Consider the following 113,756-nt stretch of genomic DNA (forward strand, 5'->3'; position numbering starts at 1 on the left):
AGATCCTGCGATTGGGTCAGGTGATCCAGAACCCGCATCACGCCGCCCGCTGTTGTGTCGTCAATCAGATGAATGACCTGTGGTTTATATGCTTGTGCCATTATCCACGCCCCATCCGCAGCGCCGCCAGACCACGTAACGTCCCGGCCCCGATGACACGCATCAGCATCATGGCTGCATATGTCTCAACCGATTTTCGCGGCTCTTCGACGAACGTCTTCTTTGATGTCTGCAGCCACGACGCAGCCCAGTATGTCGCCTTGGCCACGTCCAGGTCGCTGATGGCGCGACGGCACAGATAGCGATGCTGGTACGCCCGCGCGATCGGCGCGTGTTGGGCAAAAAAGTCAGGGGCAAGTGGCGTCAGTTTTTCGATCATGCGTTCCCACGCCGCCAGTTGTTGGTCCGTACCTGCTGACAGTCCGCCCTGATTGATGCGGTAACGGGTTAGCAAGCCCGGCACGCCCTCAAACGCCCAGTCAGTTGTCAGGGCTATCCGCAACCAGCATTCGATATCTTCGGATTGGCGGAATGTTTCGTCGAAATACCAGTCCCGTTTGCGCTCGTGCTTGGGCCGATAGGCAATCTGGTCAAAGACCGCGCGTCGGATGACCGGGGCTGATCCGTTCCCGATCGGGTTACGCTTGAGGATATGGCTTGCGGTGATGCCACGCAGCCGGGGGCGCTGGGCCTGTTTCATCAAACGGCCGTCGTCATGCATCAGGGACGAGCCTGCATAGCTGACGCCGACATCGGGCTGTTGATCCAGGTGATCGACATGGGCCGCCAGTTTCGACGGTTCCCACAGATCATCTGCATCGCAAAACCCGATATAGGCCCCTTGCGCAACGGCAATCCCACTGTTGCGCGCGCCTGCCAGACCCCGATTGGGTTGCCGGATGATGCGCAGGCGTGGATCGCTGGCAAAACTGCGGGCGATTGCGACGCTGTCATCGGATGATCCATCATCAACCACGATGATTTCAAAGTGATCATATGTCTGCGCAAAAAGGGCGGTCAGCGTGTCAGCAAGCGTCGCGCTGACATTGAAGGCGGGTACAATAATTGAGACGCATGTCATCCGGGGTATCCTTGTTTATCGAGAAAAAAGCGTGCGCGCGACGTTGCGCGGCAAGACGAGGTTGCAAATTGCGGCGATCAGCGTAAGCGCGCCGCGCCGCGGAGGTGTCAGAAAGCCACGGGGGCTTTGCAGCATGCCCAACAGGGCCGCCTTTGCCGCCCAGCTGCGTGCCAGCCCCATCCGCAGGGCGCGGCGCGCCAGATAACGGTAGTGCACCGCTTCCGCCCTGCGCGATGCAGTCACGCCAAAGCCCAGCGCGGTTTTGATCGCATGCGTCCGACCGGCCTGCATAGCTGACAGATCAGCGGACAGGCCATTGGGGCTGCTCCGATACCAGACATGCAGGGACTGTATGCCAGTGATGATACCGCCCTGACCGACGATGCGGATCAACCATTCAAGGTCTTCATTGTGAACGACTGCCGGATCCAACCCGCCAAATCGGTGCAGGCTGTCCTTGCGGATGCTCAGGTTGGACATCGTGCAAACCGGATTTTCCCCCAAAAGCATGTCGATTGTCAGGGGGCCATCCGGTACGGTCGAGCGTACATGTGCCAACGCCGGATCATCGCAAAAGAATGCGATCTGGCCAAAGGTCGCGTCGCAATCTGTTGTATCAAAGACGTGCATGATATCGGTCAGCTTTTCATCCGCCCAAATGTCGTCCGCATCGCAAAAGGCGATGATATCGCCAGCAGCGACATCAACGGCGCCAGAATTCCGGGCGGCGCTTGGCCCTTTGCCGGGGTTGCGGACCAGTTTGATGCGCCGATCATTGCGCGCGACCTCTGCGATCAGCTTGGGCGTCAGGTCGGTGGACCCATCGTCCACACAGATCAATTCCCAGTCGGGGCGCGTCTGCGCGCGGATACTGCGGATGGTTTCGAGAATGGTCGCCGCTGCGTTGTAGCACGGCATGACAATTGAAAAGACAGGCATGTTCAGACCTTTTCCGGGGTTGGGCCAAAGCTGGCCAGAATAACGGGGAGGGAGGCGAAAGACATCAACACAAAGCACGCCACCGCGTAGCCGGTCGCGACGGCCAGAAGGCCGTAGGGGACCAGCAGCACCGTGCTGCACACCAGACCAAGCGTGATCCCAATTGTTCCGATTAACTCGGATTGCGGACGTCCCTGGCTGCGCAACCAACCTGCTGCGGCCGACCAAAGGGTCGTTGGTATGGCGACAAGGCAGAGTACTGCGACAATGCCCGCGACCTCATCCCATCCGGGGCCGAACAGGATCGGCACATAGATCGGGGCCAGTGCATATTGGATCAGCACTGCAGGGCTGATCAGGCCAAGCCCCAGCAGCATGCTTTGCCGCAAGGCTATCGCCTTGTTTTGCGCCCTGCTCAGATACGGAAACAGCACCGTTGAAAACGCGGTCGAGAATGCGTTGGACAGGCTGAGCCCTGCATTAAACGCCATGAAATACAGCCCAAGCGCGTCCGCCCCCATGAAGGCACCCACGATGATCTTGTCGGCCTGAAGACGCAGCGCCTTGACGATCTCGACACCCAGAACCGCCCATCCAAACTGGATGAAAGGGCGCAGCGGGGCAAAACCTGCCTGAACTTCGCGCTGCCACGGATGCAGACGCCGCATGGCAATCAGCCAGATTGGCGCCGCCAGAAGCCGCGGCAGCACAAGGGCAATTGCGCTGGGCCAGACAAATACAAGAGCGGCCGAGATCAGATTGGCACCCACGACCTGCGCGCCGGCGATCCCGGCGGTCGCGCGCAATTTGCCTGATCGCATGGCAAGCGCCGCCTGCACCAATCCGGCGGGCATGGAAAGGTACTCCGCCGCCAGGATCGTGATCAGTGCAAATAGCATCGCACTTCCGCCCGTTGCGAAGATTGCCGCACCGATAGCGATCTGCACCGCAAATAGCCCGACACACCACGCCCAGAAGATGCGATGGGCGGTCGCGCATGTGGCCGCAAGGTCCGCATCCCGTGCTGCTATGATCCTTTGACCGACACCATTTTCGGTCACGGATTTGAGGACATCACCGGCGGCAAAGGCCGCCGCCGCCAACCCGATTTCCGTCAACTCCAGGCTGCGCGCAACCGCAATGACCACCAGCAGACGGGATGCTTTCGATGCCACCTCGGACGCGCCATAGGCGAACAGGTTTTGCGCAAGTATTTTGGTGGTCCATGACATCAGCAAGGGCTTTCTTTTGTGTTGCCTTGTCTTAGCGGTTGTGATGCGGGGCCGTCTTGGTCCTGTACGGTCAGCAGATTGGGGCAAACGGCACGCGACCTACCCTTACGGATAGACACACCCCCTGATTGCATCATGGACCGGTGTTCAATCTTCGCATAACAAGAGTGAAAAGTTTGATGTCAGCAAAAGGCAGTATGCCCGTGCGTTCGTATATTCCTGTCTTTGCAGCCATGGTGCTGGGTAACTGCGCAAGTTACGACGTCCCCGACAATCTGGAACCGGTTGCCATGGGCGACGGGTATCAGGCGCAGTATCGCGATATTGATGTAGCGCGCAGTGATGCGGGTTTCCTGCGCTCTAGGGCGATCAATGCACGCAAATGCCTGCCCCTACGGGGCGGCATCGAAGCACAGCAAAATGGCGGCAAGGGATCGGGGCTTTCAGCTGCCGCACTTGCGGGCGAACGGCTGACCCGCAATGATCTGGTTGATATCCGCGTTGGCGATGATGAGACGTTCAACGGCGATTATGTCATCTCGCGCGATGGGACGCTGAAACTGCCATTCCTGCGGCCCATCCCCGCACAAGGACGGACAACGGACGAGATCGAAGATGACATCGCCCGCCAACTATTACGTGATGAATTCTACGCAGACCGTCCGCGCATATCGGTGCGCATCGCTGATTTCGCGTCGGTCACCGTCGGGGTATCGGGGGCCGTTTTTGAGCCGCATTCAGTTGAAATTGGCGGGTTGAGCGGTGATCAGATTGATGGCCGCCGTCAGGATGCGCTGGGCGCATCAAGCGAGGGGCGCAACCTGTCAGTCGCGTTGCGCGCCGCTGGTGGCGTGCGTCCTGATGCGGATATCTCTGCGGTGAAAGTACGCCGGGGCGCTTCGGTTTATACCATTGATATGCGCGGCGTATTTGTTGGCCAGAATGTTGTCGATATCATGCTGCTAACCGGCGATGAGGTCGAAGTACCCAGCCGCCAGTGCTTTCAGGAAGACCTGATGCGGCCCAGCCCGATCAGTCCGCCCGGTGTCAGCATGTTCTTGTCGAACCTGACGCAACCGGCGACCAACAATGCGGCGTCCGCCATTGGGCAAACCGTACGCGAGGTGCCTTATGGCACCCGCTATATGCAGGCTGTCATCGACAGTAACTGCGTCGGTGGCGCACGTGGGACCAGTGCGGACAGATCATCGGTGCTGTTCTCGCGCAATCCGGTGACGGGCGTATCAGTGGTCATTGAACGCGATATCGAAGACCTGTTGCGCCGCGCGGATCGCGATGATTTTGATCCCTATCTTTTGCCGGGCGATGCGCTGGCCTGCTATGATAGCACCGTCACCAACGTGACAGAGGTCGGGCGCGTGATCGGGGTCATCGGCGCAGCCGCCCTGCTGAGCCAATAGGGGCTAAAGCCCTTGTTCGGTTTGGTCCCAAACTGCCTTGATATTGCCGATTGCGCCGATCACCGCTGATATATCGCCGGCCTTGGCTGCGTCTTCGACGGCAAGCAGGGCGGCGCGATAGGCATCTGCCGAAAACACGCCCGCACTGCCCGCGACCTTGTGGCATCGGTGCGCAATATCGCCTAGCGCTGGCAGCGGGTCCTGCTGCAGCCATTGATGCAGGTCGGCTGCCTCGGCCACGAACCGTGCTGTCATTGCGGCATATGCATCCTCGCCCAGGACGTCGCGCATTTCGTTGCGCTGTGCGGTGTCAGCTTCGACAACATGCGCCTGCAGCGTTTTAGCGGCGATCTTGCTGATCTCCGCGCGCATGGCCGTTCGCGATAGCGGCTTGATCAGGATCCCATTCATGCCGTCCTCGAGAAACGCCGCCTGTTCGGAGGCCATGGCATTTGCCGTCAATGCGATGATCGGGACCGTGGCGCAGGCGCCATCCCCATTACGGATGGCCCGTGTCGCTGTCCGCCCGTCCATCACGGGCATGCTGATATCCATCAGGATCAGATCAAACGGCGTATGCGCCGCAATTGCGACAGCGACCTTGCCGTCATGCGCCTCTTCCACCTGACGGCCATCCGCGCGCAGCATTTCGCGGGCAACCGCGCGGTTGATCTCGTTATCCTCGACCACAAGGATGCGAAGACCAAGCAGAGGCTCTGTCGAGGATGCAGGCTGTCGGGGCTCGGCGATGGGGTCTGTTACGGTCAGCGGCAATCGTACCTCAAATGTACTGCCAAGGCCCGGCGCGCTGTCAAATTCGATTTGTCCAGCCAGTGCCGCAACAGACCTGCGGACAATGCCGAGGCCGAGGCCGGTTCCGCCAACGTCCCGGTCATAGGCGATGGTTCCGGTGACGAAATCGTCAAAAATCCGTTCTTTCAGGTCATCATCAATCCCCTGGCCCGTATCGGTCACCCGAAAGATCACGTCGGCAATATCGCCGCGGCGGTCGGCGACCGCGACAGTGACGGACACTTTGCCATCGGGGGTGAACTTTACCGCGTTCCCAACAAGGTTCATTAGGATATGCTGGAGTGCGTCAGGATCCGAGCGGACCCAGTTTTGAGGCGGGCCAATCCAATCCAATTCAATTGTGGTGTTTTTGGCGGCGGCCAGACCACTTTGACTATCAACGATGGACTGCACCAATGTGGCGATGCTCAACGGTTCATCGCGCAATTCCACATGCCCCACATCATAGCGGGACAGATTGAGGACATCCGTGACGTGCTGCAACAGCAAGTCGCCGGATGTTTCCATATTTCTGGTATAGCGCAGCTGACTTGGGTTCAGCTTTGTGTCCTGAAGCAGGGTAAGGTTGCCCAAAAGACCGTTCAGCGGGGTGCGGATTTCATGGCTCATCGTGGCCAGAAATTCGGTCTTTAACCGATCCGCCGCCAAGGCGCGGTCGCGGGTCGAAATCAGCTCTGCCTCGGCTTGGACGCTGGCAGAGATATCGCGCAGGAAGGCCACAAAGATCGTGCCTTCCTTGGTTTCGGCGGTCTGGATGGCCAACTCGACCGGAAAGACCGACCCATCGCTATGTTTCGCCTCAAGCTGCACGCGCCCTTTGCCAACGACACGTTTCTCGCCGCCCGCGCGCATGCGGGCCATGCCGGCATCATGCGCGTCCAGCATGTGGTCGGGAACAATCAACGGGCCGAGGGACTTGCCCAGAACGTCCTCGGCCATGTGGCCGAATATCGCCTCGGCCGCAGTGTTGAAAGCAAGGATATGGCCATCCTCATCCGCAACAATCACACCATCAAGCGAGGTCTGGATGACCGTATCCATCCGCGCCGCTGTCTCTTCGACCTCGTTCTGGCGCTGGGTGCGTTGCGCGTTCAACTGGCGCAGGTAAAAGACCGCCGCCCCCAATGCGGCGATCAACACAATCACGACAAAGGCAAGCTTGATCAATGTTTGCGCAAATTCGGCCCGGCGCTGGTCTGCATTGACGGTAAAAGCGTGTAACGCTGCGGTGGTCATGGTGCGCAGGGCAGGCCGGGTATTTGCGACACCGGTTTCAATGACCGGCAGTGCGGAAAGCAGGCGCGCATCATCTGCATCAATCAAGGGGACCGTCTGATCCAGAAAACCGCGCACCTTGGCCAGCGCAGTGGCGTAGTCCGGATCGTCAAGCAGGGATTGATAGATTGCCGCAGTCTCGATTGTTGCGATGCGGCTGTAAAAGATATCGAACCGCTTGCGCATTTCGGCAAGGTCCGGGTCTTTGCCCGCCGCAACCCGGCCAAGTTTCGTTGAAAACTCCAGGAATTCGACCTCTGTCTGGGTCACGCTCCATTGCAGATTGTCAGACCGGGCGGATTCGAGGTTTTGCAGATCCTCCGCGACCGACACCGCAAGAAAGGCGATGGCCCCCAGAACCACCAACCCGACAAGCGCAACATAACCTCGGCGAAGCCAATATGTGGGCGTTCTGCCAGCCTTCAAATCCAAATCCTCTTGATGACGGCAGGTGCCTTACTGAACGACCGCCAACCGGTCGAGTTGCCAGATACTGCGCGAATACACGACCTCGGTCCGGTAATCTGCGCGGCTATCATAGGGATAGACGATCCATAAAGGGCCCTTGTCGCGCACAGACATCGTCGCACCATTCATCTTATAGGCGATCATCGGTCCACCCGCTACCGCGTCTGAGACGGGAATTTCAACGCTGTAATCATTGATCGCAGTTGCGACAATTGTGCCGGTCGTGACACCAAGCTGCGTAAGCAGCGTGTTCAGCGCGACGCCTTCGAAAACCTGCGGACCGTCTGTCCAGATCGTTGTGGTTTCGATTGTTGTTGGGTCGATTTGCGACAGCATTTCAATATCGAATTGGGCCGTCTCACCGCTGTTTGTGGCTGTGATGTCGCCGCTGACGGTCAGCACCACGGTGTCTTGTGGCTGTGCAAGTGTGTCGGCAAGGCCTGACGATGCCAACGCGCATGCCAACGCCGCCGCCACTGTAAGGTGTTTCAGAAATGAGGTCATGTGTCTGCTCCGGCAATGGGGGTTGCAGACATCCTGTCATGAAAGTTTTGACAACACATCAAAGCATAGGGATAGCCACCTACCCGTTCGGATAGGTGGCGTCGTTTTCCGTCGAAAATGCGTGGGTCAATAGGCGCCGCGGCCCGATGCAACCGCCCGAAAGGTCATCAGGATCACAAGCATATCGAGCAATATGGTCCGCGAGCTTGCATAAGCCAGATCCATCTCGATCATCTTGTCAAAGCTGATATTGGCGCGGCCCGATACTTGCCAGATCCCGGTAATGCCGGGTTTCACAGCAAGCCGCCCGAACGCTCTGGCAGGGTATTGTGCAACTTCGCGGGGCAGCGCAGGCCGCGGCCCGACAATCGACATCTCGCCGCGCAAAACGTTGATCAATTGCGGCAACTCGTCGATGGAACTGCGGCGGATGAAACGACCGACACGGGTGATCCGGGGGTCGTTTTTTGATTTGAAGCACACGCCTTCGCGGTCTGATCCGGCGAGGATTTCGGCCTGTCTGGCCTCTGCATCTTGATACATCGACCGGAATTTCAGCATCGAGAACCGCTCGCCATTCTTGCCGATCCGGGTTTGCCGAAACAGGGCCGGTCCCTTGGTTTCCATCCTGATGGCGATGGCCGTTGCGGCAAAAACCGGTGCAAGGCTGATCAGGGCAAGCGTTGAGATGCTAACATCCATCATGCGGGCTGCGATATGGTGTTTTGGGGTCTGCGCGACCGCCTTGGTCGCGGCACGGGCAAGAAATGTGACGTTCCCGATAAGATAACGTTTGGCCAGGCGCTTGGGCTCCATCGCGAGGCGCCAGACCCACTCCATTTTCGCCCTGCGGACAAGTTTGGGCGCTCTTTTGACGTTACCGGCCAGAAAGTCCAACGCGGCCCCGACGCCAAGGCAGAGTGATGCATCCAGTTGTTTGGCATAGCGGTCGATCCACATTTCCTGCATCGGCACGCCCATGGCGACAATGACGATATCCGCGCCACTGGCGTTGATGTCTGCGACGACCAGATGCGGATCAAGTGCACCCACAAACCCGTCACGTGTGCCTGCAATCTTCAGATGCGGCATGGTCGTCGTCAGGGTTGCGGCGGCGGCCTCGGCCGTTCCGGGGGTGCCGCCGAAAAGATAAACCGATTTCCCCATATCGGCCGCCTGGGCCAACAACAGCGGTATCAGATCCGTGCCGTTCAGATTTGCGGCCAGCGTATCGCCCGTCATCTTACCCGCCAGCTTTACGCCGATCCCGTCAGGCAGCAATACATCCGCCCGGCGCACCGCATCTGCGTATTTGCGATCCCGGGCCATGACGTTGCAGCAATGGGCGTTCATGAAAAACGCCGTGCGGCGGCCTGGTGCGAGCAGGGCGTCGATTGCGGTGCCTTGATCCGCATCGACCAATGTCAGATCAAGTGCGGGCAGGAACGTGGTCTTTGTTCCGGTACGCGGTGTCATCGGTGTGGCGGCCAGAAAGTCGAATTTTGTATGTTGCATCGGTCTTATCCGTAGTTCGTTTTGCGATTGCCCTTAGGGTGTTGGAAAGGTGGCAACCGCTCAACGAAGCGACGGGACAGGTCGGCGGGTCAGATGCGCAGGACGTGTCGCAACTGCGCTGAATGAAGCTCAAATTTTCGGAAAATCTATCCGGACGGATAGGCTATATGGCCGGATTTTCTGATGACGCAGCACACTTAATAGGTGTATTGTCACTCTGCGCCCGGGCGCGTGTGAGAAAAGGAAAAACCAGTGCGCGTATTGATTGCCGACGACCATGATCTGTTGCGGGACACGCTTGTCCTCTATCTGCAAAGCGAAAGCGGCATGGAAACAGAGGCTGTCGGAACACTGGATGACGCGCATGCGCGGATCATGGCAGATGAGCCGTATGATCTTGTCCTGCTCGACTATAACATGCCGGGCATGAATGGGCTAAGCGGGCTGACCCGCACCATGGACATGGAAGGCGGCCAGCGTGTTGCACTGATTTCCGGCGAGGCAAAACGCGACATCGCAGAACAGGCGCTTGAGGCTGGGGCGGCCGGTTTTGTGCCCAAGACGCTCTCTGCCAAATCCATGATCAATGCCGTTCGGTTCATGGCCATGGGCGAGCAATATGCGCCGGTCGATTTCATGACAGCGGTGGACGAGACCCCAAGCAACCCGCTTGCAGACAAGCTATCAAGTCGCGAACTGGACGTGTTGAAAGGGCTGACCGAAGGCAAATCCAACAAAGAGATCGCCCGCAATCTCGATATCACCGAGCCGACGGTCAAGCTGCATATGAAGACCCTGTTTCGCAAGGTTGACGCCTCGAACCGGACACAGGCGGCCTTGATCGCCCGCGAGGCTGGTCTGTTCTGATCTATCCAAACGGGTAGCTGCCCTGTGCGGTTGCACCCCCGATAGATGCTTTCGGGCGCGCGCAACACCAAACCCAAACCGCTAATGTTGTCTGGCAAGGAGATGCCAAATGACAACAGCGATACATCCACCACTCACGAACCCGGCCAGCCCAAAAAACAAGGGGCGGTTACGGCGCGTTGTCATGGGCGGCAACCTAGGCGATTTGGGACGCCTGCCACGGTATGTCGCGTTTGCACTTCTTGGCGGGGCGGTGATCTGGGGGCCAATCACCGGCTACCTGAAAACCGCCCCGCTTACCTACAAATCAAGCACCTCACTGATCCTGCCCGGATCAGGTGCATCCGCATCAATGAACCTTAACGGCATCGGCCAGGCCTCGTCTTTCGCCAACTCTGCCTTTGCAAGCAATGCGGTCAGCCCAACAGAAACATACAAGCGCCTGTTGAACGCCGATCGCATTCTGGATGCTGCCGCTGACAGTCTGGACATCTCTCGCAGCGATTTGGGTAAGCCGAGGGTCAATCTGGTTGATCAGACCAGCCTTATCCATTTTGAGATGACAGGCGGATCACCCGCCGAGGCCCAGTCGCGCGGTGATGCCATTCTGTCAGCATTCTTTGCAGAGTTGGACGCGCTGCGCGCTGATGAGCAACAGACCCGCGAGGACAGCAGCCTTGGGGCCATTCAGGATTACCGCGCGTCCGTTGCCAGCACCCGGACGGATATAGAGATGCTGCAATCCTCGACCGGGCTTTTATCTGTTGCGCAATATGATGCGCTTCTGGCCCAGAACACCGTACTGGAAGCAGCATTGCGCAACCAGCAGGCTATCGCATCCGAAAAAGAGGCCGCAGTAAGAACGCTTGAACGCAGCCTGGGGATTGGTGTGGCGTCGGCTGCGGTGACCCTGAAATTGTTTGCCGATGATGAATATCGCCAATTGCTGGATCAGGCGGCAATCCATGCCGCTGCCCTCGCGGACGCCCGGTCGCAATACGGCGCCAATCACCCCAAGGTGCAAGAGGCGCGTCGCGCCAAGGGGCAAGCCGAGGGGGCCGCAATATCCCGCGCGGTCGCTTTGACGGATTTGTCAGCGCAACAGCTTACCGGGCTGGATGTGGCGCCCAACGGCGAACGCGCCGCATTGCTGGCCGATCTGGTTGAGATGAACGCGCAACATGCCGGGGCGGTCGAACAGCTTGACGCGATGCAAGAACAACTGACGGCGCAGACCGCGCGGCTGGATCAGATGGCCACCGCTGCCGCCCGGCTTCAGGATTTGCAGCGCGATTTCTCGGTTGCCGAAGCGGTGTTTGCATCAGCTATCGCGCGCAGTCAAACAACGAAATCCGATGTTTATGCCTCCTACCCATTGGTTCAGGTCCTTGAAAATCCGTCCCTGCCTGAAGCGCCGTCATCGCCCAATCGCAAGCTGGCCGTCGCAGCGGGTGGTGCCGCGACCCTGATGATGCTGTTTGGTTTGTTGCTGGGCTGGACGCGTTCGGCGATCATCACAACGCTGATCCGGAAAACCACATGCGCCCGCTAAGTGATATGAACCCCGCAGAGCGGCTGGCCTTCAGGACGCTTGTGTTCACCTGGCAGCTATATGCGCTTGGCGCGCTTTACGTGGTGGGGCCGGTTCTGGCCTGGATCCTTGGTGGCTTGGCGGCGCTTTCATTATTCCTTGGCCCTGCCATGCGCAAGGATCTGGCCGCCACCGGTCCGATTCCGCCGGTTGTCTGGGCTTGGGGCATTGGGATGCTGGTGATGCTTGTTGCCTTATGGGTCGGGCACCTTGACTGGTCGATGGGGCTAAAACAGACGATCAAATCATCCATTGGCTGGGCCAAGGGGTGGGCCTTGATGGCGCTGTTTCCGCTTGCCGGGGCTGTCCTGCCAATCCGTCGCGCGGTGTTGGTACGGGGCCAATGCATTATCGGCCTCGGCACCTTGATCCTGGCGCCCATCCTTTTGGCGGCACCCTATATTGGCCTGCCAGAGAAGATATTCACATCACCCCTCAAAGCCATTGGCGGCCCGGGTCCCGAGTATTTTAGCGTTTACTTTTTTACCTACGACCCGGCCAGCTGGACCCCCCGATGGCAGTTCTATGCGCCATGGTCGCCGTTTGCGGCCTTGTTGGGGGTTGTCATGATCCTCTTTGCGCTGGAAGAGAAAGTAATCAAGTGGAAGGCGATTGGGATCGCAGCTGGTATTGTGATGATCTTCGCCTCCAAGTCGCGCATGGGTCTTGTGGGTTTGGTTGCGTGTACCATCGGACCGCGGATGATGCCGCTGCTGTTGCGCGGATGGGCGTGGCAGATGGTGGCGGGGCTGACCGCATCACTGGCCATCATCGGGCCCAGTTTGGTCGCGGCTGCCAGCGACGCGGTGGCGGCATTCAAAGGCGCGCGCGCAGATAGTACACGGGTCCGCGAAACCCTGCAGCGGATCGCGGGTGAACGATGGATCAACGAAGCATTCTGGTTCGGGCATGGACGGGTCCAGCCGGGTCCTCATGTGGTTGAATATATGCCGATTGGGAGCCACCACACATGGTGGGGGTTGCTGTTTGTCAAAGGTGTCGTGGGTATGCTGGCACTGCTGGTGCCATTTGTCTGGCAAACGCTTCTGGCGCTCATCGATGCCGCCAAGGGGCCGCGGGGTCGGTTGCCTCTGGGCATCATGATGACCTTGACGCTTTTGTCCTTTGGCGAGAACATCGAGATTGAGGCATATATGCTGTGGCCCGGGCTGATCGTTCTGGGCATTCACGCCCGCGAGATGGCCACCGACCAACAGGACGCAATTGAACCAGGCGCTTCAGCGCTGCGAATTCAATAAATGAGGTGGATGACTGGTGCCCAGGAGAGGACGCCCAAACCCTTTTCATTCAATACGTTAGCATATCAGGATAGTATCCACATAGTAAATTCAAATGAAAACAACGCCGCAGATAGTCCTCGCAACGGCGTTGAAAGTGCAAATGAAGCCGGTCAGCTCCGCAATATAGGTACCAAATCCAGAGAGTTTGCCGCAAGCGAGAATCTGGGAAAGCTCTCCTGGACGGATCAAGCGCCGTTGGCTCTCTCTGGTCTAGTCTTCGCGGTTCGGGATGCGCCGCAATCAGTACAAGGGATTATGCTATGAGCGTTCGCCTTGTACACGGTGGGCTCCCCTCAGACATCACTCCCTACCAACTGAAGCGATTTCTAAAGCGGGCCAGAGTTTCGCTTGGCCATTTAAAGGGGGCGATTGAATATCTCGTCTTTGCCATCGACAACTGTCAGCCCTCCGATTTTCTTCAAGGCAGTACCTGTGCGATCTGGCATTCTCTGGAACGGCTTGCTCAAACCTTCGGGCTATCGAAACGGCAGGTTGGACGGATCGAATCGGAGCTTGTTGACGCGGGTTTGATTCGCCGTACCTAGCCCGGGCGCAACGGTCGCCCCGGCGACCGGGTTGATGGTGTTATCAAGCGGGCGGCGGGCATCAACCTCGCCCCATTAATCGAGCATGCTGAGTATGTTCGTTTGCTGGTCCGCCGCCAGATGCAAACCGACGAAGAGCACAAGCGCCTGCGCGAGCATATTCAAGGCCTGTTCCGGCAAATCAGGGAGCTGGGCAATGCGGATGCTGATGAAGCCGCGACCTTGACCCTACCCCGTCGTCGGCCAACAAAACTCACCGACATCGCCAAAATTCAGGAAATCGCAGAAGCGCTGGAAGCCGTACTTTCCGATTTTTCGACAGATTGCGGTCAGCCAGAGATGTCCGTCGGGTCAGCCGAAAATGTCCGACTCAATACGAACAAAGAAAAGAAAATCAAAACTTGTATGGCTGAGAAGCCGATGGAAGTACCCCCGTTGAACACCAGCCCAGCTCATGCCCGGCTGCTGGCTGGACCGCGGTTGGACGAGTACGTTGACCTGTATGCCTGCGGTAGTCCGCCCGACTGGCAAGCGATCACAAGGGCTGCGCATGACCGAGCCTACGAGCTGGGTGTTTCTAGCCGGTTGTGGCGCGAGAGATGCGTTCAGCTTGGCGAGGCAAGGACCGCGCTTTGCCTGACTGTAGCAGATCTAAATTCGCAGCGTAGTGGTCCTTTTGGCAGGAAGAACGCAGCCGCTTCCTTTGCAGGGATGACCCGAAAAGAAAGCCAACCGATAGCCGTTCTAGACAGCTTGATCGGAGAGCTGACAGGCGCTTTGATCCGATCAGGTGGCAATCCATGAATAGTCGTCGTGCGCCCCAAGAGGAGAGAGAGAAAGGTTACGCGTGTGGCTACACCGAACGCACCTTGGAAGGGAATGGGCAAGCCCTTTCCCCTTCACCCCAAACCCACGCGCCAAGCGCGTTAGAAGGCTGCCATGAGCAAGAGTAAGCTGGAGCCGCGTGCGATCCGCGAGTTGGTCCTGCGGGTACGTTGCTCAGAAGCAGAACGTGCGACATGGCTTAGGAAAGCGCGCGCTCAGGAGCGGTCTCTCTCCGACTATGCTCGACATGTCCTTTCAGCCGAACCAATGCAGCGGCGGGCGCGGCCACCGGCGGTCGATCCGGCGCTGCTGGCGGCGGTCGGACGTGCCGGTAACAACTTGAACCAAATCGCACGCGCCATGCACACGGATCGCAAAGCCGGGCGGCGCATTGACTTGGTCGCCGTCTACACGTTGTTAATGGCATTGGACCGCGAGTTGGCTGAGATCGTAGCGGAGCATTCCCGATGATGGTTCGCTTTTTCTCCCATGGCGACGGCTCGGGGCGGTCAGCGGTCGAGTATCTCGTAGCAAAGGAGGTCGCCGCCTATACGGAAGACCGCAAGCGCATCCCTGGCAAGACCGTCCGGCGAGATGTGGCCCCAGAAGTACTGTCTGGCGATCCCGAACTGACGAGCCACCTGATCGACAGCCACACCCGCAAATGGAGATACACGTCGGGCGTGGTCGCGTTCCATGCTGAGGATGATCCCTCGGAAGCACAGCAGGCCGATGTGATGCGGGATTTTGAGAAAGCCGCGTTTGCGGGGCTCGAAGCCGATCAAGCGAATATCCTCTGGGTTCGTCACCAGCACATGGGCAATGTTGAATTGCACTTCCTGATCCCGCGCGTCGAGCTTTATGGGAACCGATCATTCAATCCCGCGCCGCCAGGGTCGGAACGCTTCTTCAACGCCTTTCGTGACTATTGGAATGCCCGCGAAGGCTGGGTCAGTCCCGAAGAGCCAGGGCGAAAACGGATGGTCAAACCTGTTTTCGATCTGGGCGATCGAAAGAGCATCAAGGAAACCATCCAGACTTTGATGCTTCAGAAAATTGAAGCTGGCGAAATCCGCAATCACTCGGACGTCCGCGCTGCCTTAAGCGAACTGGATGACCTCGAATTCAAACCATTGACCGAGAAACAGCTTGAGAAGCGCCGCAAGGCCGATGCCGAAGAAGCTAAAGACGGTAAGCCACGCCGTCGCGACACCCGGATTACCATGCGTCTTGCAGGCACCTCGGACAGCCGGAACACCTTCAGATTAGAGGATCGCATTTTCCATGAAACCTGGACCGCAGATGAATACTTTGCTGCAAAACCTGCAAGCGAAGGTGGAGACGCAAAGCCACGCCACCGAAGAGCAGACCCAGCAGTTGTTGAACGACTTCGAGCAGCGTTTGTCACAAGCGTTGAACGCCGCGCTGAGAAAAATCGATCACGATATGCGCGCCCTCGAAAGGCAAAGCGGCTCAATCTACGACCGGACGACCCACCAGATCGAGGCGCAGGCCAGCAAAATTCGGGACGCGACAGCGGCGTTGGAACAGAGCCGGAAGGAATGGCGCACTGTGACCTGGAAGACGATGCTGCCGACCTACCTGGCGGGAGTTTTTCTGACCTCCTGGGTGCTCTTGATGGCCGTGCAGCTAACCTTTCCGGAGCAACCGTCGAGGATCGAAACACCGGGAGTGGCCACATTTGGTCTGGAGGGGACGCGGGTAACACATGGCCTTGGCGGCTTGGTCCAAGTGGTCAACCTTCCGCCCGGCGTAACACTGGCAAACTGTCCGGTACCAAATCTGGGCGGAGGCGAAATTTGCGTCAAAACAGCCAGAACGAGGCAAGCTATGTCACGCCATCAATTGACGCCCTTCGAGACAGCATTTTTGCGCGCTGTCGAAGATCTGAACGCAACCTTCGAAGAAGGTTTGAAGAGAGCGAGCGCTTCCCCGAAAGAGTTGGTAAATTTGCAGAACGCGTTCGAACGGTTCACGGGCGACTTAGAGAAGCGCTTGAGCGGCTTGGAACAGCGGCAGGAAGAATTGCGTCAGCTGTTGGAGACTGGTTAATACGTCGAGCTGAAGTACGGACCCATTCGCCACAAGGAAATGACAAACATAAGGTCGAGCGGGCGCTCTCGCGATCGATGGGACCGGGACTTTGAAGGCAACCGTCGATAACTCTTAGAACATGAGGGAACGGTGCTGAAAAAATGATCTTTGAGCGGCCCTCATCAGCGTAGAACATGCAAAGAAGATGAGCCTCGGCTTGTTAGCCGAGGCTCACAAAGCGTCGTGACAAATTCAATGTAAAACACACGACTTGATCTGACATTTCTGCTCTTCTGGAGCGCAATCAAGGAGTGTCGATCAATGACAAGTATTCAAGAGAAGATCATCAAGCCGAAGCTGGGGCTGTTGGAACTGGCCAAACAGCTCGGAAGCGTGTCGCAGGCCTGCAAAGTGATGGGTTATTCGCGGGACAGCTTTTACCGGTTCAGAGAACTTTACGATCAGGGTGGCGAAGAAGCCCTGATGGATCTCAGCCGCCGCAAGCCGGTGATGAAAAACCGCGTGCCAGAACATGTCGAGAAGGCGGTCATCGAACTGGCCATCGACAACCCGGCTCTGGGTCAGAAACGGGCGTCGTGGGAGCTGCAGCAGAAAGGCATCATGGTGTCATCGTCGGGCGTCCGGTCGATCTGGCTGCGTAATGATCTGGAAACCATGAAAAAGCGCCTCAAGGCCCTGGAGGCCCGTGCCGCCCAAGAGGGTATCTTGCTCACCGAGGATCAGTTGGCCGCGCTGGAAAAAGCCAAGGCCAAGAAAGAAGCCCATGGCGAGATCGAGAGCCACCACCCTGGCTATCTGGGCAGCCAGGACACCTATTATGTGGGCACAATGAAGGGCGTCGGACGCATTTATCAACAGACCTTTGTCGATACCTATGCCCGCGTGGCGATCTGCAAGCTCTACACTGAAAAGACGGCAATCACCGCGGCCGACTTGCTGAACGACCGCGTGATCCCGTTCTTTGCAGAGCATGAGATCAGCCTGCTGCGCGTCCTGACAGACCGGGGCACGGAATACTGTGGCAAGGTCGAGAACCACGCCTACCAGCTTTATCTGGCCGTCGAGGACGTGGACCACACCCGAACCAAGGCCAATTCTCCGCAAACAAACGGCATCTGCGAGCGGTTCCATCGCACCATCAAGGATGAGTTCTACGACATCGCATTCCGCAAGAAACTGTATCGGTCAGTCGAAGAGTTGCAGGCCGATCTGGATGCGTGGCTGGCAAAGTACAACGAACAGCGGCCACATTCGGGACGTCACTGCTATGGCAAAACACCTATGCAGACCTTCCGCGAAACGCTACACATCGCTGTCGAGAAGACGATCAAAACGCACGACCAATCGGACAGTGCGCAACCCGTTCTCAGCGTCGCAAGCTGAGATGTCCGTCAGATCAAGTCTGAAGTTTTACAAATTCAAGCTAGTTCAGCGACGCCCATGCTGGCCTGAGTTACCTTTTGCGGTTCGGCTGTGCTCCTCGCCGCCGCGATGGCCTACGTTTCGCTCACAGCCAGCATTACTGCGAGCCGCTGATTTTGCAGCTGATCCTTTAGACCGGTTGCCTTGCTTTCCTGCATTGACATGTTTCTTCGCCATTTCACATCCTTTCAATAGAAAGTGCCGATTACCGGCAACTACTTTTGGCTATTGGCGTGATCGCGACCAGCTTGATAGTCGGTCAGTTTTTCTGTGACCTCTCGGACACCGGAAGGGGTCCAGGTAAGCAGCTCTTCTGTGTGGCTCACCGGACGATTGTACTCGCCGTTTGCAACGTCGGTTTGTCCTTGGTTGTGTTCCTTAGTACCCATCTGGTTTTCTCCTTTGATGTTAAAACATCAACTTGCAAGTCCCGTTGAACAGCACCCTTAAATATCCGTCTGGTGTTTGGTGCCACGGCACTACAGATCGCTTGGCACAAAGTAGGCTAAACAAGGCTGCATGCATGTTTTCGGCACAAAATATGCATATGCACCATAGTGGGCAGATTTTATAGAGAACTTGGGAGAGACTCAAATGACGGAAACTTTGCCAACGCTATCTCAGTTCATAATGGCCCGTCGGGAAGCGAGAGGGCTATCGCAGGCTGACTTAGCAGCGAAAGTTGGCTCAGATACAACAACGGTCTCACGTTGGGAAACTGGAAAGAATAGACCAAAGGGAAAGGAAACCCTTTCTAAGCTAAAGGCTGAACTGGATATTGAGCAAGCGGAACTTGATCGACTGTTCTTAGATTGGATTTCCGACGAACGGCATATGAAAAGATACACTATCCAAGGGTATGAGTTTTTGGAAGCAAACGGTATGGATGAGTATGATCTCCTTGACCGTTTGATCGCCATAGACACTGCCGTGATTCCTGAGATCAAACGTGAGGAAGAAGGAACGACAGATCAGTGGGCACCTATTTTTCACGCCAGTCCGTACACTTGGAAGCTCTTAACCACCGGAGATGAAGTGGCTGGTTATTGGCACTACATCTGTTTGAATGATGAACAGTTTCAGTTGGCCAAAGCTGGAAAACTTCAAGAGTCTAGTCTTAAAGATGATATGCTGGTGCATCTCACGCACAGCGGGTCTGAGCGCGACTTCAAAATGTTCATTTCGATGATTGCAATAGACAGCAAACATCAAGAACCAGACAGGTCAAGCAAGTTATTACTATCGTTTATCCGGGAGTTTGGCCGACTAGCTAAGGCAGGATTTTTCTTTTCAGAGATTTGCGCGGTGGCGTTAACTCCAATAGGTCTGCAGATGTGTCTAGACTTTGGCATGCAGAAAGTAGGAAGGCAGGAGGGGATAGGTGACGATCTCATTGAAGATGTCTTTCTCATTACTGGTAAGGATGTACCTAGACGGGGCTTTTTGGCCAAGAATAGCCTTGTCGCGAATGCATATCGTAAGCGTTTCGGTTGAATTCTCCAAAAGTCCGACCAATAAATCTTTCATACTACCGGCCACAAGTGCCGCGACAACTATGAAGTGCGTAAGAACGAACCTGTGCCAATAATTCCTCCCGGATTTTCTGTACTAGCCATGAGAGCCGACGTTTGCCGCATGGCGGAAAGTCGGAAGCTAAGGGCTCGTAGTTGCGATTGTCCGCGCCGCAGAAACGTGTTGCGACCCTAGCGTGTGCAGATCAGGCAGATCAAAGCCGCTCCAGAATTCATCTTACAGTTACTCCAGACAAGAAAATGTGGCATCTGACTCACTTTCTCATGATTTCGGGAAACCGGGCAGGATCAATCCACTGCTTGCCATCCTTGGGTGCGTCCCATGGGTTGCCAAACAGCTTGTCGGCGGGGGCATCATCAAATTCCAGATCGCACGCGTTGAGAGCGCGTCTGGCCCGTTTGTGCTCCGCCTTCTTTAACGCCTTGTCGCTGGCAGCCTTTGTCATCCCGCAAATCGGTGTCTTTCGGTATGAGCGGGCCATCTAGATCTCCTTCGCATTGTGCTCGACATCGGCCCAGTGCTTGTTCACGGGGAGCGTCTTGGCACGGCGGGCGATGTCTTCAAACCGCACGGGCATGTAGTCCCAGACATCGACCCCCGCATTCACGCTGTTGCGCGGGCCGCGCCAGTTATTGTGGACATGGCCGAAGATTTGGAGCGCGTCCCGTCGGGCGTGGTTCCAGGTGATCATCGGGTAGTGGCAGAGCGTGTGTGCTTGCCGCTGAGGCCCATCCCGGACCCCCGCCAGATGTGAGACGCTCGTCCATGCTAGCGCCTGTGTCGGTTCGAGATCGTGGTTGCCGACAACCAGGTACTTTTCTGCTCCCGGCAGCTTGTAGAACAGCTTGCGCAGCCAATCAGTATCCTTGGCTTTTGGCCCATGGGCGAAGTCACCGATGATCCAGAGCGCATCTTTGGGGCCAACCATGGCCCAAAGGTTATGTGCATCAGATCAAGCCTTTCATAAAGATCGGCGTCGATAAGATCATATCACCCCCAATTTGGGGATAAACCCATATCGGGGGTAGCTGTCTCGTAATATTGATGGCGGGACTTCTTTGGCTGGAACCGTTCCCACCGCTGCCTACAAACACCTGCTGGTAAGGCTGGTAGAGGCGCGCACCAATGCAGGCCTTTCGCAGGCCCAGCTGGCACAACGCATCGGCAAGCCAGCTTCGTTTATGGGCAAGTACGAGCTGGGAGAACGGCGTCTAGATGTGGTCGAATTGCTTGTTGTTTTGCGGGCTATTGGAGCAAACGGCGCAAAACTGATCGGAGAAGTCGAAGGACGCCTGCCTGAAACCCTTTAGGTTGCATCTGGTGCGGTGCGTCTGGAATGTTATTCAGGCTCAAATACATACTTAGGTTGATATTGTTGTAGAGAAGTGGCCCGCCAAATTTGAACAGTCGCGTTGGGTGGATTTTACACTCCTGATCCGGCAGCAGGTCGTGTGCCTACGGTTGATCGTATCAGGATGTGACAATGGCGCACAGAGCTTGGACAAGCTGACAGTGATCATGTCAGAGTGGCTTTTGCAACGGCTGCTGATCTGGTATCGATTCGCCAATTAGTTGCGTGATGGATTGCTGCTTTGAACAAAATGTTTTCCCAGTCCAATCGTCAGGGTCGGCTTTCGACGGTACTTGGCGAGGACGTATTGGTCCTACTGCGGATGGACGGGACTGAAGAGCTCTCGGGTGATTTCGTATGGCAGGTGGAAGCGTTGTCGACACAGGCCGGACTCGATCTTCACGCGCTTCTGGGCACACATGTCACGGTTGAGATTGACCATGCCGATGGCATCCGTGCCTTTGACGGCATCGTCTGCGAGGCCTCTGCTGGTGGGGCAACCGAGAACGGGCTGCGCTATGACCTGACACTGCGCCCTTGGCTGCATGTGGCGGGGCTGCGGCGCAACATGCGGATCTTCCACAACAAAACCGTGATCCAGATCGTCGAAGAGGTGCTGAGCGCCTATGCAGGCCTCGGGCAGCCGCACCTAGAGATACAGGTCACAGATAATTACCCGGTCTTGGAATATACCGTCCAATATGGCGAGAGCGACGCGGACTTTGTCCGCCGCCAGCTAGAGCGCCACGGGATCAGCTGGTCTTGGCGGCATGAGGTCGGGTCGCATACGCTCTTGCTGACAGACCTGGAAGGCAGCCTGCCGGAGGTGCCTGGCAGCGCGCGGCCCTACTATGGCGTAGACGGATTCCACCAGCATGACGGTGAGCATTTCGACATGTGGTCCCCGGCCGAGCGGATCACGACGGGTGCGGTCCGTTTGACAGAGTATAACTTCAAGATGCCCAATGCATCGCAGGAAGTCGATCAGATGGGTGATGCGACCCACCCTGCAGGCGACATCGATAGCTACGATTGGCCTGGCGATTATCTTGAACAGGGCGAGGGGCGCGGTGTTGTCAACCGCAGGACCGAAGCCGAACGGGGACAGGCCCCGCGGCATGAGGCGACAGGCGATGTTGTGAGCCTGGGTGCCGGCTGGCGGGTGACGCTTGCAGGCGACGAAGTGCCCGGGGCGACCGGGCGCATGTTCGTCTGCTTGAAGGCCACGCACCGCTTTCGCAGCCAGGGCTACGGCTCAGGTGACAGCAGCGCAGAGGAGACCCCCTATGAAGGGTCATATGTCCTGATGCCAGATGACACGCCCTATCGGCCAGAGCGCCGCACGCCCGTCCCGCGTGTTCAAGGCCCGGAGACAGCGGTGGTCGTAGGCGAGGGCGAGATTGACTGCGACGAATACGGCCGCATCCTGTGCCGCTTCCACTGGGACCTCGATGGTGCCCACACAATGCGGGTCCGCGTAAGCCAGAACTGGGCCAGCAAAGGCTGGGGCGGCATGGTCATCCCCCGCATCGGCATGGAAGTCATCGTCGAACACCTCCGCGGGGATCCCGATAAGCCCATCGTGACGGGATGTGTGTATAACGGGATGAACACGCCGCCATACGAGCTGCCAGCGCACAAGACGCGGTCGACATTCAAGACTGATACGCACAATGGCGACGGCTTTAACGAACTGCGATTTGAGGACGAGAAGGACAAAGAAGAGATTTTCCTGCATGCGCAGAAGGACCACAATACCATGATCCTTCACAACGAGTCCCATCAAATTGGTAATGATCGCTCCAAGCTTGTCGGTAACGATCAAAAAGAGCGAGTCAACCGGGATAAGCAAATTGATGTCGGTCGCGATCACGTTGAGACGATTGGTCAGGACGAGAAAAAGACTGTGATGCGCAATTCCGAGCGACAGATCGACAAGGACAGCTTCGACTATGTCAACAATCACCGCATCGAATACACATATGCCAACCACCAAGAAGAAGTGGGTGCTCATCACTACATGAAGGTCGAGGGCGAGTCAGAGGTTGCCGTCGGCCAAAAGATTTTCACCCGTTCAAAGATGCAAGTGCTGCACGCCAAAGATAAGTTCATAATAGGCGGCCCAGGCGGCACCATTGAGATCAACAGCTCAGGCATTGTTATCCGCGCCAACAAGATTGACCTGAAGGGACCGGTCAATGTGACGGCTGGCGCGCCGGATCAGATCGCGAGCTTAGAAAGCGCCATCAATGAAGGCCTTGATTTAGCCGAAGTCTGCATCAGAAAGCTCACTGATGAATAACGAAGCGGGGCAGATCAATTACGCACACCAAACCGGGCAGGTCAAAAAGGTGCGTTTGCCGGACCCTCCGGCACAGTTTCTAGCGGACTTTCTTTTTGGCGCTTTGGAGCCTCGTGATGCGATGAAAACGGTCGTAGCAGGTAGCGGTCAGACCGAATTGAACGCAACTTTCATCTTGCTTGAGGCTGCGCGCAGACCGGATATCGAAACCGTGCTGCAAGGTTTCAAGGTGGACTATCTGCCGCTCTACCAGGGCGTGTCTGCGGATGAATATGCTTTACATGCTCCCTATATCGCTCAGGTCAAAGAAGGTAGCCGTGCTGCGGACTGGTTGATCGAGGAGAGCTGGGGCCAAGGGTGGGGCGTTTGGCTGCGCAGCGCGCGCTCTTTGGATGAGTTACGCAAGCACTTCCGCAAGTTCACCCAGCTTTATAATCCGACTGAAGACCGGTGGTTTCTGTTCCGCTTTTACGCCCCCGAAACGATGCGCCGGATTGTCCCTGCTTTGCCGCCGCGGGATTTCGCCGCGTTTACCCAAGATATTGCCGCTTATATCACTCCCGATCCATCCGGCGAAGCTGCGTTGGTGATCTGATGCAGCTGTCACCTGAGGTCATGCAAAGCTTCAACGCGGGACGGTTTGAGGATTTCCTGGAAGACGGGGCCTCACAGCTTCAGCGCTTCTTTCCACGCCGCTTTGAAGTTTTTGCGGACCCCGACGCAGCGCATGATGCAGCTCGCAACGTTGTCGGGCTGAGTTATGAAGCCGCGTGTAATATTGGGCGGCGTAGTGGATTGCTTGCAATGCGGATCGCATTTCTGCGGGCTGCTTTTGGAATTGGGATTCTCGACGACCCGCGCCATTCGAGGGCGAGGCGGCTTGTGCAGGATCAGATCACGGCTGCCGCGATTAAGCCTAACACATCAATCGGCACCTATTTGGCCGAGACAAAGACCTTTTGGGATGCACCACCATTTAAACGCCAGAAGGAAGGGTTGCCGCAGCTGCTGGATGCAATGGACAACCGAGACCAAGACTGGAGAGTGGTCCTTGAACATCTCGAACACGCCCACGCAAACGAGGGAACCAAAGTTACCCGAAATAAGCTTGAGGCATTCCTGAATGCCGCATTTTCGAATGTGACGATGCTAGGCATGACCAGCCTACGAACCATCCAATTGCATACGCTTGTGGCCGATGGCCTTGGTTTGCATTTCTTTGATGACCCGCTGCTGCCAGATTGGGGAGCGCTTTACCGCGGCGGCGATGAAACGGCTGTCGCCGATGCGCTGCGTTCGGCCTTGAGGGAAGGGCAGGACTGATGGAGCCGATGGAGCCAGTTAACGTTGCTGACGCGGATCCGGGCGGCGATTGCCCGACAGGGACCTGCGGAACCGATACCTACGCAGCCTACGATCCGATGGACAGCTATGGTCCTATGGATGAGGCGCTTGGACTACCGCGCCCTGGAGAAGCGCTGTCCGTAGAAGAGATCATCGCGCTTAACGGCAATAGCTTCACCAAATTTTGGATCCGTTTCATGGACGCTTTTGAGCAGGTCCACGGGCGCGAGGAGCGGATCAAAACGGCCGCCCTTTTCCACCCAGGCGAAGGGCGCGACGGCCATTATGAAATGGACTTCAATCCGATTGGCACGCCCTATGCGGCATCTTACGGTTGGACCGATCATGTCTCGAGCGATCCGTATTTCTTCGAAAGCTACGAACCGGCGATTTTCTATACCAGCCTTGGCAACATTTTTCGTTCGGTGGACCGGATTGGGTTTTCACCAAGCATCGATCCCAACTCGCTGAGCGACGCGGAACTCCAGCAGCTCGCCCGGCGCCTGAAGCAAGCGATTGAGATCGAGCAAGATTTCGCCCGATGGGCAGGATATGCGTTCCACGCGGCGATGATCGCTGTCACCGTGCTGGCGCTGGTTACAGGTGTTGGTGCCGTCATCGCTGCAGGCTCCATCGCACTGCGCGCCGCTGCCATCGTTGTGCTGGCCATTGAACTGTCAGACGCGGTGGCGCTTGGGACCGGCTATATCGGCGTGAACGAGGGCCAAGGCGTCAACCCGCTTGAGGATGCAGCAGCCTTTTTGGGTGGTGCGCTGGGTGACGAAGACGGCGAGAAGGCGGCGCGAACGGCCTATCAGATGATCAATATCGGCGTTGGATTGAAGGGCCGCTGGCGCGCTTTAGCGATCATTCCTGCGGGCCTGAACTACGGCGACCCTGGCGCGATCCTACAACCAGCGGATGCCGAGACAGTCGAAGAATACCGGGGTTACTAATATGGGTCGGTTCGATAAACTGCGCGGCGGCACCCTGGTGAACTTGGTCGGCGAATTGTCACGCCGCGGATTTACGTTCCAATTCCAGAAATATCCGAACCTGCGGAACAAATGGAAGCTAACATTTACATGTCCCGCCGGAGCAAAGGCCAACTTTTCGTCAACGGTTGGCAGCAATGAAGAGATGGTGAAAATAGCCGACGCCTTGCGCATGGGCGGGGGTACGTTCCTGTTTAACCTGTCCCAAGCCGTCGGGCGCTTTGGCGAGGCCGCTGCATTGCGCGCCTTCCGCAATGGACAGATTGACCATGTTTTCCGAGTAGGCAGCGGGACATTTAACATGCGCAACATGCGTCTTGGAGAGACGTTGCAGTTGCAGAACCGGTCCGGCCATGGGCTGGACTTGATCACGAAGATCGTGGAACCTCGACCGCCTGCCCCAAGATGGGTGGCCATCGAGGTCAAGACGCGCATGGGAAACGATGTGCCGTTCCCAAGCCTAAGCAACAAACAGCAAGATGCCGACTATCTTATTGATCGTGCAGATGCTGCCGTTAGAGGGATTGCGCGTGCGCGCACAGCCGTCCAAGAGGGCGCGACCGCAGGACGGTCGTGGGAGGACATGATCCCGCATCGGCGAACCATTGCGGAATTCGAAGCGCATGCACGGTCTGGCTCCGTCACCAAAATCCACGCTAAAGTGGAAGTAGATCGGCAAGGCAATCAAGTTGGCGAAATGATTATGGAAGACTGGTAATGGGAGAATACGGTGAGACGCAGATAGTTGCGGGTCTGGCATTGTACCGCAGTGATCCATTTACAAGCATAAATTTTGAGGATGCGCTAGAGGATACGCATTACTTCATGGACGGGAACGGCGACATGTCGCCGCTAGAAGGCGCACTCCAGATGAAGGGGCTCATCGTCCCGTTCCTAGGCCATTTTGGGTACTGGGTCGCAACGGCTGGTCAGGTCAAAACGGCAGAACTCGACGTAGCACAACGCGCGGCTTTCTTTGAAAAAGCAGTGACCCACACGCTATTTCAGTCAAATCCATCCCACGTGACCCCATCTCTGCCGCAATACGGCGAAACCCTCTTGCAGTTGATCGCAACGGGCCGTGCTGACCTTTTGGCGGCAACAGAGCAGATCGCTCTCTCTGTCCTCAAATCAGGCCGATACGCCCCGCCAGAGGGGACGACCGGCTATTTTTCCCAACCGTCCAAGGTCGGCGTATTTGCGCTTGAAATGCTCGCTCAGCAACGTGACGAGACGGTCGATTGGGAAAGCTTCCACGTGCCCCCTGACCGGTTCTGGCTGGACGCGGCGCGTCTCGGCCTGAACGATCCAGACCCGCAAAAAGGTGCAGAATGGGCAAGAGAGCTTTGCGCCGCGCATATGCGGACTCTTGCAACGGACGTAGAGAACGGGTCGATGGATGCGTCCACGGGACATGAGATCCGAGAAGAGGCGCATTTCCTCTGGCCGATCACAACGATTGCCTTCCTGCGGATGCGCGCCAGCCTCGGGCACCAGACGGGCCCGGTGGATCATCCGCTGATGCGCACAAGTTTTCAGGTACTGCATGACTGGCAGGTGCCTGCAGGCAGCTGGCCTGGCGCGCCGTGGTGGACGGATATCCTGGACCGCACTGCCGCAATCGCGCCCGCACTTACCCCCCAGATCGCGCTCGTCCGATGATCCGCACCGCATTCATTCTCGCCGCCATCGTCGCCATGCCAGCGGTCGCCGATCCAATCCGCGGTCTTTATATTGCCAAGGAGATGGGCACAGCCTTTTCGATTACCACGAACGGACTGGTGTACTTCCAGATCGACGGTCCACAACTCGGCGCGACACGCAGTCGGCAGGTCGAAACCGAGGACGGAACACGGATTGATCTGTTTCGACCAGGCGCAGACGGTCCGGTTCGCACATCGATGGTGCTACGCCCGGAAGAGGGACGCCGCTTGGTCGTATCGGAGGGCGCGGCCGGCTTTTTTCTGCAAGCGGGAACCGTTCTGGAACCTGTCGCCGGTTTGCAGGAGCGATGCCTCGCGTCGATCACGACGAAAGACGCATACTCCGGCGAGTACTTCGGACTGCGATCAGGTCAGATACAGTTCATCCTGTCACCGACCGAGTTCACGTTTCAATATGGCGGGGGGCAGGATGCGTTTGGCAACGACGTGCCGCTAGAACGCGACGTCATCCCGATCACAACCACCATGCTGGAGCCTGATCGCATGTTGATCGAGCATCCTGACGGAGACATGGTCGCCGATCATCTCGGCCTCGGCATATCATTCGTTGCCGAATTTGGATCGCGCGGAGAGTTCATGATCGAACTCTATCCGTTGGAAACGCGGTCTGAATGTGTGGCGCAGGCCCGCGATCTTGCGGAAAGCGCTATGCAATGAAGCCTCTCGCGCGCATCGGTGACACCCATGTGTGTCCGATCCATGGGCCCAATTCCATCGTCTCGGGCAAAGCGGAGGCGAAGGCTGGCACCCGGCCGATAGCCGTGGTGGGAGACAAGACGGCCTGCGGGGCGGTCATCACGACCGGGACTCCGCTCTTCAAGGTAAAAGGTAAGAATGCTGCTCATATCGGTTCAGCGACAAGCCATGGTGGAACGATCACCACTGGGGTACCAATTTTGAAGGTCTAGGTGCTAGATCCCACGGTTTGATAGTGTGATATTTTCACATGCCTATCAGAAGCTTCTGCGTCAGCATGTGTTCCAGATGTCGATTGGCGGCAAGGGAAATTGCCACAATAAAGCTGCCGTCGAAACCTTCTTCAAAACGATCGAGGCAGAGCTGATCTGGCGCAAATCGTGGCAGACGCGCAGGGACGCGGAACTGGCCATCTTCCAATACATCAGCGGCTTCTACGATCCGCGTCGACGGTACTCAGCATTGGATTGGCAAAGCCCAGTCGCTTTCGAGCGAAAGGTGGCTTAAACGAGCATTAAAACGGGACAGGTCCACTTTGACTTTGGTCGTCGCCAGGCTCGATTTGAGCGTGGCCAGCGTTTTCGTGACAGCGCCCGCCGCGCAGGACTTCAGGTGGATGTTGTCCGTTTGCAGAACACCTTCCACGTCGGATTTGTTCGACGTGCCGGAGCGAAGGCGTCTGAGCGTTGTCTCCTTGTTGCCGAAGGCGAGCAGAAAAGCATAAGGAAATTCAACAGAATCAAACGCTTGCTCCGCCAATGCAGAGATGGCTCCTTCGATTTCAACAGCGTTCATATGGAGAGTTCTTTCGGCGTTTCTGCTCAGCCCAGTGAATGTCGGCATAACGAACGATATCGAGCAGTCCGAGCGTACTGTTGAAGATCAGAGCTGCAAATATGAGCGCTATGACCGCCGAAATCATCCTAAGGCGCTTAATGCCGAAGCCAAATTCGCCAGCGATTAAAATAGTGTAGGTCGCTGCGGTGATAACCAAGAAGCCTATGAGCCAGGGTAGAGCGCGTGCTATTGCGCGACGTTCGATTGTGAGAGGTTGGTTCATCTTTCACCTATATGACAGTTTCAAGATACTCGTGCATTTCGGCTTCCGAGTAGGCTCTATTGCGTAAGCGTTCCTTCAATAGGTAGCTGGTCACGGTCGCGGTTTTTTCTGGAGACAGCTGAACATTATTCTTTAATTCAAATGACTTGATGGCACTGGCTACGTTCGCGGCAACGTCTGTAGGGTTTTCTATGCGCGAGGTGCCTATGCCAAGCGCCAACCAAACGAGGTCAACTTCAAACTTCTCATGGACACTCAAGACGACACTCAGCGGGATTTCCCGGAGTGCCAATTCGTATTTCGTTAAGGCCCGCTTGGACACGCCAAGGGCCTTGGCGAACTCTGCTTGAGTTAACTTGGCATTTCTTCGAACTGCTTGAAGGCGTTCGGACAAGATTGTCTCAGTGAGATGCCCCTAGTTTCCTAGACACCTGCTTTTTCCAGTTTGCGCTGTCTGTTCTCATAGTCAACGGGTGACAGCATGCCGTTGTTCGTGTGCTTGGGTTTTGGGTTGTAGAACAACTCGATGTACTCAAAGACGTCGCGCCTTGCTTCTTCGCGCGTCCGATATTTCCGCCGTCTGACCTTCTCCCGCTTCATGAGCAAAGCCTGCACAGCGCGTTCTGATGTCTGTCGCGACCGGACCGCCCAGCCAGCGACCCGCCGCGAGAACAGATCGATGACAATACAGAGATATGCGAAGCCCTCGTGTGTCCGCAAATACGTGATATCCATTACCCAAGCGCGATCCGGGACATCGACAGCGAACTGTCGATCCAGTGTGTTGTCCACCACAACCGAAGGTTTGCCGCCATAAACGCCGGGCTTCTTCTTATACCCGATCTGCGCCTGAATGCCTGCAATCCGCGCCAGACGCGCGACGCGGTTCTCTGAGACGGTCTCACCCATGTCGATCAGGTCGTCGCAGATTTTGCGATAGCCATAAACCTTGCCACTGTCCTTCCAAGCCTTCTTCACCAGCTTGGTCTGACGCCGATCTTCCTGCGCACGCTGGCTTAACGGTTCCTTAACCCATGCATAGAAACCACTGGGATGAACGCTCAGCATTTTGCAAAGAACACGGACAGGATGCAGCTTGCGATGCGCGTCGATAAACGCGTACCTCACTTTGCATCCCTGGCGAAGTACGCGCTCGGCATTGTCCTCGGACCAATGGCGGACAAGCCTCGCCTTTTTTTAAGATGTCGCGCTCCTCGGTCACGCGCACAAGTTCTTTCTTGAGCCGTCGGACTTCAGCTTCTTGATCCGTTTGCCTCTGTGGCTTCGAGAATTGCGTCATCCAAGTGTACAGTGACTTGGTGCTGATCCCGAGCCGTTCAGCGACCTCTTTAACCGAATATCCGCGCTCTGTGACCTGTGCCACAGCGTCGATCTTGAACTCGTCTGAGTAGCGAATTTGACCTGACATTTGCATCGTCCTTTGCTTCCAAAATTACCAAGCAAACCGTCTACAAATCTAGGGGAACCTCAGTGGTCGCTATAACAAAATGGAAGCCATGAGCTAATTTCTTAAGAATGATCGCGGGACGTGAAAACTTATCACTCTTGCCGCTTATCTCAGATCCAACATTTTCGCCCAGGCTACACAACCAAATATCACCTTCAGATACGTATGATGGCTTATGTGTGTGCTCGAAAGATGGGCGTCGCTGATCCTGTTTCTCGACGACGGGCGCATCGACCTCGATACCAACCCTGTCGAACGACAATTCAAACCGATCATCTTGCCGCGAAAGGGCGTGCTGTTTATCGGCAGCGATGAGGGTGGCGATACCTGGGCGCTTATGTCGTCGCTCGTGGAAACATGCAAACTGAACCGCGTCGATCCCTATCGTTATTTTGCCTGGATGATTGATAACCTGGCGTTGCGAAAGTCGAACTACATCGACTTTGCTGGATATCTGCCGTGGCATGCGTCACGGGACTGCAAAACAGACTTGCCACCAGTTGCATAGTTTGCAGCATCAAGTCCTCACACGCGGGCAGATCGAAACGGGACTAGGAATGCGCTGATGAGCAGTGGGAAACCGTCCAGATCGAACGTCATGAAATTGGTGCGGGCGCAGGCACAGCCGAGCCACGGTCATGACGTTCGCCCGATAGGGCTTGGTCTTGACGGAGGACGGGCCTGCAAGGCCCCAAAACACAAGAAAAAGGATTAGCCGTTCACGGCTGGTCATCGATGCGCAAGGGATGGATGCCGACTGGCGGAGACAGCGTTAAGCGGCTCCTTTCACGACAGCCCGGCCCGAAAGGGTGCGCCGGATGACATCACAGAAACTTTAGGTTTTGAGGGGGGCTGAGACCTCGATCGTAAGCCTTCGGACAGACCGCGCTCGCCGAACGATTCGGCACGGCAGAGCGGACTTCAGTACAATGAATTCTTCTACGTATTTTCATTTACGCCCTTAGCAATGACGATATCGCCTTGAAAACAAAGCCATCAGATGGCGCGCAGCTTATTCTACGAGGGCTGTTGCAATCATGATCCGCAAATGCCACGATTCAACTAGAGCGTGCTGTTTGTTGTGTCGATGTTTGACAGCTGCCTAAGACGAAAGAAAATCACTTTGCAACGACCCTTTGTTCCTCATCTCATTCAATCGTTCGAATATAGTCTCTAACCTAACAGGGTTAGAAGAAATACGCCCCCAGCTGGTACTATCTTGTATGACCGGCAAAAAATGAGACCGTGGCAACTTAATAATAGACTTGGATTCCAAGGTCTTCGGATATCACGGAAATGAAGTTTATCAAACAACTTCGCTTTATTGCTTCTCTCGCCACAAGCCTCGCAGTATTCTTAACAGCCGCCAGCGTAGTGTTTGCACAAGGCTATTGGGCGGATGCACCCCACCGCCTGAGGGACCTGAGCACTTGGGATGAGCTTTGCGAAATCGAAGACTGCGACCAATTTCCTGTAGGCTATGCGACTTATGCAATCGGACCTAAGCTCTATTACTTTCCTTTGCACAGTACACTCAGAAACCAACCACCAGATAGTGTGCAGAGTTACGAACTTCGAATCGGTCGGTTCTTCGAAGTTGATCAAACGGGTAGACTGAATCGCTCTTTTGGATATGCTTCGAGCTTGGAGATAAACAGTTGTTGTGGTCCATTGCTGGAGCATTTTGGCTTAGCGGATAGTTTTCCTATTCGCGGTGGCGCTCCGCATTTCTTTAGTATGCGATCAGCGCAAGTAACTATGAGTCGCCATGATATAAGGGGAGACGGGCACAATGGCCGCTATCTTATTGATGGCGTCGTATATGGCGAAGCGTTTTGGCCGAAATTTAAAGAGGTCTTTAGGACTAAACTGCCAGCATATAATGATGACTTTTGGCTCATAGATGTGGAAGAGCAGCAGGAAAGTGGAGTTACTTCATTCACTCTCATATCTAATCGCCCATTACTGACTGACCGAAGGGTTCTCGTCCACTGCAGAAAAATGTGCGAGTTTTGGACTGTCGCATTTGATGGAGATCAAGGCAATTACCGCTCACATTTTCGCATAAGCTATTTTTGGTTCTATGGGGAAGACTTGGCTTCCTGCATTGACAGAAGAGAGAGCGATGACTGTGCATCGGCTCTGAATTTCTTCGTCAAAATTCGAACAATGCTAGATCACCTAGATCGGCTGTTTCTATCAATATCACTGCCACCACTAGAGCTAGAAAATAGATGAGTACTGTAATATTAGATGACTTCCTGATACCACTGAGTGCTCACCAGCCAGAATTGGCAACGCCAAGTACTGAAAATCATACCGTACATTGCATTTGGGTAGGACTGAAATGACGGCTATCAAAAATTCTAAAATCACTATAACTTCAATCATATTTCTCTCGCTAAATGTCATGACAGAGAGTGTAGTTCTCGCGCAAGATTCGAATAAGACGAACTCTGAACAGAATGACTTGTACGCATACTCAGAGTGTGAAGTTATTCTCAGTTCACCTCGATTTGATGAATTAGGCAACTTTGTTTCCATGGGCCACGGAAGCCAAATTGGTGATCATGCTATCGGCCAAGAATTGATATCTATCTTCTGCGCTGATGATCAGATAATCACTTATATGGAAAAACACGGCTTTGCCTATCTCGGAACCGAGCGCTGGGATGAAGAAGTTGGTCCAAATTGGGCGCCTTTTAACGTTAGGCACTCTTTCTGTACGCCGCCTCAGACACGACTGCAAAAGTTTCTTGGCTATCAGTGTGGAATAGTTGCCTACTTTCATTTGTTGAATAATCAGATTACGCGGATTCCCTCGGCGGCTGTGAAATAGGAGCGAAATTCATGCCAATATATCTCGAAAGCAGAACCGTTCCGTTTACATTTGGAGCTCAGCACTATTACCTCGTTTACGTACCTAGCGGGTCGGAAGATAACTACTCGGCATACCGTACGACCGGTGCATTTCCCGAGCTTCCTGGAATGGGTCCATGGGGGCTATTGATTGGTTCGCAAATAGACGTTCCATTCCCGCAAAATAGCGATCCACGACCTGGTGATGCCTATGATATTTCAGGTCAAAGTGATCCCCGAGAATGGGCGAAGACAAATCGAAACTCAGTAGAGATATATGGCGCCGGTGGAAATGGAACGCCATCCGATGTGGAAGTGTGGCAGGAGATGTCCCGTGTAGCATGGGAAATTTCTGGTGAATTCACATATAAGGCATCTAGCGGGATGAGTGCCGGCATTATAGGGCCAGAGCTTAACTCTAATTCGTTTGCCGTTTCAGTTATCTTACATACAGAAGCTAATCTGAGTATTTCGACTTCTGCACACCCGATACCAAGAATTGCACCGGGTAAGACCACTTGGTTGGGCACAACGGGAGCGGATCTGATGGAGTTGAGTAGTCCTCAAGTCCAAAAAGCAAGAATTGAAAGCTTATTAGGTGGAGTGGGTGCCGATACTCTTAGTGCGGCCAATACTGACAAAAAAGCGACATTGGTTGCTGGTGCAGACACCGAGATTGATCGACTTATTGGTGGTAGCGGGAATAGCGATTTCTATGCGTATTTTAATCAAGCTGACCTTGCTAGCTCTGACATCATTGTCGGAGGCTCTGGCTCAGAGGTATTTTTTGTTGTCGATCACAGTCTTGCCTTGGCTGGTGGTATTCCGGACCATGGGCTGAAAGGAACAGAGTCTGGAGTGAGTTTCGCGCATAAGGGTAGCCTGATCGGCTCGGGCGGTAGTATTGACGGCGGTGACGGTAACGATACGTTAGATTACCACCATGTTACCGGACCGATCTCACTATTGCTAGATGGAAACAATATTCAGAATGTCGAAACAATTAGATTGAAAAATGAGCTTGATGATCGAGTTTGGGTGTCGGCCATTGACGGTAATACAGAAGTTCATGGTCTATTGGGCGATGATCTTTTTTCAATTAGTCAGTTATCTCAGGGCGTCATGATTGTTTCCAATCCTGGGGTATTTAGTAGTGGACATCTGGTTGAGGAAGTTGACGGCAGTGGCAGTCTTCGACTTCATGGTTTTGAGTTCTTAGAGTTGACAGATTATGATGATGACGCAAACTTACGTCTATTTGATGAGAGCGGGCAGGAAACTTTCGGGCCGGGCCGGCTAACATTGTTTGCCAGAGCCGGGAAAGATGAGATCATTGGGACATTAACTCACGACGATCTCCACGGCGGTCTAGGCGATGACATCATCGACGGGGGCGATGGCGCGGACTGGTTGTATGATCGGGGCGCGGATACTCGTATCGGAGAGGATCAGTCGTTTGATGAATATGCAGCACAGGTCTTGGCCTATGACAGCACGGGCAACGATATCCTGCGTGGCGGAGCCGGATCGGATGTCCTTGTCTATTCCGGCGGCACGGACACATTCTATGGCGAAGAAGGTGACGATTATTATTTCTCGGCAAGCCAAATCGGTTCCGATCCAGGCGGAAACGATAATCTGACCATCATCTTCTCGGAAGATACCAGCGACCCCGAAAACCTGCGCCTGATCGGAAATGATCTGATTGCGGGGAATGGCCGGTTCGTGGATGAGGTGATCTTTGAAGGGCTCAGCCTCTCGGATATCAGTGTCAGCTATGAGTTTGAGCAAGTGTATCTGGGCAGCGAGGTCGTCGCATTCAATCCGATCTATACAAGCTGGTTTCAGGATGCCGAGCCCGCAGCGCTGGATCATTATGCGACCGTCGGATCTTATCAGGTTACAATCCTTGAAACCGGTAGCACGCTCACCATCGAGAATGTCATCGGTTTTTTTACAGGCGGAACGGCTCAAGGTGCGCAGGCCAGCATCGAGGCATCAATCGCAGTGCCCTTTGTCATGCGATTTGATGATGGTCGGCTCGATTGGGCCGGAGCTGTTCTCGACCCTGCATCGAATTACTACAGCTTCGTCAATACCCCGCTGAGCGAAGATGCGTTCAATGCTCGGGATGCATTGCGTGAAGAGCGCGCCGTTGTCGATGATCAGACGGACGGTACAGATGATGATGATGATCTGTTCGGTAACAATGGGGCGAATGGCCTGAATGGTGGCGAAGGCGACGATCGGCTGTTTGGCGGAGCAGGTGCTGACATGCTGGCCGGTGGCGTTGGAGCTGATGTTATTGACGGCGGTAGCGGTGTCGATACTGCATCTTATCTGACTTCGACCAGTGGTATCGACCTCAATACAACTTTTTCTGCGGGTGGTGGCAATACCACACCATCGGAAAACGATGCATCTGGCGATACCTTCATATCCATCGAAAATTTCGAGGGTTCGAATTTTGATGACATTATCAAAGTGCAGGATGAATCTGTAGAAAATATAATATGGGGTCATGCTGGCAATGATGAGATTGAGAGCGAGGGCGACGGCGACAAGATATATGGTGGCGACGGTGATGATAGCCTACGCGTAGTGCATGGTGAAAACCATTTGCACGGAGGAGCCGGGAATGATCAGCTCCGAGCCGGCGATGGTGCGGACCAACTATATGGTGGCGATGGAGATGATCAACTACATGTCGACTTCCATTATGATCTCCCAAACTACTATAATCCAATTGGAACCGGCAATCACGTACTAAACGGCGGTGATGGCGAAGACACCCTTGTCTTTTCGGCAAGTATTTGGAGATTCTCGAATAACGTGATTGATCTTGAATCTGGTATTGGATTTATTGAAGGATCACCGACACAGGTCAGGATTTCTGACATAGAAAATATTCGCACGAGTTATAGCAACGACCTGATATTTGGTGACAGTGGAAATAACCGTATTGACACTTTGCATGGCGCTGATCGGATTTATGCTGGTGCCGGGGATGATCACATTCGCTTTGCAGCAGGTGACAAGATTGTATCCGGCGGTGAGGGTGCCGACACCCTTGTTATAAACGCAAATAGAACGGCTATCGTTTTTGAAGCGCTGGAGGATGGTATCAAAGCTACCATTGATGCGGATCACCCCAACTATACCTACAATATGTCGGAAGGTACGATTGTCATCAAAGATGATATCGAGATCATTGAGTTTCTCGACCAGACAGTGTCATACACGGAAGTTGCCGCACCACTCCAGACTGAGTTCAAGCTTCAGGACGACTTTATTGTTATTGATGAAGGTCCAGCCCAGATCATCGATTTATTTGCCAATGACCTAAAGTTCGACAGTAATCCTCTTTCCCTACTACGCATTAATGATCAGAGCATTGAAGTTGGTGGCACTCTGACCCTTGAAAGTGGTGCCAGGTTAACACTTGAAAGCGATGGGCGGCTGACGTTTGACCAAAGAGGTGCATATGTTTGGATGGAGCAAGATGACAGTGTGACAGCAACGCTGACATATACGGCGACCGATTTTACCGGCATTGAGAAAACGGCAATGATCGATCTGACTGTCAAAGGCACAGCAAACTATGATCAAGCTCTGCGTATTGAAAACGATGTGATTTTAGTTGAGACGAACATGGATCAGGCAGAAATGCTCCGTGTGGCCAACTTCAATATCTCAAAGTCAGTCATAGCGTTTGATGGAGTGTTTGTTGACCCGAACAGTCCTCCCGCAGGTGTTGTGATTGAAGAAATAGACGGTGATACCTTTGTGCAATACGGGGCAGATGATGCCCTTATTCTGCAAGGCATTTCTCTTGATGCGTGGAAGACGCTGAGTCTGCAACGAATAGAAAGTAGCTCTGGCAATGACCGATTGGATGGAACCGAAGAAACAGAGTTCTTGGACGGTGGGGCAGGCGACGACTTCATTACTTCTGGCGGTGGCGATGACGTCATTAATGGTGGCGAAGGCAACGATGTGATCAGCCTTGGAAGTGGTAGGTATCGGGTATTTGGTGGAATGGGTGACGATGAGATCGGAACCGGATTGTTCGGCGGAACTTACGCTATTTCCGGACAAGGTGATGACATCATTTTTGGTAACGAAGGTGATGACAGCATAGATGGCGGAACTGGGAACGATCAGTTGTATGGTGATGAGGGAAATGATCGTCTCAGAGGGCGTGACGGTGACGATCGGTTGTTTGGCGGCGCCGGAAATGATGAATTGTACGGCAGTGACGGCTTTGACACGTTTGATGGTGGTGAAGGAAACGACACAATATTGTTCAATGAACTGACGTCAACGGCAATGGGGGAAGGAGCAGTTATTGACCTCCGAACCCAAATGGTTGGATGGAAGGGTGTTCATGAAAATGAAACCTTGGTCAGCATTGAGAACGCCGTCGGTACGGGCGAAGAAGACCTGATTATTGGCGATCAGTTTGCAAATTACCTAGGGGGCATAAGCGGAGATGATGTTATCTATGGCCATGGCGGTGACGATCGGTTGTTTGGAGGTCGCGACAACGATGACTTATATGGCGGCGAAGGTGACGACTACATAGATGGAGATGACGGAGACGATAATCACTATGGCGGAGCTGGAAACGATGTGATTGTTGGAAGTATTGGGGAGGACTTCTTCGATGGAGGTGATGGTGTAGATACGATTGATTTCTCCTACACCTCCAGCGATCTCACTATTGACCTGTCTACGGCGACCGCAACCTTTGCCAGTGGTCTTTTGGAGCAGATTCTAAATTTCGAGAACATCATTGGCGGTCGTGGGGATAACACTCTCATTGGTTCATCTGGTGACAATCGTATTGAAGGCAACAGAGGCGACGATGACCACTATGGCGGTGCAGGAAATGACTACATCCTTGGAAGCACTGGGGTCGATTTCTTTGATGGCGGCGATGGCATCGACACGATTGATTTCTCGTATAGTAGTGGTGCTTTTACCATAAACCTCGCCGCTTCAAATGCAGTGTTTTCAGGCGGTACAGTCGAACAGGTCGTTGATTTCGAAAACATCGTTGGAGGCTCCGGTGATAACGGTCTAATTGGTTCCGACGCGGCCAATGTCATCAATGGTATGAGTGGAAATGATACGCTAACTGGTGGTGGTGGTGCGGATTACTTTGCATTTGGCGCAAACTTTGGCACAGATACAATTACGGACTTTGAGATTTTTCATGACCGTATCGTTATTGATATCTCGGCTTTGGACTTCGCCAATCTGAGCATTACCGACACCGCTGCGGGGGCGAGGCTGAGCTTCGGCACCTCAGATAGCATCTTGCTTGAAGATGTTGCTGCAGTCGATCTTGATGCTTCACATTTGGGTTTTTCTGTGACCGATGCTGGCGTCGTTCTGCTGGATGGCTCTGCGGACAATGACGTGATCCAAAGTATTGGCTGGGGCCAGCGATACTATCTCAAGGGGTGGGCCGGTGATGATACGCTGATTGCTCGCCATAGTGCTGACGGTGCGCAGTATCTGGGTGGCCACGCGGGCGACGACACCTACGTCTACTATGCCTCTGCCGGCAACGTGACCATCTTGAACGGGGGCGAAGCGGCCGGCGGCGGGACAGATACGTTCCGCTTCGCAGACCTGAACCTGGCGGACCTGACCTTCGGTATGGAGACGTCCACCAACGCGGCCAACGGAGATTTTCTTGCCATCAACGTCAACGACGGCACTGATCATCGTGTTCTGATCGCTCATGGAGGAGAACGGATCGAGCGGTTCGAGTTTGCGGATGGATCGAGTGTTAAATCAATAAGTGTGACCGATGCTGGCCTTGCTGTTCTGAATGGTTCCGCGGGCAATGACGTGATCCAAAGCATTGGCGGAGACCAGCGATACTATCTCAAGGGGTGGGCCGGTGATGATACGCTGATTGCTCGCCATAGTGCTGACGGTGCGCAGTATCTGGGTGGCCACGCGGGCGACGACACCTACGTCTACTATGCCTCTGCCGGCAACGTGACCATCTTGAACGGGGGCGAAGCGGCCGGCGGCGGGACAGATACGTTCCGCTTCGCAGACCTGAACCTGGCGGACCTGACCTTCGGTATGGAGACGTCCACCAACGCGGCCAACGGAGATTTTCTTGCCATCAACGTCAACGACGGCACTGATCATCGTGTTCTGATCGCTCATGGAGGAGAACGGATCGAGCGGTTCGAGTTTGCGGATGGATCGAGTGTTAAATCAATAAGTGTGACCGATGCTGGCCTTGCTGTTCTGAATGGTTCCGCGGGCAATGACGTGATCCAAAGCATTGGCGGAGACCAGCGATACTATCTCAAGGGGTGGGCCGGTGATGATACGCTGATTGCTCGCCATAGTGCTGACGGTGCGCAGTATCTGGGTGGCCACGCGGGCGACGACACCTACGTCTACTATGCCTCTGCCGGCAACGTGACCATCTTGAACGGGGGCGAAGCGGCCGGCGGCGGGACAGATACGTTCCGCTTCGCAGACCTGAACCTGGCGGACCTGACCTTCGGTATGGAGACGTCCACCAACGCGGCCAACGGAGATTTTCTTGCCATCAACGTCAACGACGGCACTGATCATCGTGTTCTGATCGCTCATGGAGGAGAACGGATCGAGCGGTTCGAGTTTGCGGATGGAGAAAGTCTAACGGCCGATGAGTTCTTTTTGTAGTCTGTTGTGAGCGATACGTGAGCCGCGACTCCTATTGGCGTTGCGAGTAGGGGGAGCGGACGTTCGCACTCACAGCAGCGAAGGTGTCAAGAGATGAAGGTTTTCCAACGCGGGCCACCCATACCGCCAATCTGAAACCTTGCACCCTGGCCTGCACCAGAAAATCTTCATCTTTCCCGGAATTCGCCGCGTTCAGCTCGAACGGCTGCTAACCCTGAGGTGTAAAACACACGACTTGATCTGACATTTCTGCTCTTCTGGAGCGCAATCAAGGAGTGTCGATCAATGACAAGTATTCAAGAGAAGATCATCAAGCCGAAGCTGGGGCTGTTGGAACTGGCCAAACAGCTCGGAAGCGTGTCGCAGGCCTGCAAAGTGATGGGTTATTCGCGGGACAGCTTTTACCGGTTCAGAGAACTTTACGATCAGGGTGGCGAAGAAGCCCTGATGGATCTCAGCCGCCGCAAGCCGGTGATGAAAAACCGCGTGCCAGAACATGTCGAGAAGGCGGTCATCGAACTGGCCATCGACAACCCGGCTCTGGGTCAGAAACGGGCGTCGTGGGAGCTGCAGCAGAAAGGCATCATGGTGTCATCGTCGGGCGTCCGGTCGATCTGGCTGCGTAATGATCTGGAAACCATGAAAAAGCGCCTCAAGGCCCTGGAGGCCCGTGCCGCCCAAGAGGGTATCTTGCTCACCGAGGATCAGTTGGCCGCGCTGGAAAAAGCCAAGGCCAAGAAAGAAGCCCATGGCGAGATCGAGAGCCACCACCCTGGCTATCTGGGCAGCCAGGACACCTATTATGTGGGCACAATGAAGGGCGTCGGACGCATTTATCAACAGACCTTTGTCGATACCTATGCCCGCGTGGCGATCTGCAAGCTCTACACTGAAAAGACGGCAATCACCGCGGCCGACTTGCTGAACGACCGCGTGATCCCGTTCTTTGCAGAGCATGAGATCAGCCTGCTGCGCGTCCTGACAGACCGGGGCACGGAATACTGTGGCAAGGTCGAGAACCACGCCTACCAGCTTTATCTGGCCGTCGAGGACGTGGACCACACCCGAACCAAGGCCAATTCTCCGCAAACAAACGGCATCTGCGAGCGGTTCCATCGCACCATCAAGGATGAGTTCTACGACATCGCATTCCGCAAGAAACTGTATCGGTCAGTCGAAGAGTTGCAGGCCGATCTGGATGCGTGGCTGGCAAAGTACAACGAACAGCGGCCACATTCGGGACGTCACTGCTATGGCAAAACACCTATGCAGACCTTCCGCGAAACGCTACACATCGCTGTCGAGAAGACGATCAAAACGCACGACCAATCGGACAGTGCGCAACCCGTTCTCAGCGTCGCAAGCTGAGATGTCCGTCAGATCAAGTCTGAAGTTTTACAATTGAAGTGATGGGAATAGCAGTTCTACCCCATCTATCTCAGACCAATTCTCCAACACGATTTCATAGGCCTGACGCGACAAAGGAATCTTGTGCTCACGGCGCATTTTCATGCGCTCCGGCGGAATCGTCCACGTCTTGCTCTCAAGATCAAACTCGCGCATTCGCGCTCCCCGTGCTTCGCCGGGGCGAGTGCAGGTCAGGATTTGAAACTTCATTGCAGCGGGGATGACCGGCCAACCGGTGTATTCGTCCAACCGGCGAAGTAGTTGCCCAAACTCCGCTTCGTCTGTGATAGCTGCTCGTCCCCTCACTTTCGGCGGCAGCAACGCATCTTTCAAAGCGGCTGACGGGTCGGCTGGCGCGCGCATTGTCACCATCGCCAGCCGGAAGACAGCTGAGATGGTCGCGCGCAGCTTCTTGGCTGTCTCGCGGCGTCCAGAGCGCTCGATAGGCTTCAAAAGATGCAGCAGCTCGGCTGCGGTGATCTGATCTATCGGGCGGCTGTGAAGTGGCTTTGCGAGATCATCAATATGCCAGCGCGTCTTGCGCAAGGTGGCGTCAGCCAGCCCGCGATCAGCCAAGTTGTCGTAGTATTCATCCGCGACTTCCTTGAAGGTCATGCGCGCTTTTACATGGGCATCGATGGCATCAAGCTTCTTCTGAACCGAAGGGTCTTGGCCGTCTGCTAGCAGTCGCTTTGCATCATCTCGTTTGGCTCTCGCGTCAGCCAAAGAAACGATGGGATATTGCCCAATGCTGAGAATCTTCTCTTTGCCCAGAAACTGATAGCGAAAATGCCACAGTTTTGAACCCGTCGGACGTACCTGCAAGGACAGGCCCAAACCGTCGCTGATCCGATATGGCTTATCTTTTTGTTTTGCCTTGCGAATCTTGAGGTCAGATAGGGCCATATTGGGTAACGAAACTCCTATTCCCGAAAATCATGGCTGTTACCCAATCCGTTACCCAGAAATGCATGCGATTTGCTGGGTAACGAGGGTCAGCTATGTTCAACAAATATCAAATAAACCCCTTATTTTCAAGGGATTTGAGCATCTATGTTCGGGATGAATGGTGCCCAGGAGAGGACTCGAACCTCCACGTCCATACAGACACCAGCACCTGAAGCTGGCGCGTCTACCAATTCCGCCACCTGGGCAGGTGTCGTGGGGGCGGGATTAAGCGCGGCTGATCGCTGTGTCAACGGGATTCGCATCGAAATTCGCCAGACTTTGTCATGTGGCAACGTATTGCGCCTTGTCTGCCCAAAATGTGCCGGGTAAACCGGGGGCAACCTGCAAAGAGGCGGCCCATATGTCCAAGCTTGTCACCATTTTCGGCGGATCCGGTTTCGTCGGGCGCTACATTGCCCGCCGCATGGCCAAAGAGGGCTGGCGTGTGCGCGTTGCCGTGCGCAATACCAACGAGGCGATGTTTGTCCGCCCCTACGGCGTCGTCGGTCAGGTTGAACCTGTCTTTTGCAACATTCGTGATGATGCAAGCGTGGCTGCCGCGACCAATGGTGCGGACGCTGTTGTGAACTGCGTTGGTGTTCTGGCCGAGACTGGCAAAAACACATTCACCGCAGTTCAGGCCGACGGCGCATCGCGGATTGCCCGGATCGCCGCCGCTGAAGGGGTGGCACGTATGGTGCATATCTCGGCGATCGGGGCCGATGCGGATGCCGATAGCGAATATGCCAAGACCAAAGCGGCCGGTGAGGCGGGCGTTCTCGAACACATGCCAAACGCGGTGATCTTGCGGCCTTCGATCATCTTCGGCCCAGAAGATGATTTCTTTAATCGCTTTGCTGGGATGACCCGCCTTGGGCCTGTCTTGCCCGTTGTTGGCGCCGATACCCGGTTTCAGCCCGTCTATGTAGATGATGTTGCGGCAGCAGCAGAATTGGCCGTCACCGGCGCCGCCGAACCGGGCGTCTACGAGCTTGGCGGCCCTGACACGCATACATTTCGCGAGCTGATGCAGAAAATGCTGCAGGTCGTGCGGCGTCGCCGTCTGATCATCAATATCCCATTCTGGGTCGCGCGGGTCATGGCTGCGGTGTTTTGGTTTGGACAGGCTGTTTCGCTTGGGATCGTGAAAAGCCCGATCACCAAGGATCAGGTGCTGAACCTTGCGCATGACAATGTCGTGGCCGACGGCGCAAAGGGGCTTGCCGATCTTGATATCAAGCCAACGGCGCTGGATGCAGTGCTGCCAGACTATCTGTGGCGGTTCCGCCCATCGGGCCAATATGACGCGATCAAGGAATCAGCCAAAAATCTGAAAACCTGAATTCAGGTATAGGCGATCCATAGCAGGACCAGCCCCAGCGCGATCCGGTAGATCACATATGGTGTGTAGCTGACCGCCTTGAGCAGTCGCATCATCAATGTCAGCGCCAGAAGTGCGGCGGCAAAGGACATTGTCGCAACAATTCCGATATCCCGCAGCGCCCCGGCATCGGCCGTTCCCACCACATCAAGGCTGAGGATCGCAGCCGAGGCGATGATGGTCGGGATCGACATCAGCATTGAAAGCCGGGCCGCATCGGTCCGGGTATAGCCAAGCATCCGGCCTGCCGTGATTGTGATCCCAGATCGCGAGGTTCCAGGGATCAACGCCAATGCTTGCCACAGGCCCATATGTACCGCGTCTTTGAGCGACCATTTTTCGGCTGTTTTTGTCAGCGGTCCTGTCTGGTCGGCCCAATACAGGACGACACCAAAGATAATCATCGCCCAGCCGATCACCGCAATGCCTCGCATCGCGTCCGACAAACCTGTCAGTTTCAGGAACAGGCCGAACAGAATCACGGGGATGGTGGCAACGACAAGGCAAAGCGCCAAAAACGCGCCCTGGGTGTCAACCTTCCCCCGGATCAGCCGGAGCGATCCGAAAAACGCCATACGCACATCGGCCCAGAAATACAGGATCACCGCAAGTAGCGTGCCAACATGGGCAGCAACGTCGATGACCTGACCCTGATCCTCCAGCCCCGTCAACGAGGGCAGAAGAATAAGATGCCCAGATGAGGACACGGGTAGAAATTCGGTAATTCCCTGGATCAGTGCAATCAGGAGTAGGTTGAACGTGGTCATTGGGTCGCCGGTTTTGATTCGATTGCGCCAACCTAACCCGTTCCAAAATGGGCGAAAGTCTCGATATAGGTCACATATCGGACCTAATTATCCGCATAATTGTGTTGAGTGCATTGCCTGAGCGACGAAAATTTGCATTAAAGGTCAGCAATACTGCCTTTTCATCGCAGAAAAGCTGTTCTACAAGGTGGCTCGCCTTAGAATTTAGGAGAATCTGGCATGGCTGGCCAAAAGATGCTGAAGTTCACTGCTGTTGCCCGCGACATGCCAGAAAAGCGCCCGCCGGATTTGCGGCGTGAGGATTTTGGCGAAATCTATGCCGACTACGCGCGTGAGAAGGCCGCCGAGCAGGCCAGCCGTTGTTCGCAATGCGGTGTTCCCTATTGCCAGACCCATTGCCCGCTGCACAACAATATCCCTGACTGGCTGCGGCTGACTGCAGAGGGTCGGCTGCGCGAGGCCTATGAAATCAGCCAGGCCACGAACACTTTTCCCGAAATCTGTGGCCGGATTTGTCCGCAGGATCGTTTGTGCGAAGGCAATTGCGTGATCGAACAATCCGGGCATGGCACCGTGACCATCGGCTCGGTCGAGAAATACATCACCGACACCGCCTTTGCCGAAGGATGGGTCAAGCCGATCCAACCTTATGCGGAACGCGGCGAAAGTGTCGGCATCATCGGGGCGGGACCCGGCGGGCTGGCTGCGGCTGATATGCTGCGCCGCGAAGGGGTGCAGGTGACCGTCTATGATCGTTATGACCGTGGCGGCGGGTTGCTGACCTACGGGATCCCCGGCTTCAAGTTGGAAAAGGACACAGTCATGCAGCGCATGGCGCAGCTTGAGGAGGGCGGCGTTCAGTTCGTGATGAACTGCAATGTGGGCGACGACCTGTCGTTTGATGCCATCCGGGGCAAGCATGACGCTGTGCTGATCGCGACAGGGGTCTACAAAACGCGCGATCTGCCCGACTCTGGTGCAGAAGGCATCGTGAATGCCATCGACTACCTGACCGCCAGCAACCGCAAGAGTTTCGGTGACGATGTGCCGGAATTCGAAAGCGGCGAACTGAATGCCGTGGGCAAGCGCGTGGTCGTGATTGGTGGCGGTGACACAGCCATGGATTGCGTTCGCACAGCTGTCCGCCAAGGCGCGGAAAGCGTCAAATGCCTGTACCGGCGCGACCGGGCGAACATGCCCGGATCGCAGCGCGAGGTGCAGAATGCCGAAGAAGAAGGCGTTGAATTCGTATGGTTGTCCGCGCCCAACGGGTTCGAGGGTGATGCGGTCACCGGCGTCAAGGTTCAGAAGATGCGCCTTGGTGCGCCCGATGCGACGGGTCGGCAGGCGCCAGAGCTGATCAAGGGCGCTGACTATGTCGAGCCCGCAGATCTGGTCATCAAGGCGCTGGGTTTCGAACCCGAGGATCTGCCCAAACTTTGGGGCGTTGACGGGTTGGAAGTAACCCGTTGGGGGACCGTAAAGGCGGATTTTGGCACTGGTGCCACCAGTCTTGATGGTGTGTTCGCAGCCGGCGACATTGTGCGCGGTGCATCGCTGGTTGTCTGGGCCATCCGCGACGGGCGGGATGCGGCAACCGCGATTCTGGACTATCTTGGCCAAACCGCCACGGTCGCCGCTGAATAGCTGCTGCCGACCGCCTTAAACCTTCGCCGAATGACTGACTTACAGGACACCGTACAATGAAACCATTGATGATCCTCGCATCCCTTGCCTTGGCCACCCCGGCGGCGGCACAGCAAAGTTTTGCCGCACCTGACGGGTGTGAGGCCAAGCTGACCGTACAGCAAAAGGGCTGTGTTCTTGTCAATGTATGGACCTGCGAGGCCGACGATCCGGGCGACCAGTGGATTGCACTGATCAGTCAGTCGGGTGTCTTTAGCGTCCAGAAGGTAGACGACGAATTTCAATGGATCGAGGCCTACAAGGTCACGGGCAATGAACGTCTGATTGTCCCGGCGGACGATCCGGCATCCCTGACCGAACTGTTCGAAACCCAGATCGACACGTGGGATTTTGTGATCGAAACCGAAGAAGGCACCGAACGGAATGTGGGTTTTGATATGCTCACCGGTGAAACAACCGAGATTGACGGCGAAATCCTTTTGAACACGCAGTTCGAGGGCCGGACACTGGATGCCGAAGGGAATGAGATCGAGGCCGGCAATGGCCGCCAGTTTGTCAGCGAAAAGCATCGTCTGTTCTTCTTTGGCGAAGCCTGGGACGCGGCAGACCCCGAGCAGATCGTTGATATGTCCCCGGTGGAATTCATCTACCCCGATGAGCCGGGCTTCTTTTCCTCGCAGCCGAAATACGAGTGCAACCAGCTAGAAACAGGCTTTCAGCCATGAGGATTGCGATTGCCTTGGCGTTTTTGGCGGCCCCAGCGGCGGCACAGGAATTCAGCCTGCCTGCAGGTTGCGATGCCTATCTGACTGTTCAGGGCAAAAGCTGTACTGTGGATCATCACTTCATCTGTTCAACTGACCCCGAGGGCCATCAGCGCCGCGTCAGCCTGGATGAGGAAGGCCTGACCTATGCCGGTCAGATTGACGCCGAAACCCAGTGGATCGGCAGCTTTCACCCCCTCAGCGGCCATGCTGAACTGCTCGAGGCGAACCCGGCCGAACGGGCCTCTTTATCGGATCTGATTGCGCAGGGCGTTGATGACTATGACTTTCGGACATTATCCGAGGAGGTCGGCCCAACCCGGTTTGTCGGTCAGGACACGCTGACCGGTCGTCAGATCACCATCGACGGGATCACGCTGGACGAAACGACCTATGATATCACGGCCTATGACGATGCGGGCAATGAGCTGTGGCATTCAGAGGGTCGTGAATTCATCAGCCGGAACTGGCGCATGTTCCTGTCTGGGACCGGCACAACCACAAGTGCGAATGGATCGTTTGACAAGGACAATACCCCGGTCGAGTTCATCTTTCCGGGCGAGCCGGGTTTCCTGAGCACCAGCCCAAAGCATGGCTGTGGGGTTGCAATATCATGAACGCCGTCACGCCGTTGACCGGCGCATGCATGTGTGGCGCGGTTTCTGTAACGGTCAAAACCCCAGGCGAACAGCTGCATGCGTGCCATTGCGATCAATGCCGGAATTGGACAGGCAGCATGCTGTTATCGGTATCCGCGCCGGTTGATCAGGTCGACCTTACCGGGCCGGTCAAGACGTTTCGGTCCTCGGACTGGGCCGAACGCGGCTGGTGCGATCGTTGCGGCACCAGCCTGTTTTATCGCACCACCGACCCGGAACAGGCCTATTACGGTCTAGCCACCGGCCTTTTTCCGAATGCGGGCGATCTGCCCCTGAAACTTGAATATTTCATCGACAACAAGCCGGACGGCTATGCGTTTTCCGGCGATCATCAGCGGATGACGAAGGCAGAGACGCTTGCCAAGTTCGCGCCCGACGAAGGAGACACCCAATGACCAATTATGACGAATCCTGGGTTGCCGCAGAAGAGGCAAAGCGGCAGTGGATGTCCGACAATGGGCTGTATCGCGACACGGATGAACATGCATCATGCGGCGTTGGTCTGGTGGTGGCGATTGATGGCGCCCCTTCGCGCGGCGTGGTGGAAAAGGGGATCAACGCGTTGAAGGCCGTCTGGCACCGCGGCGCGGTTGATGCCGATGGCAAAACGGGGGATGGCGCGGGTATCCATGTGCAAATCCCGGTGCCGTTCTTCTATGATCAGGTGCGCCGGACCGGCCATGAACCCAATGACAACAGATTGATTGCCGTCGGGCAGGTTTTCCTGCCCCGCACCGATTTTGGCGCGCAGGAACGCTGCCGGACAATTGTTGAATCCGAAGTGCTGCGCATGGGCCATTATATCTATGGATGGCGTCATGTGCCGGTGAACAACGATGTGCTGGGCGAAAAGGCGAATGCAACCCGCCCCGAAATCGAACAGATTCTCATTCGTTGCGAAAAAGACATCGACGAAGAAGCATTCGAGCGCGAACTCTACATCATCCGTCGTCGGATCGAGAAGGCCGCCGCCGCGGCACAAATCGGGGGCCTCTACATCTGTTCGCTGTCATGCCGTTCGGTGATCTACAAGGGCATGATGCTGGCCGAGCAGGTGGCGGAATTCTACCCCGACCTGATGGATGCCCGCTTTGAAAGCGCCTTTGCGATCTATCACCAGCGTTATTCAACGAACACATTCCCGCAATGGTCGCTTGCCCAGCCATTCCGCATGTTGGCCCATAACGGCGAGATCAACACGCTGAAGGGCAATGTGAACTGGATGAAAAGCCACGAAATCCGGATGGCATCCGGTGCTTTTGGCGAAAAGGCCGAGGATATCAAACCGATTATCCCATCGGGCGCGTCCGATTCTGCCGCGCTGGATTCCGTGTTTGAAGTTCTTGTGCGCGCCGGTCGTAACGCCCCAATGGCCAAAACGATGCTGGTGCCCGAGGCATGGTCCCAGCAGGCTGTCGAGATGCCGCAGGCCTGGCAGGATATGTACGGTTATTGCAACGCGGTGATGGAACCATGGGATGGGCCCGCCGCCCTTGCGATGACAGATGGGCGCTGGGTTTGCGGTGGTCTGGATCGTAACGGCCTGCGTCCGCTGCGATATGTGGTCACGGGCGACGGCCTGCTGGTTGCCGGATCCGAGGTTGGCATGGTGCCAGTTGACGAAGCGACCGTTGTCGAAAAGGGCGCCCTTGGCCCCGGGCAGATGATTGCCGTGGACATGCAAGAGGGCAAGCTGTTCCATGACAAGGCGCTGAAAGACAAGCTGGCCGCAGCGCAACCCTTTAGCGAATGGGTGGGCAAGGTCGTCAATCTGAATGAACAGCTGATCGACATTCCCGAAACCGCGATGTTCGAGGGCGAAGAGCTGCGCAAGCGTCAGGTCGCGGCGGGCTATTCCATCGAAGATCTGGAACAGGTTCTGGCCCCCATGGCCGAAGACGGCAAAGAGATGATCGCCTCGATGGGCGACGATACGCCCTCTGCGGTGTTGTCATCGACCTACCGACCCTTGTCGCATTTCTTCCGGCAAAACTTCAGCCAGGTCACAAATCCGCCCATCGACAGCTTGCGCGAAAGCCGTGTGATGTCGCTTAAGACCCGGTTCGGAAACCTTAAGAATGTGCTGGACGAGGATTCCTCGCAAACCGAGATTCTGGTGCTGGAAAGCCCGTTTGTCGGGAATGCGGAATTTGACGAAATGGTCCGCGTCTTTGGCGAAAGCGTCGCGATCATTGATTGCACCTTTGCACCGGGGCCCGGCGCACTGCGTGATGGTCTGCATCGTATCCGGTCCGAGGCCGAGGACGCCGTGCGCTCGGGTGCCGGTCACATCGTGCTGACGGATGAAAACCAATCGCAGACCAAGGTCGCGATGCCGATGATCCTTGCGACATCTGCGGTGCATTCGGGGCTAACGGCGCAGGGGCTGCGCACCTTCTGTTCGGTCAATGTGCGGGCCGCGGAATGCATTGACCCGCACTACTTTGCCGTCCTGATCGGCTGTGGTGCGACCACGGTCAACGCCTATCTGGCGCAGGATACAGTGGCTGACCGGGTCCGGCGCGGCCTGATCGAAGGTACGCTGACAGACGCCATGCGCCGCTATCGGAGCGCGGTAAATGCGGGTCTTCTCAAAATCATGTCCAAGATGGGGATTTCGGTTCTGTCATCCTATCGGGGTGGTCTGAATTTCGAGGCCGTGGGCCTGAGCCGCGCGATGGTTGCCGAATATTTCCCCGGTATGCATTCACGCATTTCGGGTATCGGGACGAACGGTATTCAGACCAAGGTCGAGGAAGTCCACGCGCGCGGCTGGAAATCCAGCACGGATATCCTGCCGATTGGCGGCTTTTACAAGGCGCGCCGCTCGGGCGAGAAACACGCTTGGGAAGCACAGACCATGCATATGTTGCAGGCGGCTTGTAACAATGCCTCTTACGCATTGTGGCAGCAATATTCCAAGTCGATGCAATCGAACCCGCCGATCCATTTGCGCGATCTGCTGGCGATCAAGCCGCTTGGCACAGCCGTTCCCATCGAAGAGGTCGAAAGCATCACCGCCATTCGCAAACGGTTTGTCACGCCAGGGATGTCGCTGGGTGCGCTGTCACCCGAGGCGCACAAGACGCTTAACGTCGCGATGAACCGCATCGGTGCCAAATCCGACAGCGGCGAGGGCGGCGAGGATCCCGCACATTTCCACCCCGAGCCCAACGGCGACAACCCGTCTGCAAAGATCAAGCAGGTGGCGTCGGGCCGCTTTGGTGTGACGGCGGAATATCTGAACGCCTGTGAAGAACTTGAAATCAAGGTGGCGCAAGGGGCCAAGCCCGGCGAGGGTGGGCAACTGCCCGGCATGAAGGTCACGGACCTGATCGCCCGTTTGCGGCATTCCACAAAGGGCGTGACCCTGATTTCGCCGCCGCCGCACCATGATATCTATTCTATCGAAGATCTCGCGCAGCTGATCTATGACCTCAAACAGATCAATCCGCGCTGTAAGGTGACGGTCAAGCTGGTTGCCAGTTCAGGTGTTGGAACGATCGCTGCAGGCGTCGCAAAGGCCAAAGCGGATGTTATTTTGATCTCGGGTCACAATGGCGGCACCGGTGCGTCGCCGGGCACCTCAATCAAATATGCCGGTCTTCCGTGGGAAATGGGCCTGACAGAGGCGCATCAGGTTCTGGCCATGAACAACCTGCGCGAACGCATCACCTTGCGGACGGATGGCGGCCTGCGCACAGGGCGTGACATTGTCATGGCCGCGATGTTGGGCGCCGAAGAATACGGCATCGGCACCGCTGCACTGATCGCGATGGGCTGCATCATGGTCCGCCAATGCCAGTCCAACACCTGCCCTGTGGGTGTCTGTACGCAAGACGAGGCGTTGCGCGACAAGTTCACCGGATCAGCCGATAAGGTCGTGAACCTGATCACGTTCTACGCCACAGAGGTGCGCGAGATCCTTGCATCAATCGGCGCCCGGTCCCTTGATGATGTCATCGGCCGGGCTGATCTGCTGACGCAGGTCAGTCGCGGGTCGGCGCATCTGGATGATCTCGATCTCAACCCGATGCTGATCACCGTCGATGGGGCGCATAAGATCAGCTATGACCGCAACCGCGACCGCAACGCGGTTGATGACACGCTGGATGCGCAGATCGTCAAGGATGCGGCACGCTTCCTCAACGAAGGCGAAAAGATGCAGCTGGACTATGCGGTGCAGAACACCTTGCGCACGATTGGCACAAGGACATCGTCGCATATTGTTGCAGCGCATGGCATGCGCAATAATCTTCAGCCGGACCATTTGACGGTGAAGTTGCGGGGCTCTGCGGGTCAATCGCTGGGGGCCTTTGCGGTGCCTGGCCTCAAGCTTGAGGTATCGGGCGACGCCAATGACTATGTCGGCAAGGGTCTGTCCGGCGGCACAATCGTTGTGCGCCCGCCAATGGTCAGCCCCCTGAAAGCCTCGGACAATACGATCATTGGTAATACCGTGCTTTACGGCGCAACCGACGGGTTCCTGTTTGCAGCTGGCCGGGCCGGCGAACGGTTTGCGGTACGTAATTCCGGCGCGCATGTGGTGATCGAAGGTTGCGGCACAAATGGGTGCGAATACATGACTGGCGGGGTTGCAGTCATCCTTGGGTCAATCGGCGCCAATTTCGGGGCCGGGATGACCGGCGGAATGGCTTATCTTTACGATCCCGACAATGCGGCCGCACCGTTGATCAATATGGAAACGCTTGTGACCTGTCCTGTCACCGTCGATCACTGGATGACCCAGCTGAAAGCGCTGGTAGAGCGTCATCTGGAAGAGACGGGCAGTGTCAAAGCGGCAGACATCCTGCAACATTGGGACATCGAAAAGCACAACTTCGTCCAGATTTGCCCAAAGGAGATGCTGGTGCATCTGCCACACCCGCTGAGCATCGCGGAAGCCGCGATTCCAGCGGAATGATTGCAACGTCCGCCTGCGAAAATTGCAGGCGGACGTTCTATTGTTCTTGATCCCGTGACCCCGCCCATGGCTTATGGTGCGGATGGCAGAGCGTAAGACGACCAAAAAGAAACCGGCCAAAAAACCGGCCGCCAAGACACGCAGCACAAAGACCAAACAGCCCGGGCCGGTTGTCCGGCTATGGGCATTTGTCATGCGATGGGTCTGGCGTGGCGCATTTGCAGTGCTGGGGTTTGTGCTGTTGGCCACGTTGCTCTTTGCGCTGATCAACCCGCCTACAACGCCCTATATGTTCGCCGAAGCGCGCCGCCTTGGCCCGGTCAAGCATGACTGGGTCCCGATGGAACAGATCGCCCCGGTCATGGCCCGATCCGCAGTGGCGGCCGAAGACGCCAATTTCTGCCTGCATTGGGGCCTTGACGTAAAGGCCATCCGCGCCGCCGTGGACCGCGGGCGCGGTGGCGCATCGACCATTTCACAGCAGGTGATCAAGAACGTCTACCTGTGGCATGGGCGCAGTTGGACCCGCAAGGCGGTCGAGGCCCTCTGGACCCCGCTGGCCGAGGCGGTTTGGACCAAGCGGCGGATCCTTGAGCTATATCTGAACGTCGCTGAATTCGACGAAGGCGTGTTTGGGGTGCAGGCGGCCGCCCGGCACTATTTCGGCGTCGATGCATCCGATCTTAGCGCATTGCAGGCCGCCCGCCTTGCGGCCATCCTGCCTGCCCCCAAGACCCGATCCGCATCAAACCCGTCGCCATTCACCCGCAACCGTACCCGGCAGATCATCAGCGGTGCGGCAACAATCAAGGCGGATGGTCGCGCGGATTGTTTTGAAAGCTGACCTGCCCATTGATCGCAGCCGCCCCTTGCGGCATGACAGGGATACGCTGATCCTGTGAGTGCCCCGGATGAACACCCTTTATCATTACCCACTGTCCCCATTCTCGCGCAAAGTTCGCCTGTCGCTTGGCGAAAAGAAAATCGAAGTGGGCTTGGTTGAGGAACGATACTGGGAACAGGACCCGGATTTCCTGCGTCGAAATCCTGCGGCCAAGGTCCCGGTGCTGAAAATGGGTGGCCGTACGATGGCCGACAGTACCGCGATTTGCGAATATCTCGAAGAGGCACACCCGGTTCCCGCCTTGCTGCCAAAGGATGCCGTCGCCCGGTACGAGGCCCGGCGTTTGGTGGGTTGGTTTGACGACAAGTTTTATCACGAAGTCACCGTCAAGCTGACCGGTGAGCGGGTCTACCGCAAGGTGATGGGGACCGGATATCCCGACAGCACCAACGTCAAGGCGGGGGCCAAGGCGATCAAATATCACCTGGATTACATGGCTTTTCTGCTAGAGGAACGCCGCTGGCTGGCCGGGAACGAGATGACACTGGCAGACTTTTCGGCAGCCGCCCAGCTGTCATGTCTTGATTATACAAGCGACGTTGACTGGAACCGGCATGAGGTGGTCAAGGATTGGTACGCCAAGATCAAATCCCGCCCCGCCTTCCGGTCGCTGCTGGCGGACGAGGTGCCGGGGTTCCAGCCGTCGGCCCAATATGCCGATCTTGATTTCTGACCATGAGCCTGAAGGCTGATCTGACGGCCTTCGCAACCGAGGCGGGTTTTGCCAAGGTAGGCATCTGTCGTCCGGATGCAGTGCCAGAGATTGCCGAAAGACTGGCAACCTTTGTTGATCAGGGCATGCATGGGCAGATGGGCTGGATGGCAGAGCGAATGCATTGGCGCGGCGCCCCGGATGCGCTGTGGCCAGCGGCCCAATCAGTGATCATGCTGGCCGAACCTTATACCCCCGATCATGATCCGCTGGACGTGCTGAACCAGCCTGATCGCGCGGCGATCAGCGTTTATGCACAGGGCCGGGACTATCACGACGTGGTCAAGAAGCGCCTCAAAAAAGTCGGTCGCTGGCTGATCGCACAAGTGCCGGACGCCGAAATCAAGGTTTTCGTGGATACGGCCCCGGTGATGGAAAAGCCGCTTGCCCAAGCTGCCGGCTTGGGCTGGCAAGGCAAGCATACCAATCTGCTGGGGCGTGATCTGGGGTCATGGTTCTTTCTGGGGGCCATCTTTACAACCGTCGCGCTTGATCCTGACACGGCCGAGGTGACGCATTGCGGAAACTGCACCGCCTGTCTGGATATTTGCCCGACAGATGCGTTTCCGGCACCTTACCGACTGGACGCCCGGCGGTGCATCTCCTACCTGACGATTGAACATAAAGGGCCGGTTGATCCGGATTTGCGCGGCTTGATGGGCAACCGCATTTACGGCTGCGATGATTGTCTGGCCGTCTGTCCATGGAACAAGTTTGCGGCTGATGCACGTGACGTGCGCTACGCTGCCCGCGATGATTTGCGCGCGCCGCCACTGGCTGACCTTGTGGGGCTAGATGACGCGCAGTTCCGTGACCGGTTCTCGGGATCACCGATCAAGCGGATCGGGCGGAACAGGTTCGTGCGTAATGTGCTCTACGCCATCGGAAATTCCGCCGATGACCGGTTTCTGCCCCTGGTTTCACCATTGCTTGAAGATGATGATGCCGCGGTGGCCGATGCCGCCAGCTGGGCTATCTTGCGTTTGAAGGAGGATTATTCATGCTCAGATTGATTGCTTTATTGCTATTCCCGGTTGCGGCCATGGCGCAGGTCCAGCAAGGCCCGCCAAACGCCAGTTTTCAGCCTGCATTCGCCGAACAGACGCGGGCCAAGGTGTTGAACACCAGCCGTGTGACGGTTGAAACCTTCGCATCGGGGCTGGACCGGCCCTGGGGTATCGCGACCCTGCCGGGGGGGCAGTTTCTGGTGACGGAACGGCCCGGGCGTCTGCGTGTGATCAACGCGGATGGCAGCGTGTCTGCACCGATAGAGGGCCTGCCAGCGGTTGATGCCCGCCAGCAGGGCGGTCTTCTTGATGTGGCGATCAGCCCGAATTTCGCGTCCGACAGAACTGTGTTCTGGACCTATGCCAAGCCCCTGCCAGAGCAAAAGACTGTCACCGCCGCTGCGCGCGGGGTTCTGACATCTGACGGCAAGATGACCGAGGTTCGCGAGATTTTCGTGCAGGACCCGCCATCATGGCACCCGATCCACTATGGCAGTCGTATCATTCCGATGCCTGACGGCACCGTCTGGATCACAACGGGCGAGCATTCAGAACCCAATGACCGGGTAAAGGCGCAGGACAACAACACCACATATGGCAAGGTGATCCGGATCAACGCAGATGGGTCAGCCCCGGCTGACAACCCGTTTGTGGGGCGCGACGGGATCGACACGATCTGGTCCTATGGGCACCGAAACATTCAGGGGGCAGCCATTGGCCCCGGCGGTCTCTGGACCATCGAACATGGGCCAGCTGGCGGTGACGAGCTGAACAAGCCACTTGCGGGCCGGAACTATGGCTGGCCGGTTATCTCGTACGGGGTCAATTACGGCGGCAGCCCCGTTGGCAGCGGCAAGGCGGTGCAGGACGGGATGGAACAGCCCGTCTATTATTGGGACCCCGTGATCGCACCTGCGGGCATGGCGTTTTATGATGGGCCCCATGCCGCATGGAGCGGTGATTTGCTGATCGGTTCCCTGAACCCCGGCGGGGTGGTCCGCATCCGGATCCGTAATGACCGGGTTGTTGGTGAAGAGCGGCTTTTGCGTGACTACGGGCGTATTCGTGATATCGAGGTGCTTGATGACGGCTCTGTCCTGATCCTGTCCGGATCGCGGGGCGAGGTGCTGCGCGTCACACCGCGTTAGGCGGGACAAAGTTGGCGCGTGGGGCTTTAACAGCGCCCCATGCGCGCAAGCCAGCCCCTGCGGCCTGGCGGATCAAAGGAAAACGGCCATGCAGCCTTTGCGCGGCATTATGTTCAAGGTGCTGTCCGTCTGCCTGTTCATGGCCATGGCCAGCCTGATCAAGGCCGCCTCTGATAATGTTCCACCCGGGCAGGCGGTGTTCTTCAGGGCCTTTTTTGCGCTGCCGATCATTTTGGGCTGGCTGGCGATCCGCGGGGATCTGCGCAACGGGTGGCGGACCAACAATCCGATGGGCCATTTCTGGCGCGGTTTGATCGGAACCTCGGCAATGGGGTTGGGATTTACAGGGCTTGGGTTGCTCCCGCTGCCTGAAGTGACCGCGATCGGCTATGCCGCCCCCCTGCTGGTCGTCATATTTGCGGCGATGTTTCTGAATGAAGAGGTGCGGATATTCCGGCTGAGCGCCGTGGCGCTGGGCATGGTCGGGGTCTTGATTGTGCTGTCCCCACGATTGTCGGTCGGTGCCACCTTGAATGTCGGCGAAACGCTTGGCGCTGTTGTGGTGCTGATGGGGGCAGTGCTCGCCGCATTGGCGCAGGTGTTTGTGCGCAAGCTGGTCGCGACCGAGGGAACGGCTGCTATCGTCTTTTGGTTCACGATCACCTCGGCGCTCTTGTCGCTGCTGACTTTGCCCTGGGGCTGGGTTGTGCCTGAATGGCACGTCGCGGGCATGCTGGTTGCGGCAGGGCTGTTTGGCGGGGTCGGTCAGATCTTCCTGACGTCAAGCTACCGTCTGGCCGATGCGTCGCTTGTTGCGCCATTTGACTACACGTCGATGATCCTTGCGCTGACAATTGGCTATCTCATTTTCGGCGAGGTGCCGACCACCACCATGTTGATCGGGGCCGGTATCGTCATTTTCGCAGGTGTCCTGATTATCTGGCGCGAACGACAACTGGGGCTGGAAAGGGCCCGGCAGCGCAAGGCAACCGGCAACGTGGGCGGTTAGGATCAGGCCGGATCGCCGCGGATCGTGGGCGAATCTGCCATCTTGTGCTATGCTCGTCCGACCACAACGGAGGATGAGATGAGCAAACACGTTCTCGACAGACCCACAGTTGTTACCAATGAGATGTTGCGACGTACTGTCGCGCTTCGACGGCGGCGGTTGCCGCAAATCGCCAGTCTTTTGCTGCAAAGACGGCATAGAAGGGGTCTGACACCCCAGCGGATACGCCACTTTCTGCGGATTGCGCGAGGGTTGCAGACTTAACCCCGATAGGGTCTAAATATTTCACAGGGTAAATTTTTCCGCCCTTCCTGCGGGTGGTTTGCGCGCAGGGTTGTGTATTGACTGAGTAAAAAATTTAGACCCGTGGGGGGATTTGCGATGATTGGATATCTGAAACGCGCTGGCGTGGTGCCTGCCATTTGTGCGGTTGCGGTAAGCTGGGCCGGGATATCGGTTGCAGAAACAGTCAGCCTGACGGTCAGCGAATCCAACATTCAGGTTGATGGTGAACTCAAGTCTTTTGACGGGGTGGAGTTCGTCGTCAACGTTCCGGCCTTGGGTGATGTAACCGTGCCGGTCGCAGGCGCGACCTGTATCGGCCCCGGCTGTCCGGCGATTATTGTTGAGCCCGGTGGCGAGGTGACGCTGACGTCAGAAGATGGGGACAGCCTGGTTGCCGGTACGCTGCTTGACTACAAGGACGGGGTGTACTCGGTCGAAACGGTCGCCAATATTCTGACCGTGAGCGCCGGCATTGACGCTTGCGCCGGGGAAGGCTGCCCCAGCTATGAGGTTATCACCCCTGCCAGCGTTGTGGCCGAGGAAGATGCGCCGGAACCGGTGCGTCGGCCAGCCAATCTTGTGATGGTGGGGTCCGACAATGTGGGCGAGGATTTGATGCCATTGGTCATGGCCCCCTTTGCAGAGCTTTTGGGCGCCTCGTCAGTCACGGATGCCATCGAATTTCCCGACAATATCGCCCAGTACATTTTTACCCGCGCCGATGGCAGCGAATATGTGCTGGAGGTGGAATCAACCAGTTCCGGACCGGGGCTAGAGCGATTGATCGCCGGCACCGCCGACATCGCCATGTCATCGCGCCAGGCAAATGCCGATGAAGTTGCGGCCATTGCCGCACAGGGGCGCGGTGATCTTTTGGACGTGTCGCAGGAATATATCGTCGGGGTCGATTCCGTTTTGATGACCGTCCATCCCAGCAATCCGGTTGACGCACTGTCGCGGGTGCAGCTTGTCGGTATCTACACCGACCAGATTACAAACTGGGCGGATGTCGGTGGCCCGGATGCCCCGATTCAACCCGGTGCGCGCGATGGTGGTTCGGCCCGAGAAAACTTTGAACGCTGGGCCTTTGGGGAAGAGCGTGATTTGTCCCCCGGCACGGTAGAGTTGGATCGCGGCGGGGACATGCGCGACTTTGTCGAACAGAACCCCGGTGCAATCGGGTATTCGATCAGCGACAATATCGGGGATACAAAGGCCATCGACCTGATCCTTGACTGCGGTGTGCGCACAGATGCAACGCCCTTCAAAAGCAAGGCCGAGGAATACCTGCTGGGCCGTCGTATCCGTCTGTATATCGACAACCACAGCCCAAAGGCGGAAGTGCGTCAGATGGCCGAGATGATGATCAATCCGGCGATCGACACCTATGTCGCAGAATCCGGATATTTCAGCCTTGGCATTGTCGAGGATGACGAGGCGCTAAGCCGCCTGACAGAGGCCGCGTTGATTGGCCAACCGCCCGACATTGCAGCATCCGTGCAGCAGAGTGTCTCAGGCGCCTTGAACGGTGCGCAGCGATTGTCGCTGACGTTCCGTTTTGATACCGATGAGTTTGTGCTCGACAGCAAGGCGCTGCGTGATCTGGATCGTTTGGTGAACTACATGAACCTGCCTGAAAACGCAGATCGTGAGTTCATCTTTGTGGGCTTTGCGGACACCGTGGGGGCCTATGAATACAATATCGGGCTGTCGGACAACCGGGCAAACGAGGTGCGGCTGCGGGCGGTCAACCATCCGAACGCGGGGGCAATCCCCACAATGACATTGTCGACGCTTGGCCTCAGCGAGGCTGCGCCGGTCGGGTGCAACGACGATGATTATGGGCGGTCGCGCAACCGGCGGGTCGAAGTATGGGTGCGCTAGATACCGTTGTGATCGGATAAATCAGGGGGCGGACATATCCGCCCCTTTTCTGACCCTAGCGACGCACGAGCTTTTCATAGTCTTCGGAAATTTCGCGGGTCAACGCACCAACCTCGAAATGATAGTCGCCAATCTGGCCCACTGGCGTCACCTCTGCGGCGGTGCCGGTCAGCCAGCATTGCTCGAACCCTTCAAGCTCTTCTGGTTTGATTGTGCGTTCGGTGACGGTGATACCTTTGTCCCGCAGCATACCGATGACGGTTTGCCGGGTGATCCCGTTCAGGAACGCAGATGCGTCGGGGGTGTGCACTTCGCCGTCTTTGACGAAAAAGATATTGGCCCCGGTCGCCTCTGCCACGTCGCCCTTGTAGTCGAACATCATCGCATCAGAGCAGCCTTTGGCTTCGGCTGCGTGTTTGGACATCGTGGCGATCATATAAAGCCCTGCCGCCTTCGCTTGTGAAGGGGCGGTTTCGGGGGACGGGCGTTTCCACTTGGCAATATCAAGCTTGGCGCCTTTCATCTTGGCGTCGCCATAGTAGTTGCCCCATTCCCAGACGGCCACGGCCATGTGAACCGGGTTTGCGGCTGCCGCAACACCCATGTCAGAGCCCGATCCGCGCCAGGCCACTGCGCGCACATAAGCGTCCTGCAGCCCGTTTGCCTGCAATGCTGCGGTTTTTGCGGCCTCAATTTCATCGACACTATAGGGGATGTCGAAATCAATCAGCTGGCCGGATCTGATCAACCTTTCGGAGTGCTCGCGCGATTTGAAGATCTTCCCGCTATAGCAGCGCTCGCCCTCGAACACCGAAGAGGCATAGTGCATCGCGTGGGTCAGAATATGGACATTCGCACTGCGCCAATCGACCAACTGGCCGTCCATCCAGATTTTCCCATCTCTGTCATCATATGCACCGGCCATTGTTGCCTCCGTCATGTTTGCATTTATTACGTACATAGGTCCGTTTCGGACATAATATTACGCATTTTCTGTGTTTCGCTAGCAGTTGATTCTTGGAATGTCAACAAAGCTGACGTATTGTTCAGGCAGAGTATGGGAGGACTGGATGCCAGAAGGATCACAGCCACATATGGGTCAAAGCCTGCTGTTCCTGACGGATGAACAGCTACGCAAGGGGATTGAGGCGATGTTTTTCGCCTATCGCGGCTTTACTGCCGATCCCGACCGGATATTGGGGCAAAAGGGGTATGGCCGGGCGCATCACCGGGCGATCCACTTTATCCATCGCAATTCTGGCACAACAGTAAACAACCTGCTTTCGATACTCGGTGTGACCAAGCAATCGCTTAATCGTGTCTTGCGTACCTTGATCGAGGACGGTTTGGTATCCAGCACGGTTGGGACCAAGGACAAACGCGAGCGGCATCTGCACTTGACCGAGGAAGGCGCTTTGTTGGAACGTGCTTTATCGGACGCGCAGCGGGACCGGATGCGAAGTGCTTACCGGGCTGCTGGCCCTGCCGCTGTTGCAGGGTTTCGACAGGTGCTCGAGGCGATGATGGATGATGAGACCCGCCATCACTATGAGGCGATGAAGGATAGACCTGAATGAATGACGATGCCCACCTGCTGATTGTTGATGATGATGAACGTATTCGTGGTCTTTTGCAGAAGTTTCTGATGCGGTCCGGGTTTCTGGTCAGCACCGCCCGCGATGCCGCCCATGCCAGACGGGTCCTGTCTGGCCTCGAATTTGATCTGATCGTGCTGGATGTGATGATGCCCGGCGAAGACGGCATGGCGCTGTGCCGCGACCTGCGCAAGACGATCACAACGCCGATCATGCTGTTGACCGCCAAAGGCGAAACCGATGATCGCATTACCGGGCTAGAGGCCGGCGCCGACGACTACCTTGCAAAACCCTTTGAACCCAAGGAACTGCTGTTGCGGATCAACGCGATCCTGCGCCGCGTTCCGACAGCGGAACCGGCTGTGGTATTGCCCAAGGTGCTGAACATGGGGCCGGTGCGATATGATATCGAGCGCGGCGAGATGTGGGAGGGCGAAAAACTGGTGCGCCTGACCGCCACGGAAAGCCAGTTGATGCGCATATTCTCCAGTGTCCCGGGCGAGGCTGTCACGCGGGCCCGTCTCGTCGAAGAGCTGAGCCGTTCTGGCGGACAGACCCAGGAACGCGCCGTCGACGTGCAGATCACCCGCTTGCGGCGCAAGATCGAGGTTGACCCGAAGCAGCCGCGCTATCTGCAAACTGTCCGTGGTGCCGGGTATATGCTCGCGCCAGAGTAATACCTGCGATGCCCGGCATTTGGCAGGGCTCGGCACACAGCTGGCTGCGCGTTACCAGACGGTTTCTATTGGGTTGCGCGTCGAACCCGGCCCCGTACTGCAGCGATCAACATGTCTATGAGGCACATAGGAATATGAGAACCACCAGACGTCGCTTCGGGATCGGCATTGCGGCCTTTGGCCTCGTCGCGTGCAATAGCGCTGCACCAATCGTCTCGCGCAATTCGGATGTTGCGGGGTTGCCTGCCGATCTTCGACCAGTTCCAAATGCGGGTTATGACGCCTGGGTCGCGGCATTCCGGGCACGGGCAACGGGCTTTGGCCTGTCAAATGAGACACTTGCATCCGGATTTCGCGGCACAGGATACATTCCGGGCGTCGTCACACGTGACCGCAATCAGACGGAATTCAAACGCAGCTTGGAAGACTATCTTTCCATAGCCGCCTCGGACGAACGGATTGCAAAGGGCAAGGCTGCTTTTGCGCGTCACAGGGCGACCCTGACCGCGCTTGAACAAACATATGGCGTGGATGCCGCGATTATTGCAGCCATTTGGGGTCTGGAGAGCTTTTATGGTGAGCGTCGTGGCAATATATCGGTCATATCGGCCACCTCGACGCTTGCTTATGACGGGCGCCGGGGCGCGTTTTTCGAAAGCCAGCTGGTCGCCGCGCTCAAAATCCTGCAACGGGGCGACATCACAGCGGCGCGCATGACCGGCAGTTGGGCCGGGGCCATGGGCCACACACAGTTCATTCCAACGTCGTATCAATCCTTCGCCGTCGATTTTACCGGCGATGGGCGCCGCGACATCTGGTCCGATGACCCAAGCGATGCACTGGCCTCGACCGCCGCCTATCTTGCGCGCAGTGGCTGGGTGCGTGGTGTCAGGTGGGGCAACGAAATTGGCGCAGGAACTTCGCCAGGCAGCGTTATTCAGCCTCAACCGGGCGGCCCGCGCTTTGCGGTCACGCGTAATTTTCGCGCGATCAAGCGATACAATAATTCAGATTCCTACGCGATCGGCGTGGGTCACTTGGCAGATCGCATCGGCGGGGCAGGTCCATTGCGGACCCAATTTCCGCCCGACGAAAACGGGCTGACCAAGGATGACCGCGTATTACTGCAAAGAAGGCTTACTGCTGCAGGCTTTGACACGGATGGTGCGGACGGCGTCATAGGTCCCAACAGCCGCAAAGCCATCAGCGCTTACCAAGCCAGCCGGGGCCTTTCCCCAACCGGTGAGCCATCGTTGGCGTTGCTGCGTAGTCTTGGGTAGCCGTGCACACGACCTGAACATAGCTGCATCTGGAAAACACAAAAAACCTTCGGGACCCAAAACGCCCTGAAAGGCAGTAAAGGGTTACCGTTGCGCGAGTAACGCCCTGTCGTCACCTTCGTCGCGCAGGTTCTGATGTCGACAACCTCCGGTATCTGACTGGGGCAGCTGATTTTCGCATCGTTCATCCACCAAGATCATCACACCTACCGCCCGCGGCCCGCGAACCAGACCGATGAGACGCCAGCAACCGCAATAATCGACAGACCCAACAGGCTTAAACCGTCCGGCCATTGTGAAAACACTAGCCAGCCGATCACCATCGCAGCCAGTAGTTGGCTATAAATCAAAGGCGCCACAACGCCCGCAGGTGTGGTCCGATTGACCAAGACCAACAAAAGATTGCCCGCCGCCGAACCCAACGCAGATATGGTGATCAACACGACGCCCGTTCCGGTCAGATCCGGCAGCGGACCAATCGCAAACGGGGCCAGCAATATGCCGCCAATCACCAATTGCGACAGCAACAGGAAACGCGGGCGATACCCACCGGCCAGCCAACGGGTGGCGACCAGATAACAGCCGTGAAAACATCCGGCCAGAATGGCCAGCCCCAACCCCGATGTCATCCCGAACCCAGGGCGCACAACCAATAGAACGCCACAGAAGCTGACCAATAGCAGCAACGTCCGCGCCACGGTGACCCGCTCGCCCAGCAATAGGGCCGACAGAAAGTATGATACAATGGGCCCCACAAAGAACCCGCCAAAGACGTTGGCCATCGGTTCTGTCCGCAGGGCAGTCAGAATGCAGACAATCCCGCCCACAATCAGGACTGCGCGCAGGGCCAGACGCCAATCAATCATCTTCGGGATCTCTGCGCGGGTCAGCCCGCAAAACGGCGCCAGAAGAACAGCGGCCAAGGCAAACCGTGACCAGGCCACGAAGACCGGGGGAAATCCGGCCGTGGTCAACACGGTTCCCGCCGCATCCCCGCCAACAATCAGAAACATGGCCAGAACAACCATCACAACGACTTGAATGGAACGGGTAGGACCAGACATGAGCGTACAAAGACTTGGCCCGCAAGAGAATGTCAATCAGGCCTCTGATCGGCGAAGGCTTGCACCCCGGCAAAACCCTTGCTCTAAACCCTCAAGCCAAGAGGGAAGTTCACATGGTCGATATCGCCACCCGTGTCTGGAACCACAAATGGAAGATCGACCCTATTGTGCGATCACTCATCGACACTGATTTCTACAAATTACTGATGTGCCAATCGGTATTTCGCAACCACCCGGACACGCAGGTCACCTTCTCACTGATCAACCGGACCAAGACGATCCGGCTGGCGGAACTTGTTGACGAAGGCGAATTGCGCGAGCAGCTGGATCATATCCGCTCCCTCCGACTGACACGGGGCGAGAGCACGTGGCTCCGCGGGAACACCTTTTATGGCAAACGGCAGATGTTCACCTCGGCTTTCATGACGTGGTTCGAAAACCTGCAACTACCGCCTTACCATCTTGAAAAGAAAGACGGTCAGTATGAGCTGACTTTCGAAGGGACCTGGCCCGAGGTCATGCTGTGGGAAATCCCGGCCCTTGCGGTGATCATGGAATTGCGCAGCCGGGCGGTCCTGAAGGATATGGGCAAGTTCGAGCTGCAGGTGCTTTATGCCCGCGCGATGACCAAACTCTGGGGTAAAATTGAACAATTACAGCCGATTGATGATCTGCGCGTGGCCGATTTCGGGACACGGCGGCGGCATTCCTACCTTTGGCAGGACTGGTGCGTACAGGCGATGATGGAGGGGCTGGGGGGCAACTTCACCGGCACGTCCAACTGCCGGATCGCCATGATGCGCGAAATCGAGGCGATCGGTACGAACGCCCACGAACTGCCCATGGTCTACGCAGCACTGGCCGACAGCGACCAAGCCTTGCGCCAATCCCCTTACGACGTGCTGGCCGACTGGCACGAGGAACATGACGGCAACCTGCGGATCATCCTGCCGGACACTTACGGCACCAAAGGGTTCCTGGAGGGGGCACCGGACTGGCTGGCAGGCTGGACCGGGATCAGAGTGGATAGCGGCGACCCGGCCACGGGTGCGGAAACCGCGATCAACTGGTGGAAATCACGGGGCGAGGACCCGCAGCAAAAGCTGGTGATCTTCTCGGACGGGCTGGACGTGGACAAGATCATCAGCCTGCAACAGCAATTCGCCGGCCGCTGCCGGGTGTCATTCGGCTGGGGGACAATGCTGACAAACGATTTCAAAGGACTGGTCGCCAACGACGCACTGGCCCCGTTTTCATTGGTCTGCAAAGCAATCGCGGCCAACGGAAGCCCCACCGTCAAACTCAGCGACAACCCCAACAAAGCCATGGGGCCAGCCGAAGAGATTGCGCGTTACAAACGGGTGTTTGGGGTCGGGGAGCAGGTGGAGATGGAGGTTGTGGTTTAGTGTCGGCCTGTGGAGCCTCAGCAGATAATAGATCAGCCTGATCCAAAAACACTCAATGGATGCTTAAATCGCGACAAATACAATGGTACGAAGAGCGCTTATTCCTTTTGGCTGTCGTCTCATGGCACGATCCATACATCTGATCAGTTCTTTTCCATGATCGTAAGCGCCCTTCAAATCTCCATAGGTTGCTGCGTTAGGCCAAACACCTTCGTGGACGAAGTTATGCCGCCAAGTAACAATATTTCCGTAGCTGCTACGGACGCTGCCTTCTTGCGCCGCCAAAGCTGCGGCTTCGGAGTCGTTAATCATCCCGGTGATCTGTTCGTCGCTAAATCTGCGTTTCATAGTCCATCCTCTGCTTGGACGGATTACTAACGCCTCGGTGGCCTGATTTCGGTGGGTGGGTCAAGGCGTGTGGTCTTCTGGTCGGCGATCTGTGCAAGGACCCACGTGAGCCGGGCATGGGGGTCGACGGCGTTGAGCTTGGCGGTTTTGATCAGGGTATAGGCGATGGCTGCCGCCTTTCCGCCGCCTTCGGAGCCAACAAAGAGGTAATTTCTCCGTCCGACAGCGACGCAACGGATTGATCTGAGGCGTCGATGCGCGTTGTTATTTGCCTCTCTTCCGCTGCAAATCACCAGCGTCCGTGGGTGGCCCCGGACCCGAAACAACTCTTTCGTCAATCACCGCAAGCGGCGCACCAACTTCACGTTGCCGTCCGGTCCGCCTAACGTGGGCTGCGTTTCGCCAATATCCGCTGCAAGGTCCGCCGGTGCATCGACAACCGTCGCGCAGTCTCGGAGACGTTTCTGTCGCAAAGCTCATAGACCCGCTGGATATGTTCCCAGCGTACCCGGTCTGCGCTCATCGGGTTCTCGGGGGGTGGGGGCAGTGTGTCTGTCCGGGCGAGCAATGCGTTGGTCACGTCGGTGGCATCTGCTGGTTTGGCCAGATAGTCCGTCGCCCCGATCTTGACCGCAGCCACCGCCGTCGCAATCGCCCCGTATCCCGTCAGCACAACGATCCGGCTTTCCGGCCGCCGGGCCCGCAAGGTCTCTACCACGTCCAGCCCATTGCCGTCTTCCAGCCGCAGGTCCACAACTGCATAGGCCGGTGGCCGCCCGGTCGCGATGGCTTGTCCCGCCGCGACGGACCCTGCCGTTTCCACGGCAAACCCCCGCTTTTCCATCGCTTTGGCAAGCCTGCGCAAAAAGGCCTCGTCATCATCAACCAGGAGAAGGCTGTTATCCTCGCCCAGGTCAAGAGCAGTGCTGTCCATGATCCATCCTTCGGTCATCTTCGACCTTGAAGTAGATCAGCGTCTTACCGGGTCAACAGGTCATGCGTTCCGGATAAAACAGGCCGCCTTGGTTGCGACATCCTCGGGGCTGTCGGATTGTGAGAAGAAATCCACGAACCCCGCATCCGGCATCACCAGGTAGGTAAAGGTCGAATGCGCCACCAGATAATAATCAGGATCGTCGTCGGCCTTTTGGTAATAGGTCCGGTATGCGGCTGATGCTGCCGCAACCTGTTCATCAGACCCGGTCAGGCCAATCATCTTGGGATGGAAGTTTTCGGTGTATTCGGCCATCACCTCGACAGTGTCGCGCGCCGGGTCGACGGTGATGAAGACGGGCGTCACGCTTAACCCTTGTTCCGCCAGCAGATCCGTGGCCGCCGCGTTGCGCGCCGCATCAAGTGGGCAGAAGTCCGGGCAGAACGTATAGCCAAAGTAGATCAGCGCTGGTTCCTGGATCACATCGGCCTCGGTCACCGTTTCCCCGGTCTCGCTGATCAGCTCGAAGGGGCCGCCAATGGCCCCGCCCGCAACCGCCGCACTGTCACAGTCATGGGCGCCCCGTTGGCTGACCACGTATGTGGCGCCCAAAAGGGCAACAACCGCAACACCGGCGCCGATCGCAATTGTCCTGGCCATGATCCCGTTCTCCTGTCGTTGTTTGGTCGCATTGATCCTCTATGACCTGCAACGTATCAATGGTCTAGCTTGTCGCACGGGTTCCTCGATCACATGTCCGTTTCTGAATTCGATATGTTCCAAGACCGCCAGCGCAGCAACTGGGTGCGACAGCGCACGCTTGTCACATTGCGGTGGTTTGCAGCGGCGGGTCAGTTGGTTGCCATCATCGTGGCCGTGCGCATCTATGGCCTGCAGATAGAGGTCGGCTATGCTGCAATGACCATCGGCGCATCAGTCGTCGCGAATTTGATGTCCAGCTTTGTCTATCCCGAGAACAAGCGCCTGTCCGAGCGCGAAGCCTCTCTTTGGCTGGTGTTTGATATCGTCCAGTTAAGCGTGTTGCTGTTCTTGACCGGCGGGCTGAATAATCCGTTTGCGATGCTGGTTCTGGCGCCAGTCACGATTGCCGCAACGGTTCTGCATTTGCGCAGCACCATATATCTGGGCCTGACGGCGATTGTTCTGATCACGCTGATCAGCCGGTTCAGCCTGCCAATTGCCGCGGCGGACGGAACGGCGCTTGCGCTGCCGGGGCTGTTTCAATTCGGGTTTTGGGTCGCTCTGCTGATCGGGGTGGTCTTTCTGGCTATATATGCCCGGCAGGTCACAACCGAGATGCACACAATGGGTGATGCCCTGCTGGCCACACAGCTTGCGCTGGCCCGCGAGCAGAAACTGACCGATCTGGGGGGCGTCGTGGCTGCTGCCGCTCATGAACTGGGGACACCGCTGGCAACCATCAAGCTTGTCAGCAGCGAATTGATCGAAGAACTGGAAAACAATCCCGAGCTGATCGAGGATGCCGCGCTGATCCGTGAACAGGCGGACCGGTGCCGCGATATCCTGCATTCAATGGGCCGGGCGGGTAAAGATGACCTGCATCTGCGCCATGCCCCGCTTGAAACAGTCGTTCGGGAGGCGGCAGAGCCACATATGGAACGCGGCAAGACCGTGTCATTCAATGTCGGCCCAGAGGGCGAGGGCCAATTGGCGCAACCCAGCATCGCCCGGCGTCCGGAGATCATTCATGGCTTGCGCAACCTGATCCAGAACGCTGTCGACTTTTCCAAAAGCCGCGTTCTGATTGATATCACCTGGTCAGAAGAAAATATCGCCGTGCGGATTTCTGATGACGGCTCGGGCTTTCCGCAATCGGTCATTGGCCGGATCGGCGACCCCTATGTCGGACGTCGGCGCCTAAGCGAAGATCGCATGAGCAGGCCAGCTTACGAGGGGATGGGCCTGGGATTATTCATCGCAAAAACCCTTTTGGAACGGTCCGGGGCCCAACTGAAATTTGCCAATAGTCGCCGCCATGGCCACGCCAGCTGGACGGGGCAGGCCACAGGCGGTGCGGTGGTCAATGTTCGTTGGACCCGCGCATCTCTCGCCCAGATAGAGGCCGCCAAAACCGGCCCGTTGGGTGAAAATATGCCGAATGATCCGTGGCTTAGGGACTGATGGGCGCTTAACTGCACATTAACCTTCGTGCCGGATGCTCGGCGGGGGATTATTGGATGTGCAACGATGATGGCAAGCTGGGTCGATTTCGCGTTGATTATGTGTGCTGCGACCTTTGGGGCCGGGGCAATTGTTTGTGCGGCCAGATGGATAGATCACCGCAAAGACACACAGGCGGCCAGGTCAGTCGACTCTGTGGCCGGGCCGGTGTTGCTTTTCGAGGGTGAAACCCTACTGGACGCCACACAAGATGCGCTGGGCATGATATCCGCCCATCTTGACCACATGACAGAGTATGACGCAGCGATACACACCTTATCGGCGCATTTTCCGGATTTGCCCGATGCCTTGTCTGACACCGAAAACCCGGTGCAGCGGCTTGGCAATGGCAGAGATGGCAATTTGTGGTTGGATATCGAACGCATGGGAACCCGTTTGCGGCTGTCGGTCGGCGGTGAGGAACAGGCCATCGGTTTTGGCGCGCGCGACCTGATCGAACGCGATACCCGCATGGCCGAACTGGCGACCTTACGCCATCTGACGCAGCACACACCCCAGTTGATCTGGCAGGATGATCTGACGGGCAAGCTTTTATGGGCAAACCAGTCTTACCTGACTTTCTGCGATAAATTGCGCGCCACCGAACAAAGCGAACAACCGGTTTGGCCCAAGCAATCAGTGTTCCCCGATCTGCACGAGGCGAGCTTTTCCGCCGTGCCCTCGACCCGGCGTCTTTCCGTGCCGTTGGCCGACCAAAAGGCCGAACAGTGGTTCGATATCACCAGTGTCAGACGCGACGATACAGTCGTTCATTTTGCCAATGATGCAAATGCAATTGTGCGCGCTGACCAAGAGCGTCGGAACTTTGTCCAAACGCTGACCAAGACCTTTGCACAACTGTCGATTGGCTTGGCCATTTTTGACAAACGACGCCAGCTTGCCATGTTCAATCCTGCCTTGCTCGACATGACCAACTTGCCATTTGAATTCCTAAGCGGTCGCCCAACCGTCGATGCGGTTCTGGACCGTTTGCGGGAATCGCGCATGTTGCCCGAACCAAAGGATTATGCCAGTTGGCGGGATCAATTCGTAGCACTCGAACAAGCCGCCAAAGACGGCAGCTATTCCGAAGTGTGGAACCTGCCCGAGGGCCAGACCTACCGGGTGACGGGCCGGCCTCATCCTGATGGCGCCATCGCGTTCCTGTTTGAGGACATCAGCGCCGAAATCTCGCTAACCCGTCGATTCCGCGCTGATATTGAAACCGGGCAAGCCGTTATCGACAAGCTGCCCGAGGCGATTGCCGTATTCTCCAGCGCTGGCACGCTGGTGATGGCAAACGAAGCGTATTGTGACCTTTGGGGACCGGTTGAACAGGATCAGGTCCAGCCACAACAGCTGCAAAACGCGATTCAACTTTGGCAGGAACGTTGCGCGCCAACGCCGATGTGGGCCGATCTGCGGTCATTTATTCACCTGTTGGGAACACGCAAACCATGGTCTGCGCGCACATTGTTCGAAGACGGGCGACCACTCAAATGCCAGGCCGATCCCATCGTTGGCGGGCGCACAATGGTACGTTTCAGCTTTGCACCGGCCGTCAGCCCGGTTGCACGCAAGGTGAAACACGCAGACCCGGCCCTTCTGGCTTATAAGCGCTGATTTCTGTTGCAGGTGATGTCCCAGACAATACTGTCTGCACATGACGACCAAAACGATAGAAATACCGCTTCTGCAAGAGACTGATACAGCCGCGCTCGCCGCGCAATTCGCAACGATGCTTGAACGCGGCGATAGTTTGTTACTGGACGGTCCAATCGGTGCCGGAAAATCCGCGTTCAGTCGCGCCCTGATCCGGGCCCGATTTGAAAACGACAGGCTTGAAGTCCCGTCGCCCACGTTCACGCTGGTACAAACCTATACGCATGACGATGGTGATATCTGGCACTGCGATCTTTATCGGCTGACCCATCCCGACGAGATATTCGAACTTGGCCTTGAGGAGGCCGTAAGCGATAGCATCTGCCTGATTGAATGGCCTGAACGACTGGGAAATGGCGCGCCTGCAGATGGGCTGCGGCTTGTATTTTCGGTGCGTGACCAAGGCCATCATGTGGCCATTCACGCCCCCGCCAACTGGCACACGCGGATCGAGCGCCTGGATGTCTGACAGAGACGCCCTGCAAAGCAGCTTTCTGGCGCAAACGACCTATGCGGACTGGATCAGATCACCGCTTGCAGGCGACGCATCTGCCCGGCGCTATGTCCGGTTAAGCAAAGGTGACAAGACCGTCATTCTGATGGATGCACCCCCGGAAAACGGGGAAGATACGCGACCATTTCAGACCGTTGCCGCCGCCCTGACGGATGATGGGCTTGCCGCACCTGATATTCTTGTGCATGACCCCAAAAACGGGTTCATGATACTTGGCGATCTGGGTCGAAATGACTTTGCAACCTGGTTGATCACGCACCCCGGTGACAGCGTGACGTTATACCGGGCAGCTGCCGACGTCGCGATCAGGCTGAATGGCCGCACGCTCTTGCCGGGGCTGAAAAGAATGACGCCCGAAACCGGCGCAGAGATGATTGAACTGCTACATCCGCACTATACGACCATGCCTATCGCTGATCTGACCAATCAGATGGAAGCCGCGCTTGCGACATGGGCGCCGGAACCGGACACAATGGCGTTACGTGACTACCATGCGGAAAACCTGATCTGGCGCCCTGACCAAACCGGTCTGGACCGGGTCGGGCTATTGGACTTTCAGGATGCGTTCATGGCGCCTGCGGGATATGATCTGGCCTCGCTGCTGCGGGATGCACGACGCGATATTGAACCAAGCCTTGCATCAGAAATAGCCGCGTATTTTTCCGATCAAACCCGGCAGCCTGATGGGTTTCGAACAACGCTGTCCTGCCTGGCAGTCCAACGCAATCTGCGTATCCTCGCCGTCTTTTCCAGATTGGCAAAGGCGCGGAACAAGCCACGCTATTTGTCGTTTTTGCCGCGCGTTTGGGCCTACCTAATGGATGACCTTGCCGATCCGGCATTGAAGGATCTGCGCGCCGCCACTCTCGATTGCCTGCAACCGCCATCAAAAAGCCAGCGCCCATGACCCAACCCATCCTTTTCTTTGCAGCCGGGTTGGGAACACGCATGCGGCACCTTGTCGTCGATCAACCCAAACCGCTTGTCAAAGTAGGGAGCAAGGCGCTGATCGACCACGCGCTTGGCTTTGCCGACGCACCAGACCTGCAACCCAAGGTCGTCAACCTGCACTACAAATCCGATATGCTCCGCGCTCATCTCGGGACCCGAAACATCGTTTTTTCCGATGAAACCGACAAATTGCGCGAGACGGGCGGCGGTCTGAAGCACGCGCTGCCGCTACTTGGCACATCGCCGGTCATCACCATGAATACGGATGCGGTCTGGCGTGGGGCGAACCCGATTGAACAGCTCCGCCAAGGTTGGCAGCCGCAGATGGAGGCGCTTTTGCTGATGGTCCCCAAGGAAAATGTCCACGGGCATCTGGGCAAAGGTGACTTTCTGCGCTCTGAAGACGGGCGGCTTCGTCGGGGGCCGGGCGACATTTATACGGGTGTGCAAATGATCCGAACCGAAACCTTGGCAGATATGCAGCAGGATGCGTTTTCGATGAACGTCATCTGGGATCAGATCGCCGATCGCGGCGGGCTATATGGGCTGACCTATCAGGGTCAGTGGTGCGATGTCGGCCAACCTGCAGGCATCCCGATTGCCGAGGAAATGTTGGGTGTTTGACCCGACCGACAAGCCACGCGTCTTTGGCACGGCGCCGGGGGTTGATTTCGCCCAAAGCCTTGTTGATGGTCTGGTCGAAAAAGGACGAAAGCTGCGCCCGGACCAATGGGCAAGGGCAGAGATCTACGTCAACACCGCCCGCATGCAGCGCCGTATTCGCGAGGTGTTTGATACCGGTCCGGCCCGTCTGCTGCCGCGCGTCAGGCTGATCACCAGCCTTGCCGATGATCCCGTTTCGGCCAATGTACCGCTGCCCGTCTCGCCGCTGCGACGCAGGCTGCAATTGTCCCAATTCGTCGGGAAATTGCTGGATCAGGAACCCGATCTTGCCCCCCGCGCCGCACTTTATGATCTGTCCGACAGCCTCGCTGATCTGATGGATGAAATGCAGGGCGAGGGGGTCAGCCCGGAGGTGTTCGAGCGCCTGGATATTGCCGATCAATCCGGCCATTGGGATCGCGCGCTGAAGTTTCTGCGCATCATCGCCCCGTTCTTTGCCAACCCCGACCAACCCCCCGATAAAGAGGCCAGGCAAAGGCAGGTCATCACCGCATTGCGCGATCGCTGGTCCGTAACCCCGCCCGATCATCCAATCATCGTTGCAGGATCTACCGGCTCGCGCGGTGCAACGGCGCTGTTCATGCAAGCCGTCGCCGCGCTTCCGCAAGGTGCGCTGATATTGCCCGGGTTTGATTTTGATTTGCCCGATGACGTCTGGCAAAGCATGGATGACCCGCTTACCGCCGGGGATCATCCGCAATACCGGTTTCGCCATCTGATGCAACTGATCGGGTTTGACCGCCCAGATGTGACATGTTGGACGAAAACGGCCCCACATGATCCGCTACGCAATAAACTGGTGTCACTGTCATTGCGCCCAGCGCCCGTGACCAGTCAATGGTTGGCAGACGGGCCTGATCTGGGCGATCTGAAGCCCATCGCAGATCGTCTGACAATACTCGAGGCTGAAAGCCCGCGCGAGGAAGCAGAAACAATCGCACTTCGCGTGCGGCAAGCGGCGGCCGCCGGGCAAACGGCCGCCTTGATTTCGCCCGACAGAATGTTGACCCGGCAAGTCACCGCCGCCCTTGATCGGTGGAATCTGACACCGGACGACAGCGCGGGCATCCCTTTGGCCTTGTCACCGCCCGGGCGTTTGCTGCGACATGTGGCTGATATGTTGGCAAAACCGCTGACCGGCGAGGCATTGCTGATTATCCTCAAACATCCGCTGTGCAACTCCGGCGGGGCTGATCGCGGGCCGCATTTGCTGCTGACGCGCGAGTTGGAGCTTTATCTGCGCCGGCATGGCCCGCCAAACCCGACACCGGCCACCCTAGCCCATTGGGCCGGATCGGACGCGCAGCGATTGGACTGGGCAAGCTGGGTGTCGGCCTTCCTGACCACGCCGAATGCAAACCGCGTTGTACCCTTGTCCACGCATATTGATGCGCATCTGGATCTGGCGGCACGGCTTTGTGCCGGCCCCGGCGGTGACGGTGCGGGCGAATTGTGGTTGGAAGGTGCCGGGCGCGAGGCCTACCGGATCTGCGATTTGCTGCGGCAAGAGGCCGACGCCGGCGGGGCCATAAGTGTCAGGGACTATGCAGCCCTATTTGGATCCGTTCTGGCCGGTGGTGAGGTCCGGGACCGCGACAAGGGGCATCCGAATATCCTGATCTGGGGTACGCTGGAGGCGCGTGTTCAAGGGGTCGACCTGACAATTCTTGGCGGCATGAATGACGGGGTTTGGCCCGAGCAACCGAAACCTGACCCGTGGCTGAACAGAAAGATGCGGGCAGAGGCAGGGCTTTTGCTGCCGGAACGGCGGATCGGTCTTTCAGCCCATGACTACCAGCAGGCGATTTCCGGGCGCGAGGTCTGGATCACGCGCGCCAAGCGATCCGCCGATGCCGAAACCGTGCCGTCACGCTGGGTCAATCGGCTGATCAACCTGCTTGACGGGCTGCCCAAGCAGCACGGCGATCTGGCATTGAAAGAAATGCGGGCGCGAGGGCAAGAATGGGCCGCAACGGCCGCAAAGATCAGCCAACCGGATCAGCGTATTACACCCGAACCGCGCCCGTCGCCGCAACCACCGGTCAAGGACCGGCCAAAGGCGTTTTCTGTCACGCAAATCAAGACATTGATCCGCGATCCCTTTGCGATTTATGCACGCAAGGTTTTGCGCCTTGATCCGCTTGATCCGCTTCTGCGCAGCCCGGATGCACCGCTGCGGGGGATTATTATTCACGGTATTCTGGAAGATTTCATCAAGAACAGGTGCGACCCCACGGATCGGGACGCATTCATGCAGCTTGCAGCCCGGCATATGGACCGCCATTGTCCCTGGCCCGCGATCCGCGCGCAATGGTTGGCCCGACTGGACCGCAGCGCCGATCTGTTTCTGGCCGGCGAGGTGACGCGACAGGAGGTTGCCGTTGCCCAGCACACCGAACTATCCGGCAAGGCCGCCTTGCCCGATCTCGACATCACACTGACCTGCAAGGCTGACAGAATCGACGTGACCGCCGACAGATCGGCGATCATCTATGACTACAAGACCGGGGCTGTGCCAAGTGCGGCACAACAGCAGAATTTCGACAAGCAACTGCTGCTAGAGGCCGCAATGGCAGAGCGGGGGGCCTTTGAAACCCTAAATGCAATTCCCGTCGACGCCGCGGTTTTTATCGGCGTGAACAGCGCTATGAAGAATGTCCCCGCACCGCTTGATAAGCAGCCAACAACGCAAGTCTGGGACGAACTTGGGACGCTTTTTGAAAACTGGCAACGCCCCGACCGGGGTTACACCGCGCGGCTCGCCCTGTTTTCCAGAACAGATGTCAGCCCCTATGATCATCTGTCCCGCCATGGCGAATGGGACACCAGCGACGATCCGGTTCCGCAGGTGCTGACATGATCCGGGACGCCGCCACGCAACGCCAGGTCGATGCAGCCGATCCGCGCGTTTCAACCTGGCTGTCTGCCAATGCCGGATCCGGGAAGACCCGTGTTCTGACCGACCGCGTGGCCCGGCTGCTTTTGGAAGGTGTGTCACCACAAAATATCCTGTGCCTGACCTACACCAAGGCCGCCGCTGCAGAAATGCAGAACCGTCTTTTCAAACGGCTCGGCGCATGGGCAATGATGGCTGACGCACCATTGCGGTCCGAACTGCTGACGCTTGGCGTTGAAAAGGCGATCAATGACACGGATCTGCGCGAAGCCCGCACATTGTTCGCCCGCGCGATTGAAACGCCGGGTGGTTTGAAAATTCAGACGATCCATTCGTTTTGCGCCGCCATATTGCGCCGTTTCCCGTTGGAGGCTGCGGTCAGCCCGCAATTTCGTGAAATGGAAGACCGGGATGCAGAGCTTTTGCGCGCAGAGGTTCTTGATGAACTTGTGGCCGGGCCCCATGCCAACGCGGTCGAGGCGATACTGCGCTATTTCACCGGCAATGACCTTGCTGAACTGACGGCAGAGGTGGCGTCAAAGCGCGATGCCTTTTCCAGTGACATCACTGCTGCCCAGATCTGCACCACATTGGGCCTGCCACCGGCCGCCCAGCGCGATGACGCATTCAGCATTGCGTTTCAGGGTGATGAGGTGGGCATTGCGGCGGATATCGCGGAAGCGTTTGCCGCCCAATCAAAGACATACCAGACCTTTGCCAAGACACTGGCGGAACTTGATCTGCAAACCCCGAATTGGCCCGCGCTCGAGGCGCTTTTTGATCTGTTTCTCTATGCCGGCAGCTGCAAATCGAAATCGACGAACTTTCCCCAAAGCAATCACAGCAAAGCCGTTGACGCCATGGCCCCGATTGCTGACGCCGTACATGCGTGGATGGACCGGGTTGCGTCGGCCAAGGCGCATCTCTGGGCGATGGATGCGCTTGATCGCACTGTGGCAATCCACGAATTTGCCAGATTATTCATCCCGGCCTACGAGGCGCGCAAACTGATGATGGGCGCGCTTGATTTTGATGATCTGATCCGCAAGGCAAAGGCGTTGTTGACCGATCCCGATGTGGCGCAATGGGTTCTGTTCCGGCTGGATGGGGGTATCGACCACATTCTGGTGGACGAGGCGCAGGATACCAGCCCAACCCAATGGGCCGTGATCGAGCGCTTGACGCAGGAATTCGCCACCGGCGAAGGCGCCCAGCCAGAGCGGCAAAGGACCGTCTTTGTCGTCGGTGACAAAAAGCAATCCATTTACTCCTTTCAGGGCGCAGATCCGGCTGCGTTCGACGACATGCGCCACCACTTTCGAACCGCGCATAAGGATATCGGCAAGCCGTTTGCTGTCACCTCGCTGGATCATTCCTTTCGATCGTCGCAGGCGATCCTTTCTGTCGTTGATGCGACCTTCATTCGCGACCGCGCCGAAGGGATGGATGACAGCCTAAGCCATATCGCCTTCAAGGATACCATGCCGGGCCGGGTTGACCTTTGGCCAGTCATCGAAAAATCTGCGGGCGACGACGGCCGCAAATGGTACGAACCTGTCGATCAACCCAGTGAGACAGATCATACCGTTCTGATGGCCAGACGCGTGGCCGCACAGATCAAACACATGATCCGCCATGAAACGATCCCGGACGAGATCGACAATACGGCGCAATACCAACGCCGCAAAATTACCGAAGGCGACATCCTGATCCTTGTGCAGCGCCGGTCAGACCTGTTTTCCGAAATCATCCGGGCCTGCAAAACGGCCGGCCTGCAGGTTGCCGGCGCAGACAGGCTGCGTGTCGGTGCCGAGCTTGCGGTCAAGGATATCGCAGCACTTTTGCAGTTTCTGGCCCTGCCCGAGGATGATCTTTCATTGGCTGCCGCACTGCGATCCCCGTTATTTGGCTGGTCCGAGCAGGATTTGTTCACCTTGGCCCATCGCAGACCGGAAAAGGCGCTGCTTTGGACGGCGCTGCGCAATTCTGACCACGACGAGACCCTCACCATCCTGCGTGACCTGAACATGGCGGCGGATTTCCTGCGCCCCTTTGATCTGATCCAGCGGATACTGATCCGCCATGATGGCCGCCGCAAACTGCTGGCCCGTTTGGGGCAAGAGGCCGAGGATGGGATTGATGCATTGCTGTCGCAGGCACTTGCGTATGAAAGTACCGGCATACCCAGCCTGACCGGGTTTCTGGGCTGGATGCAGACGGACGATCTGGAAATCAAACGACAGATGGACAATCAGGGTGACCGGATCAGGGTCATGACCGTTCATGGGGCAAAGGGGTTGGAGGCCCCGATTGTCATTCTTCCGGATACCGCCAAACGCGATATTCAGGTAAAGTCCGAATTGCTTCCGGCCAAGACGCATTTGATCTGGAAAACACCTGCAAAATCGTCCGCCCCTGCGGTCACGGCCCTGCGCGATGCGGTGATCGCAAAACAGGCGCGTGAAAGGCTTCGTTTGCTATATGTCGCGATGACCCGGGCCGAAAAGTGGCTGATTGTGGGTGCCGCAGGCGATGTCGGGCAAGGTGATGCCAGCTGGTATAATATCGTGGCCGACGGCATGCGTCACCGGGGTGATATCGACGCCACATCCAGCGATCTGGAAATCAAACGCGTGGCACATCTGGATTGGGATGCGGGACCAATGACGCAAGCGGCGCAAGCATCCACCGCGCCGGTTGTCGTGCCTGACCTCAACCCTGTTCCAGCGCCCGTCCCACTGACGACCCTGTCCCCATCCGATCTGCCGGGCAAAAAGATCCTTGATGGCGACCCGGCAGGCGAAGATCGGGATGCAGCCCTTGCGCGCGGACATCTCATCCATCGCCTTTTGGAACATCTGCCCTTGGCCGATCTGACGAACCGGGAACAGCTTGGCACGGCAATCGCCGGGCCGGACAACACCGCCTTGGTGGCCGACGTAATGGCGCTATTGGCAAAGCCTGACCTCGCCCATCTTTGGGGCAATGATGCCATTGCCGAGGTCGATATCACAGCCGACATTGATAACCTTGGCCGGATACACGGCACAATTGACCGGCTTATCGTACAGGGCGACACAGTTCTGGCGGTCGATTTCAAATCCAACCGCCTGACACCGGAAACCCCACAGCACACGCCGCAAGGCATTCTGGCGCAGATGGCCGCGTATCATGCGGCACTTTTGCAGATATATCCCGACCACATTGTGACAATGGCCATCTTGTGGACCGAAACCGCCCAGCTGATGCATTTGCCGGCAGACCTGCTTCACGAAGCGCTGAACACTGTTACTGTCGCTTGACCGCAGCCGGTGCGCTGCCTAGTTTCAGTTTCCAATGATTTTCGCCAAGGAGTGACCTGATGGCAACCGTAGCAGTAACAGACGCAACCTTTGACGCCGAAGTGCGCAATTCCGACATCCCTGTCGTCGTGGATTTCTGGGCAGAATGGTGTGGCCCATGCCGCCAGATCGGCCCCGCACTGGAAGAGCTTTCCACCGAAATGGAAGGCAAGGTCAAAATCGTCAAAGTCAACGTGGACGAGAACCCGAATTCACCGGCTCAGCTGGGCGTGCGCGGCATTCCGGCGCTGTTCATGTTCAAGAATGGCGAGGTCGTATCAAACAAGACCGGCGCGGCACCCAAGGCAGCGCTGCAAGGCTGGATTGAAGAATCCGCCTAAGCCTCACCTTGATAGATAGTATAAGGGCGCCCTGATCGGCGCCCTTTTCTATGTCCGCCAGCTGTTGCTGCCGCACATCGGTCTACCCGGCCCGGTTTCTACGCATTTAGCGCCGAATATTGCAATGCGATCTGACCGCACAGGCGGCAGGGTTGTCTGGCGCGCAACCTCTCGCCATATAAGGCGTCAGCATGCAAGGAGCGGATCATGGCCAAAGAAGAATTCCCGGGCTGGCACGGCACAACGATTATCGGTGTGCGCAAGGGCGGCAAGGTTGTGATCGCGGGTGACGGACAGGTCAGCCTTGGCCAAACCGTGATCAAGGGCACCGCCCGCAAGGTCCGCAGGCTATCACCCGGCGGACAGGACGTGATCGCCGGTTTTGCCGGATCAACCGCCGACGCATTCACATTGCTTGAGCGGTTGGAAAAAAAGCTGGAGGCAACACCCGGTCAGCTTGCCCGCGCATCCGTTGAGCTGGCCAAGGACTGGCGGACGGACAAGTACCTTCAAAAGCTGGAGGCAATGTTGATTGTCAGTGACGGCACGGACCTGTTTGTGATTACAGGGGCCGGCGACGTGCTGGAGCCCGAGCATGACGTGACCGCAATCGGATCAGGCGGGAACTACGCGCTGGCCGCGGGCCGCGCGATGATGGATGGGGATCTGGATGCAGAACAGGTGGCGCGCAAGGCGATGGCGATTGCCGCTGATATCTGCGTGTATACCAACGGCAATCTGACTGTAGAGACAATCGGTTAACCGATTGGTGCAACGCCCAGACCGACGCTGAAACGCTCGCACCAGACCCAGACTTCGTTATAGTCGTCAGGATTGATGCCGTCGGGAATGGTAAAACTGGATGCACCATTATAGTTTTCCAGCTTGCCCATCAGGGTTGCCGGGTCATAGTCACCATCCTTGCCCAGCGCGATTTTTGGATCAGGGGCACCGTCAAAGGTGAAATCATCCAGCAGGTTGACCTGGTTGCCCGCAATTTCAGCGGTGCCAGTCACCACGTGGTTGTTTACGCCGGTAAATGTACCGAGACGGCCATGACCACCGGCGAATGCGGGCATGGCGGTTGTTGCGATGGCCGCAACGAGGAATGAGCGTCTGTCCATATCTTGGACCTCCTTGGGGGTTAGGGTGGACGCACAATTACCCGACCGGCGTTGCCAGACAATCCGCCGCACGGCTTTGTGACTGCCTGCAATTTTCCCGTGACCCCTTGGACTTGGTCGGCGCAACCCATAGGTTCTGGTCCATGATTGATCGCAATGACATCAAGGCGGCAGTTGCCAGTGGGCTATTGTCTGAAAAACAGGCTGCAGGGCTGATCACCCTTGCCGACAGCCGCCGGGGTGCGCGCGAGAACCTTGCCGCGGGGGATGAACCGTTTGAACTGTTCAAAGGGTTCAACGAGATTTTCATCGTGGTTGGCCTGATCATTCTGGCCAGCGGTTGGTACGGCGTTACCGGCCTTGCGGTGGGATCGCGGATCATGAACCTGCAGCAATATGCCAGCACGATCTGCCTGATCAGCGCGGGCGTGATCTGGCTGCTTTCGGAATATTTCGTGCGGCATCGGCGCATGGTTGCACCCGCAATCGCGCTATCCATCATGTTTGCGGGCAATGCGGCCCTTGGGTTCATTGCCTATATGGCCGAACCCTTCATGGTTGCCCAAAACGACCTCAGCAGTATTCCGCCCGCCTTGCTATTGGCGACAATTGCCTTGCTTGGCTATTGGTGGCGGTTCCGGGTTCCCTTTGCCCTGGCCATGATCGCTATCGGCCTTTTTGTGACCACGACGATGTTCACCGCCAGCCGGGGCGGGCGGATCGAAGATATCGGTGATTTCTTTTTGCTATCCGCCGGCGGGCCGTTTGCATGGATCACGCTGGGGCTGGGTGTGCTCGTCTTCGCGATTGCGATGCTATTTGATATGAGCGATCCGCATCGCGTGACACGCCGGTCGGCCAATGGTTTCTGGCTGCATATCGTGGCGGCCCCTGCACTGATGAACACAATTGCGCTGACGCTGATGGCCCGGGACGCAAATCTTGCCTTGCTGGGGGTGCTGGCGATCTTTGCGGTTGTCGCGATCATTATCGACAGACGATCCTTCCTGATCACCGCTATCGGATATGTCGTTGCCTTGACCAACACGGTTTGGGATGGGCAAAGCACTGCGATGACCGTACTGATCCTTGGCATCGTCCTGCTTTTGCTTGGTGCGTTCTGGGAAAAGATCCGCGCCGCTATCTTGCGCCTTCTTGGCGGTGCATTACCACTTGATCGGCTGCCGCCGTCTCATGCCTAAGGACCAACATGACAGACCTGACACCCCGCGAAATCGTATCCGAACTTGACCGGTTCATCATTGGTCAGAAAGACGCCAAGCGTGCCGTGGCGGTAGCACTGCGCAATCGCTGGCGGCGCAAGCAATTGGGCGATGATCTGCGCAATGAAGTCTATCCAAAGAACATTCTGATGATCGGCCCCACAGGCGTTGGCAAAACCGAGATTTCCCGCCGGTTGGCCAAGCTTGCCCGCGCACCGTTTATCAAGGTCGAGGCCACAAAATTCACCGAAGTGGGCTATGTCGGCCGCGACGTGGAACAGATTGTGCGTGATCTGGTGGATACTGCCATCCTGGATACCCGCGAACATATGCGCGAAGATGTAAAGGCAACCGCCCGGCAGGCCGCCGAAGATCGCGTGATCAGCGCCGTTGCCGGAACAGAAGCCCGCGACAGCACCCGCGAGATGTTTCGCAAAAAGCTGAAATCAGGCGAGCTGGACGATACAGTCATCGAGCTTGAGCTGACAGATACGTCCAACCCCATGGGCGGGTTCGAAATCCCCGGCCAACCCGGCGGGATGGGCGGCATGATGAACCTGGGCGAATTGTTCGGCAAGGCGATGGGTGGCCGGACCGTCAAAAAGAAAATGACAGTTTCCGAAAGCTACGACGCATTGATCGCGGATGAGGCCGACAAGCTGCTGGATGATGAAACCGTCACCAAAGCCGCCATGGAAGCTGTCGAACAGAACGGCATCGTGTTTCTGGACGAAATCGACAAGGTCTGCGCCCGCGCCGATGCGCGCGGTGCGGATGTATCGCGCGAGGGCGTCCAGCGTGATTTGCTACCCTTGATCGAAGGCACAACCGTGTCCACAAAACACGGGCCAATCAAAACCGACCATATCCTGTTTATCGCATCAGGTGCCTTTCACGTGGCAAAGCCATCCGACCTGTTGCCGGAACTGCAAGGACGTTTGCCCATCCGCGTCGAATTGCGCGCCCTGACCGAAGAAGATTTCGTGCGCATCCTGACAGAGACCGATAATGCGCTGACGCTGCAGTATTCCGCGCTGATGAAGACCGAAGACGTTGTTGTGACGTTTGACAAAGACGGGATCAGCGCGCTTGCCAAGATCGCGGCAGAGGTCAACGAAAGCGTCGAGAATATCGGCGCACGCAGGCTTTACACGGTGATCGAGCGTGTCTTCGAGGATTTATCCTTTACCGCACCGGACCGCGCGGGTGACGAAATCACCATTGATGCGGCCTTTGTCGAGGAACATCTTGGCGAATTGGCAAGATCGACTGACGTCAGCAGATATGTCCTCTGACGCCTGACCGCGCGGGGCAGTCATTCGGTTTCTCAGGCGGTTCCGCGAACGGGACGGTCATTTTCGATATTGAAGGTCATGCCATCCAACAGCTCATCCAGATCAGGGCGGGCTGCCGGACCGTTTGAGATATCAACCAGCATCAGCGACCCGTCCGGACGTATGCCAAAAGCCCCGGGTTCCGCGAAAAGGCCAGTCGTTTCCGCATCGGATAGCGGTTCCGAAACATAAAGGCCCAGCGCGCGCATCTGGCTAACCTCCATCCCATAGCAAAGGTCGAAATCCCACCCGAACTCTGCCTTGTCTGCCAGTGCCTTTTCTTCGGTGTCAGCCGACACAACGACAACATCCAAAAGCGCCTGCCAAGCCGGCAATGCGGCATTCAGCTTGTTCAGGAACCGCTTGCAGCGCGGACAGTGCTTTCCGCGGTACACAAACAGCATGGTCCACCGGTCCTTGGCTTGACCGATCACGATATCACCCTGCGCCCCGGCAACCGGAAAGCTTAGCTGGTCGATCTTTTCGCCAACTGGCGGTTTGGTAGCTGAAAGCGGCATTGGTCATTCTCCAAAAAGCATCGGGTGCGATTGATAGCCTGCGGCATGGCGACCGATAAGTGAATAGCATCCATCGTAATCGGCCCATTTTGGACTTTCACATCCTCGCCGCGCGGCCCATCAAGGGCAATATGAGCCAACGGCCCGGATATCTTCGCTTTATTCGCGACAACGCGCCCTTTTTGGCCGCAGGCGCGCTGCTGTCGTTTCTATCCAGTTTCGGGCAGACCTTCTTTATCTCGATCTTCGGGGCCGAAATACGCGAGGCCTATGGGCTGAGTAATGGTGATTGGGGTCTGATCTATATGGTTGGCACAGGCGCCTCTGCCGCATTGATGGTCTTTGCAGGCGGGCTTGCTGACCGGTTTCGAGTGCGCACGCTGGGCATTACCGTGGTGCTATTGCTTGGATGTGCCTGCCTTTTGATGGCTTTCAACCCACTGGCCGCCCTGCTGCCATTTGTCGTTTTCGCACTGCGCTTTACCGGGCAAGGGATGACCAGCCATGTCGCTGTCGTTGCGATGGGCCGTTGGTTTGTCGCAACCCGCGGTCGCGCATTGGCCGTTGCAGCGTTTGGTTTCATGATTGGCGAAGCCGTGCTGCCCCTGACAATGGTCTGGCTGAAATCCATGATCGACTGGCGGACACTTTGGGCGTGCTTTGCCGTGTTCTGCGCCCTTGCAACGCTGGTGCTTTACCGATTGCTCCGGCTGGAGCGGACGCCGCAATCTATTGCAGCAACGTCTGAATCCACCGGCATGAACGGGCGGCATTGGACACGCGCAGACGCGCTGCGCCATCCGATGTTCTGGGCTATGATACCTGCGGTCATGTCCTTTTCGGGGTTCGCCACCGCATTCTGGTTCCATCAGGCCCATTTTGCCGAGATCAAGGGGTGGTCCCATCTGGCCCTGGTTTCTGTTTTCCCGCTGGGAACATTGGCGCTTTCGCTTTCAACGATAGGCTATGGCTGGGCCACCGACCGGTTCGGGGCTGTGCGCCTGTTGCCGATCTATCTGGTGCCGCTGGTTGTGGCATTTGTTTTGCATTGGTACGCGCCGTCCCTGATCTGGACGGCACTGGCGGTTATTTGCATGGGTATCGCGGGCGGGGGTCAGTCCACGATCCTGAATGCCTGCTGGGCTGAGCTTTATGGCACCAGGCATCTGGGCGCGATCAAGTCGGCCGCCACTGCACTGATGGTTCTGGGTTCCGCCATCGGACCAGGCCTTAGCGGCTGGTTGATTGATGTCGGCGTTGGTTTTGAACGGCAGCAACTTGGCTACGCGGCAATGTTTGTTTTCGCGGCCTTGATCCTTGTTGTGCCCAGCAGAAACGCGCGCAGGATCCTAGCCCAGCCTGCGTAGATAAACGTAATACGCCCCATCACCGCCATGGCGAATATGCGCTGGGGTCACCTGCAAGACCACGGCATTCAAGGGCGGCAGTGACAGCCATTGTGGAACCTGATGGCGCAACACGCCAAAGCGGGTGGGGATCGGACCGCCATCATCACGATCTTTGCCCTTGCCGGTGATGACCAACACCAATCGACGCCCCATGGCCGACGATCCCAGGATAAACCGAACCAGTTCGGGATGCGCCTCGGCCAGGACCATGCCGTGCAGATCAAGCCGCGCCTCTGGCTTGAGCTTGCCGCGCTTCATCTTGCCAAAAGCCTTGTGATCCATTTTGACAGGCGCGCTGGACAGCCGGTCCTTGATAGTAGGTGCGATGTCGTGGGATGGGCGGGTATTACTACGCTCGCCCACACGAAACGACGGGACGGGGTCGGCCGGCTTGGGCTGGACGCTTGGCTTTTCGGATAGAATGGGGCGGGTGCGCTTGGGGTCCATTGGCGTGGTGCGTTCGGCAACACGGTCCCATAAGGCGCGTTCATCCGCTGACAGGTGACGGGGCTTGCGCATTACGGGCCTATGGGCAAACGCTGCGCCATGGTCGTCGGCAGCAAAACAATCATACGGCCGGCATCCTTGATCGTGCCAGCCTCGCGCCCCGCATCGTCACCGGTTCCAAAGAATATATCAGCCCGCTGCGCGCCCTTGATCGCTGAACCGGTATCTTGCGCAACCATCAACCGGTTCATCGGGACGGCCCCTTCCTTTTCAATCCATACCGGCGAGCCGAGGGTCACAAAGGCCGGATCAACCGCAATCGTCCGCCCCGGCGTGATGGAACGGTTCATCGCACCCAAAGGGCCAAGGTCGGCAGGCACCTCACTCACCTCTCGGAAAAAGACATAGCTTTCGTTTTCCCACAAAAGTTTGCGGCCCTCGCGTCGGTTCTTGCGCACCCAGTTGCGGATCACCGCAGCCGAGACCTGATGGATCTCAAATTCGCCCCGATCCACCAGCGCCATACCGATTGATGAATAATCCCGCCCGTTTTTGCCCCCATAGCCCACGCGCATCACCTGGCCATCAGGCAGCCGTATGCGGCCCGACCCCTGGACCTGAAGGAAAAACAGATCCACCGGATCGGCCAGCCAGGCCAGTTCAAGACCCTTGTTGGCAAGGGGGGCGTCTTCGTCGATCTGGCGTCGGGTGAAATACGGCTCGCCCGGAACCAGATCATCGGGAACGGCATAAATCGGAAACTGATAGCCGTCACCGCGATGACGGGACCCGATCAATTCAGGCTCGAAGTAGCCGGTGAACAGCATTGGGTCGCCATCTTCGATCAACACCGGACGAAAGAACTTTTCAAAGAAATCGCGCGCCGTTGGGCCAGTACGCGCCACATCGCACAGGATTTCCCAGTGCGGATCGCGCATATCGCGGCAGGTGTTCAAAAACACATCAAGCGCCGCCTGATGGTCATCCGTGGCCCAGCCAGCCAGATCGCTAAAGGGCACGCGCGTATATGTGGGGTCGGCCATTGCAGCTGTGCCAGTCAGAACCGAAAGAAGAACACCGCCCAACCAGCCTTTTATCATTCGCCGGTGGCTACAAGACGCCAATTGGGATCGCCGGAATCCATCTTGCGCGCAAAGGTCCATGTATCCTTCTGGCGCTTGATTTCCTTATCGCTGCCCTCGACGATGTCGCCAGCGTTGTCGCGGACAACCGATGTCATTTCCGATTTGAACCGCACGGAAACCTCACCCTCTTTGCTGGTCTCGTCATATTCAGCGGCCACAAGCGTCATGTCGCTGATACCGATAAAATTCGCATCAACGGTCAAGCCCTGGCGCTGGCGTTCATCCACAACTGTCGCAAACGCCTCGTATACATCTTCCGAGATAAACGGCACGATTTCGTCCAGATCACCTTTTTCAAATGCCATCAGGATCATCTCGTACGCGCCGCGCGCGCCACCCAGAAATTCAGTCACGTTGAAGGACGGATCGACACGTTTCATCGCGGCCAGCGCCTTGGCTGCAACGGAATCCTCTTCAACGTGGTCGGTAATATCCAGATCCGGGCCACCTTCGATGACGTCAAATTCGGGCTTTGGACGACCGCGTGCCGGATCAGGCCGGGTGACGGCTGGCTTTTCGTATCCTTCGCGCGTTCCCAATACGCCACGCAGCCGCAGGATCAGAAAAACAGCGATGCCCGCAAGCACCAAAAGCTGAATAATCGAAGAATTCATCGGGACCTCGTTGAAAGGAAGGCATGGAATTTTGCCAGTCGAACCTTATGTAGGTCAGGGGTAGGCCTGAGTCCACCTTACCCCGCAGAAGTTACGAAAGGTGCCTGCTATGTGGCTGTTGATTGCCTTTATTGCCGTCCCAATGATCGAAATCGCGCTGTTTATTCAGGTTGGCGGGGTGATCGGGATGTGGTGGACCCTGCTGATCGTGCTGATGACAGCCATCGCGGGGTCGTATCTGGTCCGCAGTCAGGGATTGCGTGAACTGGGGCGATTGCAACAATCCTTTTCCGAAATGCAGGATCCGACAGAACCACTGGCCAATGGTGCCATGATCCTGTTTGCCGGCGCGCTTTTGCTGACGCCGGGTTTCTTTACGGATGTTGTTGGGTTGTCACTGCTTGTTCCGCAAGTCAGGCAAGCGGCGTTCAAATGGGCGCGGTCCCGGATCAAAGTCAGCAGTTTCAAGGTCAACACGGCCGCTCAAGCACCGCGCAAACCCCGCGATCAGGTCATTGATGGCGAATTCGAAGAAGTGACTGCGGATAAAAAATCAAACCAGACGCCATCTGGATGGACCCAGCATTGAGGCCAACAAGATAGGCTGCTAGGAACGCGGCAACTTTATTCCACAGGAGCTTATGGCAAATGGCCGATACACCCGAAACAGGCGCAAATGGCGCAGAACCCGCACAGCCACTGCAGGTCAAGAACCGTGTCATGGCACAATATATCCGTGACATGTCGTTCGAGAACATTCTGGCCCAAAAAGGTGTACAGGGTGACGCACAACCCGAAATTCAGGTGCAGGTCAATCTGGATGCCCGCAAGCGGACAACAGAACACCAGTTCGAAATCATCACCAAGCTGAACATCACCAGCAAGACCAAGGAAAAAGGCGAACCGCTTTTTGTGCTCGAGCTGGAATATGCCGGTGTCTTCCATGTCGAGGGCGTACCAGAAGAGCAGATGCACCCGTATCTGTTGATCGAATGCCCGCGCATTACGTTCCCGTTCGTGCGCCGGATTGTCAGCGATGTGACCCGCGACGGTGGTTTCCCACCGCTGAACCTCGAACAAATCGACTTCATGGCACTCTATCGCTCCGAGCTCGCCCGCCGGGCAGAAGCTGAAAAAGCAGCGAAAGCAGAAAGCTAAGCCAGCTTTTTCCAGACAGCATCGTCGCCCAGCTTGTCAATAAAGGCTTGATGGGCGGCTTTTTCTTCAGCTGTCAGTTTAGACGCCAACGGCTGTGGGCGTGGCGCTGGGCGCCAGTCTTGTGAACCACCATCCGTTGTTTTCGTCCGCGTATCCGCGGCCAGCGCAAAATCAGGTTGCCGGCCTCCGATCAGTTCCAGATAAACTTCGGCCAGGATTTCACTATCAAGCAACGCGCCATGCAGCGTACGCGACGAGTTATCAATTCCAAACCGCCGGCACAGCGCATCCAGCGACGCGGGCGAGCCAGGAAACCTGCGCCGCGCAATAGCCAGCGTATCAATGGCCTGATCCATCGGCAAATGCGGGCGGTTAACCCAGCCAAGCTCGGCGTTGAGGAATTTCATATCGAAAGCAGCGTTGTGGATGACCAGTTTGGCATCACCGACAAAATCGACAAAATCCTGTGCAATTTCCTTGAACAGGGGTTTGTCCGCCAGGAATTCATCACCCAGCCCGTGAACAGCAAAGGCTTCTTCCGGCATGGACCGTTGCGGGTTGATATATTGATGATATGTCCGCCCGGTCGGGACATGACCGTTCAACTCTACAGCACCGATTTCAACGATGCGGTCACCTTCACCCGGTTCAAAACCCGTTGTCTCGGTGTCGAGGACAATTTCACGCATTTGGATGCCCTTTGAGCTGTTCGATTAATTCTCGCACGGCGTTGCGGGTCTGGTCCAGCGTCTGGGTTTCAATCAGGTGATCGGCGCGACGGCGCTTTTCCGCGTCAGGCATCTGACGTTCCAGCATCGCCTCGAATTGGGGGATGGTCATACCGGGGCGGGCAAGCACACGCGCCCGCTGATCTGCGGGCGAAGCAGATACGACCAGAACCGTATCAAGCCATTGATCTGCATTAGTTTCATAAAGAAGCGGAATGTCAAAAACCAATAATGGATCGTCATGGGCGGCGATGAATGCTGCCCGATCCTTTGCCACCAGCGGATGCACGATATTTTCGATTGCTTCCAACGCAGATGGGTCCTTGGCGATGATCTGCTTCAACATGTCACGCGAGATTGCGTCACCTTCCACCGCATCGGGAAAGGCCTGCCGCATCGGTGTGACAGCGCCGCCCCCTTTTCCATATAAGGCATGCACAACTGCATCTGCATCCCACACGGGGATATGTGCATCGCGGAACATGGCCGCTGTGGTTGATTTCCCCATGCCGATTGACCCTGTCAGCCCCAAAAGATGGGTCATGCCAGAACAGCAGCGCGGGTGGCATCGTCAACCTCTGGCCTTTGGCCAAACCAACGCTCAAAACCTGGCACACCTTGATGTAGCAACATTCCCAAACCATCGACAGCGACGCACCCGGCCGCAGCGGCAGCATCCAACAAGGTGGTGCGCAATGGGTTATACACGATATCGGTTACAACCGCGTCTGACCGCAAATCATCCAGCGGTACTTTGAAAGGTTGCGCCCCTGCCATGCCAAGTGAGGTGGTATTGATGACGGTTGTTGCAGTTTCCAGCATCGTGCCTGCCTGCACCCAATCAACCACGCGAACACGCGTTCCGAATTCGTCGCTAAGCGCCTCGGCCTTAGGGCGGGTTCTGTTCGATAACAGTATTTCGGGAACACCAGCATCAGCCAGTGCCACGATAATCGCCCGCGCCGCACCACCGGCGCCAAATATGGCCGCAGGGCCGCTTTGCGGGTTCCAGTCGGGGGCACCTTGCCTGAGGTTAGCGATAAACCCGTAGCCGTCGGTGTTATCAGCCAGAACACGGCCATCATCAGTGAAGGTCAGGGTATTTGCGGCCCCAACCAAAGTGGCGCGGTCCGACACCTGATCGACGAAATCGAGAACACGAATCTTATGAGGGATCGTGACGTTAATCCCGACATAGCCCTGACCCGGCAATGCCCGAATGGTTTGCTCCAAGGCATCTTCTGTCACCTGAATTGCATCATAGGACCCCGCCAAACCGTAGCGGCGCAGCCAATGGGTATGAAGTTTCGGCGACAGGGAATGGCTTATCGGATTTCCGATCACGCCAGCGCGGGGTATCTTGGTCATTGTGGTATTGTCCCGCGAAGCGTCAGGTAAGACAAGACTTCAAGCAACGGTAAGCCAAGTACATGAAAATGATCGCCTTCTATCCTTGAAAACAGGCGAACACCTTCTTCTTCCAGTTTGTAGGCACCCACCGCATGGCGGATGCTGTTCCAGTTCCTGTCGACATAGTCCTGCAAATAAGCGTCTGTCGCCTGCCGCATATGCAGGCGGACAACACCCACGTGGCGCCAAAGCGGCTTGCCCTCGCCATAAATGACAGCAGCAGACAGCAGCTTATGGCCGGATCCGCGCAAAGACTGCAATTGTTGCAATGCCATGTCGGGCGTGTCGGGTTTTGACAGGATGCGATCACCATGGGCGAGGATCTGATCGCATCCAATCACCAGGGACTCCGTCCGTTTCAGACCGACCTTTTGCGCTTTCATTTCAGCCAGACAGTCGGCAATGTCACGGGGGGTTGCGGCCTCTGCCTGCAAGGATCGCCTGATCGCATCCTCATCTATGCGGGCAGTTTCGACGCTGAATGGCACGGCTGCATTGCGCAGCAAGGTCGCGCGAATTTCGGATGAAGAGGCCAGGATGATCGGCTCAGTCATGTGGATAACCCGATGGACAATCCATGTGTCGTGTTTGGGGCAAAACTGTTGGCACTTTCAAAGGCTTCTTTGCGCTGGATCGTTTCAGGGGTTGTAGACCGGAACACCGCCCGTTTTCCACCGGGGGTAAGTATGAAATCCGGATGTGTAAGATTTTTGTGCCGGACGCGTGCCGGCGGGAAATTGAGCGATACCAGGGCACGGCGACAATCAGCAAGTTATTGATTTAATTATTATAAATACTACTCCGCATCCACCATAGGCCACACATTAACTAGCCCTGACCGGTGGATAACTCTGCGGACGAAAAAATAACCCACAGAAATGTGGACCCCCATCATCTTCATCATCTTTTCTTTCTATATATATTTATTAATAACGTTCTCACCGATCGGAGACTTACCCCGTGTTGATCAGCATCTATCCATGGATCAAAGCGCTACACATCATGGCTGTGATTGCGTGGATGGCTGGCCTTTTTTACTTGCCAAGATTGTTTGTATATCACGCAGAGCGTGCAAGTGTCGGATCCGAGTTGGATCAGACCTTTCAGATCATGGAAGAAAAGCTGCTTCGCGTGATCATGAACCCAGCCATGATCGTTGCCTGGATTGCGGGACTGGTGATGATCGGTATGGGGGCCTTTGACTGGGGGTCTGTCTGGGCCTGGGTCAAGATCATTTGCGTTATTCTGATGACAGCCGCCCATGGCTGGATGGCCGCCCGGCGCAAAGAGTTTGCGGCCGGAACAAATACCCGGACCGGGCGAACCTACCGGATGTTCAACGAGGTGCCGACCGTGCTGATGTTGCTTATCGTCATCGCGGTTGTCGTGCGTCCATTCTAGGCCGTCGTTGACTCCCAACCGGCGTTTGCCTACACGTATCTCGCACCCCGTCCGGGGACCGCATTTTTCCAGAACCGTTCCACATATGTCAGCTGACCAAGCTGCTGCAGGATATTGATATGTCTCAACACCGTTTGAACCTTGCTGATCTCAAGGCGCAAAGCCCCAAGGATCTTTTGTCGCTGGCAGAAGAGCTGGAGATCGAGAACGCGTCGACCATGCGCAAGGGCGATATGATGTTCGCGATCCTCAAGGAGCGTGCGGACGAAGAATGGATCATCGGTGGTGACGGCGTGCTAGAGGTCTTGCAGGACGGTTTTGGGTTCCTGCGCTCACCCGAGGCAAACTATCTGCCGGGCCCAGATGATATTTATGTTTCCCCGGATATGATCCGCCTGCACTCTCTTCGGACGGGCGATACCGTTGAAGGGGTCATGAAAGAACCAAACGACACAGAGCGTTATTTTGCGCTTACCTCGGTTGAACGGATCAATTTTGAAGAACCCGAGCGGGCAAAACATAAGGTCGCGTTTGACAACCTGACCCCGCTTTACCCCGAAGAGCGGCTGACCATGGAAGTTGCGGACCCGACGATCAAGGATCGGTCTGCGCGGATCATTGACCTGGTATCACCTATCGGAAAGGGCCAGCGGTCGCTGATCGTGGCACCACCCCGCACCGGTAAAACGGTATTGTTGCAGAACATCGCTAACTCTATCGAGAAAAATCACCCCGAATGTTATCTGATTGTGCTGCTGATCGACGAACGGCCCGAAGAGGTGACGGACATGCAGCGGTCGGTCAAAGGGGAAGTGGTCTCATCAACCTTTGATGAACCTGCGACGCGTCACGTGGCTGTGTCCGAGATGGTGATCGAAAAGGCGAAGCGACTTGTCGAGCACAAGCGTGATGTGGTGATCCTGCTGGATTCGATCACCCGGCTTGGGCGGGCGTTTAACACGACGGTCCCGTCATCTGGTAAAGTGTTGACCGGCGGTGTTGATGCCAACGCGCTACAGCGCCCCAAGCGGTTCTTTGGTGCCGCCCGGAATATTGAGGAAGGCGGATCGCTGACGATTATCGCCACAGCCTTGATTGATACCGGTTCCCGTATGGACGAGGTCATCTTTGAAGAATTCAAAGGCACCGGCAACAGCGAGATTGTGCTTGATCGTAAGGTTGCGGATAAGCGGGTCTTCCCCGCCATGGACATCCTGAAATCCGGTACCCGGAAAGAAGAGCTTTTGGTTGATAAGGGCGATCTGGCCAAGACTTACGTCTTGCGGCGGATTTTGAACCCAATGGGCACAACAGATGCGATCGAGTTCCTGATTGGCAAGCTGAAGCAGACCAAGACGAATTCAGACTTCTTCGATTCCATGAACACGTAACTTATTGTTTTAAAACAATGGGTTAATAGTATGCAGACGATATATGCTCTTGCAACGGCGCAAGGCCGTGCTGGTGTCGCCATTATTCGTATTTCGGGTGCGGATGCTGTGGCGTCGGCGGAAATGTTGATGGATGGCGTGCCAGCCAGCCGCGGCGTACGCGTATTGCAGGACAGTGAGTGTGTTGTTCTGGATGAGGCGTTCGTGCTGCGATTTCCGAAAGGAAAAAGCTTTACAGGTGAAACCGTGATCGAACTGCACCTTCATGGAAGTCCTGCGGTTGTTTCTGCGGTGTTGACGGAACTGGCAAAGGACGAACGCTTGCGGTTGGCAGAGCCGGGTGAGTTCACCCGCCGGGCACTTGAAAACGGGCGCCTGGACCTTGCTCAGGTCGAGGGTCTCGCTGATTTGATTGATGCCGAGACGGAACTACAGCGCAAGCAGGCGCTGCGTGTTTTTTCGGGGGCTGTTGGTCAAATGGTTGATCGTTGGCGTACCGATCTGATGCGTGCGGTGGCACTGATCGAAGCAACGATTGATTTTGCGGATGAAGAGGTGCCAGTGGATGTGACGCCGGAGGTCCTCGAACTGGTGCGCGGCGTGAAGACGGATATCACCCGAGAGATTGCGGGCGTCCGCGCCGCAGAGCGTGTCCGGTCCGGTTTTGAAGTCGCAATCGTTGGTCCGCCCAATGTCGGAAAATCAACGTTGTTGAATAAGCTCGCGGGGCGTGATGTGGCGATTACATCCGAAATAGCAGGTACGACGCGGGATGTTATCGAAGTCCGGATGGATATTGATGGGATACCTGTGACTGTATTGGATACAGCCGGTCTAAGGGATACGGATGATCGGGTGGAAGCGCTGGGTGTTGAACGTGCAAGGGCACGTGCTGATCAGGCGGATATAAGGGTCCATATATTGGAGCCGAATACCTCAGATCACCGAGATGATGGTGATGATGATCTATATAGAGTTGGCTTCGCTGATCTGCATCAAGACCCTAGAACCGCTATATCTGGTAAAACCGGGCAAGGTATAGACGATCTACTGATGTCTATCTCAACACGACTAAAGCGGCGAGTCGCTGGCATTGGTGTTACCGTGCGGGACAGGCATAAGGCTGCCATGGTGCGGGCTGACAGTGAACTGGGATCTGTTGAAGACATGCTACTGGTTGGGGTCGAACAGGCAGAACTGGTGGCTGAGCGACTGTGGTCATCAATTCGTGCCTTGGATAGCCTTGTGGGGCGAATTGATGTAGAAGATGTGCTTGGCGAGATTTTCGCCAGTTTTTGTATCGGCAAGTAGGGATTGTTTCACGTGAAACATCAGAGCTTTGATGTCGTTGTTATTGGAGGCGGTCACGCCGGCGCCGAGGCTGCCCATGCCGCTGCACGGCTTGGTGTCCGAACCGCGCTCGTGACGCTGTCACGTGGATCGATTGGTGTTATGTCGTGCAATCCTGCTATTGGAGGGCTTGGCAAGGGGCATCTGGTTCGTGAAATCGATGCTTTGGACGGCATTATGGGTCGCGCCGCTGATCAAGCTGGCATCCAGTTCCGCCTGTTGAACCGCAAAAAAGGCCCGGCGGTACAAGGTCCGCGCGCGCAGGCGGATCGTAAGCTGTATAAATCAGCGATACAGGGTGAGCTGGCAAAATGCCAAAACCTTGAGATTATTGAGGGCGAAGCCGCCGGTTTCTTGATAAAGTCTGGGTCGGTTGTCGGTGTATCGCTGATTGATGGCGCTGAAATTTGGGCGCCGTCCGTCATTGTGACGACCGGCACTTTCTTGCGCGGTGTGATTCATATCGGTGATATCTCGCGTCCAGGTGGCCGAATGGGTGAAAAACCATCCACGCTTATGGCGGAACAATTGGATAGTTTCGATCTTCAGCTGGGCCGGCTAAAGACCGGTACGCCGCCGCGCCTGGATGGCCGTACAATTCATTGGGATATTCTTGAAAAGCAACCGTCAGATGATGACCCAAGCCTTTTTTCCTTTTTGTCTAATGGTGTTACGGCGCCTCAGATTGATTGTGCGATAACCCACACCAATGAGGCAACGCACGCGATTATCCGCGCAAATTTGGATCGGTCTGCCATGTATGGTGGGCATATTGAGGGGATCGGCCCGCGCTATTGCCCGTCTATCGAAGACAAAATTGTCCGTTTTGCTGAAAAAACCTCACATCAGATCTTTCTGGAACCTGAAGGCGTTGATGACCCAACGGTCTATCCCAATGGCATTTCGACATCTTTGCCAGAAGATGTGCAAGAAGACTATGTTCGGTCAATTGTCGGGCTGGAGAAGGCAAAGATCCTGCAGCCCGGTTATGCGATCGAATATGACTATGTAGATCCTAGGTCGCTGCGCCCGACCTTGATGCTGCGTGACGTCCCGGGCCTTTATCTGGCAGGACAGATCAACGGCACAACGGGATATGAAGAGGCTGCAGCGCAAGGGTTGGTCGCGGGCTTGAATGCGGCGCGGGCGTCCAAGAACGAAGACGAAATCATCTTTAGTAGACGTGATAGCTATATCGGCGTGATGATTGACGATCTCATTACCCGTGGTGTGACAGAGCCCTATCGTATGTTTACGTCCCGTGCCGAGTATCGCTTGTCCCTTCGGGCAGATAATGCAGATCAACGATTGACGGCGCTCGGGCGTGAGATCGGATGTGTAGCTGACAATCGCTGGAAGGCATACTCAGAGAAGAAAACAAAGCTTGATCAAGCACTTGAGGCCTTAGAACAAACTGATCTATCAGCACGCGATATCGCCAAGACCGGCACGAAGTTAAACGCTGATGGCCCGAGAAGGACGGCCCTGGATGCCCTTTCGTTGATTGATTTCGATTTTGCACAGCTGCAGACAATTGCTAGTGGCTTCGAGAGTATCGACACGGCTACCAAGAAACAGATCAAACGCGACTCACTGTACCGGCACTATGTTGCGCGGCAGAAAAGGGATGTGGAGGCGCTTCAGCGGGATGAGCAACGGCTTATCCCGGATGGATTTGATTTCACATCTGTGACCGGCCTCTCAAGTGAACTGACAAATAAGTTGCAAACTGTGCGGCCGTCGACGATTGCGCATGCCAACCGAATTGATGGAATGACACCGGCCGCATTGGTTCTATTGATCGGTGCGCTGAAACGTCGGGACGAAAAACGGACAGGTACACGGTAAATGGGTGATCTGATTGCCGAACAGCTTGTTTCACGTGAAACAATGACAGCTTTGCAGGAATTTGAAGCCCTCGTTCGCAAGTGGACGAAGAGCATAAACCTTGTGGCACCATCCACCATTAATGATATTTGGGACCGGCATATCGTCGACTCCGCTCAGATCTTCAAATATGCGCCGGACTCCTTCCGGACCTGGACGGATATTGGCAGTGGCGGCGGGTTTCCTGGCATCGTTGTGGCGATCATGGCACGCGAACATCATCCAACCTCTCGATTCACCTTTATTGAGAGTGACCGGCGCAAGGCGACCTTCTTAAGGACCGCGATCAGAACATTTGACCTTAGGGCAGCTGTGCTGGACCAACGGATCGAACAAGCCGTTCCCCAACAGGCAGATGTTGTGTCCGCAAGAGCGCTGACATCATTATCTATGATGTTTGAGATGTTGCAACGCCATCTGTCACCACAAGGGATTGCGGTGCTCCACAAGGGACGACGTCACGATAACGAAGTGGCGGAAGCCCGCAAATTATGGCGGTTTGAGCTTGAAGAACACGCGAGTTTGACTGATCCTGAAGCTCGAATTCTTGCCATTCAAGGTATCCAAAGTGCCACAGACTGAGCCGCCAAATGGCCCCAAGATTATCGCAATCGCCAACCAAAAAGGCGGGGTTGGTAAGACGACGACGACGATCAATCTTGGTGCGGCATTGGCCGAGCAGGGCAAATCGGTATTGCTGATAGATCTGGACCCACAAGGAAACGCATCAACAGGGCTAGGTGTCGGCATAGATGACCGTAAGGTCACAACCTATGATTTGCTGGTGGGTGAGGCCAAATTAGCCCAAGCGTTACACAAAACCGTCGTTGATAATCTGGTGATCATACCCGCCACAACAGACCTCAGCTCGGCCGATATGGCGCTGATTGACAACGAAAAGCGCAGTTTTCTACTGCGCCAGGTATTTGCCGATGCTGCAAATGCACTGTCGCGATATGACTACATATTGATAGATTGTCCACCATCGCTCAACATATTGACGGTTAACGCAATGGTTGCGGCGCATTCGTTGATCGTCCCGCTGCAAAGCGAATTCTTCGCGCTTGAAGGTCTTTCGCAATTAATTCTCACCGTGCGGGATGTCAGGAAAGCTGCCAACCCAGATCTGCGGATCGAAGGAATTGCACTGACCATGTTTGACCGGCGCAATAACCTGTCTTTGCAGGTCGAGGACGATGCACGCGAAAACATGGGAGATATGGTGTTTAAAACAGTCATCCCTCGCAATGTCCGCTTGAGTGAGGCGCCGTCCTTTGCCGTACCGGTCCTGATATATGATACAACATCCAAAGGCAGTGAGGCGTATCGCGCATTGGCGAAAGAATTGATTACAAAAGAAAAATCTCATGGGGGGCAGCGCAATGGCGCGTGATACCAAGAAAACACGCGGCCTTGGTCGCGGTCTGTCTGCACTGATGTCTGATGTTGGGCAGGACAGCAGCCCAACCGCGGCCCCCGCACGGCCCGATCTTATGGTCCCCGTTGAACAGATCGTCCCGAACCCGGATCAGCCGCGCCGCACCTTTGCCGAAGACGCGTTGCAGGAACTGGCCGCGTCCATCACCGAGAAAGGGATTATTCAGCCCCTGATCGTTCGGAAATCACCGGCAGGTGACGGCACTTACGAAATCGTTGCGGGGGAACGGCGGTGGCGTGCGGCGCAGCTTGCGCAACTGCATGATGTTCCGGCGCTGTTGCGGGACTACACAGATACTGAAGTTCTTGAAATAGCGATTATCGAGAATATTCAACGCGCAGATCTCAACCCGGTGGATGAGGCAGCTGGCTACCGGCAATTGATGGACAAATTTGGCCACACACAGGATCAGCTGGCCAAGTCATTGGGGAAGAGCCGCAGTCATATTGCGAACCTGACAAGGTTGCTGTCGCTACCCGACGAGATCCGGGGCTACCTGATTTCAGGCGCCCTGAGTGCCGGCCACGCACGCGCGCTTGTGGGGCATGACAATGCCGTCGCTTTGGCGCGTGAGATTATTCAACGCACGCTGTCCGTGCGGGAAACCGAAAAGCTGGCGAAGAAGGGACCGCCAGTAAAGAAGCTCGCGTTGAAATCGGCGCCAAACGCCAAAGATGCAGACACAGTCCAGATTGAAAACGAGCTTTCGGCAACGCTTGGTATGCGCGTCACGATAGATCACAAAGCCGGCGAGGATGGCGGCAAGTTGACGGTTGGATATAAATCGCTGGAACAGTTGGACGATCTTATGCGCCTGCTTGCCGGAAACTAAGGCATAAAACCTGACAGCTAGTCGACCAGCAGTTCGCGCAAGATGGCATTGAGCAGCGGTCGCCCCTTCGGCGTGACCAAAAGGCGGTTTTGGGTCACCGAGACAAAATCAATTTCTCTTAAATCATTGATTTTATTCAATAAAATGCCGTCATCTTCCAATCGCATCCGCGTCAGATCGACACCTTCGAACAGCCGAAGACCCATCAGCAGATATTCAGTTTTTTGTTCATCCAGCGACAATATCGTGCGCTTATTCTCGCCATGCCCATCTGATTGAACCTGACGCAGCCATTTTCCCGGCGCCAGCGGTGCATTGGTCTCGTATCGTTTGCCGTGCAGGGTCAGCCGCCCATGCGCCCCCGGGCCGATCCCCGCATAATCGCCGTAGCGCCAGTAAATCTGGTTGTGAATGCTCTCGGCGCCGGGCAGCGCATGATTGGAAATTTCATAACCCTGCAAGCCAGCCTGACCGCATTTGTGCTGCGTCAGCGCATACATGTCAGCGGCAAGATCATCATGCGGCAGGCCCCGCAGTTTCCCGGCTGCATAGCGGTCGCCAAATGCGGTCCCGTCTTCAATCGTTAATTGATAAAGCGACAAATGATCAATCGCCAATGACAGCGCCTGATCCAGTTCTGCTTCCCACGCATCCAGCGTTTGGTTCTGCCTGGCATAGATCAGATCAAAGCTGACCCGGTCAAAAATATTGCGCGCGACCTCAAAGGCGGCCAAAGCCTCGGTTGCGGAATGAAGCCGCCCCAATGCCTTGAGATCGGTGTCATTCAGCGCCTGAATGCCCATGGAAACCCGGTTAACGCCGGCATCTTGGTAGCCTTTGAACCGGCCCGCTTCGACCGACGTTGGGTTCGCTTCCAGTGTAATTTCGATGTCATTGGCGCATGCCCATGTGGCACGAACCTTTGACAAGATCGCGTCCACCACATCCGGGTCCATCATGCTGGGTGTGCCACCCCCAAAAAAGACTGATCTAAGGACGCGCCGCGGTGTTTCGGCGCCAATGCGGTCGATCTCGCTGAGATAGGCGTTTTGCCAGGCGCCTTGGTCGATAAATTGCGCAACATGCGAGTTGAAGTCGCAATAGGGGCATTTTGCCTGACAGAATGGCCAGTGAATATAAAGGCCAAAGCCCCCATGTTCCCAGTCTTCGCGGATATGATCAGCCAAAGCAGGCCTTCAGCTTTGCAAATGCGTCGGCCCGATGGCTGATCTTGTTCTTTTCCCAACGGTCCATCTCGCCAAAGGTTTGGCGATACCCATCGGGCTGAAAGATCGGATCATAGCCATGACCCTGATCGCCACGCATGGGCCACACGATCTGACCAGACATCTGACCGGGGAAGACTTCGTCATGCCCATCGGGCCAGGCCAGAACGAAAGTACAGTTAAACTGGGCCTTTCGCGGAAAAGGGGCATCAACCGCATCTAATTCCGCATTGGCGCGGGTCATTGCAGCCACGAAATCGCGCCCATCTGGTGTTTCTGCCCAATCAGCGGTGTAAACACCGGGCGCACCGTTCAGCGCGTCGATGGTGATCCCGCTGTCATCGGCAAGTGCGGGAAGGCCCGTTGCCTTGGCGGCGGCATGGGCCTTGATCCGGGCATTGCCGGCAAAAGTGGTTTCCGTTTCATCCGGCTCAGGCAGGCTGTGGTCCGCATTGGATGTCAGCCGAATGTTGTAGGGTGACAGCAGGTCGGCAATTTCCTCTAGCTTACCCTGATTGTGGGTCGCGACGACAAGCTGATCACCGACAAACTTGCGCATCAGGCCACGGCCGCCAGTTGGGCCTCTGCCAGTTCCGCGACGCCCTTTTCAGCCAAATCCAGCAGGCCATTCATCTGCGTCCGGCTAAAGGTTGATCCCTCGGCTGACATCTGGACCTCGATAAGTTTGCCGCCGGTCATCACAAAATTTCCGTCAACGCCTGCTTCGCTATCTTCCGGATAGTCGAGGTCGAGCACTTCCTGACCCGCATAAATCCCGCAGGAGATCGCAGCAACCGGGTCAATCAGCGGGTCGCTGATCACATCGCCGGTTTTCATCAGCTTCTGAACGGCCAGTTTCAGCGCAACCCAACCACCGGTGATTGATGCGCAGCGCGTGCCGCCATCGGCTTGAATCACATCGCAATCGACAATGATCTGCCGCTCACCAAGCGCAACACGGTCAACGCCTGCACGCAAGGAACGCCCGATCAGTCGTTGGATTTCCTGTGTCCGTCCCGATTGCCCGTTTTTGGCTTCCCGGCGCATCCGTGTATTTGTCGCCCGTGGCAACATCCCATATTCGGCGGTGACCCAACCAAGGCCCGAATTCTTCAGGAATGGTGGCACCCGCTCATCAATTGTGGCTGTACACAGCACATGGGTATTGCCGCATTTGATCAGACAGGACCCTTCTGCATGCATTGTCACCTGCGTTTCGATGGACACGGGGCGCATTTCGTCATTTTGGCGGCCAGATGGGCGCATGTGATCACTCCTGTTGCTTGTCTTGCTTCGATACGCCTCCCATATCTGAAATCCAACCCCGATTGACGCTGGAACCACTTTGGCTTTAATTGCCCGGCTGCGTGTTCCGAGGACATGATGACAGATCAGACACCCAAGATCGAAGACATGAACGCCCGATCCCGCGAAGTATTTCGGCGGGTTGTCGAGGGTTACCTGCAATCTGGCGCGCCGGTTGGGTCCCGTACATTGACGCGCAGCTTGTCCGAACAGGTCAGTGCAGCGACAATCCGGAATGTTATGCAGGATCTGGAGTATCTGGGCCTGCTGGACAGTCCGCATGTCAGCGCAGGCCGTATCCCCACACAGCTGGGATTGCGGATGTTCGTCGACGGGCTGTTGGAGGTTGGTGACCTTGACGGCCATGATCGCGAAGCGATTGACCGCACCGTGGGCGCCAATGATCCGGATGTGACAAGCGTTCTGGATCAGGTGGGACAGGCGTTATCGGGTGTCACCCAAGGGGCCAGTCTTGTCCTGACCCCCAAACATGAAGCACCGGTGAAACATATCGAATTTGTGTCGCTGTCCAGCGATAAGGCTTTGGTGGTTCTGGTTTTTGGTGACGGGCATGTGGAAAACCGCATTTTTACCCCGCCCGCCGGGCAAACCCCCGCATCCATGCGGGAGGCTGCAAATTTTCTCAATGCGATTGCTACAGGCCATACGTTGTCAGAATTGGGCAAAGTGATCAGCCGGGAAATTGCCGTCAGGCGGCAGGAACTTGATGCACTTGCGGCCGAACTTGTCGAAAGCGGTGAGGCCTTGTGGGAAAATGAGGGCGAGGCGACTGAGCGGTTGATTGTCCGTGGTCGCGGCAACCTGCTTGGCGAGACCGAATCCGAGGTTGATCTGGAACGGATTCGCACCCTCTTTGATGACCTTGAACGCAAACGCGACATCGCCCAATTCCTTGATCTTGCGCAAGAGGGTGAAGGGGTTCGCATTTTTATTGGCTCAGAGAACAAATTGTTCTCACTTTCGGGTTCATCTTTGGTCGTTTCCCCTTATATGAACGCCGACCGTAAGATTATTGGCGCTGTGGGCGTCATTGGTCCGACTCGCCTCAATTATGGGCGGATCGTGCCGATTGTGAATTATACCGCACAGCTGGTGGGCAAGATGATTGCCGACCGCTCATGACAGGAACTTTTTGATGGCTAACAAAGAAGACGAACTGCAATCGCTGGACGAACTTGCCGCCGAAGCAGAAGAGCCGGATTTTGACGCTGCTGCTGCAAGCTTTGACGAGATTGAGGCGCTGCGGTCCGAACGCGACGATTTTCGCGACAAGTTCATGCGCGCCCTGGCTGACGCCGAAAATACCCGAAAGCGTGCAGATCGTGACCGGCGCGAGGCGGAAAACTATGGCGGTTCCAAGCTCGCGCGGGACTTGCTGCCCGTCTATGACAATATGAGCCGTGCTTTGAATGCCGCCAAAGAGGGTGAAGAAAAGGTCCCCGAGGCGCTTTTGGAAGGTGTTGAACTGACGATGCGGGAATTGATCAACGTGTTCAAGAAACACGGGATCGAACCGATCGAGCCGCAGGTTGGTGATAAATTTGATCCCCAGCAGCATCAGGCAATGTTCGAAGCGCCGCTCCCCGGGACGCAGGCAGGCGACATCATTCAGGTGGCCGCAACCGGGTTCATGTTGCACGACCGGCTGCTGCGGCCCGCTCAGGTTGGGGTGTCGTCAACGCCAGCGTCGTAACGACCCCTATTTGTAGGACAAAAGCACACCAAACATCACAAGGCCTACGGCCGCGATACGGTGCGCGCTGATGCTGCGTGCCTCCATGCCAAGCATGCCGCCGGCGTCAATCAAAAGGGCCGCGATAAGCTGGCCCAGGATCATTGCGCCGAACATCGTCACAAGGCCAAGGCGCGGCACAGACCAAATGGCCGCCAAAACCCACACGGCACCTAACGCCCCACCCGTGAATGCCCACCATGGGATCGTCTTAAGCTGTGATACCGTTGGCAGACCGCCACGCATGGATGCAATGACGCATAAGACCAGAAAACCGATGCCAAACTGCATCACGGCCGCAACGACCGGATCACCGATGCCGCGCGCCAAGGCCGCATTCACCGGTGCTTGAAATGCCAGGGCCGCACCGACAAGGATCACCATTGCGGTGACCGAAATAACAAAAATTGACATAAAAAGTCTCACTCAAATGGAATGGACCGACCTTACAGCCCGTTCAATCCAGTACCATTGGGGTATTCCATACCCATGCGACCCGCCAACACGTTGCCTTACAACATCTCGCGCAACTCGTAGATCAAGGCCAAGGCGTCCTTGGGTGTCAGCTCATCCGGCAGAACCTCTTTCAGCCTGCCTTCGACCTGCGACGCCTTTTCTTTGACCGGTGCCGGGTCAGGTGTGGCCGAAAACAGTGGCAAGTCGTCGATAATGGCTTTCTGGGCGCCGCCGCCCTCGCGTTCGCCTTTTTCCAGCGCTTCCAGAACCACCTTTGCCCGCTCCACGACCACGGTGGGCAGCCCGGCCAAGCGCGCGACCTGTACACCATAGCTACGATCCGCTGTTCCGCGCTTGACCTCGTGCAGGAAGATGACATCGCCGTCCCATTCCTTGACCGCGACTGTTGCGTTCTCGACCCCATCCAGTTTCGCCGAAAGCGCAGACATTTCGTGGTAATGGGTCGCGAAAAGCGCGCGGCATCGGTTGACGTCGTGCAAATGTTCCAGCGTGGCCCATGCAATCGACAACCCGTCATAGGTTGCGGTGCCCCGCCCGATTTCATCCAGTATCACCAGTGCGCGGTCATCGGCCTGATTCAGGATCGCCGCTGTTTCCACCATTTCCACCATAAAAGTAGACCGGCCCCGCGCCAGATCATCCGATGCGCCGACCCGGCTGAAAATCTGGCTGACAATGCCAATATGGGCGGCTGTTGCTGGAACGAAACTGCCCATCTGGGCCAATATCGCCAGCAGTGCGTTCTGACGCAGGAATGTCGACTTACCCGCCATGTTCGGCCCGGTCAGCAACCAGATGGGTGCCCCGGTTAGCGCGCAGTCATTGGCAACAAACGGTGCGCCGTCTTTCTGCAACGCGGCCTCTACCACGGGATGCCGCCCGCCTTCGATCTCAAATGCACGGCTGTCGTCAACCTTGGGACGGGTCCAGTTTTCAGCAACGGCCAGATGGGCCATGGCGCCGGCCAGATCAAATTCTGACAGGGCCCGTGCCAGCGCACCCAGCGGCCCGGCCTGATCCACAATCGCCTGACTTAGGCTCGAATAGAGCCGCTTTTCGATCTCAAGCGCCCGCCCGCCGGCATTCAGGATCTTCGTTTCAATCTCTGACAGCTCTACCGTGGTGAACCGCACCTGATTGGCCGTGGTCTGACGATGAATGAAGGTTTCTGACAGCGGGGCCGCCATCATCTTTTCTGCATGGGTCGCGGTCGTCTCGATAAAATAACCCAGCACGTTGTTGTGTTTGATTTTCAGCGACGAAACGCCGGACAGATCCACATACTGGGCCTGCATTCCCGCGATGACTGATCGGCCTTCGTCCCGGAGTTGCCGCGCTTCATCCAGTTCCGGGTCATATCCCGGCGCGATGAACCCACCGTCGCGGGACAACAGGGGCGGTTCCGCGATCAACGCATCGTCCAGTAGCCCCAACAGATCGTCATGCCCGGTCAGGTCTTGCGCTGCGGTGGTCAAAATCTCTGGCAGCTCATCGGGCAAGATCGCTGACAAGGCCGCAGCCTGCCCAAGCGTGTTCCGAATGGCCGCCATATCCCGCGGGCCGCCACGATCCAGCGCAATGCGCGATAGCGCCCGATCAAGATCGTGGACCGACCGCAGCTGCGTTCGGACGTCTTCCAATAATCGACCCTGTTCCACCAGAAACGCAATGGAATCGAGCCGATCCCCGATCACGGACAAATTACAAGCAGGCGAGGCGAGCCGACGTTCCAGCAACCGCGCACCGCCCGCCGTTACGGTACGATCAATACAATGCAGCAGCGATCCTTGCCTCCCGCCGCCCATCGCATGGGTCAGTTCCAGCGACCGGCGGGTCGCGGCATCAATCTGCATTGCGGCGGCTTGCGCCTCGCGCATCGGGGGGCGCAGCAGGGGCAGATTGCCCTTCTGTGTGATCTCCAGATATTCGGCCACGGCCGACATCGCCGCGATCTCGGCCCGTGAAAAGCTGCCAAAAGCATCCAGCGATCCAACCTTGTAAAGCGAACATAGTCGCTTTTCCCCCGCCGTGCTGTCGAAGGCCGCAGCGCCCAAGGTGGTCAGCGTTGCGCCGGAATCAGAGACTGTTTCAGCCCAACCCGCCTCTGATCCATCGACGACGATGACTTCCTTTGGGGTCAGTCGCGCCAGTTCCGGGCCCAATGCGGCCCCGGCACAAGGCATCACATGAAACGCCCCGGTTGAGATATCCGCCCACGCCAGCGCGCCCTCATCCCGCACCACATGGTAGGCCGCCAAAAAGTTGTGACGGCGCGCATCGAGCAGGGAATCCTCGGTCAATGTGCCGGGTGTGACCAGCCGCACAACCTCGCGTTTGACCACGGCTTTATAGCCGCGTTTCTTGGCCTCAGCCGGGCTTTCCATCTGTTCGCAGACGGCCACGCGAAAGCCTTTGCGGATCAGGGTCAGGAAATACCCTTCGGCTGCATGATGCGGGACGCCGCACATGGGGATGTCATTGTCATCATGTTTGCCGCGTTTGGTCAGGGCAATGTCCAGCGCCTCTGCCGCCGCGACGGCATCGTCAAAAAACATCTCGTAGAAATCGCCCATGCGATAAAACAGCAAGGCATCGGGGTGCGCTGCCTTGATCTCAAGATATTGCGCCATCATGGGCGTGACTGTGGCTTTGGTAGTGGTCATACATCCCCCGGGATCATGCGCCAGACACTACCGACCCCATGTTAGCGACGAAACCCCGAAATGAACCCGTTGCAGCCCGGTTCCCGAACCCGCTATGTCTTGTGGACTGAATTGGGGGGAAACCATGCCAAAGACCAAACTGACCCGCGAGGATGCGCTGCAATTCCACATGCAGCCCAGCCCCGGAAAATGGGAAATTCAGGCAACCGTCCCGATGACCACGCAGCGGGATCTGTCGCTGGCCTATTCCCCCGGCGTTGCTATCCCGTGCGAGGAAATCGCAGCTGATCCTGCAACAGCCTACGACTATACCAACAAGGGTAATCTTGTTGCTGTCATCTCCAATGGAACCGCCGTGCTGGGCCTTGGGAACCTTGGCGCGTTGGGCAGCAAACCGGTGATGGAGGGCAAATCGGTACTATTCAAAAGGTTTGCCGACGTGAACTCCATCGACATTGAACTGGATACCGAGGACCCGGAAAAATTCATCGAAGCCTGCAAGCTGATGGGCCCGACCTTTGGCGGCATCAACCTTGAAGATATCAAAGCGCCCGAATGTTTCATCATCGAACAGACGCTCAAGGAAACGATGGATATCCCCGTCTTTCATGATGACCAGCACGGCACTGCCGTGATCTGTGCCGCAGGGCTGTTGAACGCGCTTCACCTGTCAGGCAAGAAAATCGAAGATGTAAAAATCGTCCTGAATGGGGCCGGGGCTGCAGGCATTGCCTGCCTTGAACTGCTCAAGGCGATGGGTGCCAAGCACGACAATTGCATCATGTGTGACACTAAGGGCGTGATCTATCAGGGCCGGACCGAAGGCATGAACCAATGGAAATCCGCCCATGCCGCCGCGACTGACCACCGCACATTGGATGACGCGATGAAGGATTGCGACGTGTTTCTGGGCGTCAGCGCAAAAGGGGCCGTGACGCAGGAAATGGTGTCTAACATGGCCCCAAACCCGGTTATTTTCGCCATGGCCAACCCTGATCCGGAAATCACGCCAGAGGATGCACATGCCGTCCGCGAGGATGCCATCGTCGCCACCGGCCGGTCAGACTACCCCAATCAGGTCAACAACGTGCTTGGGTTCCCCTATCTGTTCCGGGGTGCGCTGGATATCCATGCCCGCGCCATCAATGACGACATGAAGATCGCCTGTGCCGAGGCACTTGCCGCACTTGCGCGCGAAGACGTGCCAGATGAGGTCGCTATGGCCTACGGCAAAAAGCTGTCCTTTGGCCGCGACTACATCATCCCGACGCCCTTTGATCCGCGGTTGATCCACAGGATCCCAACGGCGGTTGCACAGGCAGGCATGAAAACCGGTGTCGCCCGGCGGCCCATTGTCGATATGGATGCCTATGAACAGACACTGAAATCACGGATGGATCCGACCCAATCCATGCTGCGCAGTCTGAACGCGCGGGCGCGGGCCGCCCAATCGACCGTGATCTTCGCAGAGGGCGACGACCCCCGGGTGCTGCGGGCGGCGGTGCTTTACCAACGCTCTGGCATGGGCAAGGCGCTGATCGTTGGGCGCGAAGACGATGTGAAGGAAAAACTGACCGCAGAAGGGCTGCCCGAGGCTGTGGACGAGTTGACCATCGTGAATGCGGCCAACACCGAGCATCTGGATACATACAAAGATTTTCTATACCAGCGGCTGCAACGCAAAGGGTTCGATACGCAGGATGTTCACCGGCTTGCAGCGCGGGATCGGCACGTATTTGCGTCTTTGATGCTGGCCCATGGACATGCCGATGGCATGGTGACCGGGGCGACCCGCAAATCAGCGCATGTGCTGGAACTGATCAACCATGTCTTTGATGCGCAACCGCATGATGGGGCCGTTGGGGTGACGGCTGTGTTGCACAAAGGGCGGATCGTGTTGATCACCGATACGCTGGTGCATGAATGGCCTGACGAAAACGATCTGGCCGATATTGCTGAACGCGGCGCATCTGTCGCCCGCGACCTCGGGCTTGATCCACGGGTGGCGTTCCTGTCGTTCTCGACATTCGGCTATCCGGTGTCGGAGCGGGCTGAAAAGATGCACAAAGCGCCCGAGGAGTTGGATGATCGCAAGGTCGATTTCGAATATGAAGGCGAGATGACCGTTGATGTCGCGCTGAACCTGCAGGCGCAGGAGAATTATCCGTTCTCGCGTCTGACTGGTCCTGCGAATGTCCTGGTCGTGCCCGCCCGGCATTCCGCCTCGATCTCGGTCAAACTGATGCAGGAAATGGCAGGTGCGACGGTGATCGGCCCGATCCTGTCGGGGATCGGCAAACCGGTGCAGATCTGTTCCACTGTGTCGACGGTCAATGACATCCTGAACATGGCGGTGATTGCCGCCTGCGGGGTCGACTGATGGCGATCTGGAACCTTGGGTCGATTAACGCTGATTTTGTTTACACCGTGCCGCACATCCCCGCCCCGGGCGAGACGCTTTCATCCACCGACAGGCAGATGTTTTTGGGCGGTAAAGGGGCCAATATGTCGGTGGCTGCCGCACGGGCAGGGGCCCGTGTGAACCATATCGGCGCTGTGGGGGCGGATGGAAAATGGGCAGTGGAACGTCTGCTGGAATATGGGGTCGATACCCGCAATATCGCCGAAATAGAGACTGAAACGGCGCAAGCGATCATCATGGTTGATCCGCAGGGTGAGAACGCGATCATTTTGCATCCGGCGGCCAATGCGCAAATTCCGCAAGCAACGTTGCAGACCGCAATGGCCGAGGCGCAGACCGGCGATTGGCTAGTGATTCAGAACGAAACTAACCTGCAACGGACAGCGGCAAGCCTGGGCAAGAAAATGGGGCTGCGCGTGGCCTATGCGGCCGCGCCATTTGACGCCGAACGGGTCATGGCCGTTCAACCCCATCTCGACTTTCTGATCCTGAATGCGGTCGAGGCGGCCCAACTTGAGCAGGCGACAGGGCAGGCCCCTGCTGACATGGATGTGCGCGATGTGATCGTGACCTTGGGTGCGGATGGTGCGGATTGGTACGGAACCGGGGGCAAGCAGCATTTTGATGCCATCGCGGTTGATCCGGTTGATACAACCGGCGCGGGGGACACATTCACCGGTTACGTCTTGGCCGGGCTGGACAGGGGCATGCCGATGGAACAGGCCATTGGTCAGGCGACCAAGGCAGGGGCACTGATGGTCATGCGCCACGGCACTGCAGATGTCATTCCGGACCTGTCAGAGGTGCAGGCGTTTCATTTGTGAGCAAACAGGGCTGCCGTGCCCCATAGCTGTTTGACCCGCGCATCACGACCGCAAGCCTGCCGATAGAATTTGTAAGCGTCGGACTGGGTTTTGACACCGCGCCGTGTCGCCACAAGGCTTTCGCCGCGGTAATAATCCTGATGATAGTCCTCGGCCCGGTAGAACGGTGCGATGTCCAAAATGGGGGTAACAATCCGGCGGCCAAGCGCGCGGCGCGCGGCGGTCTTGGCCTGCTCTGCAATCGCCTTTTCGGCTGGATTAGACACGAATATCGCTGTCCGGTAGCTGTCGCCACGGTCGCAGAACTGTCCGTTTGCGTCGGTCGGATCCACGGATCGGAAAAACGCATAGATCAACTGGTCGTAGGTGACGACATCAGCCTCATAGATGATCTGGACAGCCTCATAATGACCCGACCCCTTGATGGTCGCATAAGTGGGGCTGCTTGTTGTCCCACCGGTATAGCCCGAGATCACTTCCCTGACGCCACTGACGGATTCAAAATCGCTCTCGACGCACCAGAAACACCCGCCTGCGACAACGGCCGTCTGAATATTTTCGGACATGGCGGGCAACGGCGCCAGTATCAGGGCCAAAATTTTACAAAGCTTAATCATGACACATACTCCTGTGCTGGCAGCATTCCGGGCATCGGCCACCCGATCAAGGGACTTGGTCAACGATCACGTCCAGTTTACCGCGTGCGGTCCGCCAAAGTGGCTAAAGCGACTTGGCCATTTGTGCCTCGTCCCCGTACATGACCCCGGTCGCAGCAAAGCCCAGTTTTTCATAAAGCCTGATTGCGTCTGCATTGGTCGAGACCACCTCGATCGACATGCGTGGACGGCCCCGGGCGCGGGCCCAATCACATGCCAGCGCAATCGCGGCTTTCCCAAATCCCTGACCCTGATGGGTCGCACCGATCAACAATCGCCAGATAAAGATCGAGTCTGGCTCGTCCTCTGGCTGCACATCGTCATGTTCTGTCATGTCGATCAATGCGATCAGGCCAACGATGGCCTCATCCGACCAGATCGCAAAGACATAAGAGCCCTGTTCAAAAGGCGCCTCTGCCAGGGTGATTTCGTTTGGTGCGACAAACCTGCGTTGTTCGGGCGCGACCTTAAGGTCAAACAACCGTCCCAGATCGGCCTTGGTGACAGGGCGCAGCGTGACGGTCACTTTAGCCGGCGATTACGTGCTGCCAATAGCTTCAGGCGCAGGGCGTTCAACTGAATGAAACCGGCGGCATCCTTTTGATCATAGGCACCGGCGTCATCTTCAAACGTGACATGCGCCTCGGAATACAGCGAATGATCCGACCAGCGGGCGACTGTCTGACAGGACCCTTTGTAAAGTTTCACCCGCACGGTCCCTGAAACATGCTCTTGCGATTTGTCGATCAAGGCTTGCAGCATTTCGCGTTCGGGCGAGAACCAGAACCCGTTATAGATCAGTTCCGCGTAGCGCGGCATGATGCTGTCCTTCAGGTGCCCTGCGCCTGAATCGAGGGTGATTTGCTCGATCCCGCGATGGGCTTCAAGCAGCACAGTACCCCCCGGTGTCTCGTAAATGCCCCGCGATTTCATGCCAACAAAGCGGTTTTCAACCAAATCAAGGCGTCCTACGCCGTGTTTGCCGCCCAATTCGTTCAATTTGGTCAAAATCGACGCCGGCGACATGTCTTGGCCATTGATGGCTACTGCATCGCCGCGTTCGAATGTGATTTCGACCATTTCCGGCTGATCCGGCGCGTCCTCTGGATTGACGGTGCGCTGATAGACGTAGTCGGGGGCCTCAATCGCAGGATCCTCAAGCACCTTGCCTTCGGACGAGGTGTGCAGCAGGTTCGCATCAACGCTGAACGGGGCCTCGCCACGCTTGTCCTTGGCAACAGGGATCTGATGCTGTTCGGCAAATTCGATCAATTTCGTGCGGCTCGACAGGTCCCATTCCCGCCAGGGGGCGATGACCTTGATATCGGGGTTCAACGCATAGGCGGCCAACTCGAAACGGACCTGATCATTGCCTTTCCCGGTTGCGCCATGTGCAACGGCGTCGGCACCTTCCTGTGCGGCGATTTCGACCAGACGCTTGGAAATGAGCGGCCGCGCGATGGATGTTCCCAGAAGGTAGATCCCTTCATAGACAGCGTTGGCCCGGAACATCGGAAAGACGAAATCGCGGACAAATTCTTCGCGGACATCCTCGATATGGATGGATGAGGCACCCATCATCTCGGCCTTGGCGCGGGCCGGTTCCAGTTCTTCGCCCTGACCCAGATCAGCGGTGAAGGTGACAACCTCGCACCCGTATTCCGTCTGCAGCCATTTCAGGATGATTGATGTATCAAGGCCGCCAGAATAGGCCAAAACAACTTTCTTCGGAGCAGTCATGCGGGATGCCTTTACGCCATATATATCTGGAATGGCGCGATAGCTGTTTTCGGCAGACGGGGCAAGGACACCTTACCCAATCACCACATGTGCAACGGACACGCGCCTATGCTTTTACGTAAGGGTGCTGTGGTGCGCGCGCCAGAAAGGCCGAGTCCCCATAGTTGTAGAGCAGTGGAATTGCGTCTGCCGCGTTCATCCAGATTGCGGTGTGGTCCGGTTCAATTGGCGGACCGATACGCCGAACGGGATGCGCATAATAGACATGGCAGATCTTTTCCGCCCATTTGTCATATTCCGGCATGAACGTGAACCGCCGGAATGCGCCCATCCGCCGGGCGCGGCTGATCGTCCATCCGGTTTCCTCGTACACTTCACGGTGAAGGGCCTGCAAAGGGCTTTCGCCCGGATCAATCCCGCCCCCGGGCAGCTGCAATTCGTCATGGCCGCCACCCTGCCAGGTCAACAAAACGTCCTTGCCGCGCGGTAAAACCGCATAGGCCCCGTGCCGGATTTCGTAGCGCTGCCCGTTTCGTGGCGCCTCGCCATACCGTCTGATCATAGCTTGCCTCTTGGACCTGTGGTTGCCCCGCCTATATAGGCGCGGTATGCCAACTCCTGACATGTAAGGAAAGACCATGAGCCTCGGCACCCAGATCGCATGGGACGATACAGTCCTGCCGTTTCAACTTGACGCCTCCGACATCCGTGGCCGGGTGGCGCGTCTTGATGGTGTGCTGGAACAGGTTCTGCGGCAGCATGACTACCCGCCAATGATCGAAGGGCTGGTTGCCGAAATGGCGTTGCTGACGGCCTTGATCGGTCAGACGGTCAAGCTGCGTTGGAAACTGTCCTTGCAAGTGCGGGGATCAGGGCCGGCGCGCTTGATCGCAACGGATTATTACGGACCCAGCAAGGATGGGCAGCCAGCGCGCATCCGTGCCTATGCGTCCTATGATCCAGAGACGCTTGATCAAACCGCTGATCCATTTAGCCAGCTTGGCAACGGGTACTTTGCGATCCTGATTGATCAGGGCGAAGGGATGACCCCCTATCAGGGGATCACGCCAATTGCCGGTGGATCGCTATCGTCCTGCGCGGAAACCTATTTTGCGCAATCCGAACAGTTGCCAACCCGGTTTTCGCTGACTTATGGCCAGTCGCAACTGCCTGGCGAGAAAACCCATTGGCGGGCAGGCGGCGTGATGCTGCAACATATGCCGAAAGCGTCCCCATCCGTCGCTGGCGAGGGCGGATCAGGCGAAGATGGTTTGCTGGATGCGACCGATATCCTGACCGAGGATGAAGGCGAAAACTGGATCCGGGCGAATACACTGCTTGATACCGTTGAAGAGATCGAGTTGATCGGCCCAACTGTCGCACCGACAGACCTGTTGGTCCGGCTGTTTCACGAGGAACAGCCGCGGGTCTTTGACGCGCAACCCATTACCTTTGGCTGCACCTGTTCCGAAGATAAGGTGAAACAGAGCCTTTCAATCTACTCGGCCAAGGAAATCGGGACGATGGTCACGGAACAGGGCACAGTCACCGCAGACTGCCAGTTCTGCGGGGCGCATTACGTCTTTGACCCTGACGTGCTGGGTTTTGAAGCCAAAAGCACGGATGCCTGACCTGCGCACAAGGCTGGATGATGCATTGGCCCGTACGGGCGATGCATCATCTGATTTTGACCTCAACAAGGATGTCATCCCACCCGATTGCCGATTGACCCCCGCCGCCGTTCTTGTGGCTATTCGGGCAGAAACAGAGACTGTTATTCTGACAAAACGCTCTGCCCGGCTTAAACACCATCCGGGGCAGATTGCCTTTCCCGGTGGCAAGCAAGATCCGGGTGATCCCACGCCCGAACATGCCGCCTTGCGCGAGGCCGAAGAGGAAATCGGCCTGCCGCGCCAGATGGTTGATGTGGTTGGTGCATTGCCGCCCCATCAGACGGTAACCGGCTACCAGGTGACCCCGATCCTTGCACTGGTTCGCGGGGTCTACTCGCCTTTGCCCGAAATTGGCGAA

Annotated in this window: 108 protein-coding genes, 1 tRNA gene and 3 pseudogenes (2 of these 112 only partly in view); 69 read left to right on the forward strand and 43 right to left on the reverse strand. The window is 56.7% G+C overall.

Features of this window, described 5'->3' with window-relative positions; all coding sequences use genetic code 11:
• The 4 genes in view from AABB31_RS13910 to AABB31_RS13925 are tightly spaced (at most 15 nt apart) and all read right to left on the reverse strand, a layout consistent with a single transcriptional unit that may run on beyond the window.
• Positions 1-101: the beginning of a glycosyltransferase family 4 protein gene (locus tag AABB31_RS13910; RefSeq protein WP_342077566.1), read on the reverse strand. The gene continues 943 nt to the left of window position 1, outside the view; 101 of the gene's 1,044 nt are visible here — the first part of the coding sequence; the start codon lies at positions 99-101; its stop codon lies beyond the left edge, outside the window.
• The gene (locus tag AABB31_RS13915; RefSeq protein WP_342077565.1) at positions 101-1,081 is read right to left on the reverse strand and encodes a glycosyltransferase family 2 protein; all 981 of its coding nucleotides are present in this window, start codon (positions 1,079-1,081) and stop codon (positions 101-103) included. The genes AABB31_RS13910 and AABB31_RS13915 overlap by 1 nt, the downstream gene beginning before the upstream one ends.
• A gap of 15 nt (positions 1,082-1,096) precedes the next feature.
• Entirely contained in the window at positions 1,097-2,020 is a 924-nt protein-coding gene (locus AABB31_RS13920; protein ID WP_342077564.1) for a glycosyltransferase family 2 protein, read from the reverse strand.
• A 2-nt stretch (positions 2,021-2,022) separates the two neighbouring features.
• Positions 2,023-3,252: an oligosaccharide flippase family protein gene (locus AABB31_RS13925; protein WP_342077563.1), complete on the reverse strand. Its 1,230-nt coding sequence runs from the start codon at positions 3,250-3,252 to the stop codon at positions 2,023-2,025.
• Between the two features lie 197 nt (positions 3,253-3,449).
• On the opposite strand from AABB31_RS13925, the gene AABB31_RS13930 reads away from it, so the two are divergent.
• Positions 3,450-4,673: a polysaccharide biosynthesis/export family protein gene (locus tag AABB31_RS13930; RefSeq protein ID WP_342077562.1), complete on the forward strand. Its 1,224-nt coding sequence runs from the start codon at positions 3,450-3,452 to the stop codon at positions 4,671-4,673.
• Between the two features lie 3 nt (positions 4,674-4,676).
• On the opposite strand, the gene AABB31_RS13935 is transcribed toward AABB31_RS13930, so the two are convergent.
• The 3 genes from AABB31_RS13935 to AABB31_RS13945 all read right to left on the reverse strand — a co-directional run bounded on the left by AABB31_RS13935 (position 4,677) and on the right by AABB31_RS13945 (position 9,248).
• Positions 4,677-7,187: an ATP-binding protein gene (locus AABB31_RS13935; protein WP_342077561.1), complete on the reverse strand. Its 2,511-nt coding sequence runs from the start codon at positions 7,185-7,187 to the stop codon at positions 4,677-4,679.
• Between the two features lie 30 nt (positions 7,188-7,217).
• Positions 7,218-7,733 (reverse strand): molybdopterin-dependent oxidoreductase, encoded by a 516-nt coding sequence (locus tag AABB31_RS13940; protein ID WP_342077560.1) that lies wholly within the window; start codon positions 7,731-7,733, stop codon positions 7,218-7,220.
• 126 nt (positions 7,734-7,859) lie between these two features.
• Complete coding sequence (locus tag AABB31_RS13945; protein ID WP_342077559.1) at positions 7,860-9,248, reverse strand: WecB/TagA/CpsF family glycosyltransferase; 1,389 nt, start codon at positions 9,246-9,248, stop codon at positions 7,860-7,862.
• A 252-nt stretch (positions 9,249-9,500) separates the two neighbouring features.
• On the opposite strand from AABB31_RS13945, the gene AABB31_RS13950 reads away from it, so the two are divergent.
• From AABB31_RS13950 to mobC, 6 genes are all read left to right on the forward strand, one after another.
• On the forward strand, positions 9,501-10,115 hold the full coding sequence (locus AABB31_RS13950; protein ID WP_342077558.1) for a response regulator transcription factor: 615 nt from the start codon (positions 9,501-9,503) through the stop codon (positions 10,113-10,115).
• Between the two features lie 109 nt (positions 10,116-10,224).
• Positions 10,225-11,667: a GumC family protein gene (locus AABB31_RS13955; protein WP_373634889.1), complete on the forward strand. Its 1,443-nt coding sequence runs from the start codon at positions 10,225-10,227 to the stop codon at positions 11,665-11,667.
• Positions 11,655-12,965, forward strand: coding sequence for an O-antigen ligase domain-containing protein (locus tag AABB31_RS13960; RefSeq protein WP_342077556.1), 1,311 nt, complete (start codon positions 11,655-11,657; stop codon positions 12,963-12,965). Before AABB31_RS13955 ends, AABB31_RS13960 begins: the two co-directional genes overlap by 13 nt.
• Positions 12,966-13,267: 302 nt before the next feature.
• The gene (locus AABB31_RS13965) at positions 13,268-13,552 is read left to right on the forward strand and encodes a helix-turn-helix domain-containing protein (protein ID WP_342077555.1); all 285 of its coding nucleotides are present in this window, start codon (positions 13,268-13,270) and stop codon (positions 13,550-13,552) included.
• Between the two features lie 120 nt (positions 13,553-13,672).
• Positions 13,673-14,356 carry a hypothetical protein gene (locus AABB31_RS13970; protein WP_342077554.1) on the forward strand — a complete coding sequence of 228 codons (684 nt, stop codon included), beginning with the start codon at positions 13,673-13,675 and terminating at the stop codon, positions 14,354-14,356.
• A 135-nt stretch (positions 14,357-14,491) separates the two neighbouring features.
• Positions 14,492-14,848: a plasmid mobilization relaxosome protein MobC gene (mobC, locus tag AABB31_RS13975; protein ID WP_342077553.1), complete on the forward strand. Its 357-nt coding sequence runs from the start codon at positions 14,492-14,494 to the stop codon at positions 14,846-14,848.
• A gap of 38 nt (positions 14,849-14,886) precedes the next feature.
• Here mobC and AABB31_RS13980 read toward each other — a convergent pair whose 3' ends face one another.
• Both AABB31_RS13980 and AABB31_RS13985 read right to left on the reverse strand, forming a co-directional pair.
• Positions 14,887-15,213: a hypothetical protein gene (locus AABB31_RS13980; RefSeq protein ID WP_342077552.1), complete on the reverse strand. Its 327-nt coding sequence runs from the start codon at positions 15,211-15,213 to the stop codon at positions 14,887-14,889.
• Positions 15,214-15,249: 36 nt separating this feature from the next.
• Entirely contained in the window at positions 15,250-15,459 is a 210-nt protein-coding gene (locus AABB31_RS13985) for a hypothetical protein (RefSeq protein ID WP_342077551.1), read from the reverse strand.
• Positions 15,460-15,679: 220 nt separating this feature from the next.
• Here AABB31_RS13985 and AABB31_RS13990 point away from each other — a divergent pair, with 220 nt between their 5' ends.
• Positions 15,680-16,450, forward strand: a complete 771-nt coding sequence (locus AABB31_RS13990; RefSeq protein WP_342077550.1) for a hypothetical protein — start codon at positions 15,680-15,682, stop codon at positions 16,448-16,450.
• A 303-nt stretch (positions 16,451-16,753) separates the two neighbouring features.
• Entirely contained in the window at positions 16,754-17,836 is a 1,083-nt protein-coding gene (locus AABB31_RS13995) for an IS481 family transposase (protein WP_342074941.1), read from the forward strand.
• Positions 17,837-18,090: 254 nt separating this feature from the next.
• Here the strand turns inward: AABB31_RS13995 and AABB31_RS14000 are convergent, their stop codons facing one another.
• Entirely contained in the window at positions 18,091-18,264 is a 174-nt protein-coding gene (locus AABB31_RS14000) for a hypothetical protein (RefSeq protein WP_342077549.1), read from the reverse strand.
• A gap of 241 nt (positions 18,265-18,505) precedes the next feature.
• On the opposite strand from AABB31_RS14000, the gene AABB31_RS14005 reads away from it, so the two are divergent.
• On the forward strand, positions 18,506-19,369 hold the full coding sequence (locus AABB31_RS14005) for a helix-turn-helix transcriptional regulator (protein WP_342077548.1): 864 nt from the start codon (positions 18,506-18,508) through the stop codon (positions 19,367-19,369).
• A gap of 292 nt (positions 19,370-19,661) precedes the next feature.
• On the opposite strand, the gene AABB31_RS14010 is transcribed toward AABB31_RS14005, so the two are convergent.
• Positions 19,662-19,889 (reverse strand): hypothetical protein, encoded by a 228-nt coding sequence (locus AABB31_RS14010; protein ID WP_342077547.1) that lies wholly within the window; start codon positions 19,887-19,889, stop codon positions 19,662-19,664.
• Positions 19,890-20,336, reverse strand: coding sequence for a metallophosphoesterase (locus AABB31_RS14015; protein ID WP_342077546.1), 447 nt, complete (start codon positions 20,334-20,336; stop codon positions 19,890-19,892).
• A gap of 130 nt (positions 20,337-20,466) precedes the next feature.
• Between AABB31_RS14015 and AABB31_RS14020 the strand changes: the two genes are divergently transcribed.
• The 11 genes and pseudogenes from AABB31_RS14020 to AABB31_RS14070 all read left to right on the forward strand — a co-directional run.
• The gene (locus tag AABB31_RS14020; protein ID WP_342077545.1) at positions 20,467-20,718 is read left to right on the forward strand and encodes a helix-turn-helix transcriptional regulator; all 252 of its coding nucleotides are present in this window, start codon (positions 20,467-20,469) and stop codon (positions 20,716-20,718) included.
• Positions 20,719-20,824: 106 nt separating this feature from the next.
• Positions 20,825-20,980, forward strand: a complete 156-nt coding sequence (locus tag AABB31_RS14025; protein WP_342077544.1) for a hypothetical protein — start codon at positions 20,825-20,827, stop codon at positions 20,978-20,980.
• A 29-nt stretch (positions 20,981-21,009) separates the two neighbouring features.
• Positions 21,010-23,061: a type VI secretion system tip protein TssI/VgrG gene (locus AABB31_RS14030; RefSeq protein ID WP_342078827.1), complete on the forward strand. Its 2,052-nt coding sequence runs from the start codon at positions 21,010-21,012 to the stop codon at positions 23,059-23,061.
• Between the two features lie 121 nt (positions 23,062-23,182).
• The gene (locus AABB31_RS14035) at positions 23,183-23,656 is read left to right on the forward strand and encodes a DUF4123 domain-containing protein (RefSeq protein WP_373634891.1); all 474 of its coding nucleotides are present in this window, start codon (positions 23,183-23,185) and stop codon (positions 23,654-23,656) included.
• 287 nt (positions 23,657-23,943) lie between these two features.
• The gene (locus AABB31_RS14040; RefSeq protein WP_342077541.1) at positions 23,944-24,384 is read left to right on the forward strand and encodes a hypothetical protein; all 441 of its coding nucleotides are present in this window, start codon (positions 23,944-23,946) and stop codon (positions 24,382-24,384) included.
• An 8-nt stretch (positions 24,385-24,392) separates the two neighbouring features.
• Complete coding sequence (locus AABB31_RS14045; protein WP_342077540.1) at positions 24,393-25,361, forward strand: hypothetical protein; 969 nt, start codon at positions 24,393-24,395, stop codon at positions 25,359-25,361.
• A 184-nt stretch (positions 25,362-25,545) separates the two neighbouring features.
• Complete coding sequence (locus tag AABB31_RS14050) at positions 25,546-26,118, forward strand: hypothetical protein (protein ID WP_342077539.1); 573 nt, start codon at positions 25,546-25,548, stop codon at positions 26,116-26,118.
• Complete coding sequence (locus AABB31_RS14055) at positions 26,118-27,062, forward strand: hypothetical protein (RefSeq protein WP_373634892.1); 945 nt, start codon at positions 26,118-26,120, stop codon at positions 27,060-27,062. Before AABB31_RS14050 ends, AABB31_RS14055 begins: the two co-directional genes overlap by 1 nt.
• Positions 27,059-27,781, forward strand: coding sequence for a hypothetical protein (locus AABB31_RS14060; protein WP_373634893.1), 723 nt, complete (start codon positions 27,059-27,061; stop codon positions 27,779-27,781). The genes AABB31_RS14055 and AABB31_RS14060 overlap by 4 nt, the downstream gene beginning before the upstream one ends.
• A complete protein-coding gene (locus AABB31_RS14065) occupies positions 27,778-28,032 on the forward strand; it encodes a PAAR domain-containing protein (protein ID WP_342077536.1) in 255 nt (84 codons plus the stop codon). The genes AABB31_RS14060 and AABB31_RS14065 overlap by 4 nt, the downstream gene beginning before the upstream one ends.
• Positions 28,033-28,066: 34 nt before the next feature.
• Positions 28,067-28,327, forward strand: a pseudogene (locus AABB31_RS14070) (IS3 family transposase); the annotation flags it as partial.
• On the opposite strand, the gene AABB31_RS14075 reads toward AABB31_RS14070, so the two are convergent.
• The 4 genes and pseudogenes from AABB31_RS14075 to AABB31_RS14090 all read right to left on the reverse strand — a co-directional run bounded on the left by AABB31_RS14075 (position 28,277) and on the right by AABB31_RS14090 (position 30,309).
• Positions 28,277-28,615, reverse strand: coding sequence for a hypothetical protein (locus tag AABB31_RS14075; protein WP_342077535.1), 339 nt, complete (start codon positions 28,613-28,615; stop codon positions 28,277-28,279). The pseudogene AABB31_RS14070 and the gene AABB31_RS14075 overlap by 51 nt on opposite strands.
• Positions 28,602-28,880: a hypothetical protein gene (locus AABB31_RS14080; RefSeq protein ID WP_342077534.1), complete on the reverse strand. Its 279-nt coding sequence runs from the start codon at positions 28,878-28,880 to the stop codon at positions 28,602-28,604. The genes AABB31_RS14075 and AABB31_RS14080 overlap by 14 nt, the downstream gene beginning before the upstream one ends.
• Positions 28,881-28,887: 7 nt before the next feature.
• Complete coding sequence (locus AABB31_RS14085; protein ID WP_342077533.1) at positions 28,888-29,274, reverse strand: helix-turn-helix transcriptional regulator; 387 nt, start codon at positions 29,272-29,274, stop codon at positions 28,888-28,890.
• A 29-nt stretch (positions 29,275-29,303) separates the two neighbouring features.
• Positions 29,304-30,309: pseudogene (locus AABB31_RS14090) on the reverse strand (IS3 family transposase).
• A gap of 220 nt (positions 30,310-30,529) precedes the next feature.
• On the opposite strand from AABB31_RS14090, the gene AABB31_RS14095 reads away from it, so the two are divergent.
• From AABB31_RS14095 to AABB31_RS14115, 5 genes are all read left to right on the forward strand, one after another.
• Positions 30,530-30,856 (forward strand): transposase, encoded by a 327-nt coding sequence (locus tag AABB31_RS14095; RefSeq protein WP_373634894.1) that lies wholly within the window; start codon positions 30,530-30,532, stop codon positions 30,854-30,856.
• 788 nt (positions 30,857-31,644) lie between these two features.
• Positions 31,645-32,586 carry a hypothetical protein gene (locus tag AABB31_RS14100; RefSeq protein WP_342077532.1) on the forward strand — a complete coding sequence of 314 codons (942 nt, stop codon included), beginning with the start codon at positions 31,645-31,647 and terminating at the stop codon, positions 32,584-32,586.
• Between the two features lie 109 nt (positions 32,587-32,695).
• On the forward strand, positions 32,696-33,187 hold the full coding sequence (locus AABB31_RS14105; protein ID WP_342077531.1) for a hypothetical protein: 492 nt from the start codon (positions 32,696-32,698) through the stop codon (positions 33,185-33,187).
• 11 nt (positions 33,188-33,198) lie between these two features.
• Positions 33,199-39,909 (forward strand): hypothetical protein, encoded by a 6,711-nt coding sequence (locus AABB31_RS14110; RefSeq protein WP_373634896.1) that lies wholly within the window; start codon positions 33,199-33,201, stop codon positions 39,907-39,909.
• A gap of 285 nt (positions 39,910-40,194) precedes the next feature.
• Positions 40,195-41,277 (forward strand): IS481 family transposase, encoded by a 1,083-nt coding sequence (locus AABB31_RS14115; protein ID WP_342074941.1) that lies wholly within the window; start codon positions 40,195-40,197, stop codon positions 41,275-41,277.
• Positions 41,278-41,304: 27 nt separating this feature from the next.
• Here AABB31_RS14115 and AABB31_RS14120 read toward each other — a convergent pair whose 3' ends face one another.
• The gene (locus AABB31_RS14120; RefSeq protein WP_342077528.1) at positions 41,305-42,222 is read right to left on the reverse strand and encodes an integrase arm-type DNA-binding domain-containing protein; all 918 of its coding nucleotides are present in this window, start codon (positions 42,220-42,222) and stop codon (positions 41,305-41,307) included.
• A 161-nt stretch (positions 42,223-42,383) separates the two neighbouring features.
• A tRNA-Leu gene (locus AABB31_RS14125) sits at positions 42,384-42,470 on the reverse strand.
• Between the two features lie 155 nt (positions 42,471-42,625).
• Here AABB31_RS14125 and AABB31_RS14130 point away from each other — a divergent pair.
• Positions 42,626-43,606: a complex I NDUFA9 subunit family protein gene (locus tag AABB31_RS14130; RefSeq protein ID WP_342078826.1), complete on the forward strand. Its 981-nt coding sequence runs from the start codon at positions 42,626-42,628 to the stop codon at positions 43,604-43,606.
• A 2-nt stretch (positions 43,607-43,608) separates the two neighbouring features.
• On the opposite strand, the gene AABB31_RS14135 is transcribed toward AABB31_RS14130, so the two are convergent.
• Complete coding sequence (locus tag AABB31_RS14135) at positions 43,609-44,412, reverse strand: undecaprenyl-diphosphate phosphatase (protein ID WP_373634897.1); 804 nt, start codon at positions 44,410-44,412, stop codon at positions 43,609-43,611.
• A gap of 219 nt (positions 44,413-44,631) precedes the next feature.
• Here AABB31_RS14135 and AABB31_RS14140 point away from each other — a divergent pair, with 219 nt between their 5' ends.
• The 11 genes from AABB31_RS14140 to AABB31_RS14190 all read left to right on the forward strand — a co-directional run bounded on the left by AABB31_RS14140 (position 44,632) and on the right by AABB31_RS14190 (position 59,355).
• A complete protein-coding gene (locus AABB31_RS14140; RefSeq protein ID WP_342077527.1) occupies positions 44,632-46,059 on the forward strand; it encodes an NAD(P)-dependent oxidoreductase in 1,428 nt (475 codons plus the stop codon).
• 56 nt (positions 46,060-46,115) lie between these two features.
• Positions 46,116-46,784 (forward strand): hypothetical protein, encoded by a 669-nt coding sequence (locus tag AABB31_RS14145; protein WP_342077526.1) that lies wholly within the window; start codon positions 46,116-46,118, stop codon positions 46,782-46,784.
• Positions 46,781-47,440 carry a hypothetical protein gene (locus tag AABB31_RS14150; protein ID WP_342077525.1) on the forward strand — a complete coding sequence of 220 codons (660 nt, stop codon included), beginning with the start codon at positions 46,781-46,783 and terminating at the stop codon, positions 47,438-47,440. The genes AABB31_RS14145 and AABB31_RS14150 overlap by 4 nt, the downstream gene beginning before the upstream one ends.
• A 29-nt stretch (positions 47,441-47,469) precedes the next feature.
• Positions 47,470-47,877, forward strand: coding sequence for a GFA family protein (locus AABB31_RS14155; RefSeq protein WP_373635809.1), 408 nt, complete (start codon positions 47,470-47,472; stop codon positions 47,875-47,877).
• Positions 47,874-52,406, forward strand: coding sequence for a glutamate synthase large subunit (gene gltB / locus AABB31_RS14160; RefSeq protein WP_342077523.1), 4,533 nt, complete (start codon positions 47,874-47,876; stop codon positions 52,404-52,406). The genes AABB31_RS14155 and gltB overlap by 4 nt, the downstream gene beginning before the upstream one ends.
• An 82-nt stretch (positions 52,407-52,488) precedes the next feature.
• Positions 52,489-53,250: a monofunctional biosynthetic peptidoglycan transglycosylase gene (gene mtgA, locus AABB31_RS14165; RefSeq protein ID WP_342077522.1), complete on the forward strand. Its 762-nt coding sequence runs from the start codon at positions 52,489-52,491 to the stop codon at positions 53,248-53,250.
• 67 nt (positions 53,251-53,317) lie between these two features.
• Positions 53,318-53,983 carry a glutathione S-transferase family protein gene (locus AABB31_RS14170; protein WP_342077521.1) on the forward strand — a complete coding sequence of 222 codons (666 nt, stop codon included), beginning with the start codon at positions 53,318-53,320 and terminating at the stop codon, positions 53,981-53,983.
• Positions 53,984-53,985: 2 nt separating this feature from the next.
• Complete coding sequence (gene queG / locus AABB31_RS14175; protein ID WP_342077520.1) at positions 53,986-55,035, forward strand: tRNA epoxyqueuosine(34) reductase QueG; 1,050 nt, start codon at positions 53,986-53,988, stop codon at positions 55,033-55,035.
• Positions 55,023-56,177 carry a PQQ-dependent sugar dehydrogenase gene (locus tag AABB31_RS14180; RefSeq protein ID WP_342077519.1) on the forward strand — a complete coding sequence of 385 codons (1,155 nt, stop codon included), beginning with the start codon at positions 55,023-55,025 and terminating at the stop codon, positions 56,175-56,177. The genes queG and AABB31_RS14180 overlap by 13 nt, the downstream gene beginning before the upstream one ends.
• An 88-nt stretch (positions 56,178-56,265) precedes the next feature.
• Entirely contained in the window at positions 56,266-57,186 is a 921-nt protein-coding gene (locus AABB31_RS14185) for a DMT family transporter (protein WP_342077518.1), read from the forward strand.
• Between the two features lie 381 nt (positions 57,187-57,567).
• A complete protein-coding gene (locus AABB31_RS14190) occupies positions 57,568-59,355 on the forward strand; it encodes a phosphate ABC transporter substrate-binding/OmpA family protein (RefSeq protein ID WP_342077517.1) in 1,788 nt (595 codons plus the stop codon).
• Positions 59,356-59,410: 55 nt separating this feature from the next.
• Here AABB31_RS14190 and AABB31_RS14195 read toward each other — a convergent pair whose 3' ends face one another.
• Positions 59,411-60,280, reverse strand: a complete 870-nt coding sequence (locus tag AABB31_RS14195; protein ID WP_342077516.1) for a branched-chain amino acid aminotransferase — start codon at positions 60,278-60,280, stop codon at positions 59,411-59,413.
• Positions 60,281-60,425: 145 nt separating this feature from the next.
• Here AABB31_RS14195 and AABB31_RS14200 point away from each other — a divergent pair, with 145 nt between their 5' ends.
• The 3 genes from AABB31_RS14200 to AABB31_RS14210 all read left to right on the forward strand — a co-directional run bounded on the left by AABB31_RS14200 (position 60,426) and on the right by AABB31_RS14210 (position 62,907).
• A complete protein-coding gene (locus AABB31_RS14200) occupies positions 60,426-60,932 on the forward strand; it encodes a MarR family transcriptional regulator (RefSeq protein ID WP_342077515.1) in 507 nt (168 codons plus the stop codon).
• A complete protein-coding gene (locus AABB31_RS14205) occupies positions 60,929-61,627 on the forward strand; it encodes a response regulator (RefSeq protein ID WP_342077514.1) in 699 nt (232 codons plus the stop codon). The genes AABB31_RS14200 and AABB31_RS14205 overlap by 4 nt, the downstream gene beginning before the upstream one ends.
• A gap of 134 nt (positions 61,628-61,761) precedes the next feature.
• Complete coding sequence (locus AABB31_RS14210) at positions 61,762-62,907, forward strand: lytic murein transglycosylase (RefSeq protein ID WP_342077513.1); 1,146 nt, start codon at positions 61,762-61,764, stop codon at positions 62,905-62,907.
• 206 nt (positions 62,908-63,113) lie between these two features.
• Here the strand turns inward: AABB31_RS14210 and AABB31_RS14215 are convergent, their stop codons facing one another.
• Entirely contained in the window at positions 63,114-63,971 is an 858-nt protein-coding gene (locus tag AABB31_RS14215; RefSeq protein ID WP_342077512.1) for a DMT family transporter, read from the reverse strand.
• A gap of 113 nt (positions 63,972-64,084) precedes the next feature.
• Here AABB31_RS14215 and pncB point away from each other — a divergent pair, with 113 nt between their 5' ends.
• Complete coding sequence (pncB, locus tag AABB31_RS14220) at positions 64,085-65,377, forward strand: nicotinate phosphoribosyltransferase (RefSeq protein WP_342077511.1); 1,293 nt, start codon at positions 64,085-64,087, stop codon at positions 65,375-65,377.
• A 63-nt stretch (positions 65,378-65,440) separates the two neighbouring features.
• Here pncB and AABB31_RS14225 read toward each other — a convergent pair whose 3' ends face one another.
• From AABB31_RS14225 to AABB31_RS14240, 4 genes and pseudogenes are all read right to left on the reverse strand, one after another.
• On the reverse strand, positions 65,441-65,725 hold the full coding sequence (locus AABB31_RS14225; RefSeq protein ID WP_342077510.1) for a HEPN domain-containing protein: 285 nt from the start codon (positions 65,723-65,725) through the stop codon (positions 65,441-65,443).
• Between the two features lie 26 nt (positions 65,726-65,751).
• Positions 65,752-65,994 (reverse strand): annotated as a pseudogene (locus AABB31_RS14230) (transposase domain-containing protein); the annotation flags it as partial.
• 113 nt (positions 65,995-66,107) lie between these two features.
• Positions 66,108-66,659, reverse strand: a complete 552-nt coding sequence (locus AABB31_RS14235) for an ActR/PrrA/RegA family redox response regulator transcription factor (protein ID WP_373634899.1) — start codon at positions 66,657-66,659, stop codon at positions 66,108-66,110.
• A 60-nt stretch (positions 66,660-66,719) separates the two neighbouring features.
• Complete coding sequence (locus AABB31_RS14240) at positions 66,720-67,319, reverse strand: SCO family protein (protein ID WP_342077509.1); 600 nt, start codon at positions 67,317-67,319, stop codon at positions 66,720-66,722.
• 93 nt (positions 67,320-67,412) lie between these two features.
• Here AABB31_RS14240 and regB point away from each other — a divergent pair, with 93 nt between their 5' ends.
• From regB to hslV, 9 genes are all read left to right on the forward strand, one after another.
• Positions 67,413-68,822, forward strand: coding sequence for a sensor histidine kinase RegB (gene regB, locus AABB31_RS14245; protein ID WP_342077508.1), 1,410 nt, complete (start codon positions 67,413-67,415; stop codon positions 68,820-68,822).
• 66 nt (positions 68,823-68,888) lie between these two features.
• Entirely contained in the window at positions 68,889-70,484 is a 1,596-nt protein-coding gene (locus tag AABB31_RS14250; protein WP_342077507.1) for a PAS-domain containing protein, read from the forward strand.
• Positions 70,485-70,524: 40 nt separating this feature from the next.
• Positions 70,525-70,992 (forward strand): tRNA (adenosine(37)-N6)-threonylcarbamoyltransferase complex ATPase subunit type 1 TsaE, encoded by a 468-nt coding sequence (gene tsaE, locus AABB31_RS14255; RefSeq protein ID WP_342077506.1) that lies wholly within the window; start codon positions 70,525-70,527, stop codon positions 70,990-70,992.
• Positions 70,985-71,944 carry a phosphotransferase gene (locus AABB31_RS14260; protein WP_342077505.1) on the forward strand — a complete coding sequence of 320 codons (960 nt, stop codon included), beginning with the start codon at positions 70,985-70,987 and terminating at the stop codon, positions 71,942-71,944. Before tsaE ends, AABB31_RS14260 begins: the two co-directional genes overlap by 8 nt.
• Positions 71,941-72,612, forward strand: coding sequence for a nucleotidyltransferase family protein (locus AABB31_RS14265; RefSeq protein WP_342077504.1), 672 nt, complete (start codon positions 71,941-71,943; stop codon positions 72,610-72,612). The genes AABB31_RS14260 and AABB31_RS14265 overlap by 4 nt, the downstream gene beginning before the upstream one ends.
• On the forward strand, positions 72,605-75,532 hold the full coding sequence (gene addB / locus AABB31_RS14270) for a double-strand break repair protein AddB (RefSeq protein ID WP_373634900.1): 2,928 nt from the start codon (positions 72,605-72,607) through the stop codon (positions 75,530-75,532). The genes AABB31_RS14265 and addB overlap by 8 nt, the downstream gene beginning before the upstream one ends.
• Positions 75,529-78,870, forward strand: coding sequence for a double-strand break repair helicase AddA (gene addA, locus AABB31_RS14275; RefSeq protein WP_342077501.1), 3,342 nt, complete (start codon positions 75,529-75,531; stop codon positions 78,868-78,870). Before addB ends, addA begins: the two co-directional genes overlap by 4 nt.
• Before the next feature lie 59 nt (positions 78,871-78,929).
• The gene (trxA, locus tag AABB31_RS14280) at positions 78,930-79,250 is read left to right on the forward strand and encodes a thioredoxin (protein WP_342077500.1); all 321 of its coding nucleotides are present in this window, start codon (positions 78,930-78,932) and stop codon (positions 79,248-79,250) included.
• Positions 79,251-79,457: 207 nt separating this feature from the next.
• Positions 79,458-80,012 carry an ATP-dependent protease subunit HslV gene (gene hslV, locus AABB31_RS14285; RefSeq protein WP_373634902.1) on the forward strand — a complete coding sequence of 185 codons (555 nt, stop codon included), beginning with the start codon at positions 79,458-79,460 and terminating at the stop codon, positions 80,010-80,012.
• On the opposite strand, the gene AABB31_RS14290 is transcribed toward hslV, so the two are convergent.
• Positions 80,009-80,374 (reverse strand): DM13 domain-containing protein, encoded by a 366-nt coding sequence (locus AABB31_RS14290; RefSeq protein ID WP_342077499.1) that lies wholly within the window; start codon positions 80,372-80,374, stop codon positions 80,009-80,011. The genes hslV and AABB31_RS14290 overlap by 4 nt on opposite strands.
• A gap of 143 nt (positions 80,375-80,517) precedes the next feature.
• On the opposite strand from AABB31_RS14290, the gene AABB31_RS14295 reads away from it, so the two are divergent.
• Both AABB31_RS14295 and hslU read left to right on the forward strand, forming a co-directional pair.
• Positions 80,518-81,576, forward strand: coding sequence for a hypothetical protein (locus tag AABB31_RS14295; RefSeq protein WP_342077498.1), 1,059 nt, complete (start codon positions 80,518-80,520; stop codon positions 81,574-81,576).
• Between the two features lie 8 nt (positions 81,577-81,584).
• On the forward strand, positions 81,585-82,892 hold the full coding sequence (gene hslU, locus AABB31_RS14300; RefSeq protein ID WP_342077497.1) for an ATP-dependent protease ATPase subunit HslU: 1,308 nt from the start codon (positions 81,585-81,587) through the stop codon (positions 82,890-82,892).
• A gap of 32 nt (positions 82,893-82,924) precedes the next feature.
• On the opposite strand, the gene AABB31_RS14305 is transcribed toward hslU, so the two are convergent.
• Positions 82,925-83,449 carry a redoxin domain-containing protein gene (locus AABB31_RS14305; RefSeq protein WP_342077496.1) on the reverse strand — a complete coding sequence of 175 codons (525 nt, stop codon included), beginning with the start codon at positions 83,447-83,449 and terminating at the stop codon, positions 82,925-82,927.
• Positions 83,450-83,580: 131 nt separating this feature from the next.
• Between AABB31_RS14305 and AABB31_RS14310 the strand changes: the two genes are divergently transcribed.
• Positions 83,581-84,816, forward strand: a complete 1,236-nt coding sequence (locus AABB31_RS14310; RefSeq protein WP_342077495.1) for an MFS transporter — start codon at positions 83,581-83,583, stop codon at positions 84,814-84,816.
• On the opposite strand, the gene AABB31_RS14315 is transcribed toward AABB31_RS14310, so the two are convergent.
• Genes AABB31_RS14315 through AABB31_RS14325 form a run of 3 tightly spaced genes read right to left on the reverse strand, consistent with a single transcriptional unit; the run spans position 84,799 to position 87,064 of the window.
• Positions 84,799-85,377, reverse strand: a complete 579-nt coding sequence (locus AABB31_RS14315) for a Smr/MutS family protein (protein ID WP_342077494.1) — start codon at positions 85,375-85,377, stop codon at positions 84,799-84,801. The genes AABB31_RS14310 and AABB31_RS14315 overlap by 18 nt on opposite strands.
• Positions 85,377-86,348 (reverse strand): murein transglycosylase A, encoded by a 972-nt coding sequence (locus AABB31_RS14320; protein ID WP_342077493.1) that lies wholly within the window; start codon positions 86,346-86,348, stop codon positions 85,377-85,379. The genes AABB31_RS14315 and AABB31_RS14320 overlap by 1 nt, the downstream gene beginning before the upstream one ends.
• A gap of 53 nt (positions 86,349-86,401) precedes the next feature.
• A complete protein-coding gene (locus AABB31_RS14325; protein WP_342077492.1) occupies positions 86,402-87,064 on the reverse strand; it encodes a Tim44/TimA family putative adaptor protein in 663 nt (220 codons plus the stop codon).
• A 109-nt stretch (positions 87,065-87,173) separates the two neighbouring features.
• Between AABB31_RS14325 and AABB31_RS14330 the strand changes: the two genes are divergently transcribed.
• Positions 87,174-87,653 carry an FxsA family protein gene (locus AABB31_RS14330; protein ID WP_342077491.1) on the forward strand — a complete coding sequence of 160 codons (480 nt, stop codon included), beginning with the start codon at positions 87,174-87,176 and terminating at the stop codon, positions 87,651-87,653.
• 59 nt (positions 87,654-87,712) lie between these two features.
• Complete coding sequence (gene secB, locus AABB31_RS14335; RefSeq protein ID WP_342077490.1) at positions 87,713-88,222, forward strand: protein-export chaperone SecB; 510 nt, start codon at positions 87,713-87,715, stop codon at positions 88,220-88,222.
• Here the strand turns inward: secB and dnaQ are convergent.
• The 4 genes from dnaQ to AABB31_RS14355 are packed head-to-tail and all read right to left on the reverse strand — an operon-like array spanning position 88,219 to position 90,914.
• Positions 88,219-88,911: a DNA polymerase III subunit epsilon gene (gene dnaQ, locus AABB31_RS14340; RefSeq protein ID WP_342077489.1), complete on the reverse strand. Its 693-nt coding sequence runs from the start codon at positions 88,909-88,911 to the stop codon at positions 88,219-88,221. The genes secB and dnaQ overlap by 4 nt on opposite strands.
• Positions 88,904-89,494, reverse strand: a complete 591-nt coding sequence (coaE, locus tag AABB31_RS14345; protein ID WP_342077488.1) for a dephospho-CoA kinase — start codon at positions 89,492-89,494, stop codon at positions 88,904-88,906. Before coaE ends, dnaQ begins: the two co-directional genes overlap by 8 nt.
• Positions 89,491-90,318, reverse strand: coding sequence for a shikimate dehydrogenase (locus AABB31_RS14350; RefSeq protein WP_342077487.1), 828 nt, complete (start codon positions 90,316-90,318; stop codon positions 89,491-89,493). The genes coaE and AABB31_RS14350 overlap by 4 nt, the downstream gene beginning before the upstream one ends.
• Complete coding sequence (locus tag AABB31_RS14355; protein ID WP_342077486.1) at positions 90,315-90,914, reverse strand: Maf family protein; 600 nt, start codon at positions 90,912-90,914, stop codon at positions 90,315-90,317. The genes AABB31_RS14350 and AABB31_RS14355 overlap by 4 nt, the downstream gene beginning before the upstream one ends.
• A gap of 406 nt (positions 90,915-91,320) precedes the next feature.
• On the opposite strand from AABB31_RS14355, the gene hemJ reads away from it, so the two are divergent.
• The 7 genes from hemJ (at position 91,321) to AABB31_RS14390 (ending at position 98,659) form a co-directional block, all read left to right on the forward strand.
• Positions 91,321-91,761 carry a protoporphyrinogen oxidase HemJ gene (gene hemJ / locus AABB31_RS14360; RefSeq protein ID WP_373634905.1) on the forward strand — a complete coding sequence of 147 codons (441 nt, stop codon included), beginning with the start codon at positions 91,321-91,323 and terminating at the stop codon, positions 91,759-91,761.
• 119 nt (positions 91,762-91,880) lie between these two features.
• Positions 91,881-93,152 (forward strand): transcription termination factor Rho, encoded by a 1,272-nt coding sequence (gene rho / locus AABB31_RS14365; RefSeq protein ID WP_342077485.1) that lies wholly within the window; start codon positions 91,881-91,883, stop codon positions 93,150-93,152.
• 30 nt (positions 93,153-93,182) lie between these two features.
• Positions 93,183-94,463: a tRNA uridine-5-carboxymethylaminomethyl(34) synthesis GTPase MnmE gene (gene mnmE, locus AABB31_RS14370; RefSeq protein ID WP_342077484.1), complete on the forward strand. Its 1,281-nt coding sequence runs from the start codon at positions 93,183-93,185 to the stop codon at positions 94,461-94,463.
• 12 nt (positions 94,464-94,475) lie between these two features.
• Complete coding sequence (gene mnmG, locus AABB31_RS14375) at positions 94,476-96,350, forward strand: tRNA uridine-5-carboxymethylaminomethyl(34) synthesis enzyme MnmG (RefSeq protein ID WP_342077483.1); 1,875 nt, start codon at positions 94,476-94,478, stop codon at positions 96,348-96,350.
• The gene (rsmG, locus tag AABB31_RS14380) at positions 96,351-96,971 is read left to right on the forward strand and encodes a 16S rRNA (guanine(527)-N(7))-methyltransferase RsmG (protein WP_342077482.1); all 621 of its coding nucleotides are present in this window, start codon (positions 96,351-96,353) and stop codon (positions 96,969-96,971) included. It begins immediately after the preceding gene.
• Positions 96,958-97,782 carry a ParA family protein gene (locus AABB31_RS14385; RefSeq protein WP_342077481.1) on the forward strand — a complete coding sequence of 275 codons (825 nt, stop codon included), beginning with the start codon at positions 96,958-96,960 and terminating at the stop codon, positions 97,780-97,782. Before rsmG ends, AABB31_RS14385 begins: the two co-directional genes overlap by 14 nt.
• A complete protein-coding gene (locus AABB31_RS14390; protein WP_342078825.1) occupies positions 97,772-98,659 on the forward strand; it encodes a ParB/RepB/Spo0J family partition protein in 888 nt (295 codons plus the stop codon). The genes AABB31_RS14385 and AABB31_RS14390 overlap by 11 nt, the downstream gene beginning before the upstream one ends.
• A 17-nt stretch (positions 98,660-98,676) precedes the next feature.
• Here AABB31_RS14390 and hemW read toward each other — a convergent pair whose 3' ends face one another.
• From hemW to rph, 3 genes are read right to left on the reverse strand one after another with little or no spacing between them, the layout of a single operon-like run.
• Positions 98,677-99,834 (reverse strand): radical SAM family heme chaperone HemW, encoded by a 1,158-nt coding sequence (hemW, locus tag AABB31_RS14395; protein WP_342078824.1) that lies wholly within the window; start codon positions 99,832-99,834, stop codon positions 98,677-98,679.
• A gap of 4 nt (positions 99,835-99,838) precedes the next feature.
• On the reverse strand, positions 99,839-100,444 hold the full coding sequence (gene rdgB, locus AABB31_RS14400) for an RdgB/HAM1 family non-canonical purine NTP pyrophosphatase (RefSeq protein ID WP_342077480.1): 606 nt from the start codon (positions 100,442-100,444) through the stop codon (positions 99,839-99,841).
• Positions 100,444-101,151, reverse strand: a complete 708-nt coding sequence (rph, locus tag AABB31_RS14405; protein WP_342077479.1) for a ribonuclease PH — start codon at positions 101,149-101,151, stop codon at positions 100,444-100,446. The genes rdgB and rph overlap by 1 nt, the downstream gene beginning before the upstream one ends.
• A 117-nt stretch (positions 101,152-101,268) precedes the next feature.
• Here rph and hrcA point away from each other — a divergent pair, with 117 nt between their 5' ends.
• Both hrcA and AABB31_RS14415 read left to right on the forward strand, forming a co-directional pair.
• Positions 101,269-102,333, forward strand: coding sequence for a heat-inducible transcriptional repressor HrcA (gene hrcA / locus AABB31_RS14410; protein WP_342078823.1), 1,065 nt, complete (start codon positions 101,269-101,271; stop codon positions 102,331-102,333).
• Positions 102,334-102,346: 13 nt separating this feature from the next.
• Positions 102,347-102,904 carry a nucleotide exchange factor GrpE gene (locus AABB31_RS14415; RefSeq protein WP_342077478.1) on the forward strand — a complete coding sequence of 186 codons (558 nt, stop codon included), beginning with the start codon at positions 102,347-102,349 and terminating at the stop codon, positions 102,902-102,904.
• Positions 102,905-102,910: 6 nt separating this feature from the next.
• On the opposite strand, the gene AABB31_RS14420 is transcribed toward AABB31_RS14415, so the two are convergent.
• Together AABB31_RS14420 and mutS are read right to left on the reverse strand one after the other, a co-directional pair.
• Positions 102,911-103,357, reverse strand: coding sequence for a DMT family transporter (locus AABB31_RS14420; protein WP_342077477.1), 447 nt, complete (start codon positions 103,355-103,357; stop codon positions 102,911-102,913).
• Positions 103,358-103,455: 98 nt separating this feature from the next.
• Positions 103,456-106,083, reverse strand: a complete 2,628-nt coding sequence (gene mutS / locus AABB31_RS14425) for a DNA mismatch repair protein MutS (RefSeq protein ID WP_373634906.1) — start codon at positions 106,081-106,083, stop codon at positions 103,456-103,458.
• Between the two features lie 124 nt (positions 106,084-106,207).
• Between mutS and AABB31_RS14430 the strand changes: the two genes are divergently transcribed.
• Both AABB31_RS14430 and AABB31_RS14435 read left to right on the forward strand, forming a co-directional pair.
• Entirely contained in the window at positions 106,208-108,463 is a 2,256-nt protein-coding gene (locus AABB31_RS14430) for an NADP-dependent malic enzyme (RefSeq protein ID WP_342077476.1), read from the forward strand.
• Positions 108,463-109,329 (forward strand): ribokinase, encoded by an 867-nt coding sequence (locus AABB31_RS14435; RefSeq protein ID WP_342077475.1) that lies wholly within the window; start codon positions 108,463-108,465, stop codon positions 109,327-109,329. Before AABB31_RS14430 ends, AABB31_RS14435 begins: the two co-directional genes overlap by 1 nt.
• Here AABB31_RS14435 and msrA read toward each other — a convergent pair.
• The 4 genes from msrA to AABB31_RS14455 form a co-directional block, all read right to left on the reverse strand.
• Positions 109,320-109,946 carry a peptide-methionine (S)-S-oxide reductase MsrA gene (msrA, locus tag AABB31_RS14440; RefSeq protein ID WP_342077474.1) on the reverse strand — a complete coding sequence of 209 codons (627 nt, stop codon included), beginning with the start codon at positions 109,944-109,946 and terminating at the stop codon, positions 109,320-109,322. The genes AABB31_RS14435 and msrA overlap by 10 nt on opposite strands.
• Before the next feature lie 103 nt (positions 109,947-110,049).
• Positions 110,050-110,511 (reverse strand): GNAT family N-acetyltransferase, encoded by a 462-nt coding sequence (locus AABB31_RS14445; protein ID WP_342077473.1) that lies wholly within the window; start codon positions 110,509-110,511, stop codon positions 110,050-110,052.
• Positions 110,508-111,725, reverse strand: coding sequence for an argininosuccinate synthase (locus AABB31_RS14450; RefSeq protein WP_342077472.1), 1,218 nt, complete (start codon positions 111,723-111,725; stop codon positions 110,508-110,510). Before AABB31_RS14450 ends, AABB31_RS14445 begins: the two co-directional genes overlap by 4 nt.
• Before the next feature lie 106 nt (positions 111,726-111,831).
• The gene (locus AABB31_RS14455) at positions 111,832-112,287 is read right to left on the reverse strand and encodes an NUDIX hydrolase (protein WP_342077471.1); all 456 of its coding nucleotides are present in this window, start codon (positions 112,285-112,287) and stop codon (positions 111,832-111,834) included.
• A gap of 76 nt (positions 112,288-112,363) precedes the next feature.
• Here AABB31_RS14455 and AABB31_RS14460 point away from each other — a divergent pair, with 76 nt between their 5' ends.
• Both AABB31_RS14460 and AABB31_RS14465 read left to right on the forward strand, forming a co-directional pair.
• The gene (locus AABB31_RS14460; RefSeq protein ID WP_342077470.1) at positions 112,364-113,356 is read left to right on the forward strand and encodes an Hsp33 family molecular chaperone HslO; all 993 of its coding nucleotides are present in this window, start codon (positions 112,364-112,366) and stop codon (positions 113,354-113,356) included.
• Positions 113,349-113,756, forward strand: partial view of a CoA pyrophosphatase gene (locus AABB31_RS14465; protein ID WP_342077469.1) — the 5' portion only. 177 nt of this gene lie beyond the right edge of the window; 408 of the gene's 585 nt are visible here — the first part of the coding sequence; its start codon is at positions 113,349-113,351; the stop codon falls past the right edge of the window. The genes AABB31_RS14460 and AABB31_RS14465 overlap by 8 nt, the downstream gene beginning before the upstream one ends.

This window comes from Yoonia sp. SS1-5 (assembly GCF_038443705.2).
GTDB classification, from domain to species: domain Bacteria; phylum Pseudomonadota; class Alphaproteobacteria; order Rhodobacterales; family Rhodobacteraceae; genus Yoonia; species Yoonia rhodophyticola.

What these genes read in the sequence shown, in the direction of transcription:
- mobC (WP_342077553.1), top strand. Translation starts at nt 14,492, where the DNA reads ATGAGCAAGAGTAAGCTGGAGCCGCGTGCGATCCGCGAGTTGGTCCTG.
- AABB31_RS13995 (WP_342074941.1), top strand. Translation starts at nt 16,754, where the DNA reads ATGACAAGTATTCAAGAGAAGATCATCAAGCCGAAGCTGGGGCTGTTG.
- hrcA (WP_342078823.1), top strand. Translation starts at nt 101,269, where the DNA reads ATGACAGATCAGACACCCAAGATCGAAGACATGAACGCCCGATCCCGC.
- rho (WP_342077485.1), top strand. Translation starts at nt 91,881, where the DNA reads ATGTCTCAACACCGTTTGAACCTTGCTGATCTCAAGGCGCAAAGCCCC.
- AABB31_RS14420 (WP_342077477.1), bottom strand. Translation starts at nt 103,357, where the DNA reads ATGTCAATTTTTGTTATTTCGGTCACCGCAATGGTGATCCTTGTCGGT.
- AABB31_RS14110 (WP_373634896.1), top strand. Translation starts at nt 33,199, where the DNA reads ATGCCAATATATCTCGAAAGCAGAACCGTTCCGTTTACATTTGGAGCT.
- AABB31_RS14105 (WP_342077531.1), top strand. Translation starts at nt 32,696, where the DNA reads ATGACGGCTATCAAAAATTCTAAAATCACTATAACTTCAATCATATTT.
- AABB31_RS14080 (WP_342077534.1), bottom strand. Translation starts at nt 28,880, where the DNA reads ATGAACCAACCTCTCACAATCGAACGTCGCGCAATAGCACGCGCTCTA.
- AABB31_RS14045 (WP_342077540.1), top strand. Translation starts at nt 24,393, where the DNA reads ATGGAGCCAGTTAACGTTGCTGACGCGGATCCGGGCGGCGATTGCCCG.
- AABB31_RS14055 (WP_373634892.1), top strand. Translation starts at nt 26,118, where the DNA reads ATGGGAGAATACGGTGAGACGCAGATAGTTGCGGGTCTGGCATTGTAC.
- AABB31_RS13990 (WP_342077550.1), top strand. Translation starts at nt 15,680, where the DNA reads ATGAATACTTTGCTGCAAAACCTGCAAGCGAAGGTGGAGACGCAAAGC.
- AABB31_RS14050 (WP_342077539.1), top strand. Translation starts at nt 25,546, where the DNA reads ATGGTGAAAATAGCCGACGCCTTGCGCATGGGCGGGGGTACGTTCCTG.
- hslV (WP_373634902.1), top strand. Translation starts at nt 79,458, where the DNA reads ATGGCCAAAGAAGAATTCCCGGGCTGGCACGGCACAACGATTATCGGT.
- AABB31_RS14000 (WP_342077549.1), bottom strand. Translation starts at nt 18,264, where the DNA reads ATGGGTACTAAGGAACACAACCAAGGACAAACCGACGTTGCAAACGGC.
- mtgA (WP_342077522.1), top strand. Translation starts at nt 52,489, where the DNA reads ATGGCAGAGCGTAAGACGACCAAAAAGAAACCGGCCAAAAAACCGGCC.
- AABB31_RS14240 (WP_342077509.1), bottom strand. Translation starts at nt 67,319, where the DNA reads ATGGCCAGGACAATTGCGATCGGCGCCGGTGTTGCGGTTGTTGCCCTT.
- AABB31_RS14075 (WP_342077535.1), bottom strand. Translation starts at nt 28,615, where the DNA reads ATGAACGCTGTTGAAATCGAAGGAGCCATCTCTGCATTGGCGGAGCAA.
- AABB31_RS14205 (WP_342077514.1), top strand. Translation starts at nt 60,929, where the DNA reads ATGAATGACGATGCCCACCTGCTGATTGTTGATGATGATGAACGTATT.
- AABB31_RS14155 (WP_373635809.1), top strand. Translation starts at nt 47,470, where the DNA reads ATGTGTGGCGCGGTTTCTGTAACGGTCAAAACCCCAGGCGAACAGCTG.
- AABB31_RS14450 (WP_342077472.1), bottom strand. Translation starts at nt 111,725, where the DNA reads ATGACTGCTCCGAAGAAAGTTGTTTTGGCCTATTCTGGCGGCCTTGAT.
- AABB31_RS14435 (WP_342077475.1), top strand. Translation starts at nt 108,463, where the DNA reads ATGGCGATCTGGAACCTTGGGTCGATTAACGCTGATTTTGTTTACACC.
- AABB31_RS13930 (WP_342077562.1), top strand. Translation starts at nt 3,450, where the DNA reads ATGCCCGTGCGTTCGTATATTCCTGTCTTTGCAGCCATGGTGCTGGGT.
- AABB31_RS14455 (WP_342077471.1), bottom strand. Translation starts at nt 112,287, where the DNA reads ATGATCAGACGGTATGGCGAGGCGCCACGAAACGGGCAGCGCTACGAA.
- AABB31_RS14210 (WP_342077513.1), top strand. Translation starts at nt 61,762, where the DNA reads ATGAGAACCACCAGACGTCGCTTCGGGATCGGCATTGCGGCCTTTGGC.
- AABB31_RS14215 (WP_342077512.1), bottom strand. Translation starts at nt 63,971, where the DNA reads ATGTCTGGTCCTACCCGTTCCATTCAAGTCGTTGTGATGGTTGTTCTG.
- queG (WP_342077520.1), top strand. Translation starts at nt 53,986, where the DNA reads ATGAGCCTGAAGGCTGATCTGACGGCCTTCGCAACCGAGGCGGGTTTT.
- addA (WP_342077501.1), top strand. Translation starts at nt 75,529, where the DNA reads ATGATCCGGGACGCCGCCACGCAACGCCAGGTCGATGCAGCCGATCCG.
- AABB31_RS13915 (WP_342077565.1), bottom strand. Translation starts at nt 1,081, where the DNA reads ATGACATGCGTCTCAATTATTGTACCCGCCTTCAATGTCAGCGCGACG.
- AABB31_RS14235 (WP_373634899.1), bottom strand. Translation starts at nt 66,659, where the DNA reads ATGGACAGCACTGCTCTTGACCTGGGCGAGGATAACAGCCTTCTCCTG.
- pncB (WP_342077511.1), top strand. Translation starts at nt 64,085, where the DNA reads ATGGTCGATATCGCCACCCGTGTCTGGAACCACAAATGGAAGATCGAC.
- AABB31_RS14250 (WP_342077507.1), top strand. Translation starts at nt 68,889, where the DNA reads ATGATGGCAAGCTGGGTCGATTTCGCGTTGATTATGTGTGCTGCGACC.
- AABB31_RS14305 (WP_342077496.1), bottom strand. Translation starts at nt 83,449, where the DNA reads ATGCCGCTTTCAGCTACCAAACCGCCAGTTGGCGAAAAGATCGACCAG.
- AABB31_RS13970 (WP_342077554.1), top strand. Translation starts at nt 13,673, where the DNA reads ATGCAAACCGACGAAGAGCACAAGCGCCTGCGCGAGCATATTCAAGGC.
- AABB31_RS14355 (WP_342077486.1), bottom strand. Translation starts at nt 90,914, where the DNA reads ATGACTGAGCCGATCATCCTGGCCTCTTCATCCGAAATTCGCGCGACC.
- msrA (WP_342077474.1), bottom strand. Translation starts at nt 109,946, where the DNA reads ATGATTAAGCTTTGTAAAATTTTGGCCCTGATACTGGCGCCGTTGCCC.
- AABB31_RS14310 (WP_342077495.1), top strand. Translation starts at nt 83,581, where the DNA reads ATGAGCCAACGGCCCGGATATCTTCGCTTTATTCGCGACAACGCGCCC.
- AABB31_RS14065 (WP_342077536.1), top strand. Translation starts at nt 27,778, where the DNA reads ATGAAGCCTCTCGCGCGCATCGGTGACACCCATGTGTGTCCGATCCAT.
- AABB31_RS13925 (WP_342077563.1), bottom strand. Translation starts at nt 3,252, where the DNA reads ATGTCATGGACCACCAAAATACTTGCGCAAAACCTGTTCGCCTATGGC.
- mnmE (WP_342077484.1), top strand. Translation starts at nt 93,183, where the DNA reads ATGCAGACGATATATGCTCTTGCAACGGCGCAAGGCCGTGCTGGTGTC.
- AABB31_RS14190 (WP_342077517.1), top strand. Translation starts at nt 57,568, where the DNA reads ATGATTGGATATCTGAAACGCGCTGGCGTGGTGCCTGCCATTTGTGCG.
- AABB31_RS13945 (WP_342077559.1), bottom strand. Translation starts at nt 9,248, where the DNA reads ATGCAACATACAAAATTCGACTTTCTGGCCGCCACACCGATGACACCG.
- tsaE (WP_342077506.1), top strand. Translation starts at nt 70,525, where the DNA reads ATGACGACCAAAACGATAGAAATACCGCTTCTGCAAGAGACTGATACA.
- AABB31_RS14225 (WP_342077510.1), bottom strand. Translation starts at nt 65,725, where the DNA reads ATGAAACGCAGATTTAGCGACGAACAGATCACCGGGATGATTAACGAC.
- AABB31_RS13965 (WP_342077555.1), top strand. Translation starts at nt 13,268, where the DNA reads ATGAGCGTTCGCCTTGTACACGGTGGGCTCCCCTCAGACATCACTCCC.
- hslU (WP_342077497.1), top strand. Translation starts at nt 81,585, where the DNA reads ATGACAGACCTGACACCCCGCGAAATCGTATCCGAACTTGACCGGTTC.
- AABB31_RS13940 (WP_342077560.1), bottom strand. Translation starts at nt 7,733, where the DNA reads ATGACCTCATTTCTGAAACACCTTACAGTGGCGGCGGCGTTGGCATGC.
- AABB31_RS14350 (WP_342077487.1), bottom strand. Translation starts at nt 90,318, where the DNA reads ATGACCAAGATACCCCGCGCTGGCGTGATCGGAAATCCGATAAGCCAT.
- AABB31_RS14170 (WP_342077521.1), top strand. Translation starts at nt 53,318, where the DNA reads ATGAACACCCTTTATCATTACCCACTGTCCCCATTCTCGCGCAAAGTT.
- AABB31_RS14140 (WP_342077527.1), top strand. Translation starts at nt 44,632, where the DNA reads ATGGCTGGCCAAAAGATGCTGAAGTTCACTGCTGTTGCCCGCGACATG.
- AABB31_RS14115 (WP_342074941.1), top strand. Translation starts at nt 40,195, where the DNA reads ATGACAAGTATTCAAGAGAAGATCATCAAGCCGAAGCTGGGGCTGTTG.
- AABB31_RS14100 (WP_342077532.1), top strand. Translation starts at nt 31,645, where the DNA reads ATGAAGTTTATCAAACAACTTCGCTTTATTGCTTCTCTCGCCACAAGC.
- AABB31_RS14130 (WP_342078826.1), top strand. Translation starts at nt 42,626, where the DNA reads ATGTCCAAGCTTGTCACCATTTTCGGCGGATCCGGTTTCGTCGGGCGC.
- secB (WP_342077490.1), top strand. Translation starts at nt 87,713, where the DNA reads ATGGCCGATACACCCGAAACAGGCGCAAATGGCGCAGAACCCGCACAG.
- AABB31_RS14150 (WP_342077525.1), top strand. Translation starts at nt 46,781, where the DNA reads ATGAGGATTGCGATTGCCTTGGCGTTTTTGGCGGCCCCAGCGGCGGCA.
- AABB31_RS14295 (WP_342077498.1), top strand. Translation starts at nt 80,518, where the DNA reads ATGATTGATCGCAATGACATCAAGGCGGCAGTTGCCAGTGGGCTATTG.
- AABB31_RS14135 (WP_373634897.1), bottom strand. Translation starts at nt 44,412, where the DNA reads ATGACCACGTTCAACCTACTCCTGATTGCACTGATCCAGGGAATTACC.
- rph (WP_342077479.1), bottom strand. Translation starts at nt 101,151, where the DNA reads ATGCGCCCATCTGGCCGCCAAAATGACGAAATGCGCCCCGTGTCCATC.
- AABB31_RS14390 (WP_342078825.1), top strand. Translation starts at nt 97,772, where the DNA reads ATGGCGCGTGATACCAAGAAAACACGCGGCCTTGGTCGCGGTCTGTCT.
- AABB31_RS14180 (WP_342077519.1), top strand. Translation starts at nt 55,023, where the DNA reads ATGCTCAGATTGATTGCTTTATTGCTATTCCCGGTTGCGGCCATGGCG.
- AABB31_RS14260 (WP_342077505.1), top strand. Translation starts at nt 70,985, where the DNA reads ATGTCTGACAGAGACGCCCTGCAAAGCAGCTTTCTGGCGCAAACGACC.
- AABB31_RS14030 (WP_342078827.1), top strand. Translation starts at nt 21,010, where the DNA reads ATGTTTTCCCAGTCCAATCGTCAGGGTCGGCTTTCGACGGTACTTGGC.
- AABB31_RS14035 (WP_373634891.1), top strand. Translation starts at nt 23,183, where the DNA reads ATGAAAACGGTCGTAGCAGGTAGCGGTCAGACCGAATTGAACGCAACT.
- gltB (WP_342077523.1), top strand. Translation starts at nt 47,874, where the DNA reads ATGACCAATTATGACGAATCCTGGGTTGCCGCAGAAGAGGCAAAGCGG.
- AABB31_RS14460 (WP_342077470.1), top strand. Translation starts at nt 112,364, where the DNA reads ATGAGCCTCGGCACCCAGATCGCATGGGACGATACAGTCCTGCCGTTT.
- AABB31_RS14200 (WP_342077515.1), top strand. Translation starts at nt 60,426, where the DNA reads ATGCCAGAAGGATCACAGCCACATATGGGTCAAAGCCTGCTGTTCCTG.
- AABB31_RS14320 (WP_342077493.1), bottom strand. Translation starts at nt 86,348, where the DNA reads ATGGCCGACCCCACATATACGCGCGTGCCCTTTAGCGATCTGGCTGGC.
- AABB31_RS14430 (WP_342077476.1), top strand. Translation starts at nt 106,208, where the DNA reads ATGCCAAAGACCAAACTGACCCGCGAGGATGCGCTGCAATTCCACATG.
- rdgB (WP_342077480.1), bottom strand. Translation starts at nt 100,444, where the DNA reads ATGCGCAAGTTTGTCGGTGATCAGCTTGTCGTCGCGACCCACAATCAG.
- AABB31_RS13960 (WP_342077556.1), top strand. Translation starts at nt 11,655, where the DNA reads ATGCGCCCGCTAAGTGATATGAACCCCGCAGAGCGGCTGGCCTTCAGG.
- mutS (WP_373634906.1), bottom strand. Translation starts at nt 106,083, where the DNA reads ATGACCACTACCAAAGCCACAGTCACGCCCATGATGGCGCAATATCTT.
- AABB31_RS14290 (WP_342077499.1), bottom strand. Translation starts at nt 80,374, where the DNA reads ATGGACAGACGCTCATTCCTCGTTGCGGCCATCGCAACAACCGCCATG.
- AABB31_RS14015 (WP_342077546.1), bottom strand. Translation starts at nt 20,336, where the DNA reads ATGGTTGGCCCCAAAGATGCGCTCTGGATCATCGGTGACTTCGCCCAT.
- coaE (WP_342077488.1), bottom strand. Translation starts at nt 89,494, where the DNA reads ATGACCCATCTTTTGGGGCTGACAGGGTCAATCGGCATGGGGAAATCA.
- AABB31_RS14145 (WP_342077526.1), top strand. Translation starts at nt 46,116, where the DNA reads ATGAAACCATTGATGATCCTCGCATCCCTTGCCTTGGCCACCCCGGCG.
- AABB31_RS14265 (WP_342077504.1), top strand. Translation starts at nt 71,941, where the DNA reads ATGACCCAACCCATCCTTTTCTTTGCAGCCGGGTTGGGAACACGCATG.
- AABB31_RS14185 (WP_342077518.1), top strand. Translation starts at nt 56,266, where the DNA reads ATGCAGCCTTTGCGCGGCATTATGTTCAAGGTGCTGTCCGTCTGCCTG.
- AABB31_RS14315 (WP_342077494.1), bottom strand. Translation starts at nt 85,377, where the DNA reads ATGCGCAAGCCCCGTCACCTGTCAGCGGATGAACGCGCCTTATGGGAC.
- AABB31_RS13920 (WP_342077564.1), bottom strand. Translation starts at nt 2,020, where the DNA reads ATGCCTGTCTTTTCAATTGTCATGCCGTGCTACAACGCAGCGGCGACC.
- AABB31_RS14330 (WP_342077491.1), top strand. Translation starts at nt 87,174, where the DNA reads ATGTGGCTGTTGATTGCCTTTATTGCCGTCCCAATGATCGAAATCGCG.
- AABB31_RS14415 (WP_342077478.1), top strand. Translation starts at nt 102,347, where the DNA reads ATGGCTAACAAAGAAGACGAACTGCAATCGCTGGACGAACTTGCCGCC.
- AABB31_RS13955 (WP_373634889.1), top strand. Translation starts at nt 10,225, where the DNA reads ATGACAACAGCGATACATCCACCACTCACGAACCCGGCCAGCCCAAAA.
- AABB31_RS14060 (WP_373634893.1), top strand. Translation starts at nt 27,059, where the DNA reads ATGATCCGCACCGCATTCATTCTCGCCGCCATCGTCGCCATGCCAGCG.
- regB (WP_342077508.1), top strand. Translation starts at nt 67,413, where the DNA reads ATGTCCGTTTCTGAATTCGATATGTTCCAAGACCGCCAGCGCAGCAAC.
- trxA (WP_342077500.1), top strand. Translation starts at nt 78,930, where the DNA reads ATGGCAACCGTAGCAGTAACAGACGCAACCTTTGACGCCGAAGTGCGC.
- AABB31_RS14005 (WP_342077548.1), top strand. Translation starts at nt 18,506, where the DNA reads ATGGCCCGTCGGGAAGCGAGAGGGCTATCGCAGGCTGACTTAGCAGCG.
- AABB31_RS14325 (WP_342077492.1), bottom strand. Translation starts at nt 87,064, where the DNA reads ATGAATTCTTCGATTATTCAGCTTTTGGTGCTTGCGGGCATCGCTGTT.
- dnaQ (WP_342077489.1), bottom strand. Translation starts at nt 88,911, where the DNA reads ATGCGTGAAATTGTCCTCGACACCGAGACAACGGGTTTTGAACCGGGT.
- AABB31_RS14195 (WP_342077516.1), bottom strand. Translation starts at nt 60,280, where the DNA reads ATGGCCGGTGCATATGATGACAGAGATGGGAAAATCTGGATGGACGGC.
- rsmG (WP_342077482.1), top strand. Translation starts at nt 96,351, where the DNA reads ATGGGTGATCTGATTGCCGAACAGCTTGTTTCACGTGAAACAATGACA.
- AABB31_RS14120 (WP_342077528.1), bottom strand. Translation starts at nt 42,222, where the DNA reads ATGGCCCTATCTGACCTCAAGATTCGCAAGGCAAAACAAAAAGATAAG.
- AABB31_RS14010 (WP_342077547.1), bottom strand. Translation starts at nt 19,889, where the DNA reads ATGGCCCGCTCATACCGAAAGACACCGATTTGCGGGATGACAAAGGCT.